This is a genomic window from Pseudomonas fluorescens (assembly GCF_003732425.1).
Lineage (GTDB): Bacteria > Pseudomonadota > Gammaproteobacteria > Pseudomonadales > Pseudomonadaceae > Aquipseudomonas > Aquipseudomonas fluorescens_BE.
The window spans coordinates 416159-531501 of the sequence record NZ_MOBX01000014.1; the positions used below are offsets into that span (position 1 = coordinate 416159).

The 115343-nt window shown below is 59.3% G+C and carries 104 protein-coding genes and 2 pseudogenes (2 of these 106 running past the window's edge); 74 read left to right on the plus strand and 32 right to left on the minus strand.

The window, feature by feature from the left end:
• Positions 1-67, plus strand: the 3' portion of a protein-coding gene (locus tag BK670_RS18945; protein ID WP_123451954.1) for an NADH:flavin oxidoreductase/NADH oxidase. 1040 nt of this gene lie to the left of the window's left edge; 67 of the gene's 1107 nt are visible here — the last part of the coding sequence; its start codon lies off the left edge, out of view; it ends in the stop codon at positions 65-67.
• Between the two features lie 208 nt (positions 68-275).
• Here BK670_RS18945 and BK670_RS18950 read toward each other — a convergent pair whose 3' ends face one another.
• Entirely contained in the window at positions 276-1904 is a 1629-nt protein-coding gene (locus tag BK670_RS18950; protein WP_123451956.1) for a glucan biosynthesis protein D, read from the minus strand.
• A 403-nt stretch (positions 1905-2307) separates the two neighbouring features.
• Between BK670_RS18950 and BK670_RS18955 the strand changes: the two genes are divergently transcribed.
• Positions 2308-2493: a hypothetical protein gene (locus BK670_RS18955; protein ID WP_007908956.1), complete on the plus strand. Its 186-nt coding sequence runs from the start codon at positions 2308-2310 to the stop codon at positions 2491-2493.
• Positions 2494-2855: 362 nt separating this feature from the next.
• Here the strand turns inward: BK670_RS18955 and BK670_RS18970 are convergent, their stop codons facing one another.
• On the minus strand, positions 2856-3362 hold the full coding sequence (locus BK670_RS18970) for a BRO-N domain-containing protein (RefSeq protein WP_123451960.1): 507 nt from the start codon (positions 3360-3362) through the stop codon (positions 2856-2858).
• 439 nt (positions 3363-3801) lie between these two features.
• Between BK670_RS18970 and BK670_RS18975 the strand changes: the two genes are divergently transcribed.
• Positions 3802-4359 carry a hypothetical protein gene (locus tag BK670_RS18975; protein WP_123451962.1) on the plus strand — a complete coding sequence of 186 codons (558 nt, stop codon included), beginning with the start codon at positions 3802-3804 and terminating at the stop codon, positions 4357-4359.
• Between the two features lie 155 nt (positions 4360-4514).
• On the opposite strand, the gene BK670_RS18980 is transcribed toward BK670_RS18975, so the two are convergent.
• The 7 genes from BK670_RS18980 to BK670_RS19010 form a co-directional block, all read right to left on the minus strand.
• Entirely contained in the window at positions 4515-5939 is a 1425-nt protein-coding gene (locus tag BK670_RS18980; protein WP_123451964.1) for a gamma-aminobutyraldehyde dehydrogenase, read from the minus strand.
• A gap of 159 nt (positions 5940-6098) precedes the next feature.
• The gene (locus BK670_RS18985; RefSeq protein WP_123451966.1) at positions 6099-6908 is read right to left on the minus strand and encodes an ABC transporter permease; all 810 of its coding nucleotides are present in this window, start codon (positions 6906-6908) and stop codon (positions 6099-6101) included.
• A complete protein-coding gene (locus BK670_RS18990) occupies positions 6898-7833 on the minus strand; it encodes an ABC transporter permease (RefSeq protein ID WP_123451968.1) in 936 nt (311 codons plus the stop codon). The genes BK670_RS18985 and BK670_RS18990 overlap by 11 nt, the downstream gene beginning before the upstream one ends.
• A gap of 1 nt (position 7834) precedes the next feature.
• Complete coding sequence (locus BK670_RS18995) at positions 7835-8872, minus strand: ABC transporter ATP-binding protein (RefSeq protein WP_123451970.1); 1038 nt, start codon at positions 8870-8872, stop codon at positions 7835-7837.
• A gap of 168 nt (positions 8873-9040) precedes the next feature.
• A complete protein-coding gene (gene ydcS, locus BK670_RS19000) occupies positions 9041-10192 on the minus strand; it encodes a putative ABC transporter substrate-binding protein YdcS (protein ID WP_123451972.1) in 1152 nt (383 codons plus the stop codon).
• A gap of 83 nt (positions 10193-10275) precedes the next feature.
• Positions 10276-11733, minus strand: a complete 1458-nt coding sequence (locus tag BK670_RS19005; protein ID WP_123451974.1) for a gamma-aminobutyraldehyde dehydrogenase — start codon at positions 11731-11733, stop codon at positions 10276-10278.
• Positions 11734-11863: 130 nt separating this feature from the next.
• A complete protein-coding gene (locus BK670_RS19010; RefSeq protein ID WP_007967749.1) occupies positions 11864-12778 on the minus strand; it encodes a LysR family transcriptional regulator in 915 nt (304 codons plus the stop codon).
• 313 nt (positions 12779-13091) lie between these two features.
• Here BK670_RS19010 and BK670_RS19015 point away from each other — a divergent pair, with 313 nt between their 5' ends.
• The 15 genes from BK670_RS19015 to BK670_RS19090 all read left to right on the plus strand — a co-directional run bounded on the left by BK670_RS19015 (position 13092) and on the right by BK670_RS19090 (position 29808).
• The gene (locus BK670_RS19015; RefSeq protein ID WP_123451977.1) at positions 13092-13814 is read left to right on the plus strand and encodes a tellurite resistance TerB family protein; all 723 of its coding nucleotides are present in this window, start codon (positions 13092-13094) and stop codon (positions 13812-13814) included.
• 367 nt (positions 13815-14181) lie between these two features.
• Complete coding sequence (locus BK670_RS19020) at positions 14182-15804, plus strand: methyl-accepting chemotaxis protein (RefSeq protein ID WP_123451979.1); 1623 nt, start codon at positions 14182-14184, stop codon at positions 15802-15804.
• A complete protein-coding gene (locus BK670_RS19025) occupies positions 15804-16340 on the plus strand; it encodes a chemotaxis protein CheW (protein WP_123451981.1) in 537 nt (178 codons plus the stop codon). Before BK670_RS19020 ends, BK670_RS19025 begins: the two co-directional genes overlap by 1 nt.
• Positions 16337-17608, plus strand: a complete 1272-nt coding sequence (locus BK670_RS19030) for a CheR family methyltransferase (RefSeq protein ID WP_123451983.1) — start codon at positions 16337-16339, stop codon at positions 17606-17608. Before BK670_RS19025 ends, BK670_RS19030 begins: the two co-directional genes overlap by 4 nt.
• Positions 17605-18288 carry a chemotaxis protein CheW gene (locus tag BK670_RS19035; RefSeq protein ID WP_123451985.1) on the plus strand — a complete coding sequence of 228 codons (684 nt, stop codon included), beginning with the start codon at positions 17605-17607 and terminating at the stop codon, positions 18286-18288. The genes BK670_RS19030 and BK670_RS19035 overlap by 4 nt, the downstream gene beginning before the upstream one ends.
• On the plus strand, positions 18285-20573 hold the full coding sequence (locus tag BK670_RS19040; protein WP_123451987.1) for a hybrid sensor histidine kinase/response regulator: 2289 nt from the start codon (positions 18285-18287) through the stop codon (positions 20571-20573). Before BK670_RS19035 ends, BK670_RS19040 begins: the two co-directional genes overlap by 4 nt.
• A complete protein-coding gene (cheB, locus tag BK670_RS19045) occupies positions 20570-21580 on the plus strand; it encodes a chemotaxis response regulator protein-glutamate methylesterase (RefSeq protein ID WP_123451989.1) in 1011 nt (336 codons plus the stop codon). The genes BK670_RS19040 and cheB overlap by 4 nt, the downstream gene beginning before the upstream one ends.
• A 48-nt stretch (positions 21581-21628) precedes the next feature.
• On the plus strand, positions 21629-22630 hold the full coding sequence (locus tag BK670_RS19050; protein ID WP_093436712.1) for a response regulator: 1002 nt from the start codon (positions 21629-21631) through the stop codon (positions 22628-22630).
• A gap of 234 nt (positions 22631-22864) precedes the next feature.
• Positions 22865-23960 (plus strand): peptide chain release factor 2 gene (gene prfB, locus BK670_RS19055; RefSeq protein ID WP_099758102.1). Its coding sequence is split into 2 segments (ribosomal slippage): positions 22865-22936 and positions 22938-23960, totalling 1095 coding nucleotides; the frame shifts between segments, so codons are not numbered across the junction.
• 111 nt (positions 23961-24071) lie between these two features.
• Positions 24072-25574, plus strand: a complete 1503-nt coding sequence (gene lysS / locus BK670_RS19060) for a lysine--tRNA ligase (RefSeq protein ID WP_123451991.1) — start codon at positions 24072-24074, stop codon at positions 25572-25574.
• A 105-nt stretch (positions 25575-25679) separates the two neighbouring features.
• A complete protein-coding gene (locus tag BK670_RS19065; RefSeq protein WP_123451993.1) occupies positions 25680-26393 on the plus strand; it encodes a TetR/AcrR family transcriptional regulator in 714 nt (237 codons plus the stop codon).
• Positions 26394-26541: 148 nt separating this feature from the next.
• A complete protein-coding gene (locus BK670_RS19075) occupies positions 26542-27096 on the plus strand; it encodes a hypothetical protein (protein WP_123451995.1) in 555 nt (184 codons plus the stop codon).
• A 51-nt stretch (positions 27097-27147) separates the two neighbouring features.
• A complete protein-coding gene (locus BK670_RS19080; protein ID WP_185036809.1) occupies positions 27148-28398 on the plus strand; it encodes a flavohemoglobin expression-modulating QEGLA motif protein in 1251 nt (416 codons plus the stop codon).
• A gap of 178 nt (positions 28399-28576) precedes the next feature.
• A complete protein-coding gene (locus tag BK670_RS19085; protein WP_123452000.1) occupies positions 28577-29482 on the plus strand; it encodes an alpha/beta hydrolase in 906 nt (301 codons plus the stop codon).
• Positions 29479-29808: a PA3694 family proteiin gene (locus tag BK670_RS19090; protein ID WP_123452002.1), complete on the plus strand. Its 330-nt coding sequence runs from the start codon at positions 29479-29481 to the stop codon at positions 29806-29808. Before BK670_RS19085 ends, BK670_RS19090 begins: the two co-directional genes overlap by 4 nt.
• 138 nt (positions 29809-29946) lie before the next feature.
• On the opposite strand, the gene lptF is transcribed toward BK670_RS19090, so the two are convergent.
• From lptF to BK670_RS19110, 3 genes are all read right to left on the minus strand, one after another.
• Positions 29947-30735: a lipotoxin F family OmpA-related lipoprotein LptF gene (gene lptF / locus BK670_RS19095; RefSeq protein ID WP_123452004.1), complete on the minus strand. Its 789-nt coding sequence runs from the start codon at positions 30733-30735 to the stop codon at positions 29947-29949.
• Positions 30736-30790: 55 nt separating this feature from the next.
• Positions 30791-31195 (minus strand): DUF4398 domain-containing protein, encoded by a 405-nt coding sequence (locus tag BK670_RS19100; RefSeq protein WP_093436697.1) that lies wholly within the window; start codon positions 31193-31195, stop codon positions 30791-30793.
• Between the two features lie 379 nt (positions 31196-31574).
• Entirely contained in the window at positions 31575-31919 is a 345-nt protein-coding gene (locus tag BK670_RS19110; protein WP_123452009.1) for a pilin assembly protein, read from the minus strand.
• Positions 31920-32132: 213 nt separating this feature from the next.
• Here BK670_RS19110 and ppc point away from each other — a divergent pair, with 213 nt between their 5' ends.
• The 7 genes from ppc to BK670_RS19145 all read left to right on the plus strand — a co-directional run bounded on the left by ppc (position 32133) and on the right by BK670_RS19145 (position 39422).
• Positions 32133-34763, plus strand: coding sequence for a phosphoenolpyruvate carboxylase (gene ppc, locus BK670_RS19115; RefSeq protein ID WP_123452011.1), 2631 nt, complete (start codon positions 32133-32135; stop codon positions 34761-34763).
• Positions 34764-35064: 301 nt separating this feature from the next.
• Positions 35065-35715 (plus strand): adenylate kinase, encoded by a 651-nt coding sequence (gene adk / locus BK670_RS19120; RefSeq protein WP_102900560.1) that lies wholly within the window; start codon positions 35065-35067, stop codon positions 35713-35715.
• Between the two features lie 92 nt (positions 35716-35807).
• Positions 35808-36482, plus strand: coding sequence for a tRNA (adenosine(37)-N6)-threonylcarbamoyltransferase complex dimerization subunit type 1 TsaB (tsaB, locus tag BK670_RS19125; RefSeq protein ID WP_123452013.1), 675 nt, complete (start codon positions 35808-35810; stop codon positions 36480-36482).
• Positions 36483-36704: 222 nt separating this feature from the next.
• On the plus strand, positions 36705-37013 hold the full coding sequence (locus BK670_RS19130; protein WP_123452015.1) for a hypothetical protein: 309 nt from the start codon (positions 36705-36707) through the stop codon (positions 37011-37013).
• Entirely contained in the window at positions 37013-37873 is an 861-nt protein-coding gene (locus BK670_RS19135) for a DUF72 domain-containing protein (protein WP_123452017.1), read from the plus strand. Before BK670_RS19130 ends, BK670_RS19135 begins: the two co-directional genes overlap by 1 nt.
• A 32-nt stretch (positions 37874-37905) precedes the next feature.
• Positions 37906-38727 carry an isocitrate lyase/PEP mutase family protein gene (locus tag BK670_RS19140; RefSeq protein ID WP_123452019.1) on the plus strand — a complete coding sequence of 274 codons (822 nt, stop codon included), beginning with the start codon at positions 37906-37908 and terminating at the stop codon, positions 38725-38727.
• A 2-nt stretch (positions 38728-38729) separates the two neighbouring features.
• Entirely contained in the window at positions 38730-39422 is a 693-nt protein-coding gene (locus BK670_RS19145) for an extensin-like domain-containing protein (RefSeq protein WP_123452021.1), read from the plus strand.
• A 3-nt stretch (positions 39423-39425) separates the two neighbouring features.
• Here BK670_RS19145 and BK670_RS19150 read toward each other — a convergent pair whose 3' ends face one another.
• On the minus strand, positions 39426-40046 hold the full coding sequence (locus tag BK670_RS19150) for an energy transducer TonB (protein WP_093436665.1): 621 nt from the start codon (positions 40044-40046) through the stop codon (positions 39426-39428).
• A 92-nt stretch (positions 40047-40138) separates the two neighbouring features.
• On the opposite strand from BK670_RS19150, the gene BK670_RS19155 reads away from it, so the two are divergent.
• Positions 40139-40921, plus strand: a complete 783-nt coding sequence (locus BK670_RS19155; RefSeq protein WP_123452835.1) for a class I SAM-dependent methyltransferase — start codon at positions 40139-40141, stop codon at positions 40919-40921.
• A 107-nt stretch (positions 40922-41028) separates the two neighbouring features.
• Here BK670_RS19155 and BK670_RS19160 read toward each other — a convergent pair whose 3' ends face one another.
• Positions 41029-41664: a TetR/AcrR family transcriptional regulator gene (locus BK670_RS19160; protein ID WP_123452023.1), complete on the minus strand. Its 636-nt coding sequence runs from the start codon at positions 41662-41664 to the stop codon at positions 41029-41031.
• 94 nt (positions 41665-41758) lie between these two features.
• On the opposite strand from BK670_RS19160, the gene BK670_RS19165 reads away from it, so the two are divergent.
• The 3 genes from BK670_RS19165 to BK670_RS19175 all read left to right on the plus strand — a co-directional run bounded on the left by BK670_RS19165 (position 41759) and on the right by BK670_RS19175 (position 48478).
• Positions 41759-42859, plus strand: coding sequence for an efflux RND transporter periplasmic adaptor subunit (locus tag BK670_RS19165; protein WP_123452025.1), 1101 nt, complete (start codon positions 41759-41761; stop codon positions 42857-42859).
• A 6-nt stretch (positions 42860-42865) separates the two neighbouring features.
• Positions 42866-45937, plus strand: a complete 3072-nt coding sequence (locus BK670_RS19170; RefSeq protein ID WP_123452027.1) for an efflux RND transporter permease subunit — start codon at positions 42866-42868, stop codon at positions 45935-45937.
• 1149 nt (positions 45938-47086) lie between these two features.
• Positions 47087-48478 carry a Fic family protein gene (locus BK670_RS19175; RefSeq protein WP_123452029.1) on the plus strand — a complete coding sequence of 464 codons (1392 nt, stop codon included), beginning with the start codon at positions 47087-47089 and terminating at the stop codon, positions 48476-48478.
• Here BK670_RS19175 and BK670_RS19180 read toward each other — a convergent pair.
• The 3 genes from BK670_RS19180 to plsB all read right to left on the minus strand — a co-directional run bounded on the left by BK670_RS19180 (position 48475) and on the right by plsB (position 52207).
• A complete protein-coding gene (locus BK670_RS19180) occupies positions 48475-49164 on the minus strand; it encodes a DUF4197 domain-containing protein (protein WP_016985113.1) in 690 nt (229 codons plus the stop codon). The genes BK670_RS19175 and BK670_RS19180 overlap by 4 nt on opposite strands.
• A 27-nt stretch (positions 49165-49191) precedes the next feature.
• On the minus strand, positions 49192-49590 hold the full coding sequence (locus tag BK670_RS19185) for a YbaY family lipoprotein (RefSeq protein WP_123452031.1): 399 nt from the start codon (positions 49588-49590) through the stop codon (positions 49192-49194).
• A gap of 115 nt (positions 49591-49705) precedes the next feature.
• On the minus strand, positions 49706-52207 hold the full coding sequence (gene plsB, locus BK670_RS19190; protein WP_123452033.1) for a glycerol-3-phosphate 1-O-acyltransferase PlsB: 2502 nt from the start codon (positions 52205-52207) through the stop codon (positions 49706-49708).
• A gap of 238 nt (positions 52208-52445) precedes the next feature.
• On the opposite strand from plsB, the gene BK670_RS19195 reads away from it, so the two are divergent.
• Positions 52446-52655 (plus strand): cold-shock protein, encoded by a 210-nt coding sequence (locus BK670_RS19195; protein ID WP_007908870.1) that lies wholly within the window; start codon positions 52446-52448, stop codon positions 52653-52655.
• A gap of 91 nt (positions 52656-52746) precedes the next feature.
• Here BK670_RS19195 and BK670_RS19200 read toward each other — a convergent pair whose 3' ends face one another.
• The 4 genes from BK670_RS19200 to BK670_RS19220 all read right to left on the minus strand — a co-directional run bounded on the left by BK670_RS19200 (position 52747) and on the right by BK670_RS19220 (position 57953).
• Entirely contained in the window at positions 52747-53124 is a 378-nt protein-coding gene (locus tag BK670_RS19200; RefSeq protein ID WP_064364265.1) for a hypothetical protein, read from the minus strand.
• A 75-nt stretch (positions 53125-53199) separates the two neighbouring features.
• On the minus strand, positions 53200-54009 hold the full coding sequence (locus BK670_RS19205; RefSeq protein WP_123452035.1) for a putative RNA methyltransferase: 810 nt from the start codon (positions 54007-54009) through the stop codon (positions 53200-53202).
• Entirely contained in the window at positions 54009-55160 is a 1152-nt protein-coding gene (dapE, locus tag BK670_RS19210) for a succinyl-diaminopimelate desuccinylase (protein WP_123452037.1), read from the minus strand. The genes BK670_RS19205 and dapE overlap by 1 nt, the downstream gene beginning before the upstream one ends.
• Before the next feature lie 204 nt (positions 55161-55364).
• A complete protein-coding gene (locus BK670_RS19220) occupies positions 55365-57953 on the minus strand; it encodes a glycosyltransferase (RefSeq protein WP_123452039.1) in 2589 nt (862 codons plus the stop codon).
• A gap of 214 nt (positions 57954-58167) precedes the next feature.
• Between BK670_RS19220 and tcdA the strand changes: the two genes are divergently transcribed.
• A complete protein-coding gene (gene tcdA, locus BK670_RS19225) occupies positions 58168-58986 on the plus strand; it encodes a tRNA cyclic N6-threonylcarbamoyladenosine(37) synthase TcdA (RefSeq protein WP_095050392.1) in 819 nt (272 codons plus the stop codon).
• A gap of 102 nt (positions 58987-59088) precedes the next feature.
• Here tcdA and BK670_RS19230 read toward each other — a convergent pair whose 3' ends face one another.
• The 4 genes from BK670_RS19230 to BK670_RS19245 all read right to left on the minus strand — a co-directional run bounded on the left by BK670_RS19230 (position 59089) and on the right by BK670_RS19245 (position 62256).
• Entirely contained in the window at positions 59089-59493 is a 405-nt protein-coding gene (locus tag BK670_RS19230) for a SufE family protein (protein WP_123452041.1), read from the minus strand.
• Positions 59490-60695 (minus strand): aminotransferase class V-fold PLP-dependent enzyme, encoded by a 1206-nt coding sequence (locus tag BK670_RS19235; RefSeq protein ID WP_123452043.1) that lies wholly within the window; start codon positions 60693-60695, stop codon positions 59490-59492. Before BK670_RS19235 ends, BK670_RS19230 begins: the two co-directional genes overlap by 4 nt.
• A gap of 131 nt (positions 60696-60826) precedes the next feature.
• Positions 60827-61861, minus strand: a complete 1035-nt coding sequence (gene dapD, locus BK670_RS19240) for a 2,3,4,5-tetrahydropyridine-2,6-dicarboxylate N-succinyltransferase (protein ID WP_123452045.1) — start codon at positions 61859-61861, stop codon at positions 60827-60829.
• A gap of 32 nt (positions 61862-61893) precedes the next feature.
• The gene (locus BK670_RS19245) at positions 61894-62256 is read right to left on the minus strand and encodes an ArsC family reductase (RefSeq protein WP_003222107.1); all 363 of its coding nucleotides are present in this window, start codon (positions 62254-62256) and stop codon (positions 61894-61896) included.
• A 286-nt stretch (positions 62257-62542) separates the two neighbouring features.
• On the opposite strand from BK670_RS19245, the gene BK670_RS19250 reads away from it, so the two are divergent.
• On the plus strand, positions 62543-64174 hold the full coding sequence (locus BK670_RS19250; RefSeq protein WP_123452047.1) for a Na+/H+ antiporter: 1632 nt from the start codon (positions 62543-62545) through the stop codon (positions 64172-64174).
• A 45-nt stretch (positions 64175-64219) separates the two neighbouring features.
• On the opposite strand, the gene dapC is transcribed toward BK670_RS19250, so the two are convergent.
• The 3 genes from dapC to map form a co-directional block, all read right to left on the minus strand.
• Positions 64220-65419: a succinyldiaminopimelate transaminase gene (gene dapC / locus BK670_RS19255; protein ID WP_123452049.1), complete on the minus strand. Its 1200-nt coding sequence runs from the start codon at positions 65417-65419 to the stop codon at positions 64220-64222.
• Between the two features lie 210 nt (positions 65420-65629).
• Positions 65630-68332 carry a [protein-PII] uridylyltransferase gene (locus BK670_RS19260; protein WP_123452051.1) on the minus strand — a complete coding sequence of 901 codons (2703 nt, stop codon included), beginning with the start codon at positions 68330-68332 and terminating at the stop codon, positions 65630-65632.
• A 42-nt stretch (positions 68333-68374) separates the two neighbouring features.
• Positions 68375-69157: a type I methionyl aminopeptidase gene (map, locus tag BK670_RS19265; protein WP_123452053.1), complete on the minus strand. Its 783-nt coding sequence runs from the start codon at positions 69155-69157 to the stop codon at positions 68375-68377.
• 373 nt (positions 69158-69530) lie between these two features.
• On the opposite strand from map, the gene rpsB reads away from it, so the two are divergent.
• The 23 genes from rpsB to ispD all read left to right on the plus strand — a co-directional run bounded on the left by rpsB (position 69531) and on the right by ispD (position 95654).
• Entirely contained in the window at positions 69531-70268 is a 738-nt protein-coding gene (gene rpsB, locus BK670_RS19270; protein WP_003222119.1) for a 30S ribosomal protein S2, read from the plus strand.
• Positions 70269-70471: 203 nt separating this feature from the next.
• The gene (gene tsf / locus BK670_RS19275; RefSeq protein ID WP_016771476.1) at positions 70472-71335 is read left to right on the plus strand and encodes a translation elongation factor Ts; all 864 of its coding nucleotides are present in this window, start codon (positions 70472-70474) and stop codon (positions 71333-71335) included.
• Positions 71336-71544: 209 nt separating this feature from the next.
• On the plus strand, positions 71545-72288 hold the full coding sequence (gene pyrH, locus BK670_RS19280; protein ID WP_003222124.1) for a UMP kinase: 744 nt from the start codon (positions 71545-71547) through the stop codon (positions 72286-72288).
• Complete coding sequence (frr, locus tag BK670_RS19285; RefSeq protein ID WP_123452055.1) at positions 72285-72842, plus strand: ribosome recycling factor; 558 nt, start codon at positions 72285-72287, stop codon at positions 72840-72842. The genes pyrH and frr overlap by 4 nt, the downstream gene beginning before the upstream one ends.
• Positions 72843-72856: 14 nt before the next feature.
• Positions 72857-73612: a polyprenyl diphosphate synthase gene (gene uppS, locus BK670_RS19290; protein WP_007908854.1), complete on the plus strand. Its 756-nt coding sequence runs from the start codon at positions 72857-72859 to the stop codon at positions 73610-73612.
• A complete protein-coding gene (locus tag BK670_RS19295) occupies positions 73612-74418 on the plus strand; it encodes a phosphatidate cytidylyltransferase (protein WP_123452057.1) in 807 nt (268 codons plus the stop codon). The genes uppS and BK670_RS19295 overlap by 1 nt, the downstream gene beginning before the upstream one ends.
• On the plus strand, positions 74415-75605 hold the full coding sequence (gene ispC / locus BK670_RS19300) for a 1-deoxy-D-xylulose-5-phosphate reductoisomerase (protein WP_123452059.1): 1191 nt from the start codon (positions 74415-74417) through the stop codon (positions 75603-75605). Before BK670_RS19295 ends, ispC begins: the two co-directional genes overlap by 4 nt.
• 53 nt (positions 75606-75658) lie before the next feature.
• Positions 75659-77011, plus strand: a complete 1353-nt coding sequence (gene rseP, locus BK670_RS19305) for a sigma E protease regulator RseP (RefSeq protein WP_123452061.1) — start codon at positions 75659-75661, stop codon at positions 77009-77011.
• Positions 77012-77085: 74 nt separating this feature from the next.
• Entirely contained in the window at positions 77086-79461 is a 2376-nt protein-coding gene (gene bamA / locus BK670_RS19310) for an outer membrane protein assembly factor BamA (RefSeq protein ID WP_123452064.1), read from the plus strand.
• 45 nt (positions 79462-79506) lie between these two features.
• Complete coding sequence (locus tag BK670_RS19315) at positions 79507-80010, plus strand: OmpH/Skp family outer membrane protein (protein WP_003222140.1); 504 nt, start codon at positions 79507-79509, stop codon at positions 80008-80010.
• Positions 80011-80013: 3 nt separating this feature from the next.
• Positions 80014-81069 carry a UDP-3-O-(3-hydroxymyristoyl)glucosamine N-acyltransferase gene (gene lpxD / locus BK670_RS19320; RefSeq protein ID WP_123452066.1) on the plus strand — a complete coding sequence of 352 codons (1056 nt, stop codon included), beginning with the start codon at positions 80014-80016 and terminating at the stop codon, positions 81067-81069.
• 106 nt (positions 81070-81175) lie between these two features.
• Positions 81176-81616 carry a 3-hydroxyacyl-ACP dehydratase FabZ gene (gene fabZ / locus BK670_RS19325; RefSeq protein ID WP_003222142.1) on the plus strand — a complete coding sequence of 147 codons (441 nt, stop codon included), beginning with the start codon at positions 81176-81178 and terminating at the stop codon, positions 81614-81616.
• Positions 81613-82389, plus strand: a complete 777-nt coding sequence (gene lpxA, locus BK670_RS19330) for an acyl-ACP--UDP-N-acetylglucosamine O-acyltransferase (RefSeq protein ID WP_123452068.1) — start codon at positions 81613-81615, stop codon at positions 82387-82389. The genes fabZ and lpxA overlap by 4 nt, the downstream gene beginning before the upstream one ends.
• Before the next feature lie 2 nt (positions 82390-82391).
• The gene (lpxB, locus tag BK670_RS19335; protein ID WP_123452070.1) at positions 82392-83522 is read left to right on the plus strand and encodes a lipid-A-disaccharide synthase; all 1131 of its coding nucleotides are present in this window, start codon (positions 82392-82394) and stop codon (positions 83520-83522) included.
• Between the two features lie 11 nt (positions 83523-83533).
• Positions 83534-84160 carry a ribonuclease HII gene (rnhB, locus tag BK670_RS19340; protein WP_123452837.1) on the plus strand — a complete coding sequence of 209 codons (627 nt, stop codon included), beginning with the start codon at positions 83534-83536 and terminating at the stop codon, positions 84158-84160.
• Positions 84161-84236: 76 nt separating this feature from the next.
• Positions 84237-87758 (plus strand): DNA polymerase III subunit alpha, encoded by a 3522-nt coding sequence (gene dnaE / locus BK670_RS19345; RefSeq protein ID WP_123452073.1) that lies wholly within the window; start codon positions 84237-84239, stop codon positions 87756-87758.
• Positions 87759-87897: 139 nt separating this feature from the next.
• Positions 87898-88845 carry an acetyl-CoA carboxylase carboxyltransferase subunit alpha gene (locus tag BK670_RS19350; RefSeq protein ID WP_123452075.1) on the plus strand — a complete coding sequence of 316 codons (948 nt, stop codon included), beginning with the start codon at positions 87898-87900 and terminating at the stop codon, positions 88843-88845.
• A 122-nt stretch (positions 88846-88967) separates the two neighbouring features.
• Complete coding sequence (tilS, locus tag BK670_RS19355) at positions 88968-90296, plus strand: tRNA lysidine(34) synthetase TilS (RefSeq protein ID WP_123452077.1); 1329 nt, start codon at positions 88968-88970, stop codon at positions 90294-90296.
• A 274-nt stretch (positions 90297-90570) separates the two neighbouring features.
• The gene (locus tag BK670_RS19360; RefSeq protein WP_093436570.1) at positions 90571-92202 is read left to right on the plus strand and encodes a CTP synthase; all 1632 of its coding nucleotides are present in this window, start codon (positions 90571-90573) and stop codon (positions 92200-92202) included.
• Positions 92203-92207: 5 nt separating this feature from the next.
• Positions 92208-93053 (plus strand): 3-deoxy-8-phosphooctulonate synthase, encoded by an 846-nt coding sequence (gene kdsA / locus BK670_RS19365; RefSeq protein WP_123452079.1) that lies wholly within the window; start codon positions 92208-92210, stop codon positions 93051-93053.
• Between the two features lie 157 nt (positions 93054-93210).
• Positions 93211-94500: a phosphopyruvate hydratase gene (gene eno / locus BK670_RS19370; RefSeq protein WP_093436567.1), complete on the plus strand. Its 1290-nt coding sequence runs from the start codon at positions 93211-93213 to the stop codon at positions 94498-94500.
• A 171-nt stretch (positions 94501-94671) separates the two neighbouring features.
• The gene (gene ftsB / locus BK670_RS19375; RefSeq protein WP_007908838.1) at positions 94672-94950 is read left to right on the plus strand and encodes a cell division protein FtsB; all 279 of its coding nucleotides are present in this window, start codon (positions 94672-94674) and stop codon (positions 94948-94950) included.
• Positions 94947-95654 carry a 2-C-methyl-D-erythritol 4-phosphate cytidylyltransferase gene (gene ispD / locus BK670_RS19380; RefSeq protein WP_123452081.1) on the plus strand — a complete coding sequence of 236 codons (708 nt, stop codon included), beginning with the start codon at positions 94947-94949 and terminating at the stop codon, positions 95652-95654. The genes ftsB and ispD overlap by 4 nt, the downstream gene beginning before the upstream one ends.
• Before the next feature lie 143 nt (positions 95655-95797).
• Here the strand turns inward: ispD and BK670_RS19385 are convergent, their stop codons facing one another.
• On the minus strand, positions 95798-96694 hold the full coding sequence (locus BK670_RS19385) for a LysR family transcriptional regulator (protein ID WP_123452083.1): 897 nt from the start codon (positions 96692-96694) through the stop codon (positions 95798-95800).
• Between the two features lie 116 nt (positions 96695-96810).
• On the opposite strand from BK670_RS19385, the gene BK670_RS19390 reads away from it, so the two are divergent.
• The 8 genes from BK670_RS19390 to rpoS all read left to right on the plus strand — a co-directional run bounded on the left by BK670_RS19390 (position 96811) and on the right by rpoS (position 104049).
• A complete protein-coding gene (locus BK670_RS19390) occupies positions 96811-97923 on the plus strand; it encodes an S-(hydroxymethyl)glutathione dehydrogenase/class III alcohol dehydrogenase (protein WP_007908835.1) in 1113 nt (370 codons plus the stop codon).
• Between the two features lie 94 nt (positions 97924-98017).
• Entirely contained in the window at positions 98018-98863 is an 846-nt protein-coding gene (fghA, locus tag BK670_RS19395) for an S-formylglutathione hydrolase (protein WP_123452085.1), read from the plus strand.
• Between the two features lie 44 nt (positions 98864-98907).
• The gene (gene ispF / locus BK670_RS19400; RefSeq protein WP_034149878.1) at positions 98908-99381 is read left to right on the plus strand and encodes a 2-C-methyl-D-erythritol 2,4-cyclodiphosphate synthase; all 474 of its coding nucleotides are present in this window, start codon (positions 98908-98910) and stop codon (positions 99379-99381) included.
• Positions 99378-100436: a tRNA pseudouridine(13) synthase TruD gene (truD, locus tag BK670_RS19405; protein WP_123452087.1), complete on the plus strand. Its 1059-nt coding sequence runs from the start codon at positions 99378-99380 to the stop codon at positions 100434-100436. Before ispF ends, truD begins: the two co-directional genes overlap by 4 nt.
• Positions 100424-101173, plus strand: a complete 750-nt coding sequence (gene surE / locus BK670_RS19410; RefSeq protein ID WP_123452089.1) for a 5'/3'-nucleotidase SurE — start codon at positions 100424-100426, stop codon at positions 101171-101173. The genes truD and surE overlap by 13 nt, the downstream gene beginning before the upstream one ends.
• A 41-nt stretch (positions 101174-101214) precedes the next feature.
• Positions 101215-101850 (plus strand): protein-L-isoaspartate(D-aspartate) O-methyltransferase, encoded by a 636-nt coding sequence (locus BK670_RS19415; RefSeq protein WP_172828219.1) that lies wholly within the window; start codon positions 101215-101217, stop codon positions 101848-101850.
• A gap of 212 nt (positions 101851-102062) precedes the next feature.
• Positions 102063-102932: a peptidoglycan DD-metalloendopeptidase family protein gene (locus BK670_RS19420; protein WP_123452091.1), complete on the plus strand. Its 870-nt coding sequence runs from the start codon at positions 102063-102065 to the stop codon at positions 102930-102932.
• 106 nt (positions 102933-103038) lie between these two features.
• Complete coding sequence (gene rpoS / locus BK670_RS19425) at positions 103039-104049, plus strand: RNA polymerase sigma factor RpoS (protein WP_016985073.1); 1011 nt, start codon at positions 103039-103041, stop codon at positions 104047-104049.
• Between the two features lie 490 nt (positions 104050-104539).
• Here rpoS and fdxA read toward each other — a convergent pair whose 3' ends face one another.
• The gene (gene fdxA, locus BK670_RS19435; protein ID WP_007908827.1) at positions 104540-104863 is read right to left on the minus strand and encodes a ferredoxin FdxA; all 324 of its coding nucleotides are present in this window, start codon (positions 104861-104863) and stop codon (positions 104540-104542) included.
• A 163-nt stretch (positions 104864-105026) separates the two neighbouring features.
• Entirely contained in the window at positions 105027-107597 is a 2571-nt protein-coding gene (mutS, locus tag BK670_RS19440) for a DNA mismatch repair protein MutS (RefSeq protein ID WP_185036811.1), read from the minus strand.
• 317 nt (positions 107598-107914) lie between these two features.
• Between mutS and BK670_RS30300 the strand changes: the two are divergent.
• The 4 genes and pseudogenes from BK670_RS30300 to BK670_RS19460 all read left to right on the plus strand — a co-directional run bounded on the left by BK670_RS30300 (position 107915) and on the right by BK670_RS19460 (position 109591).
• Positions 107915-108596: pseudogene (locus BK670_RS30300) on the plus strand (winged helix-turn-helix domain-containing protein).
• Positions 108563-108835 carry a hypothetical protein gene (locus tag BK670_RS29990; protein ID WP_259697577.1) on the plus strand — a complete coding sequence of 91 codons (273 nt, stop codon included), beginning with the start codon at positions 108563-108565 and terminating at the stop codon, positions 108833-108835. The pseudogene BK670_RS30300 and the gene BK670_RS29990 overlap by 34 nt, the downstream one beginning before the upstream one ends.
• 286 nt (positions 108836-109121) lie before the next feature.
• Positions 109122-109364, plus strand: a pseudogene (locus BK670_RS19455) (DUF1090 family protein); the annotation flags it as partial.
• Entirely contained in the window at positions 109364-109591 is a 228-nt protein-coding gene (locus BK670_RS19460) for a hypothetical protein (protein WP_259697578.1), read from the plus strand. The pseudogene BK670_RS19455 and the gene BK670_RS19460, both read left to right, overlap by 1 nt.
• Before the next feature lie 123 nt (positions 109592-109714).
• Here BK670_RS19460 and BK670_RS19465 read toward each other — a convergent pair whose 3' ends face one another.
• On the minus strand, positions 109715-110875 hold the full coding sequence (locus tag BK670_RS19465) for an acyltransferase family protein (RefSeq protein ID WP_123452097.1): 1161 nt from the start codon (positions 110873-110875) through the stop codon (positions 109715-109717).
• Positions 110876-111164: 289 nt separating this feature from the next.
• Here BK670_RS19465 and BK670_RS19470 point away from each other — a divergent pair, with 289 nt between their 5' ends.
• The 7 genes from BK670_RS19470 to BK670_RS19500 all read left to right on the plus strand — a co-directional run.
• A complete protein-coding gene (locus BK670_RS19470) occupies positions 111165-111899 on the plus strand; it encodes an XRE family transcriptional regulator (RefSeq protein WP_007908821.1) in 735 nt (244 codons plus the stop codon).
• 551 nt (positions 111900-112450) lie between these two features.
• The gene (locus BK670_RS19475) at positions 112451-112873 is read left to right on the plus strand and encodes a tail fiber assembly protein (RefSeq protein ID WP_123452099.1); all 423 of its coding nucleotides are present in this window, start codon (positions 112451-112453) and stop codon (positions 112871-112873) included.
• A gap of 233 nt (positions 112874-113106) precedes the next feature.
• Positions 113107-113445, plus strand: coding sequence for a phage holin family protein (locus BK670_RS19480; protein ID WP_011332709.1), 339 nt, complete (start codon positions 113107-113109; stop codon positions 113443-113445).
• A 71-nt stretch (positions 113446-113516) separates the two neighbouring features.
• Positions 113517-114038, plus strand: coding sequence for a hypothetical protein (locus BK670_RS19485; RefSeq protein WP_123452101.1), 522 nt, complete (start codon positions 113517-113519; stop codon positions 114036-114038).
• 1 nt (position 114039) lies between these two features.
• A complete protein-coding gene (locus BK670_RS19490) occupies positions 114040-114648 on the plus strand; it encodes a phage baseplate assembly protein V (RefSeq protein ID WP_123452103.1) in 609 nt (202 codons plus the stop codon).
• Positions 114649-114662: 14 nt separating this feature from the next.
• Entirely contained in the window at positions 114663-114995 is a 333-nt protein-coding gene (locus BK670_RS19495; RefSeq protein WP_038357957.1) for a phage baseplate protein, read from the plus strand.
• Positions 114992-115343 carry the beginning of a baseplate J/gp47 family protein gene (locus tag BK670_RS19500; protein ID WP_123452105.1) on the plus strand. 644 nt of this gene lie beyond the right edge of the window, so the window shows 352 of its 996 coding nt (coding positions 1-352); it begins with the start codon at positions 114992-114994; its stop codon lies off the right edge, out of view. Before BK670_RS19495 ends, BK670_RS19500 begins: the two co-directional genes overlap by 4 nt.

The following is a 115343-nucleotide window of genomic DNA, read 5'->3' on the forward strand; positions in this document are numbered from 1 at the left end:
GCCGGCGCAGTATCAGCGCGCGACTCACCGGGATCAGCCGATTCATGAGTCGGATTTGCGCGATTGAGTGAGTTGCGGTGAAGCAAAAAGCCCCGGTCAGTGATGGCCGGGGCTTTGTTTTGTCTGCTTGTCGTTGCGCTGCCTGGTCGGACGCTATCGCGAGCAGGCTCACTCCTACAAGGGGCATGTGTCGTTCACAAAATACGTGTTCGACACAGATCAACTGTAGGAGTGAGCCTGCTCGCGATGAGGCCCAATCAGGTGCTACATAACCCTCAAGGGTATTTACGCTTATCCGGCGCCGGCGGGAAGTACTGGTACAACCACGTCTCGCTCAGCGTGCGGTCATTGGTGCGGATAAACAGGCGCAGTTCCACCGGCTCCACGCTGTCATTGGTCGGGTACCAGTCGAACAGGATCCGGTAACCCTTGATGTCATCCAGCACCAGCACGCTGAAGTCCTGCACCTTGCCGTTCGAGCACGTCACTACCGGTTCAATCCCGGTGCCCTGCGGCAGTCGATCCAGACCGCCACCAGTGAAATCCACGGCAAAACGACGCGCCCAGACCGGCGGGTAATGCTCGCCCGGCGCCCAGCCTTCGGTGAAGCCGCCCATGCCGGAACGGGTCGCGTGTACGCGGGCCAACGGCGTGCCCACGGGTGGCAGCGCGCTCCAGTAAAGCTTGTAGCCATAGTTCAGCGAATCCCCGGCAGCCACCGGTTTTTTCGGTGTCCAGAACGCCACGATGTTATCGAGGGTCTCGCCGGTGGTCGGGATTTCCAGCAGATCGATCGAGCCTTCGCCCCACGCGGTGGTCGGTTCTACCCACAGGCTCGGGCGCTTGCTGTACCAGTCGACGGTGTCCTGATAGTTGGCGAATTCATGATCGGTCTGTACCAGACCGAAACCCTTCGGATCGGTGTCGGCAAACGCGTTGAACTGCAGGGTCGCCGGGTTGTTCAGCGGACGGCAGATCCACTCGCCATTGCCGCGCCACATCGCCAGGCGATCCGAGTCGTGGATTTGCGGGTGAATGGTGTCGCACATGCGGCGCTCGTGGGTGCCGCAGCTGAACATGCTGGTCATCGGCGAGATGCCCAGTTGTTCGATGGCGGTGCGCGCATTGATGTGTGCGTCGACTTCCATCACCACGCGCTCGGCCTGGCAATCGATGTCGAAGCGATAGGCGCCGGTCGCGCTCGGCGAGTCGAGCAGCGCGTAGACGACAAAACGCGTGGCGTTTTGGTCCGGGGTCTCGAACCAGAACTTGGTGAAGTCGGGGAATTCTTCGCGCTTCTTGGCGTAAGTGTCGATCGCCAGGCCGCGAGCGGAGAGGCCATATTGGCCAGTCGCATCCACCGCGCGGAAATAACTGGCGCCGAGGAACGACACCACGTCATGGCGATCCAGTTCCGGCGCCTTGAACAGTTTGAAGCCGGCGAAACCCAGATCGCCTTTCAACTGCTGCGTGTCGACCGAAGTGTTCTCATAGTTGAACAGCGCCGGGCGGAAATGCACCTCGCGGGCGGTGCGGGTCTTGGGATCGACGCTGTACATGCGCACCGGCTGACGGAACCCCATGCCGACATGGAAGAACTGCACGTCCAGTTGGCCCTTGTTCTCCTTCCACAGCGAATGCTCGCCGTCGTAGCGGATCGCGTTGAAGTTCTGCGGGGTCATGGTCGCCAGTGTCGGCGGCAGCACCTGTTTGGTGTCCTGATAAGCGTTGCCGGCCAGTTGCTTGGCCTGGCGCTTCAGCGCTTCGAAGTCGAACGCCTGCGCCTCACCATCGGCAGCGCCGCCATTGGCCGCCCAGGCACGGGTGGCCAGCAGGCCGGTGGCCGAAAGACCGGTGTAAGCCGCAATGGCCATGGACGCTTTGAGCAAATTCCTGCGGTGCATAAATACAACCTGTCGTGTGCAATCCCGCGCCGTTCCTGGCACGTGCTGGATCAGAAATAACGGTTCGGACAAGCCTTCGGCCAAACGCAACGGACTATTAACAGATGCCCGCTAGCTTAAACGGTTCGCTCGCAATGCAAAATTCGTTGATTCACCGCGTAAGTGTGTCAATGAAACAAGACATGTCGGTTAAAAATCTGACAGGGCGTTCTGATTTACACGGCATATCTGCTTTTTTCGACTAATTACTCTAAAAACCGCTTTTCAGCGCCGATTTAATTTCTATTCTATGGGCATGACCGGTGCAGCCAAAAGAGCCGGTAAGGCACACGACACTGCTGTAAGGGGCAGGGCGATGTGGTGGTTTAGCAGTTCTTTGACGTATTAGAGAAGGACATCGTCCATGGCAAAAATACAAGGTATCACCGACATGCTGGGCATCTTTCCCTGCCTCGGCAGCGGCCGCAAAAGACGTCGGCTCAGCTCTGACGAAGTGAAGCTGGTGGAGCGTTATCGGGAGCTTTCGGAGAATGACCGGATTGCGATGAGGTATCTGGTGGATGCGATGCGGAGTGTTTCGCGGTTTTAACGCTGGGGTGGGCACTGTGAAAGCCATTTGGCTTTTACGGTGGCCAGGTCAATCAAATTGCCTGCGTCGGCATCGGCGATGCCAACTTTTATTGCTTCCTGGCGCATGGCTACGCTGATTTGCTTTAGGTAACACTCTGCGAAGAACTCATCACTTGGGATGACTTCTAGAACGTGGGACATTTCAGTGATTGGCGATCTCATCTGCAAAACAACTCGTCTAGAGGTTTAAACGCTGGACCTGTGGCGAGGGAGCTTGCTCCCGCTGGACTGCGCAGCAGTCCCCTGCTTTTTGTAGAGGGGCCGCTGCGCGACCCAGCGGGAGTAAGCTCCCTCGCCACAGGTTTTTTTATTGAATGGACTTCAGCTACAGGCTCCTGAAACCGGATACGGCCGCTGGCCGTGCATCAACTCCGGCACATCCCGCCATTTGACCCACGCCTGCTGTTGCCAGTGCAGCAACGGCACGGTGACGCCCGCCCAACGCATCGAACTCAGGCTCGGGTGGTTTTCTGCAGGGTTTGATTGGCTTTCGCGCAGCATCGGGATGACTTCATGGCTCAGCCATTGGCGCAGGTAACGGTTTTCCGGGACGAAGTGATGAACGAGCAGGGCGAACAGGCCGGATTCGCTGACCATCGCGCAGTCGACGATTTCGCCGTCCTTGCGCAGGAGGACATTGCGACGCTGGTCGGGATCGAGTTTCAGAGTGAGGCGTTCGTTCAGCGGATAGCCCATCAGACGACCGAGATCCTGGACGCAGAACCAGGCTTCGTGATCTTGCATGAAGGCGTGGAGGAAGCGGTTATGGCGGGTGAAGATGGTGGGGGTGAAGTGCGAGTGTGTTTCAGCTGAATTTGACGTATGCATTTCTGACTCCATGTTGAAATGAGAGCCGCCACGAATCCTTCGAAAGATCTGGGTGGCGAACCGTGCGGCGTTCGAAGTCGGAACATTCTCGATCAACATGTAAGCCGAGAGGCCCGCGCCACACGGCCCGCCATAAAGCGAAACTGACAGACAGAAATGCCTGGGTTTCTATGGTGGGCGCAGAGCGTCATGTTGATGATGTTCCGGCTTCGACCCCGGGTCGCTGAATTAACAGCGACGGGATGAAGCCTATCGGTCAGGCGCTTGCGGCGACAAGTCTACTCTTTCGACGCACAGCGTAGGAAATGGGGCTTTTTCAAGAAGGCCGTATCTGTAGGAAATGCCTGATTTTGCACTGATGACGGTGAGCTCATCCTGACCGGCATTTTTTCCGTTATTCATATGAATCTCTAGAAGCGCTGCAGATGATTTGAACTCAATGACCACTGTATTTATTGCCGGCTCTATCAATATCAAGAACCTTGATCCGAAGGTTAAAGAGCGTATCAATAATATCGTTGCGTCTGATTTTGAGGTGGTGGTGGGTGATGCAGGGGGGGCCGATACCTCCATTCAGGAGTACCTGTTGAGCCTCGAACGATCCAGAACCACGGTGTTCTGCAGTGGTTCAACGCCGCGGAATAACCTTGGGCAGTGGCCCGCCAGAACAGTCGACTCCAAACATTCTAAAGGGTCGAGAGCTTTCTTCACCGAGAAAGACGTCGTCATGGCCGAAGCAGCCGACTACGGCTTGATGATCTGGGATGCAAAGAGCACCGGTACGCTCAGCAATGTCATTGAATTGTTGTCGAGAAAGAAGAAGTCGCTTGTTTTCGTCAACAAGGAAAAGGAATTCAAAGTCGTCGGAGACGTCAGTCAGCTAGAAGAGTTGATTGCATTCATGTCCGATCACGCCAAGCAAAAAGCCAACGAAAAAATCAAATTGTTCGATCGTATTTCCTTGCTGAAACACGATCAGGCAGAGCTTTCTTTTTGATGGTTTTTCTCGGCTTTCCTGAACCCCGGCACCTTGTCGGTGCCGAGGTCAAAAACTCTTAGCGACTCACCTTCCAGGCATCCCCAGCCGGCGCCTTCCCATGGTCATACGGCTTGCCAATCCACATATAAACCAGGCCTGCTCGCGATGCTTTTTTAATGCTTGAACATCACATGCCGAACCGTGGTGTAGTCCTCCAACCCATACATGGACATGTCCTTGCCGTAACCGGACAGTTTCTGACCGCCATGGGGCATTTCGCTGACCAGCATGAAGTGCGTGTTCACCCAGGTGCAGCCGTATTGCAAGCGTGCCGATAGGCGATGCGCACGTCCTACATCCGCGGTCCACACCGAGGAAGCGAGGCCGTAGTCCGATTCGTTGGCCCACTCCAGCGCCTGCGCTTCATCAGTGAATTTGGTCACCGAAACCACCGGCCCAAACACTTCGCGACGGACGATTTCGTCGTCCTGCTGCGCATCGGCCAGCACCGTCGGTTCGAAGAAGAAGCCGTTGCCTTCAACAGCCTTGCCACCAGTGATCAAGCGAATGTGCGGCTGTGCCACAGCACGCTCGACAAACCCGGCAACACGATCGCGATGTTGCGCAGTGATCAACGGCCCCAGTTCAGTCGACGGATCATCCTGCAAGCCATACTTGATGCTGCTGACCGCCGCGCCGAGCTTCTCGACAAACTTGTCGTAAATGCCCTGCTGCGCATAGATCCGGCACGCAGCGGTGCAATCCTGCCCAGCGTTGTAGAAACCAAAGGTGCGAATACCTTCCACTGCAGCATCGATATCGGCGTCATCGAAAATGATCACCGGCGCCTTGCCACCCAGCTCCATGTGCATGCGTTTGACGCTGTCGGCGGTGCTGGAAATGATGTTCGAACCGGTGGCGATCGAGCCAGTCAGCGAGACCATGCGCACTTTCGGGTGCGTAACCAATGGACTGCCCACGGTAGGACCGCGGCCAAACACCAGATTGAGGACACCGGCCGGGAAGATTTCCGACGCCAGTTCGGCCAGACGCAACGCGGTCAGCGGGGTTTGTTCCGACGGCTTGAGCACCACGGTATTACCGGCGGCCAATGCTGGAGCGATCTTCCAGGCAACCATCATCAGCGGATAGTTCCACGGCGCGATGGAGGCGATCACGCCGACCGGATCGCGGCGGATCATCGAGGTATGGCCGGGCAGGTATTCGCCCGCCGCCGAACCGCTCATGCAACGGCTGGCGCCGGCGAAGAAACGGAACACGTCGGCAATCGCCGGGATCTCGTCATTGAGCGCGGCGCTGTAGGGTTTGCCGCAGTTGTCGGATTCCAGTTTGGCCAGTTCTTCGCCGTGGGCTTCGATGGCGTCGGCGAGTTTGAGCAGCAGCAGCGAGCGGTCTTTCGGCGCGGTTTGCGACCAGTCGGCGAAGGCGTTGTCGGCAGCGCGCACGGCGGCATCGACCTGGGCTTCGCTGGCTTCGTTGATGTCTACCAGGACTTCGCCAAGCGAAGGGTTGAGCACCGGTTGCGCCGGGCCTTCGCCGTTGACCAGTTGGCCGTTGATCAAGAGTTTGGTTTGCATGGTTTTGTCCTCTTCGAATCTATTATTTTTCTGCCGAAACCGGACCCCGTAGGAGCTGCCGAAGGCTGCGATCTTTTGATGTTGCTTTGAAGGTCAAGATCAAAAGATCGCAGCCTTCGGCAGCTCCTACAGGGGAATCCGGTTTCTTCAGTTATTCGGTTATTTGCCGCCACTACCGGCGACGCTTTCGCCACCCCGCGTCAGGTAATACGCGCCGAGGATCGGCAACATGGTCACCATCATCACCAGCATGGCGACGACGTTGGTCACCGGCACATCCCGTGGCCGGCTCAGCTGATTGAGCAGCCACAACGGCAACGTGCGTTCATGCCCGGCGGTAAACGTGGTGACGATGATTTCGTCGAACGACAGCGCAAACGCCAGCATGCCGCCGGCCAGCAACGCCGAGCCGAGGTTCGGCAGGATGATGTAGCGAAAGGTCTGCCAGCCGTCGGCGCCGAGGTCCATCGAGGCTTCGATCAGGCTGTGCGAGGTACGGCGCAGGCGGGCGATGACGTTGTTGTAGACGATCACCACGCAGAAGGTCGCGTGGCCGACGATGATGGTGAACATCCCCGGCTCGATCCCCAGCGTCTTGAAGGTTGCCAGCAGCGCGATCCCGGTGATGATCCCCGGCAGCGCAATCGGCAAAATCAGCATCAGCGAAATGCCCTGCTTGCCGAAGAAGTCGCGGCGGTACAACGCCGCCGAAGCCAACGTGCCGAGCACCATCGCAATCAACGTTGCGATAGCAGCGATCTGCAGCGAGAGCTTGATCGCCTCCAAAACATCCGGCCGCGAAAACGCCACGCTGAACCAGTGCAGCGTGAAGCCTTTAGGCGGAAAGCTGAACGCCGCTTCCTCGGTGTTGAAGGCGTAAAGAAAGATGATGAGGATCGGGAAGTGCAGAAACACCAACCCGCCCCAGGCTGCGATTTTCAGGCCAATAGAGGCTTTCTCAGAGCGCATCGAAGGCCCCCAGACGTTTGACGATGGACAGGTAAACCGCGATCAACACAATCGGCACCAGCGTGAACGCCGCCGCCATCGGCATGTTGCCGATCGCCCCTTGCTGCGCGTACACCATGCTGCCGACGAAGTACCCCGGCGGCCCGACCAGTTGCGGCACGATGAAGTCGCCCAGCGTCAGCGAAAACGTGAAGATCGATCCCGCCGCTATGCCCGGAATCGACAGCGGCAAGATCACCTGCATAAAGGTCTGGCGCGGCTTGGCGCCAAGGTCGGCTGAAGCCTGCAACAGCGACGGCGGCAGACGCTCCAGCGATGCCTGAATCGGCAGGATCATGAACGGCAGCCAGATGTAAACGAACACCATGAACCGCCCCAGGTGCGAGGTCGATAAGGTGCTGCCGCCCACCCCGGGAATCCCCAGAATGAACTGCAGTACCGGCTCCAGTCCCAAGTGCTGCACGAACCATTGCGCCACACCGCCCTTGGCCAGCAGCAACGTCCACGCGTAAGCCTTGACGATGTAACTGGCCCACATCGGCATCATCACTGCGATGTAGAAAAACGCCTTGGTCTTTCCGGTGGTGTAGCGCGCCATGTAGTAGGCGATCGGGAAGGCGACGATGGCGCTGGCGATCGACACGACGATGGCCATGCTCAGCGTGCGCAGGATGATGTCGAAGTTCGACGGCTGAAACAGCGCGGCAAAGTTCGCCAGGGTCAGGTCCGGAGTGACCGCCATGGTGAAGTCGTCGAAGGTGTAGAAGCCTTGCCACAACAGCACCAGCAACGAGCCGAGATAGATCGCGCCAAACCACAGCAGTGGCGGCACCAGCAGCATCGACAAATACAGGTTCGGCTTGCGATAGAGCAGGTTGGAAAACCTACGCAACGGCGGTGATGGAGTCATCGCGAGCGTGCTCATGTCACACCCCGCCGGCAACGGTGTCGTGCAGCGGAACCATCGCTTCCCGTGCCCAGCGCGCACTCAGACGCTGGCCGGTCTGGTGCTGTGCGCTGCTGTCGATCCACTGATTATTGGCGTGGCTGATGCTCAGGGTCTGGCCGTTTTCCAGCGTCAGTTCATAGCGCGTTGCACTGCCTTGATATTGAATGTCGTGGAGCAATCCGCTGACTTCAATCTCGTGGCTGGCCAACGGGCCTTCGGCAAACCGCACGTGTTCCGGACGGATCGAAAACGGCTGCGGGTGACCGCTGAGCTGACGCGCCAGATCGCCACGAATCACGTTCGAGGTACCGACAAATTCGGCGACGAAAGTGGTGGTGGGTTTCATGTACAGATTGCGCGGCGTGTCGACCTGTTCGATACGGCCCTTGTTGAACACGGCGACGCGGTCGGACATCGACAGCGCTTCGGTTTGATCGTGGGTGACGAAGATGAACGTGATGCCGAGCTGGCGTTGCAGCTTCTTCAGTTCGCTTTGCATCTGTTCGCGCAGTTTCAAATCGAGCGCACCCAAAGGTTCATCGAGCAACAACACGCGCGGACGATTGACCAAGGCGCGGGCGAGGGCCACCCGCTGGCGCTGACCGCCGGACAACTGCACCGGTTTGCGTGCGCCGTAACCGCCGAGGGCGACCATGTCCAGAGCCTCTTCAGCGCGTTTGTGCCGTTCGGTTTTGCCGACACCTTTGACCTTCAAGCCGTAGGCGACGTTATCGAGGACGTTCATGTGCGGGAATAGCGCGTAATCCTGGAATACGGTGTTTACGTCACGTTGATACGGCGGCAGACCGGCCGCTTCGGCGCCGTGAATGCGAATTGAGCCGGCGCTCGGTTGTTCGAACCCGGCGATCAGGCGCAGGCAGGTGGTTTTGCCCGAGCCGGAAGGGCCGAGCATGGAAAAGAACTCGCCGTCCTGGATATCGATGGAAACCCGGTCAACGGCCTTCACTTCGCCGAACTGCCGGGAAACGTTGGTGAACTGGACTGCAAGCGTCATGGTGCGGTGCTCCGGTAAAGCAGGCTTTCAAAGAATGATCAGGTGTTGCGTCGAAAAGATCGCAGCCTTCGGCAGCTCCTACAGGATGTGTGCCGGACGCTGAATTTTCGGTGCTCGCGGTCGGTGTAGGAGCTGCTGAAGGCTGCGATCTTTTGATCTTGAAGGGGCTTACCTGCCGCCCATGATCGCGATGTAATCCTGGGTCCAGCGGCTGTACGGCACAAACTTGCCGCCCTCAGCCTGCGGGGTTTTCCAGAAGGCGATCTTGTCGAACTGGTCGAAACCGTTGGTCTTGCAACCTTCCGCGCCGAGCAATTCGCTCTCCTTGCACGCCGCCGGTACCGCCGGCAACGAACCGAACCACGCCGCCACATCACCCTGGACCTTCGGCTTCAGCGACCAGTCCATCCACTTGTACGCGCAGTTCGGGTGCTTGGCCTCGGCGTGGAGCATGGTGGTATCAGCCCAGCCAGTGGCGCCTTCTTTGGGAATGGTCGAAGCAATCGGCTGTTTCTCGTTCATCAAGCCGTTGACCTGATACGGCCAGGCGCTGGAGGCGACCACGCCTTCGTTTTTGAAGTCACTCATCTGCACCGTGGTGTCGTGCCAGTAGCGATGGATCAGCGGCTGCTGCGCGCGCAACAGATCGAGCACGGCTTTGTATTGATCTTCGGTCAGTTGATACGGATCCTTGATACCCAGTTCAGGCTTGGTCGATTTCAGATACAACGCCGCGTCGGCGATGTAGATCGGGCCGTCATAGGCCTGCACGCGGCCCTTGTTCGGCTTGCCATCGGGCAGATCCTGCGCGGCAAACACCACGTTCCAACTGGTCGGCGCGGTCTTGAACACGTTGGTGTTGTACATCAGCACGTTCGGACCCCACTGGTACGGAGTGCCGTAAGTCTGCTGGTTGACCACGTACCACGGTGCATCTTTCAAGCGTGGGTCGAGGGTGTTCCAGTTCGGGATCAACGCAGTGTTGATCGGTTGCACACGCTTGCCGACGATCAACCGCAACGACGCATCGCCCGACGCGGTGACCAGGTCGTAACCGCCCTTGGCCATCAGGCTGACCATTTCGTCCGAGGTCGCCGCCGTCTTCACATTGACCTTACAGCCGGTTTCTTTTTCGAAACCGGTCACCCAGTCGTAGGCCTTGTCGCTCTCGCCACGTTCGATGTAACCCGGCCACGCAACGATATCCAGCTGACCTTCGCCAGCGCCGACAGCCTTCAGTGGCTCGGCGGCTGAAAGGCTGGCGCTGGCCAGCAGGGCCGTGGTGATTGCACTGAACAGTGCGGTCTTGTGCACGAACATGGTTGAACCCTCTTCTTTAAATTATGGTCGGGGCAGTTGTGAACGCGGTGAAGCATGCCGTTGGCGGCTTGTTATTAGCGTAGTCAGAGATGCTGGCCGTGGCGGGCCATGATGTGCCGCACCACGCTGTAGTCCTGCAGCGAATCAGTGGATAAGTCTTTGCCGTAACCCGAACGTTTCAGCCCGCCGTGAGGCATTTCGCTGACCAGCATGAAATGGCTGTTGATCCACGTGCAGCCGTACTGCAAGCGCGCGGCAACCTGCATGGCCTTGTCCAGATTCTGTGTCCACACCGACGAGGCGAGGCCGTATTCGGAGTCGTTGGCCCAGTCGACCGCTTGTGCGAGTTCGTCGAAACGGGTCACGGTGACCACCGGACCGAACACTTCGCGCTGGACGATTTCGTCGCTCTGTTTGCAACCGGCGAGCAGCGTCGGTTGATAGTAGAAACCGGCGCCGGAATGCACCGCCGCACCGGTCACACGTTCGATGTGCGGCTGGCCGAGGGCGCGCTCGACAAAACTGGCGACGCGGTCGCGCTGACGGGTGCTGATCAGCGGGCCGATCTCGTTGTCGGCATCACGTTTGCCGGCGAAGCGCAGGCTGCTGACGGCCGCGCCGAGTTCGGCGACCAATTTGTCGTGAATCCCGGCCTGCGCGTAAATCCGGCAGGCAGCGGTGCAGTCCTGCCCGGCGTTGTAGTAACCGTAAGTGCGCACGCCTTCGACCACGGCTTGAATATCGGCGTCGTTGCAGACAATCACCGGGGCTTTGCCGCCGAGTTCGAGGTGCGTGCGTTTCAGGGTTTTCGCGGCGGCCTGGAGGATTTTCTGCCCGGTGACGATATCGCCGGTCAGCGACACCATGCGCACCTTGGCGTGGCCAACCAAATGGCTGCCGACGCCTTCGCCACCACCGCAGATGATGTTGATCACCCCGCGCGGGAGGATTTCGGCCAGTGCGGGTGCCAGGGCGAGGATCGACAGCGGCGTGTGTTCGGAGGGTTTGAACACCAGCGTGTTGCCGGCGGCGAGGGCCGGGGCGATTTTCCACGCGGCCATCATGATCGGGTAATTCCACGGCGCAATCGAGGCGACCACGCCAATCGGATCGCGACGCACCATGCTGGTATAGCCCGGCAGGTATTCGCCGCTGAGCTGACCGGTCTGGCAACGCACGGCGCCGGCGAAGAAACGGAACACATCGACGGTCGCCGTCAAATCGTCTTGACGCGCCAGGTGCAACGGCTTGCCGCAGTTCAGCGATTCGAGGCGGGCGAGGTGGTCGGCATGTTGTTCAACGGCGTTGGCGATATCCAGCAACAGGTTCGAACGTTGCTGCGGCGTGGTGCGCGACCATTCGGCAAAGGCGCGGTGGGCGGCGAGGATGGCGGCTTCGACTTGCTCGGTGCTGGCCTCGGCAATGTGGGTGAGGATTTCCCCGGTGGCCGGGTTGAGGATCGGTTCGACAAAACCCTGCCCGGCGACCAGTTCGCCATCGATCAACAACGCAGTACACATCGGGGTTTGCGCGCCAGCCATTTTCCGCGATCTCTTTTCTTGTGTGGCCATTGTTGCTCCCGTGCCCGGGAGCCGACCGTCTTATAGATGCAGCAAGACTAGTGCGCGGCTCCGAGGTCGACAAATTCTAAATACTGAAGGTGCCATTCGATTAAATAGATGGCTTGCGTCCGCCGTGGGGTTGTTCGCGGGCCACGGTCAGGAATGGGTCGACCAGCGCCGGGCGCGCGGTGCCACGGCGCCAGGCAAGGCCGACGTCGAGGGTCTGGTTAAGGTCGGCGATGGGTCGCGCTTCGATGATGTCGCCCTCCAGTGACCATGGGCGATAGGTCATGTCTGGCTGGATCGACACGCCGAGACCGGCGGCGACCAGACTTCGCACGGCTTCGGTGGAGGCGGTTCTGAGGGTGATCTTCGGTTGCAGCCCGGCGCCACGCCATAAACGTTGAGCATTGCGATCCATCTCATCGACGTTGAGCTGAATCAACGGCTCGCGGGCGACGTCGGCGAGGTTGATGCTGTCATGTTCCAGCAACGGGTGCTGGGCCGGCAGCCACAACCGGTGTGGCGAGTGGGTCAGCACTTCAGTCTGCAGGGCGTGGCGATCTTCGAGGTTGGACAGAATCAGCACGCCGACATCGATCTCGCCGCTGACCAGCAAATGCTCGATATAGGGCCGCTCGTCTTCCATCACGCGGATCTCGACATTGGGATAGGCGCGTTGGAATCGTGTGAGCAAATCCGCCAGATAATATCCGGCGACCAGGCTGGTCACGCCAACGATCAACTGCCCGGCAACCTGGTCGGTGCTCTGTTGCAGGCTGCGCTTGGCGTTATCCACGGTCGCCAGAATCAGGTGAGCCTGGCGCAGGAATTGATGACCTTGATGCGTAAGGGTCATGCCCTTGGCGTGACGGCTGAACAGGCTGACGCCGATTTCTTCTTCCAGTTGCTGGATGGCCAGGGTCAGGGTCGATTGGGATATGAATGCGGTTTGCGCGGCGGCGGAGATCGAGCCGGTTTCAGCCACGGCGATGAAGTGACGGATCTGACGCAGGGTCATCATGAGAGGGTTACCCAGTGGGCGGTTTTTATAGATTGGCCTGAGTGTATATCGTTTTTTTAGAGGGTATGACTTGCGGATTCCTTGTGGCGAGGGAGCTTGCTCCCGCTCGGCTGCGCAGCAGTCGCAAACCGGCGAACTGGGTCTGTCTGAAATAATGGATTGGGGGCCGCTTCGCAGCCCAGCGGGAGCAAGCTCCCTCGCCACAGGGGCATCGAGCAACATCTGGAAGCACACTCGCAAACAGGGCAAGGGCACTTTCGAACTAGGCTGAGGGCCTTATAGATCCGGATAACCCCTGTTTTGGAGGCGGAACATGAACACCCGTGGATTGCTCGATCAACTGCTCAAGTCTGGCCAGGATCTGTTGCAGAACAAGGCTGGCGGAACGCAGAACAAATCGGCCGGCGGTGGCCTGGGCGGTTTGCTCGGCGGCGCTTCTGGCTCCGGCGGCCTCGGTGGTCTGCTGTCCGGTGCCGGCGGCGGTGCACTGGCGGCTGGCGCGATGGGCCTGCTGCTTGGTAACAAGAAAGTGCGCAAGGTCGGCGGTAAAGTCGCGATTTATGGCGGCCTCGCGGCGCTGGGTGTGTTGGCCTACAAGGCTTACGGCAACTACAACGCCCAGAAGGGCACTGCTCCACAAAGCGAACCGCAGACCCTCGATCGCTTGCCGCCGGCGCAAGCCGAGCAACACAGTCAGGCCATCCTCAAGGCGCTGGTCGCCGCCGCCAAGGCCGACGGCCATATCGATGACCGTGAACGCCAACTGATCGAAGGCGAATTCACCAAACTCGACAACGATCAGGAACTGCAACACTGGCTACACGCCGAACTCAACAAACCCCTCGACCCGACCGACGTCGCCCGCGCCGCGAGCACGCCGGAAATGGCGGCGGAGATGTATATCGCCAGCGTGATGCTGGTGGATGAGGAGAACTTCATGGAGAAGAGCTATCTGGATGAACTGGCGCGACAGTTGAAGCTGGAGCCGGGGCTGAAGGTTGAGCTGGAAAAGCAGGTCAGGCTGGCCTCTGTATAGCGACGGCGTCCTTCAATCAGCGCAAATCCCCTGTGGCAGCGAGCCTGCTCGCGAAAACACCGGCCCAGACGATATCGACCTGACTGTTCCGGCCTCTTCGCGAGCAGGCTCGCTCCCACAGATTTTCGGTGGGCACGGAGCCTGCTCGCGATGATGTTTTCGGCCTCACGACACAAGTCATGACCGATCCATCGCCCCTTTTTGCCATTACCCCACTGGCACGCTCACCCGCAATTGTCGGACAGTCCCACCCCAGAGCCGTCCCGCTAACCACGCCGGACAGGCCCGAGGGTTACAAAGCGTCTTATAAATGAAACACCGCCCTCGGCTATACTCCCCGCATTTCGATCAGGCACGAGGAATCACTGTGAAGAACTGGACGTTGCGCCAACGTATTTTGGCGAGCTTTGCGGTGATTATCGCCATCATGTTGCTGATGGTCGTCGTTTCGTATTCACGCCTGTTGAAGATCGAGGCCAGTGAAAACAGCGTGCGTGATGACGCGATTCCCGGCGTCTATTACAGCTCGATGATCCGTGGCGCCTGGGTCGACAGTTATCTGCAGACGCAAGAACTGCTCGGACTCAAGGAAGGACAGGGGATTTCCAGCGAAGACGCGGCAGATTACAAGGCGTTTGAGGCGCGTCTGCAGGAGCAGATGGCCAACTATCGCAAGACCATGGCCACCGACGAGGACCGTACCGAGTTTGCCGCTTTCGAGAAGTACCACGACGCCTACATCCAGATTCAGGATGCCGTGCTTGATCTGCACAAACGCAACCTGGAAGCGGATGCGGTCAGGATGTTCCACGACAAGCTCACGCCAGCCTGGTATTCCGGGCGCATGAAGCTCAACGACATCATCGGCGAGAACAAGAGAGTCGCCGACCAGGCCATGAACAATATCGATGACGCTGTGGCCGCGGCCAAAGTCAGCATGCTCATTTCCCTGTTGGTCGCCGTCCTGGCCGCTGGTTTGTGCGGCCTGTTGTTGATGCGCGCAATCATGGCGCCGATGAACCGTATCGTGCAGATCCTTGAAACCATGCGCACCGGCGACCTCAGTTCGCGTTTGAACCTCGACCGCAAGGACGAATTTGGCGCAGTGGAAACCGGCTTCAACGACATGATGACCGAGCTGACCGCACTGGTGTCCCAGGCGCAGCGCTCGTCGGTGCAGGTGACCACCTCGGTGACCGAGATCGCTGCCACCTCCAAGCAACAACAAGCCACCGCCACCGAAACCGCCGCGACCACCACCGAAATCGGCGCGACGTCCCGCGAGATTGCGGCCACGTCGCGCGATCTGGTGCGCACCATGACTGAAGTGTCCACCGCCGCCGATCAGGCCTCGGTGCTGGCCGGCTCCGGTCAGCAAGGCCTGGCGCGCATGGAAGACACCATGCATTCGGTGATGGGCGCGGCGGATCTGGTCAACGCCAAACTGGCGATCCTCAATGAGAAGGCCGGCAACATCAATCAGGTGGTGGTGACCATCGTCAAAGTCGCCGACCAGACCAACCTGTTGTCGCTCAACGCAGCGATTGAAGCCGAGAAGGCCGGTGAATACGGGCGCGGTTTTGCCGTGGTCGCCACTGAAGTGCGGCGTCTGGCGGACCAGACTGCTGTCGCCACTTACGACATCGAGCAGATGGTGCGCGAGATCCAGTCAGCGGTGTCGGCGGGTGTCATGGGCATGGACAAATTCTCCGAAGAAGTGCGCCGTGGCATGTCCGAAGTGCAGCAGGTCGGCGAGCAGCTGTCGCAGATCATCCACCAAGTGCAGGCGCTGGCGCCGCGGGTGTTGATGGTCAATGAAGGCATGCAGGCTCAGGCCACCGGCGCCGAGCAGATCAACCACGCGTTGGTGCAGTTGGGCGACGCCAGCAGCCAGACGGTCGAATCGTTGCGTCAGGCCAGTTTCGCCATCGACGAACTGAGCCAGGTGGCCGTCGGGCTGCGCAGCGGCGTTTCGCGATTCAAAGTCTGATGAGCGAAATCCTCGCCAAACGCAGCGCCGCGCAGGTGGCGAAGCCGGCGTTGTTCCTGCAGTTTCGCATCGGCAGCGAGCGCTACGCCTTGCGCGCCACCGAAGTGGCGGAAGTGCTGCCGCGCCTGCCGTTGAAGCCCATCGCCCGGGCGCCGCAGTGGGTCGCCGGGGTGTTTGCCTATCGCGGTGCGGTGGTGCCGGTGATCGACCTCAGCGCATTGACCTTCGGCCATCCCGCCGAGGCGCGGACCAGCACCCGTCTGGTGTTGGTCAATTACCAGCCGGATGAATCGCAGCCAGTGCAATGGCTCGGGCTGATTCTCGAACAGGCCACCGACACCCTGCGTTGCCATCCGCAGGAGTTTCAGCCTTATGGCCTCGACAATCGCGAGGCGCCTTACCTCGGCCCGGTGCGCGAAGATGCCCAAGGATTGGTGCAGTGGGTGCGGGTCAATGACTTGCTCGATGACGCCGTGCGCCGCTTGCTGTTCCCCGATCCGCCGCTGAACCCGGCGCAGCTTGAGGCGCAGTCATGAGCAGCGAGCAGCGGTTTTTCGATTTTCTCAAAGAACGCATCGGCCTCGATGTGACCTCGGTGGGGCCGGCGATCATCGAGCGCGCCGTACGCCAGCGCACAACACTGTCGCAAGCGGCGCATGCCGATGAATATTGGCACCTGCTGCAAGGCTCGCGAGACGAACAACAGGCGCTGATCGAAGCGGTGATCGTCCCCGAGACGTGGTTTTTCCGTTATCCGGAATCCTTCGCCACGCTGGGCAAACTGGCGCGCAATCGTCTCGCCGAACTGAACAATATGCGCGCACTGCGCATTCTCAGCCTGCCGTGTTCCACCGGCGAAGAACCCTATTCGATTGCCATGGCTTTGCTCGATGCCGGGCTCAAGCCGCATCAGTTCAAGGTCGACGGCATGGACGTCAGCCCGCTGTCGGTGGAGAAGGCGCGACGTGCGCTGTATGGCAAAAATTCGTTTCGCGGCCAGGATCTGGACTTTCGCGACCGGCATTTCACGTCTGAGCAGGAGGGCCATCGGGTCAATGAGAACGTGCGTGAGCAGGTGCGTTTGCAGGTCGGCAATGTGCTCGATCCGACGCTTCTGACCAGTGAGCCGGCGTTCGATTTCGTGTTCTGCCGCAACCTGCTGATCTATTTCGATCAGCCGACGCAAAAACTGGTGTTTGAGGTGCTCAAGCGCCTGACTCATTTCGATGGCGTGCTGTTTATCGGCCCGGCCGAGGGCAGTCTGCTCGGGCGTTTGGGGATGCGTTCGATCGGTATTCCGCAGTCCTTCGCATTCAGCCGCCACAGCGAGCCGCACCCCGAACCGCTGCCGACAGCCAAACCCATCGCGGTGCCGGTCAGCCAACCGCCACGCAGTACGCCGCCAGCGCCTGTGCGCAATCGACCGTTTGCCGCCGTGACGCCGCTGCCGATCGCTAGCAAAAGCGCCAACCCGGACGCCGCGACCCTGCTGGCCAACATCGCCACACTGGCCAACGAAGGTAAAAGTGCCGAGGCCCGCGCCGCTTGCGACCAGTATTTGCGCAGCCATGAACCGGTGGCTCAGGTGTTTTACTGGCTCGGCCTGCTCAGCGACGTCGCCGGCCTGACCCTCGAAGCTCAGGGCTTTTACCGCAAAGCGTTGTACCTTGAACCGCAACACCCCGAAGCGTTGATGCACTTGGCCGCGCTGCTGCAGGCTCAGGGCGATACGGCGGGTGCCAGACGATTGCAGGAGCGCGCTGCCCGCAGCGGCCGCACCGCCGACAGTGAGCGTAAACGATGATCCCGTCCGACACTTTGAACGTCACCCACGAAGACGCCCGGGCCATCGACGATTGCTGGAACCGCATCGGCATTCATGGCGACAAGTCCTGTCCGCTGCTGGAAGAGCACATTCATTGCCGCAATTGCTCGGTGTATTCCGCCGCCGCCACGCGCCTGCTTGATCGTTATGCGTTGCAGCAGGACGAGCGCGACCCGGTAGCGATCGCTGTGGAAAGCGAGGTGAAAACCCGCTCGCTGCTGATGTTCCGTCTCGGCGAAGAATGGCTGGGGCTGGCGACGCGCAGTCTGGTCGAAGTCGCACCGCTACAGGCGATTCACTCGTTGCCGCACCAGCGCTCGCGAGCCTTGCTCGGCGTGGCCAATGTGCGCGGCGCGCTGGTGGCGTGTCTGTCGCTGGTCGAACTGCTTGATCTGGATGGCAATGCCGCGCCAGCCAGCGGCGCGCGCATCATGCCGCGCATGTTGATCATCGCTGCCCATGGCGGGCCGGTGGTGGTGCCGGTGGATGAGGTCGACGGCATTCACGCCATTGATGAGCGCATTCTTGATGCCGCCTCGCAATCCGGAGCGCAAGCCAGTGCCAAATACACCCGTGGTGTTCTGCAATATCGCGGTCGCAGCCTGCGTTGGCTGGATGAAGAACAGCTGCTGTCCGCCGTGACCCGGAGCCTCACATGACCCCCGAGCAAATGCGCGACGCCTCGCTGCTTGAGCTGTTCAGCCTCGAAGCTGAAGCCCAGACCCAGGTGCTCAGCGCCGGGCTGCTGGCCCTGGAGCGCAACCCGACCCAGGCCGATCAACTGGAATCGTGCATGCGCGCGGCGCATTCGCTCAAAGGCGCGGCGCGGATTGTCGGCATCGACAGCGGTGTCAGCGTCGCCCATGTCATGGAAGATTGTCTGGTCAGCGCGCAGGAAGGGCGGTTGTTACTGCGTCCCGAACATATCGATGCTTTGTTGCAGGGCACTGATTTGCTGATGCGCATCGCCACGCCGGCCAATGCGCCGCAAGCGAGCGATATTGAAGCTTATGTGGCGTTGATGGCGGGTTTGCTCGACCCGTCGACGCCGCCGGCAGCATTCGTTGCGCCGCCGATGGCCGAGTTGCAGCTTGAAGCACCGCCCGTGTTGGAACCCACGCCCGCGCCGATTTTCGAAGCCCCGGTCGGCTCCCCGGAACCTGCACCACGCAAAAGCAAACGCAGCACCGAAAGTGGCGAGCGGGTGCTGCGGGTTACCGCGGAACGCCTGAACAGTTTGCTCGATCTGTCGAGCAAGTCGCTGGTGGAAACCCAGCGCCTCAAGCCGCATCTGGCGACCATGCAGCGCCTCAAACGCATGCAGAACAACGGCCTGCGGGCGCTGGAAAACCTCAACGTCCACCTCAAGGAACATGCGCTGAGTCTGGAGGCGCTGGAGGCCTTGGAAGACGCGCGCCGTTTGCTCGCCGAATCCCAGCAACTGCTGAGTGAGAAAAACGCCGAACTCGACGAGTTTGCCTGGCAGGCCAGCCAGCGCGCGCAAGTGCTGTACGACACGGCGCTGGCCTGCCGCATGCGGCCCTTTGCCGATGTGCTTACCGGGCAGGTACGCATGGTCCGGGATCTGGGGCGCAGTCTCGGCAAGCAGGTACGGCTGGAGATCGAAGGCGAGAAAACCCAGGTCGATCGCGATGTGCTGGAAAAGCTCGAAGCACCGCTGACGCATTTGCTGCGCAACGCCGTCGATCACGGCATCGAAACCCCGCAGCAGCGCCTGCTCAAGGGCAAACCGGAAGAAGGCCTGATCCGCCTGCGCGCCTCGCATCAGGCCGGTCTGCTGGTGCTGGAATTAAGCGATGACGGCAATGGTGTCGACCTGGAGAAGGTCCGCCGCAGCATCGTCGAGCGTCAGTTATCCCCAGCCGAAACCGCTGCGCAGCTGAGTGAAGAAGAACTGCTGACCTTCCTGTTTCTGCCCGGTTTCAGCCTGCGCGACACCGTCACCGAAGTATCCGGGCGGGGCGTTGGCCTTGATGCCGTTCAACACATGGTTCGCCAGTTGCGCGGGGCCGTGGTGCTGGAGCAGACGGCGGGCGAGGGCAGTCGCTTTCATCTGGAAGTGCCGCTGACCTTATCGGTGGTGCGCAGTCTGGTGGTGGAAGTTGGCGAAGAGGCGTACGCCTTCCCGCTGGCGCACATCGAACGCATGTGTGATCTGGCGCCGGAAGACATTGTGCAGGTCGAGGGGCGTCAGCATTTCTGGCACGAAGGCCAGCACGTCGGGCTGGTTGCGGCCAGCCAGTTGCTCAACCGCCCGGCCAGCCAGAACAGTGGTGAAACCCTGAAAGTCGTGGTGATCCGCGAGCGTGATGCGGTTTATGGCGTTGCTGTGGAACGCTTCATTGGCGAGCGCACGCTGGTGGTCTTGCCACTCGATGAGCGTCTGGGCAAAGTGCAGGACATCTCCGCCGGCGCGTTGCTCGACGACGGTTCGGTGGTGCTGATCGTCGACGTCGAAGACATGCTGCGTTCGGTGGACAAACTGCTCAATACCGGGCGGCTTGAGCGCATCGCCCGTCATGGCAATCAGGCCGCCGAGGCGGCGCGCAAGCGGGTCCTGGTGGTCGACGATTCGCTGACCGTGCGCGAGCTGCAACGCAAGCTGCTGCTCAACCGCGGCTACGACGTCGCGGTGGCGGTGGACGGCATGGACGGCTGGAACGCGCTGCGTTCGGAGGACTTCGATTTGCTGATCACCGACATCGACATGCCGCGCATGGACGGCATCGAATTGGTCACCCTGCTGCGCCGCGACAACCGCCTGCAATCGCTGCCGGTGATGGTTGTGTCGTACAAGGACCGTGAAGAGGACCGCCGCCGTGGCCTCGATGCCGGCGCCGACTATTATTTGGCCAAAGCCAGTTTTCATGACGACGCCCTGCTCGACGCAGTGGTCGAGCTGATCGGAGGAGCGCGGGCATGAAGATCGCCATCGTCAACGACATGCCCATGGCGGTGGAGGCCCTGCGCCGGGCGCTGGCCTTCGAGCCGGCGCATCAGGTGGTCTGGGTCGCCCGCAACGGCGCCGAGGCGGTGCAACTGTGCGCCGAAAATACCCCCGACCTGATCCTGATGGACCTGATCATGCCGGTGATGGACGGCGTCGAAGCCACCCGCCGGATCATGGCCGAAACCCCGTGCGCGATCGTCATAGTGACCGTCGACCGGCAGCAGAACGTGCACCGGGTCTTCGAAGCCATGGGCCATGGCGCCCTGGACGTGGTCGATACCCCGGCTCTCGGCGCCGGCAACGCCCAGGAAGCGGCGGCGCCGTTGCTGCGCAAGATCCTCAATATCGGCTGGCTGATCGGCGAGAAACCCACGCGTTCCCGGCCGGCACCGCCGGCCCAACGCAGCTCTGCGTCGTGTCAGCGACTGGTGGCGATCGGCTCTTCCGCCGGCGGGCCAGCGGCGCTGGAAGTGCTGCTCAAAGGCTTGCCCAGGGATTTCTCGGCGGCGATCGTGCTGGTGCAGCATGTCGATCAGGTCTTTGCTGCCGGCATGGCCGAATGGCTGGCCAGCGCCAGCGGCCTCGATGTGCGTCTGGCCCGCGAAGGCGAACCGCCGCAGGCCGGCGCGGTGCTGCTGGCGGGCACCAACCACCATATTCGCCTGTTGAAAAACGGCACGCTGGCCTACACCGCCGAACCGGTCAACGAGATCTATCGCCCTTCGATCGACGTGTTTTTCGAGAGTGTCGCCAGTTATTGGAATGGTGACGCGATCGGGGTTTTATTGACCGGTATGGGGCGCGACGGCGCGCAAGGGCTTAAGCTCATGCGCCAACAGGGTTACCTGACCATCGCGCAGGATCAGCAAAGCAGTGCGGTGTACGGCATGCCCAAGGCCGCCGCGGCGATTGATGCCGCGGTTGAAATCCGTGCACTGGAAAAGATAGCGCCACGATTGCTGGAGATTTTTCCCAAATGAACAGGTTTATCCGCAATCCTGGCCCCCGCAGTACACAGGTGACCGCCCATGAATGACTTACAGATCGACGACATTAAAACCGACGAAAACGCCGCCATGGTGTTGTTGGTGGACGATCAGGCGATGATCGGCGAAGCGGTGCGCCGTGGGCTGTCGAATCAAGAAAACATCGACTTCCACTTCTGTTCCGACCCGCAGCAGGCCATTGCCCAAGCGGTGCGGATCAAGCCGACGGTGATTCTCCAGGACCTGGTGATGCCCGGCCTCGATGGCCTGAGCCTGGTGCGCGAATACCGTAATCATCCGGCGACCAAAGACATCCCGATCATCGTCCTGTCGACCAAGGAAGACCCGCTGATCAAGAGCGCGGCGTTCTCCGCCGGCGCCAACGATTATCTGGTGAAGCTGCCGGACACCATCGAACTGGTGGCGCGCATCCGCTATCACTCGCGCTCGTACATGACCTTGCTGCAGCGGGATGCCGCGTACCGCGCGCTGCGCGTCAGCCAGCAGCAATTGCTCGACACCAACCTGGTGCTGCAACGGCTGATGAACTCCGATGGCCTGACCGGGCTGTCCAACCGCCGCCACTTCGACGAGTATCTGGAACTGGAGTGGCGCCGCTCGCTGCGGGAACAGAGTCAATTGTCGCTGTTGATGATCGACGTCGATTACTTCAAGTCCTACAACGACAGCTTTGGCCACGTTGAAGGCGACGAAGCGCTGCGCAAGGTCGCCACGGCGATCCGTGAGGCCAGCGCACGGCCGTCGGATCTGCCGGCGCGTTATGGCGGTGAGGAGTTTGTGCTGGTGCTGCCGAACACCTCGCCGGGCGGCGCGCGGCTGGTCGCGGAGAAACTGCGCCAGACCGTGGCCTCGCTGAAGATTCCGCACAATACCCCGGCGGAAGGGGCGAGCTTGACCATCAGTATCGGTCTGGCGACCATGGTGCCGCAGGCGGGTAGCGATTGCCGGTTGCTGATTTCGGCGGCTGACCGTGGCCTGTACCTGGCCAAAAACAATGGCCGTAACCAGGTCGGCATCGAATAACCTGCGGTCACGGCAATTCCCTGTGGGAGCGAGCCTGCTCGCGAAAGCGGCAGCACAGTCGACATTGATGTTGCCTGATGCACTGTCTTCGCGAGCAGGCTCGCTCCCACATTTTAAATGTGTCGAGCCAATGTCAAGTGAATCACCCCGACACCCGCCAGACGGGCTGCCGTGACAGCCTGATTACGTTATACTCGCCGGCTTTCAAAAGTTCGCCAACGAGTGCTGCCCGTCATGGAAATCAACCCGATCCTGAACACCATCAAGGACCTGTCCGAGCGCTCCGAAACTATTCGGGGGTATCTTTGACTACGATCAAAAGCATGAGCGTCTGACCGAAGTCAATCGCGAGCTTGAAGATCCGAGCGTCTGGAACAAACCTGAATACGCCCAGGAACTGGGCCGCGAGCGCGCTGCGCTGGCGCAGATCGTCGACACCCTCGACGAACTGAACGGCGGTCTGGCCGATTGCCGTGACCTGCTGGACATGGCCGTCGAAGAAAACGACGAAGGCGCAGTGGGCGATGTCGTCGCCGAGCTGGCCCGTCTCGAGGAAAATCTGGCCAAGCTGGAATTCCGCCGCATGTTCAGCCATGAAATGGACCCGAACAACGCCTACCTGGACATCCAGGCCGGTTCCGGCGGCACCGAAGCCCAGGACTGGGCCAACATCCTCCTGCGCATGTACCTGCGCTGGGCGGATAAACGCGGTTTCGACGCGACCATCATGGAACTGTCGGCCGGTGAAGTCGCCGGTATCAAAGGTGCGACCGTGCACATCAAGGGCGAATACGCCTTTGGCTGGCTGCGCACCGAGATCGGCGTGCACCGTCTGGTGCGCAAGAGCCCGTTCGACTCCGGCAACCGTCGCCACACCTCGTTCTCCGCGGTTTTCGTCTCGCCAGAGATCGATGACAAGGTGGAAATCGAAATCAACCCGGCAGACCTGCGGATCGACACCTATCGTTCCTCCGGTGCCGGTGGTCAGCACGTAAACACCACCGACTCGGCCGTACGTATCACCCACGTACCGACCAACACCGTGGTCAGCTGCCAGAACGAACGTTCCCAGCACGCCAACAAAGACACCGCCATGAAAATGCTGCGGGCCAAGTTGTACGAGCAGGAAATGCAGAAACGCAACGCCGCGTCGCAAGCGCTGGAAGACACCAAGTCGGACATCGGCTGGGGTCACCAGATTCGCTCATACGTGCTCGATGCGTCGCGGATCAAGGATCTGCGTACCAACATCGAACGCAGCGACTGCGACAAGGTACTCGACGGCGATATCGACGAATACCTGGAAGCCAGCCTGAAATCGGGGCTGTAAAAGACGCACACAGGATCGCTGATGCAACGCGATCCCTGTAGGAGCCAGCCTGCTGGCGATCCCCGGGCCGCAAGGCCCGGGGGCAACGAACCTGATGGAATATCTAAAGACATGAGCGACCAACAACTCGACCCGCAAGCCCTGCAACAGGAAGAAAACTCCCTGATCGCGCTGCGCAAGGAAAAGCTGGCTGCCGAGCGCGCCAAGGGCAACGCCTTCCCGAACGACTTCCGCCGCGAAAACTACTGCGATGCTCTGCAGAAACAGTACGCGGACAAGACCAAGGAAGAGCTGGCAGAGGCTGCAATCCCGGTCAAGGTTGCCGGTCGCATCATGCTCAACCGTGGCTCGTTCATGGTGATTCAGGACATGACCGGTCGCATTCAGGTCTACGTCAACCGTAAAACCCTGTCCGAAGAAACCCTGGCTGCGGTGAAAACCTGGGACATGGGCGACATCATTGCCGCCGAAGGCACCCTGGCACGTTCCGGCAAGGGCGACCTGTACGTTGAAATGACCCACGTGCGTCTGCTGACCAAGTCGCTGCGTCCGCTGCCGGACAAGCACCACGGCCTGACCGACACCGAACAGCGCTATCGTCAGCGCTACGTTGACCTGATCGTCAACGAAGACGTGCGCCAGACCTTCCGCGTGCGTTCGCAAGTGATCGCGCACATCCGCAGCTTCCTGATGAAGCGCGACTTCCTCGAAGTCGAAACGCCGATGCTGCAGACCATTCCTGGCGGCGCCGCAGCCAAGCCATTCGAAACCCACCACAACGCGCTGGACATGGAAATGTTCCTGCGTATCGCGCCAGAGCTGTATCTGAAGCGCCTGGTGGTCGGTGGTTTCGAGAAGGTGTTCGAGATCAACCGCAACTTCCGTAACGAAGGCGTTTCGACTCGTCACAACCCAGAATTCACCATGTTGGAGTTCTACCAGGCGTACGCCGACTACGAAGACAACATGGACCTGACCGAAGAACTGTTCCGTGAACTGGCGCAACTGGTGCTGGGCAGCACCGACGTGCCGTACGGCGACAAGGTGTTCCACTTCGGCGAGCCGTTCGTGCGTCTGTCGGTGTTCGACTCGATCCTCAAGTACAACCCTGAGCTGACCGCCGATGACCTGAACGACATCGACAAGGCGCGCGCCATCGCCAAGAAGGCCGGTGCGAAGGTGCTGGGCTTCGAAGGTCTGGGCAAGCTGCAGGTGATGATTTTCGAAGAGCTGGTCGAGCACAAGCTGGAGCAGCCGCACTTCATCACTCAGTACCCGTTCGAAGTGTCGCCGCTGGCCCGTCGTAACGACGACAACCCGAACGTCACCGACCGCTTCGAGCTGTTCATCGGCGGCCGTGAAATCGCCAACGCCTACTCCGAGTTGAACGACGCGGAAGACCAGGCCGAGCGCTTCATGGCGCAGGTGGCCGACAAGGACGCCGGCGACGATGAAGCCATGCACTACGACGCCGACTTCGTGCGTGCGCTGGAGTACGGCATGCCGCCAACGGCCGGTGAAGGCATTGGCATCGACCGTCTGGTGATGTTGCTGACCAACTCGCCGTCGATCCGCGATGTGATCCTGTTCCCGCACATGCGACCGCAAGCGTAAACGTTTCAGTTAAAAAGCCGCCTAAAACAGGCGGCTTTTTATTGCCTGTCTGGTACAAATGTATCAATTGGTTAATTTTGCAATAGCAGAGGAAGTTCTGTCGTGATGGGTGCAATAGCTCAAGAAGGTGCAGCGGGTATCGCCACTGCGGTCGCTGAAAGCGTTCAGTACCAGGGTCGCAAGGCCAGCCGACAGGGCAGTGAGCAGCGTCGACAGGACATTCTCGACGCGGCGATGCGCATTGTCGTGCGTGACGGTGTACGTGCCGTGCGTCACCGCGCGGTGGCGGCCGAGGCCGGTGTGCCGCTGTCGGCCACCACCTATTACTTCAAGGACATCGATGACCTGCTCACCGATACCTTTGCCCAGTATGTGGAGCGCAGCGCGGCGTACATGGCCAAGTTGTGGATCAACAACGAAGGTTTGCTGCGCGAGATGGTGGTCAGCGGCGACGGCAGCCCCGAGTCGCGCTCGCAACTGGCCGATGACATCGCACGGTTGATGGCTGATTACGTGCATCGTCAATTGGTCAACCGTCGCGAGCATTTGATGGCCGAGCAGGCGTTCCGTCAGGAAGCGCTGCTCAACCCGCGTCTGGCGATTCTGGTGCGCTCGCATCAGCAAATTCTGTTGCAGGGCACTTGCCAGTTGTTTCAGGTACTGGGCTCGCGGGAACCGCAACAGGATGCCAAGGTGTTGACGGCGATTATCGGACGGATGGAATATCAGGGCCTGCTCAATGACGCCGAGCCTTTGGCCGAAGAGGACATGCTCGGCATTCTGACGCGCTACATGCACCTGGTGCTCGCGTCGGTGTAACGCAATGTTGTCCGTCTGACGGCGATCCCAAGGTAGGAGCTGCCGAAGGCTGCGATCTTTTGATCTTGCTTTTTGAGACCAGTATCAAAAGATCGCAGCCTTCGGCAGCTCCTACAGGAAGGTGTTTCAGATTCATAGGGAGTTTTGAATGAAAGCCTGGCGTGGCGCGTTGATCGCCTTGTCGTTCCTGCTGCTCAGCGGTTGTCTGGTGACTTTCAAGGAGCCAATGGCCGTCAGCGACCCCGCGCCCAAGGGCTTGCTCGGCAAATGGTCGAGCACCAACGCCTGGGGTGAAGCGATGAACCTTGAGCTGACGCGGTTGGGCAACGATCGCTATCAGGCCGTCACGTACTTCAAGGCCAAACCCCACGAACGCGAAGCCTATCCGTTCACCGTGTCGCGCCATGGCAGCCGCTGGTATCTGTCGGCGAAAGTGCCGGCGCGCTTCGGCGGCCACTTCACCATCGCCGGCTTCGAACTCACCGACAAACACGAACTGGTGGTCTACAACCTCGATCTCGAACAGATCAATCAAGCGATCAAGCAAAAAGCCCTCGACGGTCAGACCTTCCAGACCGACGATGGCGACGGCGTGCAGGTCGACAGCAACCTCGACCAGGTCTTTGCTTACCTCGACGATCCGGCCAATTCCGATGTCTTCGTTGAAGCCGTGCGCTATCAGCGCCAGACCCGCGCCAAATAATTCAGTTTTCTACAGGAGTTTCGGGTGGACGATTACCAGCAGACGATACGCATGTTGTCCGATCGCATTGTGCTGGCGCAGACGCCGATTCGCGTACTCGACGCGGTCAAGTGGGACGAGAACGTGCGCAAGGGCTTTCTCAAGGCCAAGGGCAAGGAAATGCCCGCCGTTGATCGCGACTACTACCTCAACCGGCCGCTGACCTTCGATTCGAGCAAGGTCAAACTGGAATTCCAGAACATCGAGCGCGACATCACCCGCCAGCTCGGCCAGTTCAACCCGGTCGGGCAGATCATGCGGCGCATGTGCAAGGAATACCGCATGGTGGTGCGCATGCTCGAAGCGCGTGGCACCGAGGATTTCGGGCTGATATCGCAGGAACTTTACGGCGCCGCCTCCGATGCTTTCCACGCCGGCGACCCGACCCTGGCCGACCTCGGCCTGATGATGTCCGACTATCTGAACAACATCGATGGCCGTGGCGATTTGAAGGACGAGCCGAAGATCCTCACCGCCAAAGACGCCGTACACCTGCTGCAAACCCGTTTGAACAAAGTGTTCGGCGAGGCCGAGGAAACCATTCGCGTGTTCGAATCCGACGGCATCGTCGCTGACGCGGCGGCCGGTGCCGACTACATCAAGATCCGCACCGACGCGATGTTCAACGATCGTGACGTGCGCGCGCTGGAAGTCCACGAAGGCCTGGTGCACGTCGGCACCACGCTCAACGGTCTGAACCAGCCGATCTGCACCTTCCTGTCCAAAGGCCCACCGTCGTCGACGGTGACCCAGGAAGGCCTGGCGATCCTGATGGAAATTATCACGTTCGCCTCCTACCCGAGCCGCCTGCGCAAACTGACCAACCGCACCCGCGCCATTCACATGGTCGAGGAGGGCGCAGACTTCCTGCAAATCTTCGAATTCTTCCGTGAGCAGGGTTTCGAAATGGCGGAAAGTTACGGCAACGCCAGTCGGGTTTTCCGTGGCTCGACACCGACCGGTCTGCCATTCACCAAAGACTTGTCGTACCTCAAGGGCTTTATCATGGTTTACAACTACATTCAGTTGGCCGTGCGTAAAGGCAAGCTTGAGCAGATTCCGCTGTTGTTCTGCGGCAAGACCACGCTGGAAGACATGCGTACCCTGCGTCAGTTGGTGGACGAAGGATTGGTGGTGCCGCCAAAGTATCTGCCGGATCAGTTCCGCGATTTGAATGCGTTGTCGGCGTGGATGTGTTTCTCCAACTTCCTCAATCACTTGAGCCTGGACCGGATCGAGGCGGATTACTCCAATATCCTTTGAGCAACTGATATTCCCTGTGGGAGCGAGCCTGCTCCGGGCGGCGTTCCGACGAATGCGATTTCACATTCAACATTAATGTTGGCTGACACACCGCTTTCGCGAGCAGGCTCGCTCCCACAGGGTTCTTTATTGCCACAATTATTGTGTGCCAACCCGAATCTTTGCGAGGTTTCACCGGATGAGAATCCTCGGCATCATTTGCCTGCTCCTGACCCTCGGCGGTTGCAGTTCGCTGTTGTTCTACCCCGAGCCGGGCCAGATTTTCACCCCGGAAAAAGCCAAACTCCAATACCGCACCGTCACGCTGGTGACGGCCGATGGCTTGAAGCTGAATGCCTGGTGGCTGCCTGCCAGACCCGGCGTCGAGGTTAAGGGCACGGTCCTGCATTTGCACGGCAACGGCGGCAATCTGCCGATGCACTTGGGCGGCAGTTGGTGGTTGCCGAAAAACGGCTATCAAGTGCTGCTGGTGGACTATCGCGGTTATGGCTTGTCCGAAGGCAAACCGAGCCTGCCGGCGATCTATCAGGACATCGACGCCGCGTTCGCCTGGCTGGACAAAGCGCCCGAGGTCAAAGGCAAGCCGCTGATTCTGCTCGGCCAGAGCCTTGGCGGTTCGATGGCGGTGCATTGGCTGGTGCAGCATCCCGAGCGGCAGAAACAGCTCAAGGCTTTTGTGCTCGACGGCGTGCCCGCCAGTTACCGCAGCGTCGGCCAGTATGCGCTGAGCACCTCGTGGCTGACCTGGCCGTTCCAGGTGCCGCTGTCGTGGCTGGTCCCGGACAGCGACAGCGCGATCAATTCGATGCCACAGCTAAACGGCGTGCCGAAGCTGATTTTCCACAGCATCGACGATCCACTGGTACCACTTTCCAATGGTATCCGTCTGTATCAAGCGGCGCCGCCTCCGCGGGTGCTGCAACTGACTCGCGGCGGCCATGTGCAAACGTTCGGCGACCCGGTGTGGCGTCAGGTCATGTTGCGCTACCTCGACGACCCCGAGCATTTCAACGGCCTGCGCCGCCTCGGCGAAATCCCCAATTATCCGACACCCCCGAATTCTGAAGACGAGAGTCCGCAATGACTGAAGAACGTAACGCCATCCCGCTGATCATCACCGGTATCTGCAGCATCCTCGGCACCGTCGGTGCACTGTGGTACTACGGTTACCTGCACTTCGCCAAACCCGAGGATGCGTTGCTGCTCAACGAATTCACCATGCTCAAGACCGTACCGGGGGAGGATTACAAAATCTCGCTGCAGCCTGCGCCGCAAGTGGCGCAGTGCATTGATGGCGTGCTGGTGCTGTTTGATACCGAACAGAAAGGGTTGACCGGCGTACTGATCAACGCCCAGAAAAAAGCCGTGCGCTGCATGGGCGAAGAGACCCCGCAGAAACTGCAACCTTAAAAGCCAAAGATCGCAGCCTTCGGCAGCTCCTACAGGAGAAAGCATTCCAATGTAGGAGCTGCCGAAGGCTGCGATCTTTTGATCTTAAAAAGCCCCGCCTGATCACTCAGGCGGGGCTTTTGCGTTACTGCGTGAGGCTTAGTTCGAGCTGACCGCCGAACGTGGCATCACTGGCTGGTTGTCGTTGGAAATGGTCACTTCCACACGACGGTTCATCGCACGGCCGGAAACGCTGCCGTTATCGGCAACCGGGTATTCCTTGCCATAGCCCTGAACCACGATGCGCGAAGGATCTACGCCCATCTTGATCAGCGCAACCTGCACCGAAGTAGCACGACGCTCAGACAGCGACTGGTTGTACGAGGCAGCACCGGTGCTGTCGGTATAACCCTCGACGATCACTTTGCGATCCGGGTTTTCCTGAAGGAATTGCGCCAGTTTGTTGATGTTCACCAGGCCGCTGGATTTCAGGTCAGCCTTGTTGGTGGCGAACAGCACGTCACCGAAGGTTACCAGCGTCCCGCGATCGGTCTGCTTGGCATTCAGGCTGTCCTGCAGCTGTTTGATCTGCTGATCACGCGCATCCAGACGCGCCTGGGCACGTTGAGCGGCGGCGTTCTTCAGGTTGTTTTCCGCGGTGCGCAGGGCGATGGTCTGCTTGGCCACTTCCACGCGCTGGTTGGTCAGGTAAGCCAGTTGGTCAACCTTGGCCGCGTCTTGTTTGTCCAGATAAGCCTTGTCGGCTTTGTCCAGGTAATCGCTGGCGTCTTTGGTTTCCAGCGCCGCGACTTTGCTCGCTTGCGGGTTGGCTTGCAGGCCGGCGTAGTTGGTGCGCGCCTGTTCCAGGTTCGGGTTAGGCGGGGTGGAGCAGGCAGCCAGTGCAACGCTTGCGGCGAGGAGAGCGGGGATCATCAGTTGCTTACGCATAATTTGTCGTCCTTTCTATCGGTAAGAGATTCAGCTTTGCGGTCCGGATGCGCGCTTACTGCACGGTGCGCTGACTTTCCTGACGCAGTTCCTGAACACCTTTCTGGGAATCCTTCACAGCCTGTTCGGCTTTCGCTGCCTGAGCCTTGCGTTCTGCTACGCGAGCGTCCCACTCGGCTTGCTCGGACAGGATGCGAGCTTCGTCATACTTCTTGTCGTGCATGGCGATTTCGGCTTGTTTCAGTTTGTCCTGCGCTTGTTTCATCTCAACGGCAGCAAACTCGGTACCGCCGGCGCTGACGGCGCTGTTCACGGCCGACTGGGTCACGGCGTACTGCTCGGTCGGCGGGTTACCGGCGCAACCGGCCAGCACGAAGCTGGTGCCGATCGCCAGAGCCGCCAGTTTCAGACCGCGCAGGTGGGTAAACGAGGTTTGGTTTTTCATGGTCTTCAACTCCATTAGGCATCTCCTGAAAATACAACTGAATCCATCCTGGCAGAGGAGCCAAAAGCATCGCTTGTTAACGCGAATTGAAACGCTCGTTCCAGGCGTGGTTACTGGTTCCGACCGGCGGGATTTTTCAAAAGTTCAGAAAAGATGGCCTATCGCCAAAAAAAACTTTGACCGAATGGACAAGGCTCTGGGACGGGAACTTTGGCGGGAGAGAGTGGTACGCGCGGGTGTTTCCAATACTGAAAACACGTCGATCTAGAGGCAGAAATGCAGTCAATGTGGGAGCGAGCCTGCTCGCGAAAGCGGTGTGCCAGTCACCATCAATGTCGACTGATATAACGCATTCGCGAGCAGGCTCGCTCCCACAGTTTTGATCTGTGGAGTGTCAGTGTTTTTGCTTGCCGGCAGTGGCCGAGAGGTCATGCAGATGCCGGCGCGAAAGGGCCAGGAAACGCGGTGTCGGGCCGACGTCTTCGTACAGCGGATCACCTTCCTCATCGGTCGCCACCACGGTCGAACCCTTCACATACGGCAGGCTCGCTTCAAACTCTTCAAGCGCCGCGCCGATCAGTTCGCCGAGCAGTTCTTCGACATGACGTTTGGGGTACATCTCGGTAATCGCCGCCAGACGCGCAGCGGCTTCAACGTCCAGATGAATCGCATAGCCAGTGTCGGTCAGGCGACCCTTGGCGTTTTCTTCCCAATGCTGGGCGAGTTCACGAATTTTCATGATGACCTCATTTCGCACCTGCTCATGGCAGGTCTGGGTGAGTGTCCGCCGGGGGCGGCGGCAAGCCGTTGTACGGCTTACTGTTGAGACTAGCTTTCACGCACAAGGTTTAACGTCCCTTCGTCGGCTGCTTGTAAGAAGCGTCACAGAGCGGCACTCTCTAGGTCATGCACTCGTTTCTAAGCCGTCCGGATTACTGCTGGGGAATTGCTGATGACCGATATTGATGCACGCTTGCGCGAAGACGTTCACCTGCTCGGAGAGCTGCTGGGCAACACCATTCGAGATCAATACGGCGAGGCCTTCCTCGACAAGATCGAGCAGATCCGCAAGGGCGCCAAGGCCGACCGGCGTGGCTCGATGGACGCCGAACTGAGCGCCAGCCTCAATCAATTGAGCGAAGACGAATTGCTCCCCGTGGCGCGAGCGTTCAACCAGTTTCTCAACCTGGCGAACATCGCCGAGCAGTATCAGTTGATTCATCGTCGCGAAGAATCGCAGCCGGCGCCATTCGAATCCCGGGTGCTGCCGGAATTGCTCGCGCGTTTGCGCAATGAAGGCCACAGCGCCGAGTCGCTGGCGCGGCAACTGGCGCGTCTGGAAATCGAACTGGTCTTGACCGCGCACCCGACCGAGGTGGCGCGGCGCACGCTGATCCAGAAGTACGACGCGATCGCCGGGCAACTCGCCGCGCAGGATCATCGCGACCTGACCACAGCCGAACGCGAACAGATTCAAAACACCCTGCAACGACTGATCGCCGAAGCCTGGCACACCGAAGAAATCCGCCGCACGCGCCCGACGCCAGTCGATGAAGCCAAATGGGGTTTCGCGGTCATCGAACACTCACTGTGGCAGGCGATTCCCAACCATATGCGCAAGGCCGACAAGGCGTTGTATGAAGCGACCGGCTTGCGTCTGCCATTGGAGGCCGCGCCGATTCGCTTTGCGTCGTGGATGGGCGGCGACCGTGACGGCAACCCCAACGTCACCGCAGCAGTAACCCGCGAAGTGTTGCTGCTGGCGCGCTGGATGGCCGCCGATCTGTATTTGCGCGATGTCGATCATTTGGCTGCCGAACTGTCGATGCAACAGGCCAGCGATGCCCTCAAAGCCCAGGCCGGCGATAGCGCCGAACCGTATCGCGCGGTGCTCAAGCAACTGCGCGAACGCCTGCGCGCCACGCGCAATTGGGCACACGCTGCGCTGACTGCACCGACGCCAGCGCCGGCAGACGTGCTGCACAACAACCGCGATCTGCTCGATCCGCTGGAGCTGTGCTTCAACTCGCTGCACGAGTGCGGCATGGGCGTGATCGCTGATGGTCCGTTGCTCGACTGCCTGCGTCGGGCGGTGACCTTCGGCCTGTTCCTCGTGCGCCTGGACGTGCGTCAGGACTCGTCGCGGCACAGTTCGGCGATGACGGAGATCACCGATTACCTCGGCCTCGGTCGCTATGAAGACTGGGATGAAGAGCAACGAATCAGCTTCCTGACCCGCGAACTGAGCAACCGTCGGCCCCTGCTGCCAGCGCATTTCAAACCGTCAGCCGACACCGCCGAAGTGCTCAACACCTGCAAGGAAATCGCTGCGGCGCCGGGTGCTTCGCTGGGTTCCTACGTCATCTCCATGGCCGGCGCGGCTTCCGATGTACTTGCCGTGCAACTGTTGCTCAAAGAGTCCGGCGTGCTGCGGCCGATGCGCGTGGTGCCGCTGTTCGAAACCCTCGCCGACCTCGACAACGCCGGGCCGGTGATGGAGCGTTTGTTGCTGCTGCCGGGTTACCGCGCACGGCTGCAAGGCCCGCAGGAAGTGATGATCGGCTACTCCGATTCCGCCAAGGACGCTGGCACCACGGCGGCGGCCTGGGCGCAATATCGGGCGCAGGAACGCTTGGTGGAAATCTGCCGCGAGCAACAAGTCGAACTGCTGCTGTTCCATGGTCGCGGCGGCACCGTAGGGCGTGGCGGCGGTCCGGCGCACGCGGCGATTCTGTCGCAACCGCCGGGATCGGTGGCCGGGCGGTTCCGCACCACCGAGCAGGGGGAAATGATTCGATTCAAATTCGGCCTGCCGGACATCGCCGAGCAAAATCTCAATCTGTATCTGGCGGCAGTGCTTGAAGCAACATTGCTGCCGCCTCCACCGCCAACGCCCGAATGGCGTCATCTGATGGATGAGTTGGCGGCTGATGGTGTCAGCGCTTATCGCCAGGTGGTGCGAGAAAATCCGCAATTCGTCGAGTACTTCCGTCAGTCCACACCTGAGCAGGAGTTGGGGCGTTTACCACTCGGCAGTCGTCCGGCCAAACGTCGCGCCGGCGGCATCGAAAGCCTGCGGGCGATTCCGTGGATTTTCGGCTGGACGCAAACGCGGCTGATGCTGCCGGCGTGGCTCGGCTGGGAATCGGCGTTGAGCAAGGCGCTGGAGCGCGGCGAAGGCGAATTGCTCGGGCAGATGCGCGAACAATGGCCGTTCTTCCGTACGCGTATCGACATGCTGGAAATGGTGCTGGCCAAGGCTGATGCGGATATTGCGCTGTCCTACGATCAGCGTCTGGTCGAGCCGGACTTGCTGCCGTTGGGCGCGCAGTTACGCGACCTATTGTCGCAGGCGTGCGCAGTGGTACTCGGCCTGACTGGCCAGTCGCAGCTGCTGGCACATAGCCCTGACACCCTTGAATTCATCCGACTGCGCAACACCTACCTCGACCCGCTGCATCTATTGCAGGCCGAGCTGCTGGCCCGTTCGCGGCAGCAGGATGTCGAGCAGGGCAGCCCGGTGGAACAGGCGTTGCTGGTGTCTGTGGCGGGGATTGCCGCCGGTTTGCGAAATACCGGCTAACGTTTTTGTCGTGGGGCGCGGCACCGGCAACCAGCGCCGGATGCCGCTTTGCCTGACGGCGGAAAGTGCCGCCAGGCGACAGTTAATGATGGGGTTGCGACTTGGGTTACCGCGTCGCAAGGTCGCGGGGGGCGTCGGTTTCTCCGACTTTTGGCGTCTTGTGTGGGCGCAGCCTGCTGTGTATCTTGATCAGCCTTTGGCCGTTTGTGCGGCCACGACCCGTATTTTTCAGGATTCGTCCCAAGCGGCGAATCCTTTGTTTTGTAAAAGCTTTTTATAAAAAAATTGAGGAGCACATCTAATGCGCGTCATTCTGCTGGGAGCTCCCGGGGCCGGTAAAGGTACTCAGGCTAAGTTCATCACCGAAAAATTCGGCATTCCGCAAATCTCCACCGGCGACATGCTGCGTGCAGCGGTCAAGGCTGGTACGCCACTGGGCGTTCAAGCCAAGAGCATCATGGATGCCGGCGGCCTGGTGTCGGATGACCTGATCATCGCACTGGTTCAGGATCGTATCGCTCAGCCAGACTGCGCCAACGGCTTCCTGTTCGACGGCTTCCCGCGCACCATTCCGCAGGCTGAAGCACTGGTCACTGCCGGCGTTGAGCTGGATGCCGTGGTGGAAATCGCGGTTGAAGACGAAGAAATCGTTCAACGCATCGCCGGTCGTCGTGTTCACGAAGCCAGCGGCCGCGTTTACCACATCGTCTACAACCCGCCGAAAATCGCGGGTAAAGACGACATCACTGGCGAAGAGCTGGTACAGCGCAAGGACGACACCGAAGAAACCGTACGTCATCGTCTGTCGGTCTACCATTCGCAGACCAAGCCGCTGGTGGAGTTCTATCAGAGCCTGTCCGCCAAAAACGCTGGCAAGCCGAAGTACAGCCACATTCCTGGCGTTGGCTCGGTAGAAGCCATCACTGCCAAGGTGCTTGAAGCGCTGAGCTGAAATAGCTGATTTGCTGCATCATCCACGGCCCGCTTGCGGGCCGTAGTTGTTTATACTGACGCCCTTTTCCCACACCTGTTTTGGAAACATCGATGAGCACCTTGCTGGCCCTGGACACCGCGACTGAAGCTTGCTCCGTTGCCTTGCTGCATGACGGCAAGGTCACGAGCCATTACGAGGTGATCCCGCGCCTGCACGCGCAGAAGCTGCTGCCGATGATTCAGCAACTGCTGGCCGATGCCGGCACTACGCTGCAGGCGGTCGATGCGATTGCTTTCGGTCGTGGGCCGGGTGCGTTTACCGGGGTGCGGATTGCCATTGGCGTGGTGCAGGGGCTGGCGTTTGCGCTGGATCGTCCGGTGTTGCCGGTGTCCAATCTCGCGGTGCTGGCGCAGCGTGCGTTGCGCGAGCACGGCGTGAGTCAGGTCGCGGCGGCGATCGATGCGCGGATGGATGAAGTGTATTGGGGCTGCTACCGCGAGACGGCGGGGGAGATGCGTCTTGTGGGGGGCGAAGCGGTATTGCCGCCGGAAGTCGCCGCGCTGCCGGCCGATGCCAGTGGCGACTGGTTCGGTGCCGGCACCGGTTGGGGATATGGCGAGCGCATCGCAGTCAGTCTGACTGGTTCGGATGCCGGCATGCTGCCCCACGCCGAAGACCTGCTGACCCTGGCGCGCTTTGCCTGGGAACGCGGCGAGTCGATCCCGGCGGATGACGCGCAACCGGTTTATCTGCGCGACAAAGTCGCCACCCCCAAGGCTCGTTGAGCCTTTAAAAAGATCGCAGCCTTCGGCAGCTCTTACAAGGATCGCATTCCAAATGTAGGAGCTGCCGCAGGCTGCGATCTTTTGATCTTCCAAAGCCAATCGTCAGTTTCTAACCCCTCGCTTTAAACCTTTTGCGCTTTATGTGTTCTAGTTATCACTCGGCAGTTTGCTAAGTCGGTCAAGTGCCGCTAAATTGCCATCATCGATACCGAGCATGAATTTATGCGTATAGACGGCCTTTCCTCTCAGTCCTACCCCATCAAGCGCAAGCCTCGCAAAGGCAATGCAGCGCTAGATGAATCCGTCGACGATATCGACGGCGAGCTGGAATTCCCGACTGAAGCGCAATTGGCCGCCCGCGCTGCCAAAGCCTCGGCACAACGCCTGAGCAATCTGCCTGCCCGTCAGCAAGACATGATCTACCACCGTGCGATGAAAAAGAGCGTAGCCATGGCCCTCGCCAGCTACCTGAGCACCGCCGGTTTTGTCGATTGGGATGCAGACGTGCTGGGCCTTGATCTGTACATCTGATGGATCTGCCTTACTACCTTGGGTGCCCGTCCTGGAGCGATAACGCCTGGCGCGAGTATCTGTACCCGGTAGACGCCAAAACCTCCGAATTCCTCGGTCTCTATTCGCAAGTGTTCAACGCCGTTGAAGGCAACACGACCTTCTACGCCAGCCCGTCGCCCGCCACGGTGCAGCGTTGGGCCGAGGTCATGCCCGAGCACTTTCGTTTCACCGCCAAATTCCCCGGCGACATCAGCCACAGCGGTGATCTGCGCGATCAACTGACCGCCGCCGAGACCTTCCTGCAATTACTCAAGCCCCTCGGTGAGCGGGTCTCGCCGCTGTGGCTGCAACTGTCGAAAAGCTTTACGCCGCAGCGGCTGCCGGAACTGGCGGCGTTCATTGATGCGCTGGATTGCCCGTTGGCAGTGGAAGTGCGGCATGAACAGTTCTTTGCCAAGGGCGAGAGCGAACGCTTGCTCAATCGCTTGCTGCTGGACCGGGGCGTCGAACGCATCTGCCTCGACCCGCGTGCGCTGTTCAGTTGCCTGTCGACCGAATCCTCGGTAATCCACGCACAATCGAAAAAACCGCGAGTGCCGACACGCCCGGCGGCGTTCACCCGGTTCCCGCAAGTGCGCTTCATTGGTCATCCTGAGCTTGAGGCCAACGACCCGTTCCTGCTGCCGTGGGTGGCGAAAATCGCCGAGTGGATCGAAGAGGGGCGCATGCCGTACATCTTCCTTCATACGGCCGACAACCTGTTGGCTGCAAAACTGGCGCAACGTTTTCACGCACAACTGATGCAACGTTTGCCTGGCCTGCCAGCGCTGCCTGAGCTATACAGAGAACCCGCCGCGGAGCAACTTGGCCTGCTCTGAGGCGGATTTTTTTCCTGCTCAGGAGCCTGCCGATGGATGCCCAAGCCCGTAAAGCCCACGCCTTCAAAGCCCTGCATGAACGTCCGGGGATTTTCGTGATTCCCAATCCGTGGGATGCCGGGTCGGCAAAAATGCTCGCCAGCCTCGGCTATCAGGCCCTCGCGACCACCAGCGCCGGTTATGCGTTTTCCCAAGGCAAGGCCGATGGCGCGCTGAGTCTTGATGAGACCTTGGCCAATGTCCGCGCGATTGTCGCCGCTACTGATTTGCCGGTAGCGGTGGATTTGGAAAACGGTTTCGCCGATGACCCGACCGAGGCCGCGAAAAGCTTGCTGCGTGCTGCCGAGGCGGGCGCCGTCGGTGGCTCGATCGAAGACGCCACGGGCCGCGCGGATGCGCCGATCTATTGCTTCGAACACGCCGTGGCGCGCATCGAAGCCGCCGTCGCCGCTGTGCGCACGTTGCCATTTCCCTTCATCCTCACCGCCCGTGCGGAAAACTATCTGCACGGCAATCCCGACATCAACGACACTATTCGCCGCTTGCAGGCCTTCGCCGAAGCGGGCGCCGACGTGTTGTACGCGCCGGGTTTGCGCAGCGCCGAAGAAGTGCTGGCGGTGGTGCGCGCGGTGGCGCCGAAACCGGTCAATGTGCTGATGTCCGGCGGTTTGAAACTGACCGTGCAGGAACTGCAAGAAATGGGCGTGCGGCGCATCAGCACCGGTTCGGCGCTGGCGTTGGCAGCGTTCGGCGAGTTCTTCCGCGCCGCTGAAGAGATCCAGCAGTCCGGCACGTTCGGCTTTACCTCGCAGTCGATGCCGTACGCCAAGGCCAATCAGTTCTTCAAGGGCTGAACATGGGGCGATGGATTGCGCTTACCGTGCTGCTGATCATTGGTGGTGCGTTGATCAGTGTCTGGCGCGGTTGGCTGGACGTACCACCAGAATGGAATCCATGGGCGCCGCTGGATGTGAAAGCCACGCCGAACTGGCTGACCGGCTACAAGCTGATGCGTTTGCGCAGTGATGCTGAACTCTGCGCCCGGGCGTTGGGCAGTTCCGATCTGCGCGTCACGCGGCAAGCCGACAGCCCTGACGCCAAGTGCCCGCTGATCGGCGCCTTGCGCGTACAGGGCGGCGAGGTGGCGCTGAGCAGCAGTTTCCTCGCCAGTTGTCCGTTGGCGGTGGCTTACGCGATGTTTGAACACCACACGCTGCAACCCGCCGCACAATCCGTTTACGGGCAAAAGGTCGCGCGGATTGATCACCTCGGCAGCTTCGCCTGTCGCAATGTCTACAATCGCGAAAGCGGGGCGCTAAGCCGCCATGCCAGTGCGGATGCGCTGGACATCGCCGGATTTCGCCTGGCGGATGGCCGCACGGTCAGTGTGCTCAAAGACTGGCCGAAGCAAAATCAGGACGCGCAGTTTCTGCGTCAACTGCGCGACGGCGCCTGCGAAGCGTTCAGTGTGGTGTTGAGCCCGGATTACAACGCCGCCCATCGCAATCACTTTCATGTCGATGTCGGGCGTTGGAGCGTGTGTCGCTGAGGGTTAGGCGGCGAGGCGCAGGTTCTGCAGAACGATCGGGCGCGCCCAACCGTTATCGAAGTCCAGCGCTTTCTGTTGCTCGACGATTTCTTCCGGCGGGAACGGCGGATAAGGCTTTTGCAGCAGATCCAGGTCGAATTCGGCAATCGGCAGGTACAGCGGCTTCTTCTGCGGGGCCGGGCCAGGCTCTGGAACGGGCTGACCATTGTTGATGACCACCGGGCGAACCCAACTGCTGTCAAAATCCTGCTGCGCCTGCTGAGCTTGCAGTTCTTCTGGCGGGAACGGTGGGAACGGCTTGTCCAGCAGTTCCATTTCGAATTCGGCGATCGGCAGGAACAATGGCTCCGGCGGACGCACTTCGGTTTCCACCACATCGCACTCGCGCTGGCTGACGATGTGTGCGTGCAGCTCGCTGCCGATGGTCGGTTCTTCCGGGCTGCTCAGATCTACCGGCGGAAACGTGCCGCAGGCGGGCACCACTTCACTCGTCTGTTCGGCCATCGCCTGGGCAAAGAAATCCTGCCACAGGTGACTGACGCCGCTCAGTGCTTGAGTGTTGTGACGGCTAAAGTCGCCATGGGGCGAGATGTAGCCAATCGATGTGGGAAGAATGCCTGACATTTTTTTCGGTTGACGCTCAGCTCTGGCAAAATGCGCGTTGAATGAATTATCGGCGGTTTTTGCCGATCCTTGAATTTTTGAGCGTGTTTTCCATGATCGAGCAACCTGCGGCCTGCCGCATCCATGTCCAGGCCCTTGGCGCAGCGTTTGAAGCGCAAGCCGGGCAGTGGGCCGAACGCCTGGGACTGCCGCGTGAAGTGGCGGACGGCGAGTTTGCCTTACAGGTTGGCGAGCAGGGTTTGCAACTGCAACAGCTCGGCCCGGACGCACCGGGGCCGGTGCGGGTCGACTTCGTTGAGGGCGGCGCGGCACATCGGCGTTTATACGGTGGCGGCAGCGGGCAGATGATCGCCAAGGCTGTCGGCATCGCCCAAGGTGTGCGTCCGCGAGTGCTGGATGCCACGGCGGGTTTGGGCAAGGATGCGTTCGTGCTGGCCAGCCTTGGTTGCGAGATGAGCCTGATCGAGCGCCAGCCGCTGATTGGCGCGTTGCTGGAGGACGGTCTGGCGCGGGCGGCGGAAGATTTCGACGTGGCGCCGATTGTGGCGCGGATGACGTTGCTCAAAGGCAATTCCATCGAGGTCATGCAGAACTGGGAAGGGGAGCCGCCGCAGGTGATCTATCTCGATCCGATGTTTCCCCATCGCGAGAAGACGGCGCTGGTGAAGAAGGAAATGCGCCTGTTCCGGCCTTTGGTGGGCGATGACCCGGATGCGCCGGCGCTGTTGCAGGCTGCTTTGGCATTGGCCACGCACCGGGTGGTGGTCAAGCGGCCGCGCAAGGCGCCGTGTATTGATGGGCCGAAACCGAGTCATGCGTTGGATGGCAAATCGAGCCGCTATGACATTTACCCGAAGAAAGCGCTCAAGCCCTGAGATCGAGTCGCCGCATTCGCGAGCAGGCTCGCTCCCACCTTGGAATGCATTTCAACTGTGGGAGCGAGCCTGCTCGCGAAAGCGCCCGCCCAGACACCGCAAGGCTGTCAGGGCCGATAGGCGCGCATAAACAACGCTACAACTTCCTGCACATGGCTTTCCGCTGCCTCTTCAGTCAACGGCTCACCACAGCCATACAGCAAACGAAAATTCCCCGCACCCTTGATCAGGCAAAAGAAGTGCTCAGCGGCATTGCGTGGCAGATCAATGCTCAGCGCGCCGGTCTCGTGGACGCGCGTCAACAGCCGTTCCATACCCTGCACCATGCGCTGCGGGCCGGCCTCGAAGAAGATCAGCGACAGCTTCGGGTCCTGACTGCCCAGGGCCATGATCAAACGGTGCAGATTCACCGATTCATCGCTGTTGATCAGGTGATGAAAGCCTCGCGCAATGTTCAGCAACACATTTTCCACGGCGATGCCGTCGGGCAATTCGAAGAACAGTGGCGGTAATTGCTCCTCGCATTTGGCCACCACGGCAGCGGAGAACAGCGTCTCCTTGTCGTTGAAATGGCTGTACACCGTCAACTTCGACACGCCAGCCTCGCTGGCGACCGCGTCCATGCTGGTGTTGGCGTAGCCATGACTCAGAAAAAGGATTTTCGCCGCGTCGAGGATCGCCTGGCGCTTGGCCAGATCCTTGGGGCGGCCCGGGCCGTTTGGAGCTGAAAGATTGTTCGACATTCTTCGCTTTTAATACTGGACTGGTGAGTTTGCTATTAATAACATACCCGCCAGTATAATTATTCCAAGCACCATTAGCGAAAGGTCCGTCACCATGTTCCGCCATGCGTTGTCCCTCGCGTTGCCAGTGAGTCTGGCGTTCCTTTTGTCAGCATGCGGTCAGGAAGAGGCGACGCCAGTCACCGTGCGACCGGCCATGGTGGTGCATCCAGAGCCTTCGGCGCAGGCGATGGAAAGTTATCCGGGCGAGGTGCGTGCCCGTTACGAACCCGATCTGGCGTTCCGCATTGGTGGCAAAGTCAGCCGACGACTGGTCGATGAAGGCCAGCGCGTGAAGGCTGATCAACCGCTCGCTGAACTCGATCCGCAGGACGTGCGCCTGCAACTGGAAGCGACCCGCGCCCAGGTCGCCGCCGCCGAAGCCAATCTCAATCTGGTCCGCGCCGAGCGCGATCGCTACAAGACCCTGATGGATCGGCAGATGGTCAGCCGCTCGGCCTACGACAACGCCGAAAACCTTTACCGCTCCGGTGAGGCCCGCCTCAAACAAATCAAAGCTGAATTCAACGTGTCGACCAATCAGGCCAGTTACGCGGTGTTGCGTGCGCCGCAGGATGGCGTGGTCGCCAAGCGTTCGGTCGAGGTGGGGCAAGTCGTCGCCGCCGGGCAAACCGTGTTCACCCTCGCCACCGACGGCGAGCGCGAAGTGCTGATCAGCCTGCCGGAGCAGAGCTTCGGCCGCTTCAAGGTCGGTCAGCCAGTGACGGTCGAGCTGTGGACGCAACAGAACCAGCGCTTCGCCGGGCAGATCCGCGAACTGTCACCTGCCGCCGATCCGCGCTCGCGCACCTTCGCCGCGCGCATCTCCTTTACCAGCGGCAAAGTCCCGGCCGAACTGGGCCAGAGCGCCCGGGTGTTTGTGCAGTCGGCCGATAGCGTTTCCCTGTCGGTGCCGCTCTCGGCACTCACCGCCGAAAACGGCGCGACCTACGTCTGGGTCGTCAGCGCCAACAACAGTTTGAAGAAAACCCCGGTGCGCGTCGGCCCGTTCGGCGAGAAAACCGTGCCGGTGCTCGAAGGCCTGAACGCCAGTGACTGGGTGGTGGCTGCCGGCGTGCATGTGTTGCTCGATGGTCAGCAGGTGCGTCCGGTGGATCGCTCCAATCGCGTGGTCAATCTGGCGAACAAGGAGTAAGCCCCGATGCGCTTCAACCTTTCCGAATGGGCGTTGCGTAATCGCCAGATCGTACTGTTCCTGATGCTTCTTCTGGCCATCGTCGGTGCGTTGTCCTACACCAAACTCGGCCAGAGTGAGGACCCACCGTTCACGTTCAAAGCCATGGTGATCCAGACTCGCTGGCCGGGGGCGACCGCGCAGGAAGTTTCGCGGCAGGTCACCGAACGTATTGAAAAGAAGCTGATGGAAACCGGCGAGTACGAACGCATCGTGTCGTTCTCGCGCCCCGGTGAATCCCAGGTCACGTTCATTGCCCGCGACTCGATGCATTCCAATCAAATCCCTGACCTCTGGTATCAAGTGCGCAAGAAGGTCAGTGATATTCGCCAGACCCTGCCGCCGGATATTCAGGGGCCGTTTTTCAACGATGAGTTTGGCACCACGTTCGGCAACATCTATGCGCTGACCGGCGACGGTTTCGATTACGCGGTGCTCAAGGATTACGCCGACCGCATCCAGATCCAGCTGCAACGGGTCAAGGATGTCGGCAAGGTCGACCTGCTCGGTTTGCAGGACGAGAAAATCTGGGTCGAACTGTCCAACGTCAAACTCGCGACCCTCGGCTTGCCGCTGGCGGCAGTGCAACAGGCGCTGCAAGAGCAGAACGCGGTCTCGACCGCCGGGTTCTTCGAGACCGGTAGCGAGCGATTGCAGCTACGGGTCTCGGGGAATTTTCAGACGGTCGAGGAGATAAAGAATTTCCCGATCCGCGTCGGCGATCGTACGTTCCGCATCTCCGATGTCGCCGATGTGCGTCGCGGCTTCAACGATCCACCGGCGCCGCGCATGCGCTTCATGGGCGAAGATGCGATTGGTCTTGCGGTGGCGATGAAGGATGGCGGCGACATTCTGGTGCTCGGTAAAGCGCTGGAAGGCCAGTTCTCGCGTATCCAGAAAAACCTCCCGGCCGGCATGCAATTGCGCAAGGTGTCCGACCAGCCTGCGGCGGTGAAAACCGGGGTCGGCGAGTTCGTTCAGGTGCTGGTCGAAGCGCTGGCGATTGTCTTGTTGGTGAGTTTTTTCTCCCTCGGTGTACGCACCGGCATGGTCGTCGCGCTGACCATTCCGCTGGTGCTGGCGATGACCTTCGCCTGCATGTATTACCTCGGCATCGGCCTGCACAAAATTTCCCTTGGCGCGTTGGTGTTGGCGTTGGGCTTGCTGGTGGACGACGCGATCATTGCCGTGGAAATGATGGCGATCAAAATGGAGCAAGGCTTCGATCGGATCAGGGCCGCGAGCTACGCCTGGACCAGTACCGCGTTCCCGATGCTCACCGGTACGTTGATCACTGCCGCCGGATTTCTGCCGATTGCCACGGCGCAATCCGGCACTGGCGAATACACCCGCTCGATCTTCCAGGTGGTGACCATCGCGTTGCTCGCGTCCTGGGTGGCGGCGGTGGTGTTCGTGCCGTACCTGGGGGAAAAACTCCTGCCGGACCTGGCGAAAATTCATGCAGCCAAACATGGCACGGGTGACGGTCAACCAGATCCGTATGGCACACCGTTCTATCAGCGTGTTCGACGTTTGGTGGAGTGGTGCGTGGCGCACCGCAAGACCGTGATCGTGCTGACGGTGGGGCTGTTTATTGCCTCGGTGATGTTGTTCCGTTTCGTCCCGCAGCAGTTTTTCCCGGCCTCCAATCGACTGGAGTTGATGGTCGATCTGAAACTCGCCGAAGGTGCGTCACTGGCCAATACCACTGGCGAGGTCAAACGTCTGGAAGCGATGCTCAAGGATCACGCTGGCATCGACAATTACGTGGCTTATGTTGGCACCGGATCGCCGCGTTTCTACCTGCCGCTGGATCAGCAATTGCCGGCGGCGAGTTTCGCGCAGTTTGTGGTATTGGCGAAAACCATTGAGGAGCGTGAAGCGCTGCGCAGTTGGTTGATCGAGACGCTTAACGAGCAATTCCCGGCGCTGCGTTCGCGGGTTACACGCCTGGAAAACGGTCCGCCGGTTGGCTATCCGGTGCAGTTTCGCGTGACCGGTGAGCACATTGAAGAAGTCCGCGCGTTGGCGCGCAAAGTGGCGGCCAAGGTTCGCGAGAATCCGCACGTGGTCAATGTGCATCTGGATTGGGAAGAACCGAGCAAAGTTGTTTATCTGAATATCGATCAGGATCGCGCGCGGGCATTGGGTGTAAGCACGGCCAATCTGGCGAAATTCCTGCAGAGTTCGCTGACCGGGTCGAGTGTCAGCCAGTATCGCGAAGACAACGAGTTGATCGAGATTCTGCTGCGCGGCACGGTGCATGAACGCACTGAATTGTCCTTGCTGCCGAGTCTGGCGGTGCCGACGGATAACGGCCGCAGCGTGGCGTTGTCGCAGATTGCCACGCTGGAATACGGCTTTGAGGAAGGGATTATCTGGCACCGCAATCGTCTGCCGAACGTGACCGTACGGGCGGATATTTATGGCAAGGAGCAGCCGGCGACATTGGTGAAGCAGATCATGCCGACGCTGGATTCGATTCGTGCTGAATTGCCCGATGGTTATCTGCTGGATGTCGGCGGTACGGTGGAGGATTCCGAGCGTGGGCAGAAGTCGGTGAATGCCGGGGTGCCGATGTTCATTGTCGTGGTGCTGACCCTGCTGATGGTGCAGTTGCGCAGTTTTTCGCGCACGGCGATGGTGTTTTTGACGGCGCCGCTGGGGTTGATCGGGGTGACGCTGTTTTTGATGGTGTTCCGTCAGCCGTTCGGTTTTGTGGCGATGTTGGGGACGATTGCCTTGTCCGGGATGATCATGCGTAACTCGGTGATTCTGGTGGATCAGATCGAGCAGGATATTGCCTCGGGGCTTAAGCCTTGGCAGGCGATTATCGAGGCTACGGTTCGACGCTTCAGGCCGATTGTGTTGACGGCGCTGGCGGCGGTGCTGGCGATGATTCCGTTGTCGCGCAGTGTGTTTTTCGGGCCGATGGCGGTGGCGATCATGGGGGGGTTGATTGTTGCGACTGCGTTGACGCTGTTGTTTTTGCCGGCGTTGTATGCGGCCTGGTTCAGGGTTCGCAAAGACGCCGTTTGATTTGTGGTTTGTGTGGCGGCCTTCGGGCCGACCATGCTCTTGGGGTTTTGGGTGAATATCCGTTTGTGCGGGTGATGCCGCTGGCGGTTTCGCTCTTACAGCGAGTCCCTTTGGCAAACGCCCCAAAGGAACCAAAGGTCTTTGCCCTGACGTTCGGCCCGCTCGCTAAGGCTCGGGGTTCCTTCGCTCCGGGATCGATCCGGGGGCATCGCCTACGGTTTGCTTCGCTGCACCTCCTCTCGATGTGTTTGGCTTCGCCAAACGGTCGCTACGCTCCCACCCCCGGATCAATCCCTCCACTCAGCCTGCCGACGGGCTCTAAGATCAAAAGCTGCAGCCGAGCTAACGCTCATCCTGTTGAGTGGTTAAGAGCAGAGGCGATCTGTTCTTGCTCTTCTGTGGGAGCGAGCCTGCTCGCGAAGGCGGCCTGACAGCCGACCTGTTTTTTGCAGATGTACGCAATCCAACTGTAGGAGTGAGCCTGCTCGCGATAGCGGCCTGACAGCCGACCTGTTTTTTGCAGATGTACGCTATCCAACTGTAGGAGCGAGCCTGCTCGCGAAGGCGGCCTGACAGCCGACCTGTTTTTTGCAGATGTACGCAATCCAACTGTAGGAGTGAGCCTGCTCGCGAAGGCGGCCTGATAGCCGACCTGTTTTTTGCAGGTGTACTCCATTCAACTGTGGGAGCGAGCCTGCTCGCGAAGGCGGCCTGACAGCCGACCTGTTTTTTGCAGATGTACTCCATTCAACTGTGGGAGCGAGCCTGCTCGCGAAGGCGGCCTGACAGCCGACCTGTTTTTTGCAGATGTACTCCATCCAACTGTGGGAGCGAGCCTGCTCGCGAAGGCGGCCTGACAGCCGATCTGTTTTTTGCAGATGTACGCTATCCAACTGTAGGAGCGAGCCTGCTCGCGATGGCGTTCTGAGATCCAACTATCCTCTGCCTGAATGCACCCAGTTCAAATTGTGGGAGCTGGCTTGCCAGCGATGACGGCCCGTCAGTCGCTACCTGTCTGTCTGAATATCCAATGCTCGCTCTGCTCCCGCGACTTCCTACAGCTTTTTCAGAAACCTCCGATATTGAGCCAGGGTGCCGCGAATGCTGTACTCAAGCCTCTGCTTTTCCAGAGTCCTTGAGTCCGCCTTGATGAAAAAGCCTCCACCCTTGAAGGGCCGATCCGACCCGGTGTTCGACTTGTTGGTGCGCCCGCCCCACAAGCAGCGTCTGGCGGATTATCTTGCGCTGCTCAAGCCGCTCGACGATCAAGGTCGTTATCTGCCGTTTGAAGCGTTGCGTTATCGCTGGGCGCCAGGGCTGGATGCCAAACTGTGTTGGGCGTTGGTCAAGAAGGCTCGGGCTGCTCAGCACGTCAATCTGCTGTCGCTGGGCGAGCCGGTGCAGTGGGGCAAGTATCTGTTGACGCCGTTGGCACAGAAAACCATCTCCATTGTCGATCGGCAGGCCACTACGGCCGCGCTGGAATTCATGACCAGCAAGATCGGCGAGCGAGCGCATTTCAGTTATCTGCTGAATGATTTGATCGAAGACGAGGCCATCGCCAGTAGCCAGCTGGAGGGTGCGGCGACCACCACGCGTGTGGCCAAGGACATGCTCAAGCAGCAGCGCCAGCCCCGTACTCCGGATGAACGCATGGTGATGGGGAATTACCGGATGATGAATTTTGCCTGGGAGAGACGTTACGAACCCATGAGCGTGGATTTGATCGCAGCGATTCATCGGGTGGGTGTCGAGGGTATCGATGACGAGCAGTATTCCCCCGGGGTGTTCAGGGTCAATGACGAAGTGGTCGTTCAGGACGGGGCGGGCAACACCGTGCACCGGCCACCACCTGCAGCAGGACTGGTGTCGCGGCTGGAGCGGCTGTCGCATTGGATCAACCTGCCCGATGGCTCACCGCAAGCGACGAGCTATCTGCATCCGCTGATCAAGGCGATCACGCTGCACTTTGCCTTGGGCTACGAACATCCCTTTCGCGACGGTAACGGGCGGGTCGCCAGGGCGTTGTTTTACTGGTTCATGTTCAAGAACGAGTTTGCGGCGTTTCGCTACATTGCGATCAGTTTATTACTGCGTAATGCGCCAGTGAAGTACGGACGCTCATACCTGCACACCGAGGCGGATGAGCTGGATCTGACTTATTTCATCGAGTTCCAGTGTTCGGTCATTCAGCGAGCCGTACTCGGGTTTACGGATGTTTACCGCGAGAGCGTGGCCTACACCGAAGCGTTCGAGCGTTGGCTAACGAATTCTGGCTACTTCGATCAGATGACGGAAAAACAGCACGCGGTGTATCAGGCGGCAAAACGCGGGGAGGCGAAGGAGTTCACCGCGAGTAATGTGATGGATAATTTTGGTTGCTCGTACAGCGAGGCGACTTCGGTTCTGGAGGGGCTGGACCAATTGCAGCTTTTTGAGAGAAGGAGGATGGGGCGGGAGTGGGTGTTTTTTTTACGTAGTCCTTTACGCGGAGGGAAGCACGGGAGCGAATTGATTCGCCCCCGTGTTCTCACTGCTTAGAGCGTGCCGAACACCTTCTTCGCCAGGCTGGTCGCCGCGGCGGCCGGGTTCTGGCGAATGGTTTCTTCCTGTTTGCCGATCATTTCGAACAAGCCATTGAGCGCCTGTTCGGTGACGTAGTTTTCAACGTTGGCGCTCTTCGCATCGACAACGCCAAACGCTGCAGCTTGGCCGGCGAACGAGTTGTACTTCTGCGCTACGCCAACCTTGTCGGTCGCCTGTTTGACGATCGGCAGGAACTTGGCGCGGATCTGTTCGCGGCTGGATTTGTCGAGGTATTGCGTGGCCGAGTCCTTGCCGCCGCTGAGGATGCCTTTGGCGTCTTCCACGCTCATTTTCTTCACGGCGTCGACGAGGATTGGCTGCGCTTGGGTCACTGCGCTTTCCGCCGCTTTGTTCATCGCGGTTTCCAGTTCTTCAACCTGGGCGCCCATGCCGAAGGCTTTCATCTTGCTCGCGGCTTTGCCGAGTTTGCCCGGCAGTTCGATCTTCACGTCCGGGTTGTTGCTGAAGCCGCCGGGTGTACCCAGTTGCTTGACGGCGATTTGCGCGCCTTGGGTCAGGGCATCCTTGAGGCCGCCGGTGGCGTCTTTTTGCGACAGGTCGCTGAGCGACAGGGCCAGCGCGCTGGCGGAGATCATCAGGCCGGCGCACAGGCCGGCGAAGCGAAGGGTAGGGCGGAGCATGGCGGCTTCCTTGTTGCAGAAAATGAATTAACGAACGGCGTCGACGCGGATTTTCAGCGGCTGCGGGTCGTTGCCGTCGAGTTGCACGGCGTGGTTTTCGGGGGGGATGAACATCAACTCACCGTTGACTTCAATGCGCGCGCTGACCGAATAACGATGGCCGGGTTTGACCTGCGCCGGATCGTAGCTCAAGTGGAAGGGCAGTGGCACCTGGCCTTTGACCGGGCCTTTTTGCTCGTCCAATACGACGGCTGGGGCATCGGCCAGTGAGACGTCTTGCAAGCTGACGCTGAGGGTCGCGCTCGGTGGCAGGGCGATGCGCTGCAGGTAGAACACTTCACCGTCGAGGCCGACCTTGCCGGCGGGGGTGGTCGATTGGCAGGCGCTGAGCAGTGTGGCAGCGGCAAGCAGAGTCAGTTTTTTCATGGTGTTCTCCATTCAATGTAGGAGTGAGACTGCTCGCGATAGCGGTTTAGCATTCAACATTTCAGTTGTTTGACACTCCGTCTTCGCGAGCACCGTCGCTCCCACAGGGTTTGCATCAGGTCTCGGCTTGAGTGATGACCTGATCGGCAGCATCTTCGCTGCGATGCAGTGCGACTTGGCGGATCGACAAGCGAATCTCCGCCGGCAACACGCGTTTTGCTGCACCTTCGGCAAGCTCGCCAAGCAGCTCGTGATAACTCAGTTTGCCGGCCTCGTCGCGGCGCAGTACGTCGAGGTCGAGCATCGTCTGGATGAAATGGCGGAACAGGCTCTTGTCGAAGAACTCCGGGGCATTTAAGCCATGGAGGATCGACAGGCGCTGGGCCATGACCGTGCAGAGGTCTTCCAGTTCTTCGGCGCTGATGCTGTTCTGGCCGCTGTTAAGCAGCAAGGATACGGTCATGTAGAAGCGCTGCAAGGTCTGGGCGATGCTCTTCGACAGCAGCGTCAGCAGGACGAAATGCCGCGAGCTTGGTGCCGGGCGCAGGTAAACGTCTTTCTCGAAGCGCAGCAGGCCTTGCTCGACGAACGCTTCCAGCCATTGATCGACCACGCCGTCCAATTCCTCCAGCGTCCAGCGAATGAACAGCTCCGATTGCAGGTACGGATACAGCGCACGGGTGTAGCGCAGGATCTGTTCGCGGCTCATGCGCGAGGTGCTCTGGAAGAAGCTCGCCAGCAGCGCCGGCAACGCGAAGATGTGCAGCACGTTGTTGCGGTAGTAAGTCATCAGGACGGCGTTCTGCTCGTCCAGATAGAGAATCTTGCCCAACGCGTCGTTCTGTTCGGCGAGCAGGTCCATGTCTTTCACGTGCTCGATCAGCGCACGGCCGTCGCCTTCCGGCAGCGTGGTGTGCGGCGAGTACGGGACTTTGCGCAGCAGCGCCAGATACAGATCCAGCACCCGCGCCATGGCGCGATCATCCAGCGCCAGACGCGTGGTCGACAGCAGCGCCAGCGCCACCAGGTTGACCGGGTTGATCGCCGCCGCTTCGTTCAAATGCTGCGCGACTTTTTCGCCGAGGCGATTGGTGGTTTCGTTAAGCCACGTCGGTTTGTACTGCGGGCCGAGTTCCTGCTGGCGCCAGTCCGGTTGTTCGGCGTCGAGGAATTCCGCCAGTTTGATCGGCTCGCCGAAGTTGACAGCGACCTGACCGAAGCGCTGCTTGAGCGCGCCGATGACTTTGAAAATGTCGAAGATCGATTCTTTCTTCTTGCTCGCGCCACGTAATTCGCCGAGGTAGGTGCGTCCTTCCAGCACACGCTCATAACCGATGTACACCGGCACAAACACGATCGGCATCCGCGATGAACGCAGGAAGCTGCGCATCGTGATCGCGAGCATGCCGGTTTTCGGTTGCAGCATGCGCCCGGTGCGCGAGCGGCCACCTTCGACGAAGTACTCGACCGGGAAGCCTTTGGTGAACAGCGTGTGCAGGTATTCGTTGAACACCGACGTGTACAGCGGATTGCCCTTGAACGTGCGGCGCATGAAGAACGCGCCGCCACGGCGCAGCAGGCTGCCGATCACCGGCATGTTCAGGTTGATCCCGGCGGCGATGTGCGGCGGGGTCAGGCCGTTGCGGAACAGCAGGTACGAGAGCAGCAGGTAGTCGATGTGGCTGCGGTGGCACGGCACGTAGATCACTTCGTGACCCTGGGCGACCTTCTGCACGCCTTCGATGTGATTGACCTTGATGCCGTCGTAGATCTTGTTCCAGAACCAGCTCAACACCACTTCAAGGAAGCGGATCGCGGTGTAGGTGTAGTCCGAGGCGATCTCGTTGCCGTAGCGCAGAGCCTGGGCCTTGGCTTTTTCCAGAGAGATGTTCTCGCGCTCGGCCTCTTCAGCGATCGCCTGCTTGACCAGTGGCTGGTTGAGCAGGCCTTTGACCAGGTTACGGCGGTGGGAAATGTCCGGGCCGATGACGGCGGCTTTCAGGTTGCGGAAGTGCACCCGCAGGATGCGCTGGGCCATGCGCACGGTGCGTTCGTGGCCCTTGTTGTGCTCGATCAGCTCGCGCAGGTGGATCGGCGCGGAGAATTGCACGCGGGTCTTGCGCCCGAGGACGATGATGCTCAGCAGCCGGCGCAAGCGCCCGGTGACTGCCCAGCTGTCTGCGAACAGCAGTTTCCACGGGCTGTTTTCGCTGTCCGGCGACTGGCCCCAGAACACGCTGACCGGAATGATCTGCGCGTCTTCGGCGGCGTTCTGCGTCAGGGCGCTGACAAGGCGGGTCAGGGTCGGCGGCGCACCGCGTTTGTCCTGGCGGCCGAGCCAGTCCGGATCCGGCGTCAGGTAGAAAAACGCCGCCGGTTCGATCAGCGAACCCACCGACACCGGCAGCACCGGACGCGGCAGACCGGCCTTGGTGCACTCGGTGTCGACCACGGCCAGATCGGTCAGCGAAGGGTTTTGCAGGACGTAGAACACCGGACGACTGCGGTCGAGGTTGAGGGTGAACGACGACTGGTTGATCGTCTCCGAGCGAACCCAGAGGTACAACAGTCGGCGCAAGGTGCCAAACACTAGACGGCGGAACGGGGAACGGGTCATACGGCTTCTGCGTGAGTGAGTAAAACCGAGCAGGTGCTCGGGTGGGCGATAGTGTGCCGTATTAGCTGAAAATCGGCAAAAAAGCAGCGAAGTAATCTCCTGTTGAGACTTTTCGCACCTGTCATATACTCGGCGGTCTGTCGCCGAGGCCCTTTTATGGACGTCGGACGCAGGCTGACGTTCCTCTAAGGCTTTCCTGCGAAAAGCCTGTTCAATAATAAAAAAGGAGTATGAACAGATGGCAACACGTGAAACCGGCAACGTGAAGTGGTTCAACGACGCCAAGGGCTACGGCTTTATCCAGCGCGAAGACGGGGTGGACGTGTTCGTGCACTACCGCGCGATTCGCGGCGAAGGGCATCGGTCGCTGACTGAAGGCCAGCAGGTAGAATACGCAGTGATTACTGGCGAGAAGGGTTTGCAGGCTGAGGATGTTGTAGGCCTGTAACCTTGAAGATCAAAAGATCGCAGCCTTCGGCAGCTCCTACGGGTGTACACATGACCCTGTAGGAGCTGCCGAAGGCTACGATCTTTTGCTTTTAGGCGGTTTTCCAGGTGATTTCTTCTTCACCGTCCGCGCTGATGCGAATCCAGCGATCCGCCGTTTCCTCACCTTCTTCCTCGACCCACGTCCCCGGTGCGCATCGCACTTCGACGTTCAGCGCAGCAAATGCGGCGCGGGCGCAGGCGATGTCGTCGTCCCATGGGGTCTGGTCGCTTTCCAGGTACAGGCTGTTCCATTTGCCCACGGCTTTCGGTAGCCAGGTCACCGGCACGTTGCCGGCCTTGCACTTGTAAGTCTGGCCTTTCTGTACCCAGTCACTGCACGGGCCCAGCGCGGCGCCCAGCCAGGCGGAAATGGCCTTGTGGTCGACGTCGGCGTCTTTCAGGTAAATCTCGATATCCGGTTGGCGCATGGATGTCCTCACTGCGGGTCTGAAAAATCCATTCGCGGATTTAGCCGGCCCCGGGCGTTTGCCCGAGACCAAAAGTTATTGAAGAACGAAATAATCGTAGCGCATCGACACGGTGGTCACGAACGGCTCGGCCTGTTCGATCACCGCTGCGCGCCGCTCGGCACTGGCGCGCCAGCCGTGGGGTGTCATCGCCAACAGGTTGGCGCGATCCTCGGGCTTGTTCAGCGTCAGCGTGAATTCCAGGGTTTCACTGTGCGCCAACGCCATGCCTTCCGGCACCAGGGCCAGATGCTTGTCGTCGGTGTACTCGCGCACTTCGTCGTACAGGCGTTCGCGCAGTTCCATCAGGTGGCCGCTGGTCGGGCCGACTTTCATCAGACCGCCGCCAACACTGAGCAGACGCTTGGCTTCCTCCCAGTCCAAAGGGCTGAAAACGCTGGCGAGAAACTGGCAACTGCCCGACGCCAACGGCACGCGGGCCATGCTGGCGATCAACCAGCTAATCGCCGGATTTCTTTTGCAGGCGCGTTTGACCGCTTCGCGGGAGATATCCAGTGCGTAGCCGTCAGCGTTCGGCAACGCCTCGGCGATCTGCGCGGTGTAATAACCTTCGCCACAGCCGATGTCGACCCAGCGATCTGGCGCATAACTCGCCGCCAGCTCGGCCAGACGCTTGGCCACCGGCGCGTAATGCCCGGCGTTCAAGAAGTCCCGGCGAGCCTCGACCATGGCCTGGTTGTCACCGGGATCGCGGCTGTTCTTGTGCTGCACCGGTAGCAGGTTCAGGTAACCCTGACGCGCACGGTCGAAGCGATGGCCTGCCGGGCAGACCACGCCATTGTCCACCGCATTCAGCGGTTCACTGCAGATGGGGCAAGCAAGCATCAGGCGAGCAACTTGATCAAGGTCTGGTAGTAGATCTCGGTCAGTACGTCGAGATCCGCCGCCAGTACGCGTTCGTTGACCTGGTGAATGGTCGCGTTGACCGGCCCCAGTTCAACCACTTGCGTGCCCATGGTCGCGATGAAACGGCCATCGGAGGTACCGCCGCTGGTGGAGGCCTTGGTCTCGCGACCGGTGATGTCCTTGATGCTCGCCGACACCGCGTCGAGCAGCGCGCCCGGTTCGGTGAGGAACGGCAGACCGGACAGCGCCCAGTCGATGTGCCAGTCCAGGTCGTGCTTGTCGAGAATATCGGCCACACGTTTCTGCAGGCCTTCGACGGTCGATTCGGTGGAGAACCGGAAGTTGAACACCGCCACCAGATCACCCGGAATTACGTTGGTCGCGCCGGTGCCGGAGTTGACGTTGGAGATTTGGAAGCTGGTCGGCGGGAAGAAGTCGTTGCCGTGATCCCAATGCTCGGCGGCCAATTCAGCCAGCGCCGGAGCGGCGAGGTGGATCGGATTCTTGGCCAGATGCGGGTAAGCGACGTGGCCCTGAATGCCTTTGACCGTGAGCTTGGCGCCCAGCGAGCCGCGACGGCCGTTCTTCACGACGTCGCCAACCAGAGTGGTGCTCGACGGTTCGCCAACGATGCACCAGTCCAGACGCTCGTTGCGTGCTGCCAGACGCTCGACCACAGCCTTGGTGCCGTGGTGCGCCGGGCCTTCTTCGTCGCTGGTGATCAGGAACGCGACTTTGCCTTTGTGGTTCGGGTAGTCGGCGACGAAACGCTCAGCGGCAACGGTCATCGACGCCAGGCTGCCTTTCATGTCCGCTGCGCCACGACCGCAGAGCATGCCGTGTTCATCGATCACGGCGTTGAACGGGTCGATCTGCCACGCCGTCACCGGGCCGGTCGGCACCACGTCGGTGTGGCCGGCGAAGCACAGCACCGGGCCGTCGTTGTTGCCGTGGGTCGCCCAGAAGTTATCCACATCTTCGATGCGCATCGGCTCGAGGTTGAAACCGGCATCGCCCAGGCGCTGCATCATCTGCTTCTGGCAATCGGCGTCGACCGGCGTCACGGACGGACGGCGGATCAGGTCGATGGCGAGTTGGAGGGTCGGCGAAAGGTCGGCGTGGGCCGTCATGTAAATAACTCCGGGTGCGCACGGTAAACCTGTAGGAGCTGCCGAAGGCTGCGATCTTTTGATTTTGTTTTTTAAAATCAACAGCAAGATCAAAAGATCGCAGCCTTCGGCAGCTCCTACCGAGTTTGTTGGCATTGAAAAAGGCGGTCATTCTAAAGCAAAACGGCGGCCCGAAGGCCGCCGTTTGACGTTATCCGTTACCGATTATGCGGCTGCCGGTTCCGCTGCAGCCGCCGGTTTCGGCAACGACGACAGGAACGCCATGATCAGCGCCGCCAGATACGGCAGTGACTGCACCAGCAACATCACCACCCAGAAACGCATGTCGTTGCTCGGCATGCCGTTGACCAGGAAGATCCCCAGCGCCGCGCCCCACAACAGCAGCATGATGAACAGCTCTTCCCGCGCCTCGGAAATCGCCACCCAGAAGCCATGGTTGTCGGCGTTTTTCGGCGTGCGGAAGAACGGAATGCTGCTGGTGAAGAAGCCGTACAGGACCGCTTTGGCGATGGTGTGCGACAACGCCAGCCCGGCCAGTGCCGCGCAGAAGGCATCTTTCAGGTTCACACCGACGGCGCGGCGGTAGAGGAAGATGATCTTGCCGACCTTGAACACGAACAGCGCCAGTGGCGGGATTGCGAAGATCAGCAGCGGCGGATCGACCCGTTGCGGCACGATGATCATCGCCGCCGACCACAACAGCGCGCCGACGGTGAAGAAGATGTTCATGCCGTCCGCGACCCACGGCAACCAGCCCGCGAGGAAGTGGTAACGCTGGCCACGAGTCAGTTCAGTGTCCTTGCCGCGCAGCAGGCTGCCGGTGTGACGCTTGATGATCTGGATCGCGCCGTAAGCCCAGCGGAAACGCTGCTTTTTGAAGTCGATGAACGTATCCGGCATCAGACCCTTGCCGTAGCTGTCGTGGTAATACGCCGCCGACAGGCCTTTTTCGAACACGCGCAGACCGAGTTCGGCGTCCTCGCAGATGCACCAGTCAGCCCAGCCCAACTCTTCCAGCACCGAACGCCGGGTCATGGTCATGGTGCCGTGCTGAATGATCGCGTCACGGTCGTTACGAGTAACCATGCCGATGTGGAAGAAGCCTTTGTATTCGGCGTAGCAAAGCTTCTTGAAGGTGCTTTCGTTCTGGTCGCGGTAATCCTGCGGCGACTGCACCACGGCGATTTTCGGATCGGCGAAGTGCGGCACCATGTGCTTGAGCCAGTTCGGGTGTACGCAATAATCGGAGTCGATCACCGCGATCACTTCGGCATCCTTGGCGGTGTGTGGAATCAGGTAGTTCAGCGCGCCGCCCTTGAAACCAGCCAGGGGCGAGACGTGGAAGAACTTGAAGCGCGGGCCGAGCGTGGCGCAGTAGTCGCGCACCGGTTCCCATACCGCCGGGTCCTTGGTGTTGTTGTCGATGATCAGGACTTCGTAGTCCGGATAATCGAGCGCCGCCAGTGCGTCGAGGGTCTGTTTGACCATCTCCGGCGGCTCGTTGTAGCAAGGCACGTGGATCGAGACTTTCGGGCGATAGCTGGAGTCGCCTTCGACCGGCAGGAACTCGCGCCGACGCTTGTGAATCCACACCGCTTCAGCCAGTTCATGGGCCTCCGTCAGCAAGACGATAAACACTCCGAGCGCACCGAGCGCCAAGAGGAAGCCGACCGTCAAACTGAACCACGTGCTGTACTGCAGGCTGTAGTCGTAACCGATCCATACCAGCACCGAACCACAGAGGAACGCGATAAAGGTCAGGAAGATCCGCCCACGCTGACGCAGCGCCGAGCCGTCGATCATCAGCAGGGTCAGCGACAGCAGCGCCAGCACCACTGAGCCGACCGCCAGTACGCGCCATTGCGGAATCGCTACCACCGGGCCTTCGAAATTGAATTTCTGCTGACGCGCGGCGTTGAACACGCCCCAATACGCGCCGACCGAGCCTTCGTCGCTGGCCTTCCACGGTTGGTCAAACGCTTCGATCACGAAGTAGTTGAAGCCTTGGCGGTTGAGTTTGTTGACCAACGTACGCAGATAGATCGCCTGATCCGCCGGTGACGCATCGGCGCCACCGCGCATGCGGCCGTTGCTCGGCCAGCCGACTTCGGAGAGCAGCAGCGGTTTTTTCGGGAACAGCTTTTTCAGGTCGCGAGCACGGTCGAAAACGAACTGGCCGGCCTTGTCCACCGGAATGAACTCCCAGTACGGCAGCACGTGGGCGGCGATCAGGTCAACGTGCTTGGCCAGCTCCGGATGTTCTTCCCAGACGTGCCATTGCTCGGAGGTGGTCACCGGCACTTTCACCGCCGCGCGCACGCGATCAAGCAATACGCTCAGCTCTTGGGCGGTGATTTCCTTACGAAAGATCGCTTCGTTACCGACCACCACGCGAACCACGCTGCGCGAGGTGTTGGCCAGTTCGATGGCGCGGGTGATTTCCCGTTCGTTGCGCTCCTGGTCGGGGCTGATCCAAATCCCAAGTGTCACGCGCAGGCCGAATTCTTCAGCCAGTTTCGGAATGTCTTGCAGGGAGCCGTCGACCGAGTAGATACGGATGTTATCCGTCAACTTGCTCATGATCTCGAGGTCGCGGCGCATCTCGTCGTCAGACGGATACTGGTCCTTCTGTGGGTACTGTCCCTGCTGGAACGGCGAATAAGAGAAACCGGAGATCTGTTCCGGCCAGTTGGGTGCGGAGACCGGGCGATTGATCAGCGCCCAGAAACCAGTGAACAGGGCGGCGATTGCCAGAACCACCACCAGGTTGAGACCAAATTTACGCGATGACATAGCTGTTTCGGGTTCCAAAGGCTGTGGAACGAAGGATCGGTAGGCTATACGCCAAAGGGGCGCGCATCCTACACCGACAGTTCGCCGGTCGTACATCAGACAGGGAAATGGCTCACATTGGGCAAGTCTCTTTGACTTAAGTTCTTACACTTGTCGCTTGAAGCTTAAAACTTGTGGTTGCGTGGCCCTATAATGCGCGCCGGTTTTTGGGGTAATGGTCATGAGTACAGAAGATCCGCGGTTTGCAGGCATCGCCCGTTTGTATGGCATCGAAGGCATGGAGCGTTTGCGCGCGGCCCATGTGGCGATCGTCGGCGTCGGTGGCGTCGGTTCCTGGGCGGCGGAAGCCATGGCCCGCTGTGGCGTCGGCGAGATTTCGCTGTTCGACCTCGATGACGTCTGTGTCAGCAACGCCAACCGCCAGTTGCACGCGCTGGACAGCACCGTCGGCAAGCCCAAGGTCGAAGTGATGGCCGAGCGCCTGCGCGGGATCAACCCGGATTGCACGGTGCACGCGGTGGCAGATTTCGTAACCCGCGAGACCATGGCCGAATACATCACGCCGAACATCGACTGCGTGATCGACTGCATCGACGCGGTCAACGCCAAGGCTGCGCTGATCGCTTGGTGCAAGCGCCGCAAGATCCAGATCATTACTACTGGCGGTGCGGGCGGGCAGATTGATCCGACGCTGATTCAAGTGTGCGATCTCAACCGCACCTTCAACGACCCGTTGGCCTCGAAAGTGCGCTCGACGTTGCGTCGCGACTATGGCTTCTCGCGTACCGTGACCCGCCATTACAGCGTGCCGTGCGTGTTTTCCACGGAACAGCTGCGCTACCCGAAACCCGATGGCAGCATTTGCTTGCAGAAGAGTTTTGTCGGCGATGGCGTGAAGCTCGACTGCGCCGGCGGGTTTGGCGCGGTGATGATGGTCACGGCGACGTTCGGCATGGTCGCGGCGACCAAGGCTGTGGATAAGATTGTGGCGGGAGTTCGCCGCCCGGCTGACCGAGTCAAACCTCAGGTTTGATGCTGGGGCTGATGGACCCATCGCGAGCAGGCTCACTCCTACAGGGGAACGCATTCCAATTGTAGGAGTGAGCCTGCTCGCGATGGCTGCGAAGCAGCCGCTTTAAAGCGCCAACTCATTCATCCGCTGGAGCACTGCATTGAGGCCATTACTGCGCGATGGCGATAGCTGGCGCGAAAGCCCTAGCTGATTAAACCAGTCCGGTAAATCAACCTGCTGCAGTTCAGTGGCCGACAAACCGTTAACCCGCAACAGCAACAACGCCACCAAACCACGAATCATCCGCGCATCGCTGCTGGCGCTGAATTGCCAGTGACCGTCGTGCAGTTCACCAACCAGCCAGACCTGACTCTCACAGCCATGCACCCGGTTTGCGTCGCACTTATCCGCGTCATCCAGCGCCGGCAAACGATCACCAAACTGCATCAACAACCGCGCCCGCTGTTCCCAGCCAGCGGCATTCTGGAAGGTGTGCAGCGCTTCGGCAGCGGCGAGCGGCAAACTCATCGCAACAACTCCAGCGCCTGATCCAGCGCTTCAAAGAAGCGCTCCAGATCTTCCGAATCGTTGTACAGCGCCAGCGACACCCGAATCGCTCCAGCCAGTTCTAAGCTTTTCAGTAACGGCATTGCGCAATGGTGCCCGGCACGCACCGCAATACCTTGTTCTGTCAGCAAGTGCGCCAAATCAGCGTTATGCACACCCTCGACGACAAAACTGGCCAGCGCTAGTTGCGGCTTGCCAAGCAAACGAATGCCGTTTCGCGCCGCGAGGCCGCGCAGCAAATAGTCATGCAGCGCTGCTTCGTGGACGGACACCGCGTCTTGATCCAGACCGGCCAGATAATCCAGCGTCGCGCCAAGGCCGATCACGCTGGCAATCGGCGGCGTACCCGCCTCGAAACCCAGCGGCGCCGGGCGGAAGCGCGAGTCGTGATAGTTGGCTTCCAGGACCATTTCGCCGCCGAACTGCCAAGGCTTCAATTGCTCAAGCGCAGCGTTGCGTCCGAACAGCACGCCGAGGCCATCGGGGCCATACAGCTTGTGGCTGGAAAATACATAAAAGTCGCAACCCAGCGCCTGCACGTCGTGACGACCGTGGACCACGCCTTGGGCGCCATCGACCACCGTCAGCGCGTTCTGCGCCTTGGCCATGCCCAGCAGCGCCGGCAATGGCTGCCACGAACCGAGCACGTTGGACAACTGACTGACCGCCAGCAACCGCGTGCGCGGGCCGATCAGATGCACAGCGGCAGCGAGGTCGATCAGGCCGTCGGCATCCAGCGGCAGGATCACCAGCTTCAGATTGCGCCGTTGTGCCAGTTGCTGCCACGGCAGCAAGTTGGCGTGATGCTCCAGGGCGCTGATGACAATTTCATCGCCCGGGTGGAAAAGAGGTTCCAGGCCATAAGCCAGGAGGTTCAGCGCACTGGTGGCGCCGTGGGTAAAGATGATTTGCCCGCTGTCACCGGCATTCAGCCACTGGGCCACCTTGAGCCGACTGTCCTCGAACGCCTGCGTCGCGTGAGCGCCAGGCAGGTGTTGCGCACGATGCACATTGGCCGCGCCGTTGGCGTAGTAATGCGTCAGTGCGTCGAGCAGGGCTTGGGGTTTTTGCGTGGTGGCGGCGTTGTCCAGATAAGTCTGGTCTTGCCGTTGCAGCGCGGCGATGGCCGGGAAATCGGCACGCCAGGGGGAGGGAATCATCATTTGTTCAGCCCTGTGAACTTGGGCGGGATGTACACAAGACACTGTGGGAGCGAGCCTGCTCGCGAAGGCGTTCTTGAATACGCCAAAAGCTTCGCGAGCAGGCTCGCTCCCGCAGGAGGTCGATGTGCTGCTTAGTTGTGAGCGTGCAGCGCTTCGTTCAGTTCGATCGCCGATTTGTGGGTTTTGCACTCCACAGCACCGGTTTCCGAATTGCGGCGGAACAGCAGGTCGGTCTGACCGGCCAGCTCGCGCGCTTTCACAACTTTAACCAGATTGTTGTGCTCGTCCAGCAGAGCAACCTTGGTGCCTGCGGTCACGTACAGGCCCGACTCAACGGTGTTGCGGTCGCCCAACGGGATGCCGATACCGGCGTTGGCGCCGATCAGGCAGCCTTCGCCAACCTTGATCACAATGTTGCCGCCGCCCGACAGGGTGCCCATGGTCGAGCAACCGCCGCCCAGGTCCGAACCCTTGCCGACGAACACGCCAGCGGAAACACGACCTTCGATCATGCCCGGGCCTTCGGTGCCGGCGTTGAAGTTGATGAAACCTTCGTGCATCACGGTGGTGCCTTCACCGACGTAAGCACCCAGGCGCAGACGTGCCGCGTCAGCAATACGCACGCCAGCCGGCACCACGTAGTCGGTCATTTTCGGGAACTTGTCCACCGAGAACACTTCCAGCAGCTCGCCACGCAGACGGGCTTCGAGTTGCAGTTCAGCCAGTTCACTCAGGTCGATGGCGCCCTGGCTGGTCCACGCTACGTTTGGCAGCAGCGGGAAGATGCCGGCCAGGCTCACGCCGTGCGGCTTGACCAGACGGTGCGACAGCAGGTGCAGCTTGAGGTAGGCCTCAGGTGTCGAGGTCAGTTGCGCGTCTTCGGCCAGCAGGGTGGCGACCAGCGGCTTGTGGCTTTCCGCCAGACGGGTCAGCAGCTTGCCTTGCACGGCGTCGATGCCTTTCACGGCTTCAGCCAGTTGCGCCGCTTGAGCAGTGGTGAAGGTGATGGCCTGGTTGCCTTCGGTGTAACCGAGGATCGGCGCAACGGCCGCGACCAGTTCCGCCGAAGGGTTGAGCAGTGGCTGTGCATAGAACACTTCCAGCCAGGCGCCTTCACGGTTCTGGGTGCCGACACCAAAGGCGATGCTGAACAGGGAGTTGGACATGTGAATACCTCTAGCAATAAGTGACGGGCTGCTTATTTGAGTGCGGCCGCGTAGATGTCTGGCTTGAAGCCAATCAGGGTTCGGTCACCGAGATCAAGCACCGGGCGCTTGATCATCGAGGGTTGAGCGAGCATCAGTTCGATAGCTTTCGACTGGTCGAGATCGGCTTTGCGTTCGTCGTCGAGTTTGCGAAAGGTCGTGCCTGCGCGGTTCAACACCGTTTGCCAGCCGTGTTCGTCACACCATTGCGTCAGGTGCTCACGGTCGATGCCGGCGGTTTTGTAATCGTGAAAGTCGTAGCTGACAGCGTGTTCATCGAGCCAGGTGCGCGCCTTCTTCATGGTGTCGCAGGCTTTGATGCCGAAAAGGTGCAACGTTTTACTTGAAACGGTCAAGGAATCGCCCCCTTTACAGGTGCTGGAGAAAAATGGTGTCGGATTATGCCATGACCAAACGGTTTCGGGCGCCCGGCTTCATTTCCTTGCATAAATCCCTGTAGGAGCTGTCGAGTGAAACGAGGCTGCGATCTTTTGATTTTGTTTCAAAGATCAAACGATCGCAGCGTGCCGCAGCTCCTACAGGTTTGGTTTTGGGGCGTGCGACATAGGTGCAACGGTCAGATCCATCCTAAGCGGCTAATATGGCAGTTCAACGCTGTCGATTGTCTGAGATTTCCGCTTTATGCAAACCGCTTACACCGTCCTCATCCTGCTGATGCTGGTCAGCGTCTCGCGGCTGGTCGGACGGGTCATCCCGTTGCCGCTGCCGTTGGTCCAGATTGCCGCCGGCGCCTTGCTCGCCTGGCCGACCCTCGGTCTGCACGTGGCCCTCGATCCCGAATTGTTCCTGTTTCTGTTCCTGCCGCCATTGTTGTTTTCCGATGGCTGGCGCATGCCCAAACGCGAGTTCTGGCAGCTGCGTGGGCCGATTTTGACGCTGGCCGTCGGGCTGGTGCTGTTCACCGTGGTCGGCGCCGGGTACTTCATTCATTGGTTATTGCCGTCAATTCCGTTGCCGGTGGCCTTCGCCCTGGCGGCGGTGCTGTCGCCAACGGACGCCGTTGCCGTTTCGGCCATTTCGCAAAACCGCTTGCCGACCCCGCTGATGCATATATTGCAGGGCGAGGCGCTGATGAACGATGCCTCGGGTCTGGTGACGTTCAAGTTCGCCCTGGTGGCGGCTGTTACCGGCGTGTTCTCGCTGACCAATGCCAGCCTGACTTTTGTCCTGGTGGCGCTCGGCGGGTTGGCGGTCGGTGTGGCCTTGAGCTGGCTGGTCGGGCGCTTGCGGGCGTGGATGGTTGCCCGTGGCTGGGATGATCCGGCGACTCACGTGGTGTTCATGTTACTGCTGCCGTTCGCTGCTTATGTGTTGGCCGAACGTCTCGGCGTTTCGGGCATTCTCTCGGCGGTGGCGGCGGGGATGATGCAGAGCTGGCTCGATCTGTTGCCTCGGCAGACCAGTACTCGCTTGCTCAATCGCAGCGTTTGGTCGCTGCTGGAGTTCGCTTTCAACGGGCTGATTTTCCTCCTGCTTGGCCTGCAATTGCCGGACATCATCAAAGCCGTGGTCAGCCATGAGCCGACGTTGTGGCCAACGCTGTTCTACCGCTGCCTGGATGTCGTGGCGATTTTCCTTGCGCTGGTATTGCTGCGGTTTATCTGGGTGCAGAGCATCTGGCGTTTGTCGGTGCTGTTGCGCCGTTTGCGTGGCAAGGGCGAGCTGACTCAGGTGCCGACTGCGCGCTCCTGCTGGTTGCTGACCGTCGGCGGTGTACGCGGGGCGGTGACGCTGGCCGGCGTGATGTCGGTGCCGATGTTGATGGGGGCGGACGCGTTTCCCGAGCGTGACCTGCTGATCTTCATCGCCGCCGGGGTGATTCTGCTATCGCTGATTTCGGCGTGTATCGCGCTGCCACTGTTGCTGCGGGGCATCGAAAAGAGTCCCGACGACAAGCGGCGTCAGGAAGTGCGCGACGCCTGGCGCAAAACCGCGGAAGCGGCGATTCATGCGCTTGAAACGGAGGAGATCCCCCCGCAGGACGCTGCTCAGGCTGCTTTGTCAGCCGAGCTTAAGGCGCGGATCATGTCCGAGTATCGCCATCAGCTGGATGTCTTCAACGACTCCGCCGAAGCGCAGGCCCTCGCGTTTCAGATGGATCTACTCGAGCGTCGCATGCGCCTCAAAGCGCTCAGGGCGCAGCGTCTGGAACTCTATAGCCTCAGTCGTCATCACCAGATAGGTGATGACGTGCTCAGAGAAGTGTTGGCCGATCTGGATTTGAGTGAGGCCAATCTGGGGAAGGTCAAATAACCCATCGCGATGCCCGCACAAGATTGCCTGATGCGGGCACGACGATTACTTCTGGCGAGTGATGAAGGCACGAATCCGTTCAGCGGCTTCGACACATTCGGCCAGCGGCGCAACCAGTGCCATGCGCACACGGCCGGCACCTGGATTGACGCCATCGACGTCGCGGGACAGATAAGAACCCGGTACCACGGTCACGTGCTCTTGCTCAAACAGATCGCGGCAGAACGCTGCGTCATCACCTTGCACGTTCGGCCACAGGTAGAAGCTGCCATCCGGACGCTGTACGTCCATCACCGGGCTGAGGATCTCGAGCACCGCATCGAATTTTTCGCGGTACAGCGCCCGGTTGGCGCGCACATGCACTTCGTCGTTCCACGCGGCAACGCTGGCCAGTTGGGTTTGTACCGGCATCGCGCAACCGTGGTAAGTGCGATACAGCAGGAAGCCCTTGAGGATGTCGGCGTCGCCCGCCACGAAACCGGAGCGCAGCCCCGGCAGGTTGGAACGCTTGGACAGGCTGTGGAACACCACGCAACGCTTGAAATCCTTGCGGCCCAGTTCGACGCAGGCAGTCAGCAGGCCCGGCGGCGGCGTTTGCTCATCGAAGTACAACTCGCTGTAGCACTCGTCGGCGGCGATCACGAAATCGTACTCGTCGGCCAGGGCGATCAGCTTCTTCAGGGTGTCGACCGGGATCAGCGCACCGGTCGGGTTGCCCGGCGAACAGAGGAACAGGATCTGGCAGCGCTTCCAGATGTCCGGCGAAACGGCATCGAAATCCGGGTTGAAGCCGTTCTCGTCCAGACATGGCAGGTAATGCGGCTTGGCCCCGGCGAGGAACGCCGCGCCTTCATAGATTTGGTAGAACGGGTTCGGGCTGACCACCAACGCATCGTCGCCACGGTTGACCACGGTCTGGGTGAACGCGAACAGCGCTTCACGGGTGCCATTGACCGGCAGCACGTTGCGCGCCGGATCGATCCAGCCGCTCGGCACGCCGAAACGTAGTTCGCACCAGCCGGCAATGGCCTCACGCAGCGCCGGGATACCCAGCGTCGTCGGGTACACGGCCATCTGATCCAGGCTGTTCGCCAGCGCTTCGGCGACAAAGCTTGGCGAACGGTGTTTCGGCTCGCCGATCGACAGGGCGATCGGGCGTTTGTCCGGGTTCGGCGTGACGGTGCCGAGCAGGGCGCGGAGCTTTTCGAACGGGTACGGCTGGAGCTGGTTCAGAGCGTTGTTCATGGATGCCTCGTTCAATGTGGAGAGGACTCCGTGGCGAGGGGATTCATCCCCGATCGGCTGCGCAGCAGTCGCAAAACCATGGCATGCGGTGTAGCGGGTACACCGTGATTGCAGATTTTTGGGGCCGCTTCGCGACCCATCGGGGATGAATCCCCTCACCACAAAAGCTCTGGGCAGATATATCTGCCTCCACAGGGATAGTTTGTTAATTCAGATACTGATGCGTGAAAGTTTGATATCGGGTTCCTGATTGACGCTCAGTTGTTCAACGATTGCATCCTGCAAGCGGCTGCATAGCAGCGGGTCGGAGAGCGGCTGGTTGTGGGCATCGGTGATGAAGAACACGTCTTCCACCCGTTCGCCCAAGGTCGCAATCTTGGCGTTCTGCAGCGACAGGTCGAACTCGAGGAAAATCCCGCCGATACGTGCCAGCAGGCCCGGGCGATCAGGTGCGGTCAATTCCAGCACGGTCACCGGGCGCTGAGCGTCGTTATGGATGGTCACCTGCGGCGCAAAGGCAAAATGCTTGAGCTGACGCGGAACCCGACGCTGGATGATCGTCGGGTAATCGTCCGGATTGCGCAGGGCTTCGGTCAGACCTTCGCGGATCTGTTTGACTCGCGTCGGGTTGTCACCAATCGAGTCGCCATCGGTGTCGAGCACGATGTAGGTGTCGAGCGTAAATTGGCTACTGGACGTGATAACCCGAGCGTCGTGAATGTTCAGGTTGAGCTGATCCATCGCAGCCACGGTCACGGCGAAGAAGTCGTGCTGGTCCGGCGCGTAAATGAAGATCTGCGTACCACCCTCGAACTCGCGTTGAGTGGTTTCCTTGATCAGCACCAGCGGGCCGCCATCGGCCGGCTGCTGGAGGATCGCGTCGCTGTGCCAGGCCACGTCGCCGGCGGTGTGCCGCAGGAAGTAGTCATCGCCCAACTGCGCCCAAAGCTGCTCGACGTCGTCCGGATCGGTGCCGCCGCGCACCAGAATGTCCAGTGCGGCGCTTTGCGTCTGCCGGATCTGCTCTTCGCGATCCACCGGGTTTTCCAGGCCACGGCGCAAGGCGCGCTTGGTTTCGGTGTAGAGCTGGCGCAACAGGCTGGCGCGCCACGAATTCCACAGCGTCGGGTTGGTCGCGTTGATGTCGGCCACCGTCAGCACGTACAGATAGTCGAGGCGGGTTTCATCGCCCACGGCCTGCGCGAAATCGTGAATCACCTGCGGGTCGGACAAGTCCTTGCGTTGCGCGGTGGTCGACATCACCAGATGGTTTTGCACCAGCCAGACAATCAGGCGGCTGTCCCATACCGGCAATTGATGACGCTGGCAGAACGCCTCGGCATCGACTGCGCCGATCTCCGAGTGATCGCCATGCCGGCCCTTGCCGATGTCGTGGTACAGGCCCGCCATATAGATGAGTTCGGGCTTGGGCAGTTTGGCCATGAGCTTGGCCGCCAGCGGGAATTTCTCCGAGACTTGGGTGTACTGCAATTTGCGCAGGTGTTTGATCAGGTTCAGCGTGTGCGCATCGACCGTATAGATGTGGAACAGGTCGTGCTGCATTTGCCCGACGATAAAGCCAAACTCCGGCAGATAGCGCCCGAGAATGCCGTAACGGTTCATCCGGCGCAGGTTGCGGTGGATGCCGATCTTGCACTTGAACAGCTCGATGAACAGGCTGGTATTGCGAATATCGTTGCGGAAGTTGTCATCAATCAGGTGGCGGTTCTCGCGCAGCAGGCGAATGGTGTCGGCGCGCACGCCTTTGATTTCCGGCTGCTGGGCCATCAGCACGAAGATCTCGAGCATGGCGAACGGCGTGCGGCGGAATACGTTGTCGTTCCGGGCCTCGATATAGCCGTCGTGCAACTGGAAGCGCGAGTTGATCGGCTGTGGCGGCGCCTCGTCTTCCGGGGCGAGGATGACTTCTTCGAAGTGCTGGATGATCAGGTCGCTGAGCTGGGCGATGCTCATCACCACACGGAAGTACTGTTGCATGAAGTTTTCGACGGCCTGCTTGGCGTCGTCACCTTCAAAGCCGAGCAGCCCGGCGATGTTGCGCTGATGATCGAACAGCAAGCGGTCTTCGGAGCGCCCGGCGAGCATGTGCAGCGCATAGCGCACTTTCCAGAGGAATTCCTGGGAGGAGGCGAGCAGGGCGTTTTCGCTTTCGACCAAAAAGCCTTCGCCGGCGAGGGCGCGCAAGTTCAGGGTGCCGTACTGACGCCGGGCCACCCATAGAATCGTCTGGATATCCCGCAAGCCGCCGGGCGAGCCTTTGACGTTGGGTTCCAGGTTGTATTCGGTGTCGTTGTACTTGTGGTGACGGGCCTTTTGCTCGGCGCGTTTGGCGAGGAAAAACTCCTTGGCCGGCCACATGTGTGCGGTGCTGGTGACGTCGAGCATGCGTTGGCGCAGACGCTCGGGGCCGCAGATGGTGCGGCTTTCCATCAGGTTGGTGACGACGGTGAGGTCGGCGCGCGCCTCTTCGGCGCATTCATCGACCGAGCGCACGCTCTGGCCGACTTCCAGGCCGATGTCCCACAACAGCGTCAGAAAACGCTCGATGGAATCGCGGAAAACTTCGTGATCAGCGCTGTCCAGCAGGATCAGCAGATCGATGTCGGAGTAAGGGTGCAACTCACCACGGCCGTAGCCGCCAACCGCGACCAGTGCGATGTCGGCGTCTTCGCTCCAGTTGAACTGCTCCCAGGCCTTTTGCAGGATATTGTCGACGAACCAGGCGCGGTCTTCGATGAGGCGACGGATGTCGCGGCCGCTGCGAAAGCGCGCGTCGAGTACCTCACGAGCCTGGCGGATCGCTTTCTTGAACGCGGCGATAGGACTCGCTTTCAGGGCCAGTTCAGCCTGGAACTGGCCGCGATCAAAGAGTTCGGGATCCACCTGCGGCATCGATTGGCTTTCCTTCTATAAAAGGCTGGGAGCGTTGTTGGATCAGGCCGAGATGCGCGGGATGGTGTCATCGGCGCGCAGGGTGAAGATCTCGTAGCCAGTCTCGGTGACCAGCAGGGTGTGTTCCCACTGGGCCGAGAGCTTGCGGTCCTTGGTGATCGCGGTCCAGCCGTCGCCGAGTACTTTGGTGTCGGCCTTGCCCTGGTTGATCATCGGCTCGATGGTGAAGGTCATGCCGGCCTTCAGTTCCATGCCGGTGCCCGCGCGACCGTAGTGCAGGATCTGTGGCTCTTCGTGGAAGACCTTGCCGATGCCGTGACCGCAGAATTCGCGAACCACCGAGAAACCGTTCTTCTCGGCGTGCTTCTGGATCACTTCGCCGATGTCGCCGAGGCGGCAGCCGGGTTTGACGATCTCGATCGCCTTGTACATGCATTCCTGGGTGATCTGCGACAGGCGCTCGGCCCAGACCGGCACTTCGCCGACGTGGAACATGCGGCTGGTGTCGCCGTGGTAGCCGTCCTTGATCACGGTGACGTCGATGTTCAGGGTGTCGCCGTTTTTCAGCGGCTTGTCGTTCGGGATGCCATGGCAGACCACGTGGTTGATCGAGGTGCAGATCGACTTCGGGTAGCCCTTGTAGTTGAGCGGGGCAGGGATGGCTTGCTGCACGTTGACGATGTAGTCGTGGCAGATCTGGTTCAGCTCATCGGTGGTGACGCCCGGTTTGACATGTTCGGCGATCATTTCCAGCACATCGGCGGCCAGTTTGCCGGCGACGCGCATGCCAGCGATGTCCTCGGGGGTTTTGAGGGTGACGGTCATACAGGCTCTCTCTGCGCTCGGCGGCGCTTGCTGATACGAATAGGGTGGCAGGTGTTCGATTTGCGACCCTGAAAAACGCGATTCTAACAGACGCACGGCGCAATTCAGCGCCTGCGTGCATCGCTTCTGTCTATACAATGGTGCGTTCGGGGCCGATTCCAAGGGGGCTGCGCCCATGTCCTTGGTGCGAATACAGATTCCGGGTTCCGTTTCTGCGCACCCTGTGGTATAAAATGCGCCGCTTTCCGGGGATACCCCGAAAAGCTTAAATCCACACACGTGTCGACACGATGACCTGGGTGCTTTTGGCTTTATGCCACTGGTTGGTCATTGGGATACGTGGAGGCCAAACCCGACTTATTAAGGAACTATCATGTCCCAAGTCAATATGCGCGATATGCTGAAGGCCGGTGTGCACTTCGGTCACCAAACCCGTTACTGGAATCCGAAAATGGGTAAGTACATTTTCGGCGCGCGTAACAAGATTCACATCATCAACCTTGAAAAAACCCTGCCAATGTTCAACGAAGCTCTGACTTTCGTAGAGCGTCTGGCCCAGGGCAAAAACAAGATTCTGTTCGTCGGCACCAAGCGTTCCGCTGGCAAGATCGTTGCTGAAGAAGCAGCACGTTGCGGTTCGCCGTACGTCGATCACCGCTGGTTGGGCGGCATGCTGACCAACTTCAAAACCATTCGTGCTTCCATCAAGCGTCTGCGTGACCTTGAAGTTCAAGCCGAAGACGGTACTTTCGCCAAGCTGACCAAGAAAGAAGCGCTGATGCGCTCCCGTGACCTGGAAAAGCTGGATCGTTCGCTGGGCGGCATCAAGGACATGGGCGGTCTGCCAGACGCACTGTTCGTGATCGACGTTGACCACGAGCGCATCGCGATCACCGAAGCCAACAAGCTGGGCATCCCGGTCATCGGCGTTGTCGACACCAACAGCAGCCCGGAAGGCGTTGACTACATCATCCCAGGCAACGATGACGCAATCCGCGCTATCCAGCTGTACATGGGTTCGATGGCTGACGCAGTGATCCGTGGTCGCAACAATGTTGCTGGCGGCACTGTAGAATTCGCAGCTGAAGAAACTCAGGCTGCAGCTGAGTAATAGACGCCCTGGCGTTGACTCAGTAAGCAAAAAGGGGGCTTGGCCCCCTTTTTGCCACCTCGAAAACCAATTGTCGGCGCCCACTTGTGGCAGCGCCCGCCCTGTATTTGTAACGTGCAGCGGCTACAAGCTGGTTCGGGAAGAATTGAACGCCCGTTCGATCGGGTGGAATGGTTGAAAACCTATCCAAGAGGAATTTGAAAATGGCAGCAATTACTGCAGCGTTGGTTAAAGAACTGCGCGAGCGTACCGGCGAAGGCATGATGGATTGCAAGAAAGCCCTGGAAAAGGCTGACGGCGACATCGAAAAAGCCATTGATGACATGCGTGCTTCGGGCGCGATCAAGGCTGCCAAGAAAGCGGGTAACGTTGCCGCTGAAGGCGCAATCGCCATCAAATCGAACGACAAGGCAGCCGTGCTGCTGGAAGTTAACTCGCAGACCGACTTCCTGGCCCTGCAAGATGACTTCAAAAACTTCGTTGCTGCCAGCGTAGAAAAAGCCTTCGACGAAAAACTGACCGACGCAGCTCCGCTGATCGCCGCTCAGGAATCGGCTCGTGAAGCTCTGGTTGCCAAAGTGGGCGAGAACGTCAACATCCGTCGTCTGGTACGCGTAGAGGGTGACGTTGTCGGCACTTACCTGCACGGTAACAAGATCGGTGTTGCTGTTGTCCTGAAAGGCGGTGACGTCGAGCTGGCCAAAGACATCGCGATGCACGTAGCTGCAAGCAATCCTGAGTTCCTGCTGCCTTCGCAAGTTTCCGATGAAGCGATCGAGCGTGAAAAAGCTGTATTCCTGCAGCTGAACGAAGAAAAAATCAAAGGCAAACCAGAAAACATTGTTGAGAACATGGTCAAAGGCCGTATCAGCAAGTTCCTGGCAGAAGCGAGCCTGGTTGAGCAGGCGTTCGTCAAGAACCCTGAGGTCAAGGTTGGCGAACTGGCCAAGAAAGCCGGCGCAGAAATCGTTTCCTTCACTTACTTCAAAGTAGGCGAAGGCATCGAGAAGCCGGTCGACAACTTCGCTGAAGAAGTTGCTGCCCAGCTGGCTGCCGCCAAGCAATAAGACGGTTTTCCAACTGTCGCCCGAAAGAGGCTGCCCGCTTACGCGCGCAGCCTCTTTTCAGATGGGGTTGCCAATTTTTAATTGGTTTCCACTTGGAACTGACTTACAAAGCCATGTTCCGATGGCGCTGAAGCAGCGCCAAGCTAGAGTGAACGCCAGCTGTAAACAGCTCGCAAAGAATTTTAAATACGCCGCAGGAGAGATTCGCAATGGCTCAGCAGGGCAGTGGTTATCAGGCTCGCTATAAACGCATTCTACTCAAGCTTAGCGGCGAGGCCCTGATGGGCTCGGAAGAGTTCGGGATCGATCCAAAAGTGCTGGATCGGATGGCGCTGGAAGTCGGCCAGCTGGTCGGCATCGGCGTGCAGGTCGGTCTGGTGATCGGCGGTGGCAACCTGTTCCGTGGCGAAGCCTTGAGCAAAGCCGGTATGGATCGGGTCACGGGCGACCACATGGGCATGCTGGCCACTGTGATGAACGCCTTGGCCATGCGTGACGCGCTGGAACGTGCCAATATCTCGGCCATCGTAATGTCGGCCATTTCCATGGTTGGCGTGACCGATCACTATGACCGCCGCAAGGCCATGCGCCACCTGAACTCCAAGGACGTGGTGATTTTTGCGGCCGGTACCGGCAATCCGTTCTTTACCACGGATTCGGCAGCCTGCCTGCGTGCAATCGAAATCGACGCCGACGTAGTGCTCAAGGCGACCAAGGTCGATGGCGTTTACACTGCAGACCCGTTCAAAGACCCGCATGCCGAGAAGTTCGATCATCTGACTTATGATGAAGTACTGGATCGCAAGCTGGGCGTGATGGATCTGACCGCCATTTGCCTGTGCCGCGACCATAAGATGCCGCTGCGCGTATTCAACATGAACAAGCCCGGTGCCCTGCTGAACATCGTACACGGCGGCGCTGAAGGCACCCTGATCGAGGAAGGTCAACAATGATCAACGAAATCAAGAAAGACGCTCAAGAGCGCATGCAGAAATCCCTCGAATCCCTGGCCCATGCGTTTGGCCAGATTCGTACCGGTAAAGCCCACCCAAGCATTCTGGGTAGCGTGATGGTGCCGTACTACGGCGCAGACACTTCCATCACCCAAGTGGCGAACATCACTGTAAAAGACTCGCGCACCCTGCAAGTCGTGGCCTTCGAGCGCAACATGCTCGCGGCTGTCGACAAGGCAATCCAGAGCGCCGGTCTCAACCTCAATCCGACCAACCTGGGCGAATTGTTGCTGATCTCCATGCCAGCCTTGACCGAGGAAACCCGTAAGGGCTTCACCAAGCAGGCGCGCAGTGCTGCTGAAGACGCGCGTGTTGCCGTGCGCAATATTCGTCGCGATGCCTTGGGCGAGCTGAAGAAGCTGGTCAAGGATAAGGAAATCAGCGAAGACGAAGAGCGCCGCGCTGCTGCCGATATTCAGAAAATCACCGACAAGGCTGAAGCTGATATCGACGCGGCTACCAAGCAAAAAGAAGCGGATCTGATGGCCGTATAAGGTTCGAGCTTTTAATGGACAAGACCAAGCAGACTGCGCCGTCCGCGGTGCCGCGCCATGTCGCGATCATCATGGATGGCAACAATCGCTGGGCGAAAAAACGCTTTATGCCGGGTGTCGCCGGGCATAAAGCGGGCGTGGATGCTGTGCGTGCCGTCATCGAGGTGTGTGCCGAGGCCAAGGTCGAGGTGCTCACCCTGTTCGCGTTTTCCAGTGAAAACTGGCAGCGTCCGGCCGATGAGGTCAGTGCCTTGATGGATCTGTTCTTCAAGGCGTTGCGTCGTGAGGCCAAGCGTCTCAACGACAACAACATCAGCCTGCGCATCATTGGCGATCGCTCGCGCTTTCATCCGGAGCTTCAAGCGGCCATGCGTGAAGCTGAGGCGATGACCGCCGGCGCCAATCGTTTCATTCTGCAGATCGCCGCCAATTACGGCGGTCAGTGGGATATCGCGCAAGCTGCACAGCGCCTGGCGCGTGAAGTCCAGGCCGGGCACCTGCGCCCGGAGGACATTACGCCGGATCTGCTGCAGACCTGTCTGGCCACCGGCGATCTGCCGTTGCCGGATCTGTGCATTCGCACGGGTGGTGAGCACCGCATCAGCAATTTCCTGCTGTGGCAGCTGGCCTACGCCGAGCTGTACTTCTCCGACCTGTTCTGGCCGGACTTCAAACACGATGCCATGCGCAATGCGCTGGCCGATTTCGCTTCGCGCCAGCGTCGCTTCGGTAAAACGAGCGAACAGGTCGAAGCTGGAGCCCGGGTTTAATGCTTAAACAACGAATCATCACTGCGCTGATCCTGCTGCCGATCGCCTTGTGCGGTTTTTTCTTGCTGGAAGGTTCGGGTTTTGCCCTGTTCATTGGCCTTGTCGTGAGTCTGGGCGCTTGGGAATGGGCACGGCTGGCAGGCTTTACCGCTCAATCGTTCCGCGTCGGCTATGCCGCGGTCGTCGCATTGATGTTGTTCGTCATGTATGTGCTGCCAGGCCTGGCGCCGTGGGTGCTGGGGGCTTCGGTACTCTGGTGGGCGGTAGCGACTTATCTGGTGCTGACGTATCCGCGCTCCAGCGAGCATTGGTCCACGGCCGCCACCAAGCTGGTCATTGGCCTGCTGATTCTGTTGCCGGCCTGGCAGGGCCTGGTGCAGATCAAGCAGTACCCGTTGGGTAACTGGCTGATCATGGCTGTGATGGTGCTGGTCTGGGGTGCCGATATCGGTGCTTACTTCTCTGGTCGCAAATTCGGCAAGCGCAAACTGGCTCCGCAAGTCAGTCCGGGCAAAAGCTGGGAAGGTGTCTACGGTGGTCTGGCGCTGAGCCTGCTGATCACTGCGATTGTTGGTCTGGTACGTGACTGGACGGTAGCCGAGCTGCTTAAAGGCCTGATTGGCGCTGCGCTGATCGTGTTCATTTCCGTAGTTGGCGACCTGACCGAAAGCATGTTCAAGCGTCAGTCCGGTATCAAGGACAGCAGTAATCTGCTGCCGGGGCATGGCGGTGTGCTTGATCGTATCGACAGTCTGACAGCTGCAATTCCGGTGTTTGCCGTGCTGCTTTGGATGGCTGCACCGTGAGTCGCCCTCAGCAGATTACCGTTCTGGGCGCGACGGGCTCGATCGGCCTGAGCACGCTGGATGTCATTGCTCGTCATCCTGAGCGTTACCAGGCTTTCGCGTTGACGGGTTTCACCCGTCTGAGTGAGCTTTTCGCCTTGTGCGTGCGCCATGTGCCGCAATTTGCCGTGGTGCCTGAAGTGACTGCCGCGCGCGGTCTGCAGGATGATTTACGTGCCGCCGGTCTGCCGACTCGCGTGCTGGTGGGGGAGGAGGGCCTGTGTCAGGTCGCTGCTGCTCCGGAAGTCGATGCGGTGATGGCTGCAATCGTCGGTGCGGCAGGTCTGCGTCCGACCTTGGCGGCCGTTGAGGCGGGCAAGAAAATTCTTCTGGCCAATAAAGAGGCGCTGGTGATGTCTGGCGCCTTGTTCATGCAGGCTGTGCGCAAGAGTGGTTCGGTGCTACTGCCGATCGACAGCGAGCACAACGCAATTTTCCAGTGCATGCCACAGGATTTTGCCCGTGGATTGAGCTCGGTCGGTGTCCGTCGGATTTTACTCACGGCCTCTGGCGGTCCGTTCCGACAGACACCGATGAGCGAACTGGCGCATGTTTCACCTGATCAGGCGTGTGCGCACCCGAACTGGTCCATGGGGCGCAAGATTTCGGTCGATTCGGCCAGCATGATGAATAAAGGGCTTGAGCTGATCGAGGCCTGTTGGTTATTTGATGCAAAGCCGTCGCAAGTCGAAGTAGTGATTCACCCGCAGAGCGTGATTCACTCGCTGGTCGATTATGTCGACGGTTCGGTACTTGCGCAGTTGGGCAATCCCGATATGCGTACGCCGATCGCCAATGCCCTGGCCTGGCCGGAACGCATTGATTCGGGTGTCGCACCGCTGGATCTGTTCGCCGTCGCGCGTCTGGACTTCGAGGCGCCGGACGAACAGCGCTTCCCTTGTCTGCGTCTGGCGCGGCAAGCTGCCGAGGCTGGCGACAGTGCTCCGGCGATGCTCAATGCGGCCAACGAAGTCGCGGTGGCAGCGTTTCTCGACGGACGGGTTCGTTACCTGGAAATCGCGAGTATCATCGAGGAAGTTCTGAATCTCGAACCGGTCGTCGCGCTGGGTGATCTCGAGGCGGTGTTCATCGCCGACGCCAAGGCGCGAGTTTTGGCCGAACAATGGTTGAGTCGTCACGGCCGATAGTTTTGCAAACCAATGGCTTCACGCGGCACTGAACAGGATTGCGGAGAAAGTAGATGAGCGCGCTCTATATGATTGCCGGCACCCTGATCGCCTTGGGTGTGCTGGTCACCTTTCACGAATTCGGCCACTTCTGGGTCGCGCGTCGCTGTGGCGTCAAGGTTCTGCGCTTTTCCGTGGGCTTTGGGATGCCGCTGTTGCGTTGGCACGACAAGCAGGGCACCGAGTTTGTGGTTGCCGCGATTCCGCTTGGCGGCTATGTCAAAATGCTCGACGAGCGTGAGGGCGAAGTCCCGGTCGATCAACTTGATCAATCTTTCAATCGTAAATCCGTGCGTCAGCGCATTGCCATTGTCGCGGCGGGCCCGATCGCCAACTTTCTCTTGGCGCTGGTGTTTTTCTGGGTTCTGGCCATGCTCGGCAGCGAGCAGGTGCGTCCGGTCATTGGTGCCGTAGAGTCCGGCAGTATTGCGGCCAAGGCCGGTTTGAATGCCGGTCAGGAAATTGTCGCCATTGATGGTGAACCAACCTCTGGGTGGGCAGCTGTCAATTTGCAGTTGGTGCGGCGACTGGGGGAAAGCGGTTCCTTGCAGTTAATTGTGCGTGAACAAGGTTCCACAGCTGAATCGCCGCGTGAACTGGCGCTGGATAACTGGTTGAAAGGCGCTGATGAGCCGGATCCGATTCGCTCTCTGGGTATCCGTCCATGGCGTCCGGCCTTGCCGCCGGTGCTTGCCGAACTTGATCCGAAAGGCCCGGCCCAGGCCGCCGGCCTCAAAACCGGTGATCGCCTGCTGGCCCTTGATGGGCAGGCGCTGAATGACTGGCAACAGGTCGTTGATACCGTTCGTACGCGTCCTGATACCAAAATCATGCTGCGCGTTGAGCGCGACGGTGCTCAAATCGACGTCCCTGTGACCCTGGCGGCGCGTGGTGAAAGCAAATCGCCAAGCGGATATCTGGGGGCGGGCGTAAAAGCTGTCGACTGGCCACCGGAGATGATCCGCGAGGTCAGTTACGGGCCGCTGGCCGCAATTGGCGAGGGTGCCCGTCGTACTTGGACGATGAGCATTCTGACGCTCGATTCACTAAAGAAAATGCTGTTCGGCGAGCTCTCGGTAAAAAACTTGAGTGGACCGATAACCATTGCTAAAGTGGCGGGCGCTTCTGCCCAGTCGGGCGTTGCTGATTTCCTGAATTTCCTTGCTTATCTGAGTATTAGCCTGGGGGTTCTGAATTTGCTGCCCATTCCTGTACTGGATGGGGGGCATTTGTTGTTTTATCTGATCGAGTGGGCGCGTGGTCGTCCCTTGTCGGATCGGGTGCAAGGTTGGGGGATACAGATCGGTATCAGTTTGGTGGTCGGGGTGATGTTGCTTGCTCTGGTCAACGATCTGGGTCGTCTGTAACGCTTCGCTGAATTGCGAATCTGCCGCATTTTGCGGCAGTTTGTTTATTGCCAGTTGGAATAAGAAAGGACTTCATGAAACGTCTGCTGCTAACTGCGGTTCTCACCGTATTGATGATCGCCGAAGTTCACGCCGAGTCCTTCACTATCTCTGATATTCGCGTCAATGGCCTCCAGCGGGTCTCCGCGGGTAGCGTCTTTGGTGCCTTGCCGTTGAACGTCGGTGAGCAGGCGGATGATCGTCGCCTGGTGGAATCCACTCGTGCGTTGTTCAAAACCGGTTTCTTTCAAGATATCCAGCTGGGCCGCGAAGGCAACGTTCTGGTCATCACGGTCGTCGAGCGTCCGTCGGTTGCCAGTATCGAGATCGAAGGTAACAAGGCGATCTCGACTGAAGACTTGATGAAAGGTCTCAAACAATCCGGTCTGGCCGAAGGCGAGATCTTCCAGCGCGCCACTCTCGAGGGTGTGCGTAACGAACTGCAACGTCAGTACGTCGCGCAAGGTCGTTACTCGGCCACCGTTGATACCGAAGTGGTCTCGCAACCGCGTAACCGCGTGGGTCTTAAAGTGAAGATCAACGAAGGTACCGTTGCGGCCATCCAGCACATCAACGTTGTGGGCAACACGGTTTTCCCTGAGGAAGACCTGACCGACCTGTTCGAGCTGAAAACCACCAACTGGCTGTCGTTCTTCAAGAACGATGACAAGTACGCCCGTGAAAAGCTTTCCGGTGACCTGGAGCGTCTGCGTTCCTACTACCTGGACCGTGGCTATATCAACATGGATATCGCTTCGACCCAGGTGTCTATCACCCCGGACAAGAAGCACGTCTACATCACTGTCAACGTCACTGAAGGCGAGAAGTACACCGTTCGTGACGTCAAGCTCAGCGGTGATCTGAAAGTCCCTGAAGATCAGGTCAAGTCCTTGCTGCTGGTGCAGAAAGGTCAGGTGTTCTCGCGCAAGCTGATGACCACCACGTCCGAGTTGATCACCCGTCGTCTGGGTAACGAGGGTTACACCTTCGCCAACGTCAACGGCGTGCCTCAGCCGCACGATGATGATCACACCGTCGACATCCTGTTCGCTGTTGATCCGGGCAAGCGTGCCTACGTCAACCGCATCAACTTCCGTGGCAACACCAAGTCCGAAGACGAAGTGCTGCGTCGTGAAATGCGTCAGATGGAAGGCGGCTGGGCTTCGACCTACCTGATCGACCAATCCAAGACCCGTCTTGAGCGTCTGGGCTTCTTCAAGGAAGTCAACGTTGAAACCCCGGCCGTTCCGGGTGTCGACGACCAGGTGGACGTGAACTACAGCGTTGAAGAACAGGCTTCCGGTTCGATTACCGCCAGCGTCGGTTTCGCCCAGAGCGCCGGTCTGATCCTCGGTGGTTCGATCACCCAGAACAACTTCCTCGGTACCGGTAACCGCGTCAGCGTCGGCCTGACCCGAAGCGAATACCAGAGCCGCTACAACTTCGGCTACGTTGACCCGTACTGGACCGCCGATGGCGTGAGCCTGGGTTACAACGCGTTCTATCGCACCACTGACTACGATGAACTCGATACTGATCTGTCGAGCTACGCAGTGGACAGCTTGGGTGCCGGCGTCAATGTGGGTTATCCGATTAGCGAGACTTCGCGTCTGACCTTCGGTGCCTCCGTTCAGCAGGACGAGATCAGCACCGGTAAATACACCGTTGACGAGATTTTCGACTTCGTTAACAAAGAAGGTGACAAGTACCTGAACTTCAAGGCGTCGGCCGGCTGGTCCGAGTCGACCCTGAACAAAGGCGTATTGCCAACCCGTGGTCGTTCCCAGAGCCTGACCCTGGAAACCACCATTCCAGGCAGCGACCTTTCGTTCTACAAACTTGATTACCGTGGTCAGCTGTTCCAGCCGATCAGCGAAAATTACACCCTGCGTCTGCACACCGAGCTGGGTTATGGCGACGGTTACGGTTCCACAGACGGCTTGCCGTTCTATGAAAACTACTATGCTGGTGGCTTCAACTCGGTACGTGGCTTCAAGGACAGTACGCTTGGCCCGCGCAGTACTCCGAGCCGTGGCACGAACCCGGGCACTCTGGCAGACCCGGACCAGGATCCACTGCCGTTTGGTGGCAACGTCCTGATCCAGGGTGGCGTCGAAGTTCTGTTTCCTCTGCCATTCGTGAAAGACCAGCGTTCCCTGCGTACTTCGGTATTCTGGGATGTGGGTAACGTATTTGACTCGCAGTGCAAGGACACTACCAATGCGAACGGCTCGACGTCGAACACCAAGTGTAACGACATCAGCCTGAGCAACATGGCCAGTTCCGTGGGTGTTGGCGTGACCTGGGTCACCGCACTGGGTCCTCTGAGCTTCGCGTTGGCAATGCCGATCAAGAAACCGGATGAAGCTGAAACTCAAGTGTTCCAATTCTCCCTCGGCCAGACGTTCTAAGCGTCTGACCCAAGATAACGACAATGGATTTTGTAGGGGTGCATCGTGCGTAAGTTGACTCAATTGGTTCTCCTGGCCTCCGTACTGGTGGCAGGTCCGGCGTTCGCCGACATGAAAATCGCTGTTCTGAACTATCAGATGGCACTGCTGGAATCCGATGCGGCCAAGAAGTACGCCGTGGATGCCGAGAAGAAGTTCGGTCCGCAACTGACCAAGCTGAAGACACTGGAAAGCAGCGCCAAGGGCATTCAGGATCGTCTGATGGCCGGTGGCGACAAAATGCAGCAAGGTGAGCGTGAGCGTCTGGAGCTGGAATTCAAGCAAAAGGCCCGTGACTTCCAGTTCCAGTCCAAGGAACTGAATGAAGCCAAAGCCGTTGCCGACCGCGAAATGCTCAAGCAACTGAAGCCAAAACTGGATAGCGCAGTGGAAGAAGTCATCAAGAAAGGTGGTTTTGACCTGGTGTTCGAGCGTGGCGCAGTGATCGATGTCAAGCCTCAGTACGACATCACACGCCAGGTTATCGAGCGCATGAATCAGCTGAAGTAACCCATGACCGTGACTATCAAGCTCGGCCAGTTGGCCGAGTTCCTCGGCGCCACCCTGCGTGGCGACCCTGAGAAGCAAATTACTGGGCTAGCCACTTTGCAAGAGGCTGGCCCAGCTCAGTTGAGCTTTCTGGCAAACCCTCAATATCGCAAGTACCTGGCGGGCTCGCAGGCAGCAGCACTGTTGCTCAAAGAAGCCGATGCCGAAGGTTTTGCCGGTAATGCGTTGGTGGTGCCTGATCCTTACCTGGCGTACGCGCGTATCTCCCACCTGTTCGATCCGAAGCCAAAAGCCATTGCCGGTATCCATCCGTCAGCGGTCATTGCGGCGGACGCGGTGGTTGATCCAACCGCCAGCATCGGCTCATTTGTGGTGATCGAGGCCGGTGCGCGAATTGGTGCGCAGGTGACACTGGGCGCGCATTGCGTTGTCGGTGCCCGTAGCGAAATCGGCGAAGGCGGCTGGCTCGCCCCGCGCGTAACCCTGTATCACGACGTGCGCATTGGCAAGCGAGTGGTGATCCAGTCCGGTGCCGTACTCGGTGGTGAAGGCTTCGGCTTTGCCAACGAAAAAGGCATCTGGCAGAAGATCGCCCAGATCGGTGGCGTGACCATCGGTGACGATGTCGAGATTGGCGTGAATACCGCCATCGACCGCGGCGCGCTGGCCGACACCGTGATTGGCAATGGCGTGAAGCTCGACAATCAGATCCAGATCGCCCACAACGTTCAGGTTGGTGATCACACCGCCATGGCGGCGTGCGTCGGGATCTCCGGCAGCACCAAAATCGGCAAGCATTGCATGCTCGCCGGCGGTGTTGGCCTGGTAGGCCACATTGATATTTGCGACAACGTTTTCCTGACCGGGATGACCATGGTGACCCACTCGATTACCGAGCCGGGTGCCTATTCTTCCGGCACAGCCATGCAACCGGCGGCCGAATGGCGCAAAAGCGCGGCCCGCATCCGTCAGCTCGATGACATCGCGCGACGGTTGAAACAGCTGGAAAAGCGCGTAGGGGAAGTGACCCCTGACGGCAATGCTTCATCAGATGGCTGATACCATTTCCATATCAAGTGTGCACAGCCTCTAGACTGCCTCCTTGATTTGCTAGAGGAGTGCGCGTCAGTCGCGCTCCCAATCTTTACATAGGCTTCCCCCCGAAATGATGGACATCAACGAGATTCGCGAATACCTGCCTCACCGTTACCCGTTCCTGCTGGTGGACCGGGTGGTGGAACTGGACACTGAAGGCAAGCGCATTCGCGCCTACAAGAATGTCAGCATCAACGAACCGTTCTTCAATGGTCACTTCCCTGCGCATCCAATCATGCCGGGCGTACTGATCATCGAAGCGATGGCTCAGGCTGCCGGGATCCTCGGTTTTAAAATGCTCGATGTGAAGCCTGCTGATGGCACGCTTTATTACTTCGTTGGCTCCGACAAGCTGCGCTTCCGCCAGCCTGTGTTGCCGGGCGATCAGTTGATCCTTGAAGCCAAGTTCATCAGCTGCAAGCGTCAGATCTGGAAATTCGAATGCCAGGCTTCGGTCGATGGCAAGCCGGTCTGCTCGGCTGAAATCATCTGTGCGGAACGCAAGCTATGAGTTTGATTGACCCTCGCGCAATCATCGATCCGTCGGCCGTTCTGGCTGATGGCGTCGAGGTCGGCCCGTGGTCGATCATCGGCGCAGGTGTGGAAATCGGCGAGGGTACCGTGATCGGGCCGCATGTAATCCTCAAAGGCCCGACGCGCATCGGCAAGCACAATCGCATCTACCAGTTTTCCTCGGTAGGCGAAGACACGCCCGATCTGAAATACAAGGGTGAAGAAACCCGTCTGGTGATCGGTGACCACAACGTCATCCGCGAAGGCGTGACGATTCACCGTGGCACTGTGCAGGACCGTTCGGAGACCACGCTGGGCGATCACAACCTGATCATGGCCTATGCCCACATCGGACATGACAGCGTTATCGGCAACCACTGCATTCTGGTCAACAACACCGCGTTGGCCGGGCATGTGCACGTGGATGACTGGGCGATCCTCTCCGGCTTCACTCTGGTTCACCAGTATTGCCACATTGGCGCCCACAGCTTTTCCGGCATGGGCACCGCCATCGGCAAGGACGTTCCAGCATTCGTCACCGTGTTTGGCAACCCGGCCGAAGCGCGCAGCATGAACTTCGAAGGCATGCGCCGTCGCGGTTTTAGTGAGGACGCGATCCACACCCTGCGCCGCGCTTACAAAACCGTCTATCGCCAAGGCCTCACGGTCGAGCAGGCGTTGGCCGAACTGGCTGAACCTGCTGCGCAGTTCCCGGAAGTCGCGGTGTTCCGTGATTCCATCCAGTCGTCGACTCGCGGCATCACTCGCTGATCATGGCCAATCTGCGTATTGCGCTGGTGGCGGGTGAAGCTTCCGGTGACATTCTCGGCGCTGGCCTCATGCGCGCCCTGAAGGCACAGCATCCGGCGGTCGAGTTCATCGGTGTCGGTGGCCCGTTGATGCAGGCCGAAGGACTGATTTCCTACTTTCCCATGGAGCGCTTGTCGGTCATGGGGTTGGTGGAAGTCCTTGGTCGGTTGCGCGAACTGCTCAAGCGCCGCAAGGATCTGATTGCCACGCTGATCGCCGAGAAACCGGACGTATTCATCGGCATCGATGCCCCGGACTTCAATCTCAACATCGAACTCAAGCTGCGTCAGGCCGGGATCAAAACCGTGCATTACGTCAGCCCGTCGGTGTGGGCGTGGCGCCAGAAGCGTGTGCTGAAGATCCGCGAAGGCTGCGATCTGATGCTGACATTGCTGCCGTTCGAAGCCAAATTCTACGAAGAGAAAGGCGTGCCAGTGCGGTTCGTCGGGCACACCCTGGCCGATACCATTCCGCTGGAAGCCGATCGCGCTGCGGCGCGTGCTGAACTCGGCTTGCCCGAAGGCCCGCTGGTGGCGTTGATGCCCGGCAGCCGTGGCGGCGAAGTCTCTCGTCTGGGCGCGCTGTTCCTGGATACCGCCGAACGTCTACGGGCGATGCGCCCAGGCTTGCGCTTTGTCATTCCTTGCGCCAACCCGGAACGTCGCGCGCAACTTGAGGAATTGCTTGCCGGCCGTGACCTGCCAGTGACGTTGCTCGACGGCAAATCCCATTTGGCTCTGGCAGCGTGCAACGCCGTGTTGATCGCCTCCGGCACCGCGACCCTCGAGGCGCTGTTGTACAAGCGGCCGATGGTGGTGGCGTACCGCTTGGCACCGCTGACGTTCTGGATCCTCAAGCGCATGGTCAAAAGCCCTTACGTGTCCTTGCCGAACCTGTTGGCCCAGCGTCTGCTGGTCCCGGAATTGTTGCAGGACGATGCGACGGTCGAGGCTCTGGCGCAGACGCTGTCGCCCTTGATCGAGGGCGGCGAAGAACAGACCCGCGGCTTCGACGAGATCCATCGCACACTGCGCCTGGATGCCTCCAATCAGGCGGCGGACGCCGTCCTCAACCTGATCGGTCAGACACGATGAGCAAGGCAAGCATGCAGATGGGCCTGGATTTCACTCTGGTCGCCGAAGTTGAAGAGCTGGTCGCCGGCGTCGATGAAGTCGGCCGTGGCCCGTTGTGCGGTGCAGTGGTGACGGCGGCAGTGATCCTTGATCCGAATCGGCCGATCCTCGGCCTCAATGATTCGAAGAAACTCACCGAAGCCAAGCGCGAAAAGCTCTATGACGAAATCATCGAGAAATCCCTGAGCTGGTGCATCGCACGCGCCGAAGTCGAAGAAATCGACGAGTTGAACATTCTGCACGCGACCATGCTCGCTATGCAGCGCGCCGTCGCCGGCCTGCACATTCAGCCGAAACTGGCGATGATCGACGGTAATCGCTGCCCACATCTGCCGATGCGCGCCGAAGCGGTGGTGCAGGGCGATGGCAAGGTGCCGGCCATTGCTGCCGCGTCGATTCTGGCCAAGGTTAGCCGCGACCGCGAAATGGCTGCCTTCGAATTGATCTACCCGGGCTACGGCATCGGTGGTCATAAGGGCTACCCGACGCCCGTTCATCTGGAAGCCTTGTCGCGCCTTGGGCCAACACCGATTCACCGGCGCTCGTTCGCCCCGGTGCGTCTGGCTTACGAAGCGTTGGAAGGTCTGACGCAGGTTTAGTCGCAAGGCTGATGTTTTGTTCGAGGCCCGGTACAATCCGGGCCTTGTTGTCTCTATGTAACTGGACAGGATCACTATGCCGGCTTCATTCGTTCATCTACGCCTGCACACTGAATACTCCCTGGTCGACGGGCTGGTGCGGATCAAGCCGCTGGTCAAGGCACTGACCGGCATGAACATGCCGGCGGTCGCGGTCACCGACCAGAACAACATGTGTTCGCTGGTCAAATTCTATAAAAACACCATGGGCGCGGGGATCAAGCCGATCTGCGGCGCCGACCTGTGGCTGTCGAACAAAGACCCGGACGCACCGCTGAGCCGGCTCAGCCTGTTGGTGATGAACGCCAAGGGTTATCGCAATCTCACCGAGTTGATCTCGCGCGGCTTCATCGAAGGCCAACGCAACGGCATGATCATTGTCGAGCGTGAGTGGGTCGCCGAAGCCAACGAAGGCCTGATCATGCTGTCCGCCGCCAAAGAAGGCGAGATCGGCATGGCCATGATCGGCGGCAACCCGGCCGAAGCCGAAGCCTTGGCGCGCGAATGGATGGCGGTATTCCCGGATCGTTTCTATCTGGAAATCCAGCGCACCAACCGCCCTAACGATGAAGAACAGCTGCATGGCGCCGTCGCGCTCGCCGACAAGCTCGGTGCGCCGCTGGTGGCGACCAACGATGTGCGCTTCATCAAGCAGGAAGACTTCGCCGCCCACGAAACCCGCGTATGCATCGGTGAGGGCCGCGCCCTCGACGATCCGCGGCGCTCGAAGAATTACAGCGATCAGCAATACCTGAAAAGCGCCGAGGAAATGATCGAGCTGTTCAGCGATATTCCTGACGCGATCGAAAACACCGTCGAGATCGCCAAGCGCTGCAACATCGAAGTGAAGCTGGGCACGCACTTTTTGCCCAACTTCCCGATCCCCGATGGCATGACCATCGACGAATATTTCCGCAAGGTCTCCTTCGACGGTCTCGAAGAACGACTGGCGGTGCTGCTGCCCAAAGACACCACCGAAGACTACGAAGCCAAGCGTCAGGTCTACGTCGATCGCTTGAATTTCGAGCTGGATATCATCATCCAGATGGGCTTCCCCGGTTACTTCCTGATCGTGATGGACTTTATCCAGTGGGCCAAGAACAACGGCGTACCGGTAGGTCCTGGCCGTGGATCGGGTGCCGGTTCGCTGGTGGCTTATGTACAGAAGATCACCGACCTCGACCCGCTGGAATACGACCTGCTGTTCGAACGTTTCCTTAACCCGGAACGGGTATCGATGCCCGACTTCGACGTCGACTTCTGCATGGACGGTCGTGACCGGGTGATCGACTACGTGGCCGAGAAGTATGGCCGCAACGCGGTAAGCCAGATCATCACCTTCGGTTCCATGGCTGCCAAAGCGGTGGTGCGTGACGTGGCGCGGGTGCAGGGCAAGTCCTACGGCCTGGCGGATCGTCTGTCGAAGATGATTCCGTTCGAAGTCGGCATGACCCTGGAAAAAGCCTACGAGCAGGAAGAAATTCTGCGTGACTTCATCAAGGTCGATGAAGAAGCGGCAGAGATCTGGGAGATGGCGCGCAAGCTCGAAGGCGTTGTGCGTAACGTCGGTAAACACGCCGGTGGTGTGGTTATCGCGCCGACCAAACTGACCGACTTCTCGCCGATCTATTGCGACGAGGCCGGTGACGGCCTGGTAACCCAGTTCGACAAGGACGACGTTGAAGCGGCCGGTCTGGTGAAGTTCGACTTCCTCGGTCTGCGCACCCTGACGATCATCGACTGGGCGCTGAAAACGATTAACCGCGACCGCGCCAAGGTCAACGAGCCGCCGCTGGATATCGCGTTTATCCCGCTGGACGACAAACCGACGTACTCGTTGTTGCAGAAAGCTGAAACCACAGCGGTGTTCCAGCTTGAATCCCGCGGCATGAAGGAGCTGATCAAAAAGCTCAAGCCCGACTGCCTGGAAGACTTGATCGCACTGGTGGCCCTGTTCCGTCCGGGCCCGCTGCAGTCCGGCATGGTGGACGACTTCATCAACCGTAAGCACGGTCGCGCCGAACTGGCTTATCCGCACTCGGATTACCAGTACGAAGGTTTGAAGCCTGTTCTGGCGCCGACTTACGGCATCATCCTGTATCAGGAACAGGTGATGCAGATTGCCCAGGTCATGGCCGGTTACACCCTCGGCGGTGCGGACATGCTCCGTCGTGCAATGGGTAAGAAAAAACCCGAAGAAATGGCCAAGCAGCGCGGCGGATTCATTGAAGGTTGCGCGACCAACAATATCGACGCCGACCTCGCCGGTAACATTTTCGACCTGGTGGAAAAATTCGCCGGTTACGGCTTCAACAAATCCCACTCCGCCGCCTACGGCCTGGTCTCGTACCAGACCGCTTGGCTGAAAGCTCACTACCCGGCGCCGTTCATGGCTGCGGTGCTGTCGGCGGATATGCACAACACCGACAAGGTCGTGACCTTGATCGAGGAAGTGCGCACGATGAAGCTGCGCCTCGACGCGCCGGACGTGAACACTTCGGAGTTCAAGTTCACGGTGAACGACGACGGCCGCATCGTCTACGGCCTCGGCGCGATCAAGGGCGTCGGTGAAGGCCCGGTTGAGGCGATTACCGAAGCGCGTCAGGAAGGTCCGTTCAAGGACCTGTTCGATTTCTGCGCGCGTGTCGACCTCAAGCGCATCAACAAACGTACCCTCGACGGCTTGATCCGCAGCGGTGCGCTTGATCGTCTTGGGCCGTACTTCCACGACGAACAAAAAGCCTATCAGGCCAACATCGACCGTAACCGCGCCGTGCTGCTGGCGGCGATGGAAGAGGCGATCAAGGCGGCCGAGCAGACCGCGCGCACCCACGACAGCGGCCACGCCGACCTGTTTGGCGGGCTGTTTGTCGAGGAAGACGCCGACGTTTATGCGTCACATCGCAAGGCCAAGGAGCTGACGCTCAAGGAACGCCTCAAAGGTGAGAAAGACACCTTGGGCCTGTACCTGACTGGTCACCCGATTGACGAATACGAAGGCGAAATTCGCCGTTTCGCTCGTCAACGCATTATCGACCTGAAGCCGGCGCGCGATACGCAAACCGTGGCCGGGATGATCATTGCCCTGCGCGTGATGAAGAACAAGAAGGGCGACAAGATGGGTTTCATCACCCTCGACGACCGCTCGGGGCGGATCGAGGCGTCGCTGTTTGCCGATGCGTTCCATTCTGCGCAGTCGTTGTTGCAGACTGACGCGATGGTGGTGGTCGAAGGCGAAGTCAGCAACGACGACTTCTCCGGCGGCCTGCGCCTGCGGGTCAAGCGCGTGATGAGCATGGAAGATGCGCGCACCAACCTCGCCGAGAGCCTGCGCCTGAAGCTGCAAACCCAGGACCTGAAAGGCGATCAGCTACGCTGGTTGGGTGAATTGCTCAAGCGTCATCGTGGCGCGTGCCCGATCACCATGGAGTACACCAGCCCGGATGCGAAGACCTTGCTGCAGTTCGGCGAGACGTGGCGAATTGATCCGGCGGATGCGTTGATTCAAGCCCTGCGTGACCAGTTCGGGCGAGACAACGTCTTCCTCCAATACCGTTGACCGGCAAGTGCCATTATTGCGCTTGCCCGCAACCTGAATTTTTAATCTCGACCTCAGCGCGCCTCTCCCTTAAGGTAGGGCGCGAATAGACAACCGGCCGGCCCAAGCTCATTTGGGACACGACCCAAGACGGACGCCTATGAACCCGAATTTTCTAGATTTCGAACAGCCGATCGCCGACCTGCAAGCCAAGATCGAAGAGTTGCGCTTGGTCGGTAATGACAATTCGCTGAATATCGGCGATGAGATCTCCCGCCTGCAGGACAAGAGCAAAACGCTGACCGAAGATATCTTCGGCAAGCTGACCAGCTGGCAGATCGCACGCCTGGCGCGTCACCCGAAACGCCCGTACACCCTCGACTACATCGAGCACATCTTCACCGAGTTCGACGAACTGCACGGCGACCGTCACTTCTCTGATGACGCGGCCATCGTTGGCGGTATCGCCCGTCTGGAAGATCAGCCGGTGATGATCATCGGTCACCAGAAGGGCCGTGAAGTGCGTGAGAAGGTGCGCCGCAACTTCGGCATGCCGCGTCCGGAAGGCTACCGCAAGGCTTGCCGTCTGATGGAAATGGCCGAGCGTTTCAAAATGCCGATCCTGACTTTCATCGATACCCCGGGCGCCTACCCGGGTATCGACGCTGAAGAGCGCAACCAGAGCGAAGCGATCGCCTGGAACCTGCGCGTGATGTCGCGCCTGAAGACTCCGATCATCGCCACCGTTATCGGTGAAGGTGGTTCCGGCGGTGCACTGGCCATCGGCGTCTGCGACCAGTTGAACATGCTGCAGTACTCGACCTACGCAGTGATTTCGCCGGAAGGTTGCGCTTCGATTCTGTGGAAAACCGCCGAAAAAGCGCCGGATGCTGCTGAAGCGATGGGCATCACTGCCGAGCGTCTGAAAGGCCTGGGTATCGTCGACAAGGTGATCGGCGAGCCTCTGGGCGGCGCCCACCGCGATCCGGCGGCTGCGGCTGCATCGATCCGTGCCGAGCTGAGCTCGCAACTGGCGATGCTGAAGAAGTTCGATAACGACGCGCTGTTGAAGCGCCGTTACGATCGACTGATGAGCTACGGTCTCTAAGTCGAGCGCAATACCCCTGTAGGAGCTGCCGAAGGCTGCGATCTTTTGACTTTGTTTTTCAAGATCAAAAGATCGCAGCCTTCGGCAGCTCCTACAGGGATCTTTGAGAAGCGGCCCTCTCCATGAATTCATCGAAGAGTGATTTGCCTTCACGGCTTCTGCCGCACCTTGAGCCTTGGCGCAACGCCGCTCATTGGCGCGTCGCGTTCTCCGGTGGTCTCGATTCCACCGTCCTGCTGCATCTGCTTGCCTCTCTGGCAAAAACCGAATCCCTTCCTGCGCTAAGCGCCATCCATATCCATCACGGCCTTCAGGCTGCGGCTGATGCGTGGCCACAACACTGCCAGTCTGTCTGCGATGCGCTGGGGGTGCCGTTGCTGATCGAGCGGGTGAAGGTGCAACCGGGTGCCAGTCTGGAACGGGCGGCGCGGGATGCGCGTTACGCGGTGTTCGATGCACAGACACTCGCCAATGACGTATTGCTCACTGGTCAGCACCGCGATGATCAGGCGGAAACGCTGCTGTTCCGGCTGCTGCGTGGAGCGGGAGTGCGCGGATTGTCGGGAATGCCACAGCAAAGGCCAGTGGGGCAGGGCATGTTGATTCGCCCGTTGCTGGATGTCTCTCGAGCCGAGCTGGAAGCCTATGCGCAGGCTCACCAATTGGTCTGGATCGAAGACCCGTCGAACCAGGATCGGCAATTCTCGCGCAACTACTTGCGCCATCAGGTCATTCCACGGCTGACCGAGCGCTGGCCGCAAGCACAGGCGAGCATGGCCCGCAGCGCCGCGCATCTGCGTGAAGCGCAGGGGCTGCTCGATGAGTTGGCGCAGATCGATCTGGTCCACGCCGCCACCGCGCATGATTTCGCATGGCTGGGGCTGCCATCGCTGGAACTGGCGCCGCTGGCTGCGCTGTCGGCGGCCCGGCAACGCAACGCCCTCAGTCACTGGCTGGAACCGCTGACCCGCTTGCCCGACACCGACCATTGGTCGGGTTGGGCAAATCTGTGTGATGCCGCTCTTGATGCGGCACCAATCTGGCGCCTGACCGATGGTGAACTGCACCGCAGCGCCGGTCGTCTGTGGTGGCTCTGCGGTGACTGGCTAAGCACGCCGATGATCGGCGCCGAGTGGCAGAGCCCGGCGTCAGCGCTACGCTTGGCGAATAATGGACGTGTCATGTTCAGCGGGCAGACTCCCGTCGGGCCTTTGCGCATAGCCTATCGTGAGGGCGGTGAAGTCATGCAGGTGGCGGATCGCGGTCACCGTGACCTCAAGCGCCTGCTCAATGAGCGCGCGGTACCGGGCTTCGTACGTGGCAGATTGCCGCTGCTGTTTCGCGGCGATGAATTGCTCGCGGTGGCGAACCTGCCGGGGCTTGATGGCAATGAGCTGGACGGCTGGAAATTGCATTGGCAGCCAACAGACGAAGATCAAGGTTTGAGCTGAAAGGAGCATTCCGGTAGACTACGCTCCCTTCTTGATACAACTTCTGTGGATTCGCCTGAATTGCAGGAGTTGCCGATTACCAAGCAGTCTTTGCTGGGCGATTCCAAAAAATGTGTAGCGAGCAACGTACCGGTGTTTCTTCTGCCGGTCTGTCCCAACGCGGCGGTTTTTTTGAAAGGTGCACTGTGATTAATGCAGGTGATCGGGGGCTTCGGCCTTCCTTCGCTTTCCCCGGCGGCTCGTACCGCTTTAACGCAGACTTCTAGGGTTTTTCATGACGCGCTACATATTCGTCACGGGCGGTGTTGTTTCTTCATTGGGGAAAGGCATTGCATCGGCTTCATTGGCAGCCATCCTGGAGGCGCGGGGACTTAAGGTCACCATGCTGAAGCTGGATCCGTACATCAACGTCGATCCGGGCACCATGAGCCCGTTCCAGCACGGTGAAGTGTTCGTCACCCACGACGGCGCCGAGACCGACCTGGACCTGGGTCACTACGAGCGGTTCATCCGCACGACCATGACCCAGAACAACAACTTCACCACCGGCCGTGTCTACGAGCACGTGCTGCGCAAAGAGCGCCGTGGTGACTACCTGGGTGCAACCATCCAGGTGATCCCGCACATCACCGACGAAATCAAGCGCCGCATCATCAAGGGTGCCGGTGACGCTGACGTGGCGATGGTTGAAATCGGTGGCACCGTCGGTGACATCGAGTCGCAACCGTTCCTCGAAGCCATCCGTCAGCTGCGTTTCGAAGTCGGCGCCAAGCGCGCGATGCTGATGCACCTGACACTGGTGCCGTACATCGCCACCGCTGGCGAGACCAAAACCAAGCCAACCCAGCACTCGGTAAAAGAGCTGCGTTCGATCGGCCTGCAGCCAGACGTGCTGGTGTGCCGTTCCGATCACCCGATCGACATCTCGTCGCGTCGCAAGATCGCTCAGTTCACCAACGTTGAAGAGCGTGCGGTAATCGCGCTGGAAGACGCCGACACCATCTACAAAATCCCGGGCATCCTGCATTCGCAGGGTCTGGACGATTTCGTTGTCGAGCGTTTCGGCCTGCAATGCGGCAGCGCTGATCTGTCCGAGTGGGACGCAGTGGTTGACGCCAAGCTGAACCCGGAACACGAAGTGACCATCGCCATGGTCGGCAAGTACATGGAGCTGCTGGACGCTTACAAGTCGCTGATCGAAGCGATGAGTCACGCTGGCATCAGCAACCGCACCAAGGTCAACCTGCGCTACATCGATTCCGAAGACATCGAAAACCAGGGCACTGCGCTGCTCGAAGGTGTCGACGCGATCCTCGTACCAGGCGGCTTCGGTCTGCGTGGTGTGGAAGGCAAGATCACTGCCGTTCAGTACGCTCGCGAAAACAAGGTTCCGTACCTGGGTATCTGCCTCGGTATGCAGGTGGCGGTCATCGAGTTCGCCCGTAACGTGATGGGCTGGAAAGACGCCAACTCCACCGAGTTCGATCGCGCCAGCGGCCATCCGGTGGTCGGTCTGATCACCGAGTGGGAAGACGCGACCGGTGCCGTTGAAGTGCGTACCGAATCGTCCGACCTGGGCGGCACCATGCGCCTTGGCGCTCAGGACTGCCTGCTCGAAGCCGGTTCCAAGGTCCACGACTGCTACGGCAAGGACGTGATCGTCGAGCGTCACCGTCACCGTTACGAAGTGAACAACAACCTGCTGCCACAGTTGATCGAAGCCGGCCTGAAAATCTCCGGTCGCTCCGCTGATGCTGCGCTGGTTGAAGTGGTTGAAGCGGCCGATCACCCATGGTTCGTTGCTTGCCAGTTCCACCCTGAGTTCACCTCGACACCACGTGATGGCCATCCGCTGTTCAGCGGTTTTGTCAAAGCAGCGTTGGCCCAACACCAGAAGAAGGCGTAACCCCGATGGCACAGAAGATCATCCGCGTCGGCGACATCGAGATTGCCAACGACAAACCCATGGTGCTGTTCGGCGGCATGAACGTGCTGGAAAGCCGTGACATGGCCATGCAGGTTTGCGAGGAGTACGTAAAGGTCACCGAAAAACTCGGTATCCCTTACGTGTTCAAAGCCAGTTTCGACAAGGCCAACCGTTCTTCTGTGACCTCCTATCGTGGTCCTGGCCTGGAAGAGGGCATGCGCATCTTCCAGGACATCAAACAAGCCTTCGGCGTACCGATCATCACCGACGTCCACGAGCCTGCGCAGGCCGCGGTCGTCGCTGAGGTCTGCGACATCATTCAACTGCCGGCCTTCCTGTCGCGCCAGACCGATCTGGTCGTCGCGATGGCCAAGACCAATGCCGTCATCAACATCAAGAAAGCCCAGTTCCTCGCGCCTCAGGAAATGAAACACATCCTGAACAAGTGCGTGGAAGCGGGTAACGATCAATTGATCCTCTGCGAGCGTGGTTCGAGCTTCGGCTACAACAACCTCGTGGTCGACATGCTCGGCTTCGGCATCATGAAGCAGTTCGAGTACCCGGTATTCTTCGACGTGACCCATGCGCTGCAAATGCCGGGCGGTCGTGCCGACTCCGCCGGCGGTCGCCGTGCCCAGGTTCTGGATCTGGCCAAGGCCGGCATGAGCCAGTCGCTGGCGGGTCTGTTCCTCGAAGCGCATCCGGATCCGGACAACGCCAAATGCGACGGCCCTTGTGCCTTGCGTCTGGACAAACTGGAGCCATTCCTGGCCCAGCTCAAAGCTTTGGACGAACTGGTGAAGAGTTTTCCGACGGTAGAAACCGCGTAAACCTCAATTCTCCGGTAAAGTACCGCACGATTTGTCGCTCATGCCCTCGGGCATGAGCGTTATCGTCTGCAAGCCTGCCCGCTGCACACCCCTTGCCGACGGTAAAAAGATTTCCTCTAGCTGCGTCGTTTTCGTCAACTTTGGAGTGTTTACAACAATGGCAAAAATCGTCGACATCAAAGGTCGTGAAGTTCTCGACTCCCGTGGCAATCCCACCGTGGAAGCGGACGTGCTTCTCGACAACGGCATCATCGGCAGCGCGTGCGCGCCGTCCGGTGCATCCACTGGCTCGCGTGAAGCGCTCGAGCTGCGTGATGGCGACAAGAGCCGTTACCTGGGCAAGGGCGTGCTCAAAGCGGTAGCCAACATCAACGGTCCGATCCGCGATCTGCTGCTGGGCACCGACCCAAGCGACCAGAAAGCTCTGGACCACGCGATGATCAAGCTCGACGGTACCGAAAACAAAGCGACCCTGGGCGCCAACGCCATCCTCGCCGTGTCCCTGGCTGCGGCCAAGGCGGCTGCTCAGGATCAGGACCTGCCGCTGTACGCACACATCGCCAACCTCAACGGCACCCCGGGTGTTTACTCGATGCCGGTGCCGATGATGAACATCATCAACGGTGGCGAGCACGCCGATAACAACGTCGATATCCAGGAATTCATGGTGCAGCCAGTTGGCGCCAAGTCTTTCTCGGAAGGTCTGCGCATGGGCACCGAGATTTTCCATCACCTCAAAGCCGTGCTGAAGGCCCGTGGCCTGAGCACTGCCGTTGGCGACGAAGGCGGTTTCGCACCGAACCTGGCGTCCAACGAAGACGCGCTGAAAGTGATCTCCGAAGCAGTGGCCAACGCTGGTTACAAGCTGGGCACCGACGTGACCCTGGCTCTGGACTGCGCGGCCAGCGAATTCTACGAAGACGGCAAATACAACCTGTCCGGCGAAGGTCAGGTGTTCACCGCTGAAGGTTTCGCCGACTACCTCAAAGGTCTGACCGAACGTTATCCGATCATCTCGATCGAAGACGGTCTGGACGAGTCCGACTGGGCTGGCTGGAAGATCCTCACCGACAAGATCGGCGAGAAGACCCAACTGGTTGGCGACGACCTGTTCGTGACCAACACCAAGATCCTGAAAGAAGGCATCGATAAAAAGATCGCCAACTCGATCCTGATCAAGTTCAACCAGATCGGCACCCTGACCGAAACCCTGGAAGCCATCCAGATGGCCAAGGCTGCCGGTTACACTGCCGTGATCTCGCACCGTTCGGGCGAAACCGAAGATTCGACCATTGCCGACCTGGCTGTGGGCACTTCGGCTGGCCAGATCAAGACCGGTTCGCTGTGCCGTTCCGACCGCGTTTCCAAGTACAACCAACTGCTGCGTATCGAAGAGCAGTTGAATGGCAAGGCCAAGTACAACGGTCGCAGCGAGTTCCGCGGCTAAGTACAAATCGATGGAAGGACACCGGATTGTGTCGAAAAAGTCGTGACAGCGATGGATTTGCCACTAATCTGATGCCTTAACAGCACAAGCCTGGGTCTTCCAGGCTTCGTGCTATCAGATGCTTCAAAGTTTTTGCGTGGCTGTCTTTTTTCACTGGATACCTGATATTCGATGCGCAGTCCTTACTGGTTGTTTCTCGTTTTGCTCTTGCTACTGGCCGGTCTGCAGTACCGCCTGTGGGTGGGCAATGGCAGTCTGGCGCAGGTTGCCGAGCTGAATCAGCAGATTGCTGATCAACACGCCGAGAACGAAGGTTTGCTGGAGCGCAACCGGGTGATGGACGCTGAAGTCAGTGAGTTGAAGAAGGGCATGGAGACCGTTGAAGAGCGAGCTCGTCACGAACTGGGCATGGTCAAGGACGGCGAAACCCTTTACCAGTTGGCCCAATGATCAACTCCCTGCCGGCCTTCTGGGCCGTGATTCCTGCCGCGGGCGTCGGTGCCCGAATGGCCGCGGACCGTCCCAAGCAATACCTGCAACTGGGCGGACGCACAATTCTCGAACACAGCCTCGGCTGTTTCCTTGATCACCCGAGCCTCAAGGGCCTGGTGGTCAGTCTTGCTGTTGATGATCCTTATTGGCCGAACCTGGCCTGCGTCAGCGATCCGCGAATTCAGCGAGTTGAAGGCGGGGCCGAGCGTTCCGGTTCGGTGCTCAATGCCTTGCTGCACCTGCATGCGCAGGGTGCCGATGATGAAGATTGGGTGCTGGTGCACGATGCGGCACGGCCTAATCTGAGCCGCGATGATCTCGACAAGTTACTGGATGAACTGGCGGATGATCCGGTCGGTGGCCTGCTCGCCGTCCCGGCGCGCGACACCTTGAAGCGGGTCGACAAGCACGGTCGTGTGCTGGAAACCGTCGATCGCAGCGTGATCTGGCAGGCTTACACGCCGCAGATGTTCCGCCTCGGTGCGTTGCATCGGGCGTTGGCGGACAGTCTGGTCGCTGATGCGCTGATTACCGATGAAGCTTCGGCGATGGAGTGGGCCGGGTTGGCGCCGCGACTGATTGAAGGGCGGGCGGATAACCTCAAGGTCACCCGGCCTGAAGATCTTGAATGGTTGCGCCAGCGTTGGGCGAATCGCCACTGAGTGCAGTGGCGCTTTTCAGATTGCCTTCGCGAGCAGGCTCGCTCCCACCTTTGATTTGTGCCAGCCACACGTTTCGCATCCACTGAAGATCCCCTGTGGGAGCGAGCCTGCTCGCGATAGCGCATTTACAGCCAACGCAACACTCATTCCTGATACTCCGGCCGCTCAGCCAACCCTTCCTTGAGAAAATCCACCAACTTGCGCACCTTCGGCGACAAGTGCCGCTGTTGCGGATACAGCGCCCACACCGCCGTATTTGGCGGCTGATGCGCCTCCAGCAGCGAAATCAACGCACCACTGTGCAAATGCTCCAGCACGTAGTAATCCGGCAACTGACACAACCCCACCCCCTGCAACGCCGCATCCAGCACTGCCTGCCCACTGTTGCAGCGCCAATTGCCCTGCACCCGTTGGGAAAACTCCCGCCCGTTTTGCTCAAGCTGCCAAATGTCTGAGCTGCCGATCAGGCAATTGTGCCGACTCAATTCCGACAAGCTATGTGGGCGACCGTACCGCTCAAGGTAGGACGGTGACGCGCACAGATACATTCGCCGTGGCGCCAGGCGCGTCGCGACCAATCGCGAATCCTGCAAGCGGCCCAGGCGAATCGCCAGATCAAGGCCTTCATGCACCAGATCGAGCTGGCGGTTGCTCAGTTCGATATCGATGCGCAGTTGTGGATAAAGCCCCATGAACCGCGTCACCAGCGGCACGATAAAACGCTCGCCGTAGGCCACCGCGCAGGTCATGCGCAGCATGCCTTTCGGTTCGCTGGTCAGGTCGCCGACCGCACGCAAGGCTTCTTCGCGACCGTCCTGCAAACGTTGGCAATGTTGCAGGAAGGTCTGCCCGGCTTCGGTCAGCGTCACTCGACGGGTACTGCGATAGAGCAGGCGCGTCTGAAGTCTTTCTTCCAGCCGTACGATTTGTCGACTGATGTGTGAGGACGAAACCCCAAGGCGTTCGGCTGCAGCGGTGAACTGGCTGCATTCGGCAACGGCAACAAACTCGTCAATGCCTTCCCAGCGATTCTCGGACATCGGGATTATCCCTGTATGGCAATAATGTTTTGCTTTTGTCCGGATTATTCATCAATACGTGCTGAACTACACTGGGTGTCTGTTTTTTTATTCAATGGATTCACTGGAGAGTCAGCATGATCAAGTCGCGCGCCGCCGTTGCCTTCGAGGCCAAGAAGCCGCTGGAAATCGTAGAAGTCGATGTCGCCATGCCCAAGGCCGGTGAAGTATTGCTGCGTGTCGTCGCTTCCGGGGTTTGCCACACCGACGCTTACACCCTGTCCGGCGCTGACCCGGAAGGTATTTTTCCGTCGATCCTCGGCCACGAAGGTGGCGCCATCGTTGAAGCCATCGGCGAGGGCGTGACTTCGGTTGCCGTGGGCGATCACGTGATTCCGCTGTACACCCCGGAATGCGGGCAATGCAAATTCTGTAAGTCGGGCAAGACCAACCTGTGTCAGGCGATTCGCGCGACCCAGGGCAAGGGTTTGATGCCGGACGGCACTTCGCGTTTTTCCTACAAGGGCGAAACCATTTTCCACTACATGGGCACTTCGACGTTCTCGGAATACACCGTGTTGCCGGAAATCTCCGTGGCCAAGATCTCCAAGGATGCGCCACTGGAAAAGGTCTGCCTGTTGGGCTGTGGCGTCACCACCGGTATCGGTGCAGTGCTCAACACCGCCAAGGTCAAACCGGGTGACACCGTGGCCATCTTCGGTCTGGGCGGCATCGGTCTGTCGGCGGTGATCGGTGCGGTGAAAGCCAAGGCTGCACGCATCATCGCCATCGACATCAACCCGGCCAAGTTCGAAATCGCCAAGCAACTTGGCGCCACCGACTGCGTAAACCCGAAAGACTTCGATCGTCCGATCCAGGAAGTGATCGTCGACATGACCGATGGCGGCGTCGACTTCTCCTTCGAGTGCATCGGCAATGTGCAACTGATGCGCGCCGCCCTTGAGTGCTGCCACAAAGGTTGGGGCGAGTCGGTGATCATCGGCGTGGCCGGTGCCGGCCAGGAAATCGCTACCCGTCCATTCCAGTTGGTGACCGGTCGCGTCTGGCGCGGTTCGGCATTCGGTGGCGTGCGCGGTCGTACCGAGTTGCCGAGCTATGTCGACATGGCCCAGAGCGGTGAGATCCCGCTGGATACTTTCATCACCCACACCATGGGTCTGGAAGATATCAACAAGGCGTTCGACCTGATGCACGAAGGCAAGAGCATCCGCACCGTCATTCATTTCTAAAAGCAGCGCCAAGTACAAGCTTCAAGCTGCGAGTAAGGGCGCTTCTGCCTTTTCTTGAAGCTCGAAGCTTGCCGCTTGTAGCTGGGAGAATCCCATGAGTCTGGAAAACATCTCCTGTCAGAAGAGTTTCGGCGGTTGGCACAAGCGCTATCGCCATCGCTCTGATGTGTTGGGTTGCGACATGGTGTTTGCCGTGTACCTGCCGCCGCAGGCGGAGCAGGGCGGCAAGTTGCCGGTGCTGTACTGGTTGTCCGGCCTGACCTGCACCGACGAGAACTTCATGCAAAAGGCCGGGGCGATGCGCATGGCTGCCGAACTGGGCCTGATCATCGTCGCACCGGACACCAGCCCTCGTGGGCCGGATGTACCGGGTGATCCGGATGGTGCATGGGATTTCGGTCTCGGTGCCGGGTTTTATCTGAACGCCACGCAGGAACCTTGGTCGCGCCACTATCGGATGCATGACTATGTCGTGCAGGAATTGCCTGCACTGGTTGAAGCGCATTTTCCCGCTTCGGACAAACGCAGCATCAGCGGCCACTCCATGGGCGGTCACGGTGCGTTGGTCTGTGCGTTGCGCAATCCCGGGCGTTACCAATCGGTGTCGGCCTTTTCGCCGATCAACAATCCGATCGATTGCCCGTGGGGCCAGAAGGCTTTCTCGCGTTATCTGGGCGAAGACCGTTCGAAGTGGAAAGAGTGGGATGCCTGCGCATTGATTGCCGAGGCGAACGAAAAACTGCCGCTGCTGGTCGATCAAGGGGATCGCGATGACTTTCTTGCCACCCAGCTCAAACCCGAAGCCCTGCAACAAGCCGCAAAACAAGCGGGCCATCCGCTGACCTTGCGCCTGCAACCGGGCTACGACCACAGCTATTTCTTCATCTCAAGCTTTATAGACGACCACTTGCAGCATCACGCACGCGCTCTGCGCGGTTAATGCAGGTAGAATCACGCCCTGACAAAAATCGGGGCGTTTTTTTTATGCGTATTGGCCACGGCTATGATGTGCACCGTTTCGCTGAAGGCGATTTCATTACTCTGGGCGGCGTGCGCATCGCACACAGCTTCGGGCTGCTCGCTCATTCCGACGGTGACGTCCTGCTGCACGCCTTGAGCGATGCCTTGCTCGGCGCCGCTGCGCTGGGTGATATCGGCAAACATTTCCCGGATACCGACCCGCAATTCAAAGGCGCCGACAGCCGTGCGCTGCTGCGTCATGTGGTCGCGCTGATCCATGCCAAAGGCTGGAAAGTCGGCAACGTCGACAACACCATCGTCGCTCAGGCGCCAAAAATGGCTCCGCATATCGAATCGATGCGCGCGCTGATCGCGGCGGATCTTCAAGTTGAGTTGGATCAAGTGAACGTGAAAGCTACCACCACCGAAAAGCTTGGCTTTGTCGGTCGCGAAGAAGGCATTGCCGTGCACTCCGTTGCCTTGTTGCTGCGCGCATGAATGAACTGCAATTGCTCGGCCCACGGGCCTATGGCGAACCCCTCGGCACCGCGGTACTGAAAGCCATCGCTGAAGACTTTCAGGTCGATGAAGTCCTCGATATCCCGTTCAGCGGCGACGGCGAACACCTGTGGATCTGGGTCGAAAAACGCGGCCTGAACACTGAAGAAGCCGCGCGGCGTATCGCCAAGGCTGCCGGCGTGCCATTGCGCACGGTCAGCTATGCAGGTCTCAAGGATCGTCAGGCGCTGACCCGTCAGTGGTTCAGCGTGCAATTGCCGGGCAAGGCTGATCCGGATCTGTCGGCGGCGGAAAACGACACGCTGAAGATCCTCAAGACCACACGCCACAAACGCAAACTGCAACGCGGTGCGCATTCGGCCAACGGTTTCACCCTGCGCCTGACCCAGTTCGCTGGCGACCAGGCGGCGATTGAGCAGCGCTTGCAGTTGATCGCCAAACAAGGCATTCCCAATTATTTCGGCGCCCAGCGATTCGGCCACGACGGCGGCAACGTTGTCGATGCCCGTTCGTGGGCGGCGCGCGAGGCTTTGCCGGAGCAGCGCAACGTGCGTTCGCGTTTGCTCTCGACCGCGCGCAGTTTTCTCTTCAACAAGGTGCTGGCGGCACGGGTTGCCGATGGCACTTGGCAGAAAGCCCAAGTCGGCGATCTGCTCGCGTTCACCGACAGCCGCAGTTTTTTCCCGGCAGGTGAAGCTGAGTGCAGCGACCCGCGTCTGGCGATTCTCGATCTGCATCCGACCGGACCGCAGTGGGGCGCAGGTGACTCGCCGACCGCAGGCGCTGTCCATGCTCTGGAGCAGGGGATTGCCGCCGGTGAAGCGCAGCTGCGCGATTGGTTGATCAACGCCGGTATGAGCCACGAACGTCGTATCCTGCGGCTGCCCATTGGCGGGTTGACGTGGCATTATCCTCAGCCTGACATTCTGCAACTGGAATTCGTCCTCCCGGCCGGATGCTTCGCCACCGTATTGGTGCGCGAACTCGTTGATCTGGTGCCGGTGGGGCAGACGGACAGCCCATGCGTATTCTGATTTCTAACGACGATGGGGTAACCGCACCCGGTCTCGCCGCGCTTTATGCTGCGCTGGCGGATTACACCGAGTGCGTGGTTATCGCCCCGGAGCAGGACAAAAGCGGCGCCAGCAGTTCGCTGACGCTCGACCGTCCGCTGCACCCGCAATACCTGGCCAACGGCTTTATCAGCCTCAACGGCACACCGACCGACTGCGTGCACCTGGGCCTCAACGGCCTGCTGGAGCGCGAGGCGGACATGGTGGTTTCCGGGATAAACCTCGGCGCCAACCTTGGCGATGACGTGCTGTATTCCGGAACCGTGGCAGCCGCCCTTGAAGGACGTTTTCTCGAACGTCCGTCGTTCGCATTTTCGCTGGTCTCGCGGCAAGTGGATAATCTGCCGACGGCGGCGTACTTTGCGCGCAAACTGGTTGAAGCCCATGCCGGGCTCGATCTGCCGCCGCGCACGGTGCTCAACGTGAACATTCCCAACCTGCCCATCGACCATATTCGCGGCATCCAGCTGACCCGTCTGGGGCATCGCGCCCGGACGGCGGCGCCGATGAAAGTGGTCGATCCACGGGGCAAGGCCGGTTACTGGATTGCCGCTGCCGGCGACGCCGAAGACGGCGGCCCTGGCACTGACTTTCATGCGGTGATGCAGGGCTATGTGTCCATCACGCCGTTGCAGCTCGATCGCACCTTCAACGATGCGTTCAGAAGCCTCGATGGCTGGCTGGAGGGATTGCGCTGATGGCCCGTGAACACGAAGACAGACTGCGCAGCGGGATCGGCATGACCTCTCAGCGTACCCGCGAGCGGCTGATTCAGCGCCTGTACGAAGAGGGCGTGTCCAACGCCAAGGTGCTGGAAGTGATCCGGCGCACGCCGCGTCACCTGTTCGTCGACGAAGCGCTGGCCCATCGCGCTTATGAAGACACGGCGCTGCCGATCGGTAATAACCAGACGATTTCCCAGCCTTATATGGTGGCGCGCATGAGCGAGCTGCTGCTGGAGGCTGGGCCGCTGGACAAGGTACTGGAGATCGGTACCGGTTCCGGTTACCAGACGGCGGTCTTGTCACAACTGGTCGAGCGGGTGTTCTCGGTCGAGCGCATCAAGGTGCTGCAGGATCGCGCCAAGGAACGTTTGGTTGAACTGAACCTGCGCAACGTGGTGTTCCGCTGGGGCGATGGCTGGGAAGGCTGGCCGGCGCTGGCACCTTATAACGGCATTATCGTCACCGCCGTGGCCACGGATGTACCGCAAGCCTTGCTCGATCAACTGGCTCCGGGCGGGCGCATGGTGATTCCGGTGGGCTCCGGAGAAGTGCAGCAATTAATGCTGATCGTGCGTGAGGAAAACGGCTTTTCCCGACACGTTCTGGGAGCTGTGCGTTTTGTGCCGTTGCTCAATGGGCCACTGGCCTGAGCATTTGTTTACGCGCGCTGAATTCCTTTCGTTCGCCTGTGTCTTACTCGGGCAGCGATGGTTTAAACGCAGCAGATTGTCAGCTTGCAAACGTGTGCGCGAAGCGATTTCGCTTCATTAAAGGTAAAGCCGATCCGGCCCGTTATACTGACGACACTTCATGCCGGAATTCGGTATTTCACATTTTTCAGCCACCACAAAGGGAGCGGCGGGTGAGTCTCACAGTCATTGCGCAGCGTATGGGTAACACGAGCTTTCAGCGCCTGGTGACTGGCCTTGTCTTGAGCACCTTGCTGGTCGGTTGCTCCAGCACCAAATCGAGCAATGTCCGGGTGGTCGATCGCAACAACGCGGTGGCCCAGCGTCCTACCGTGACGACCGGGCAGTATGTAGTCCGTCCGGGCGATACGATGTTCTCGATCGCGTTTCGCTACGGTTGGGACTACAAAGCTCTCGCTGCCCGGAACAATATTCCTACGCCGTACACGATCCATCCGGGTCAGACAATTCGCTTTGACGGCCGCACCGGTTCAACGCCGACGACGGTGGTGAGCAACAGCAGTTCTGCGCCTTCCTCGTCGAGCAAAACCACGGTAATCCGGCGCCAGGCAAATGGCACGACGACCACTACAACCACCGGTTCTACTGGGGCTGTACCGTCCGTCGCCAACAAGCAAGCACCCGCGCCGCTGCCTCCGGCAGGTCCGGCCCCGACCGGCTGGGGATGGCCATCTAATGGCATTCTGATTGGAAAATTCTCTTCAAACGGTAGTTTGAATAAAGGAATTGATATCGCCGGGGATTTGGGACAGCCTGTTTTAGCCGCGTCTGATGGGACGGTGGTATACGCCGGGAGTGGCTTAAGGGGCTACGGCGAATTAGTCATCATCAAACACAGCGAAACCTACGTCAGTGCCTACGGACATAACCGCAGGCTGTTGGTTCGGGAGGGACAGCAGGTCAAAGTCGGACAGACAATTGCCGAAATGGGGTCAACGGGTACAGACCGGGTGAAACTGCATTTTGAGATTCGCCGCCAAGGTAAACCTGTAGATCCGCTGCAGTTCCTGCCAAGACGTTGATTTGTAAGCCAGCCTGTTCCGTCGCGTAGAGGGGACAGGCTCCAGCGCTGCCAAGGATAAAGGCGTCGCTTGAGCTTGGGGTCGAACTCACCAAAGGACTATAACAATGGCTCTCAGTAAAGAAGTGCCGGAGTTTGACATCGACGATGAGGTTCTCCTTATGGAGGCCGGCATCGATTCGGAATCTTCGATGTCGAATGATGAAGGGGCTGCTCCACCTTCCGTTCGTTCCAAATCCAAACACTCCGCTTCACTCAAACAACATAAGTACATCGACTACACGCGTGCACTTGATGCCACGCAGTTGTATCTCAACGAAATCGGCTTTTCCCCACTGCTCTCCCCGGAGGAAGAAGTTCATTTTGCGCGTCTGTCGCAAAGTGGCGATCCGGCCGGGCGCAAGCGCATGATTGAAAGTAACCTGCGGCTGGTGGTCAAAATCGCCCGACGTTACGTCAATCGGGGGCTGTCGCTGCTGGATCTGATCGAAGAGGGCAACCTCGGGCTGATCCGGGCGGTGGAAAAGTTCGATCCCGAGCGCGGCTTCCGCTTCTCGACCTACGCTACGTGGTGGATTCGTCAGACCATCGAGCGCGCGATCATGAACCAGACCCGGACCATCCGGTTGCCGATTCATGTGGTCAAGGAGCTCAATGTGTACCTGCGGGCTGCACGGGAGCTAACGCAAAAGCTCGACCACGAACCTTCACCCGAAGAAATCGCCAACCTGCTGGAAAAACCGGTGGGCGAGGTCAAGCGCATGCTGGGCCTGAACGAGCGGGTTTCTTCGGTCGACGTCTCGCTGGGTCCGGATTCGGATAAAACCCTGCTGGACACCCTTACTGATGATCGTCCGACCGATCCTTGTGAATTGCTACAGGATGACGACCTGTCGCAGAGCATTGATCAATGGCTATCGGAGCTGACCGACAAGCAGCGCGAGGTGGTTGTACGTCGCTTCGGCCTGCGCGGTCATGAGAGCAGCACGCTGGAAGATGTAGGCCTGGAGATCGGCCTGACTCGGGAACGGGTGCGGCAGATCCAGGTGGAAGGCCTCAAGCGCCTTCGTGAGATCCTCGAGAAGAATGGCCTGTCGAGCGAGTCGCTGTTTCAGTAAGCGCCTCACACGACCGCCCGCAAAAAGCCCCGACTGGTTCGGGGCTTTTTGTTGGCCGGGATAAGCCATTGGTCTGATCGAGACTGATGTAGTCACTCGCTGTAAGCCATGGCTTACTGTTTCGTAAGTGTTCGTTATTTTTACACGGCGGTAGACGCTGATTGTGTTTGTTGTGTTTGTATAACTTATTGATAAATAAGTTTATTTTTTATTATTAAGTGCTTATGACAGTCAGTTTCTCCGTGGAGGAGCCATTGCTCTCGTCAGGGAACTCTCTAGTATCTGGGTTGTGTCGACGGACAGACACGCCCTTCAAGGATGAGGGGAATGGACATCGCAGGATGCGATTCATCAGGACGATGAAAAGGAACACAGGGAATAGGGAAAAAATGTGGGCGGGTCATACCGCCCCTTTTTTTTGTCCGCAAAAAAGCAAATCCGGAAAAGCAAAAAGGCCCGCAAGGGGCCTTTTATTCGAGCGCGGGGCAAATCAGCGTTCGAGGTCTTTGATCTTGCCTTTGACGCCATCCCACTCTTCGGCATCCGGCAGGGATTCTTTCTTCTCGGTGATGTTCGGCCAGATTTCAGCCAGCTCAACGTTGAGTTGAATGAATTCCTGCATCTCTTCCGGAACTTCGTCCTCGGAGAAAATGGCGACGGCCGGGCATTCCGGTTCGCACAGGGCGCAGTCGATGCACTCATCCGGGTGAATCACCAGGAAGTTCGGGCCTTCGTAAAAGCAGTCCACCGGACAGACTTCTACGCAGTCGGTGTACTTGCACTTGATGCAGTTGTCGGTGACGACGAAGGTCATTTCTAATTTTCTCCTCAGGCGGCGGCAGCGTTGCCCCTTCACGGTAGGGGTCGCCAGGTTCGGGAGCGATGCCTGCTGGCCAGGCTATTAGCCAGCAGCATCCCAAACCGCGCGAGATTCTAACAGCTTGAAGCCGTTTGCGTTATATCCGCTTCTTCAGTGCTTAGATCCGGTTCTTCAGTGCATATAACATTTCGAGCGCGCGGCGCGGTGTTACATCATCCAGATCCAGTTTGGCCAGCTCATCCAGCACTGGGTGGGGCAGGCTGGCGAACATGTCGCTTTGCTGCGGGGCGGCCGGTTTGCCTTTGACGGCAGGTTTCGGCGCTTCATGCGGCAATGCGGTGTCTTCCAGTCGACTCAGGTGTTCACGAGCACGCACGATCACTTCGCTCGGTACGCCGGCCAACTGCGCCACTGCCAAGCCATAACTCTGGCTGGCAGGCCCCGGCAGAACGTGGTGCAGGAACACGATGCGCTCGTTGTGCTCGGTCGCGTTGAGGTGAACGTTGGCCACCAATGGCTCGGCTTCCGGCAATACGGTCAGTTCGAAGTAGTGCGTCGCGAACAAAGTATAGGCGCGTAAATGAGCCAGGCGCTCGGCGGCTGCCCACGCCAGCGACAGACCATCGAAGGTGCTGGTGCCGCGGCCGACTTCGTCCATCAACACCAGGCTGCGCTCGGTAGCGTTATGGAGGATGTTGGCGGTTTCGCTCATCTCGACCATGAAGGTCGAACGGCCACCGGCCAAGTCATCGCTGGAGCCGATCCGCGTGAAGATGCGGTCGACCAGCGACAGTTTGCAACTGGCCGCCGGCACGAAGCTGCCGATGTGCGCCAGCAGCACGATCAATGCGGTTTGCCGCATGTAGGTGGATTTACCGCCCATGTTCGGGCCGGTGATCACCAGCATGCGCGTGTTGTCGTCCAGGCTCAGGTCGTTGGCCACGAACGGCGTGGTCAGAACCTGCTCAACCACCGGGTGACGACCCTGGGTGATGCGCATGCAGGGCTCGCTGACGAAACGCGGGCAGTTCAGGTCGAGGTTCAGCGCACGTTCGGCGAGGTTGCTCAGCACGTCGAGTTCGGCCAGCGCGCCGGCGGTGTCCTGCAGCGGTGGCAACTGGCTGATCAAATCTTCCAGCAGCGCTTCGTAGAGCATTTTCTCGCGGGCGAGGGCACGGCTCTTGGCGGACAGCGCCTTGTCTTCGAATTCTTTCAGTTCCGGCGTGATGAAACGCTCGGCACCTTTCAGCGTCTGGCGACGGATGTAATCCGCTGGCGCCGATTCAGCCTGCTTGCTCGGCAGCTCGATAAAGTAGCCGTGGATGCGGTTGTAACCGACTTTCAGGTTGGCCAGGCCAGTACGCGCCTTCTCGCGCGCTTCGAGATCGATCAGGAACTGACCGGCGTTTTCGCTCAGCGATTGCAGCTCGTCGAGTTCGCTGTCATAGCCGGTTTTCAACACGCCGCCGTCACGGATCACTGCAGGAGGGTTGTCGATGATGGCTTTTTCCAGCAGCGCCGCCAGTTCCGGATAGGTGCTGGTGGTCGTCGCCAGGTTCTGCAGGTGCGGCGCTTCGAGATTGGTCATCGCCACTTGCAATTGCGGCAGTGCGCCAAGGGCATCACGCAGACGAGCAAGGTCACGAGGACGCGCGTTGCGCAGGCCGATTCGCGCGAGGATCCGCTCGATGTCGCCGATTTCCTTGAGCTGCGGTTGCAGTTTTTCGAAACGGTAGCCGTCGAGCAGGCACGTGATCGAGGTCTGGCGTGCCAGCAGTACGGTCAGATCGCGCAGCGGGCGATTCAGCCAGCGGGTCAGCAGGCGACTGCCCATCGCGGTCTGGCAGCGATCGACGACGGATTGCAGGGTGTTGTCGCGGCCACCGGCCAGGTTGGTATCCAGCTCAAGGTTGCGACGGCTCGCACCGTCCAGCACCACTGTGTCGTCGAGGCGTTCATGGCGCAGGCTGCGCAGGTGGGGCAGGGCGGTACGCTGGGTTTCCTTGGCGTACGCCAACAGGCAACCGGCAGCGCCGATGGCCAGGGTCAGGTTCTCGCAGCCAAAGCCCTTCAGGTCTTGGGTGGAGAATTGCTGGCAAAGGCTTTTCAGCGCCGAATCACGCTCAAAATCCCACGGTGCACGGCGACTGACGCCACGGCGCTTTTCCGCCGGCAGGTCCCTTGGCCAGTCATCCGGGATCAGCAACTCAACCGGATTGATTCGCTCCAGTTCTGCGAGCAGGTTCTCCCAACCTTTGATTTCCGACACGCTGAAACTGCCGCTGGTGATGTCCAGCACGGCCAGACCGAACAGACGCTCATCACCCAGCAGCGCAGCGATCAAGTTGTCGCGGCGCTCGTCTAGCAGCGCCTCATCACTGACCGTACCCGGCGTGAGGATGCGCACGACCTGGCGTTCTACCGGGCCTTTGCTGGTCGCCGGGTCGCCGACTTGTTCGCAAATCACCACCGACTCGCCAAGCTTGACCAGTTTCGCCAGATAGCCTTCCGCCGCGTGATAAGGAATCCCGCACATCGGAATCGCCTGCCCCGCCGACTGCCCGCGCGCGGTCAGGGTGATGTCGAGCAACTTGGCAGCCTTCTTCGCATCTTCGTAGAAGATCTCGTAGAAGTCGCCCATGCGGTAGAACATCAGCTGATCTGGGTGCTGGTTCTTCAGACGCCAGTACTGCTGCATCATTGGGGTGTGGGAGGACAAGTCTGAAATAGCTTTATTCATCAGTGGTTTAGCTTTACCGAAAAAAGTGACGAGGCAAAAAACGGGTAAATCGCATCGAAAAAGTGGCGAGTGTGTTGCCGGTGATACGGCCCGTGGATTGATTCAGTGGCGCGAGTATGAAGTTTTTTTGAGGTTGATGCAGCAACACGCCGCCGCTCGGCCTGGGATTGTGTCCTACAGTGCCGAAAAGCTTTCGAATGATCAGATTTCGTAGGTTGAAGGCCAGACGAGGAAGCAGCCTGGAACAGTCAGAGGGCATCGGCTCAGGAGCGTCATCGAGCGATTGCTTTTAAGATGCGGGCAAAATGACTCTCTGTCGATCGGGGCAGTCGACCAATCTGGGCAGCAATGAAAGCGATCTGTTGCTAGCACTGATCGCTGGCGTGACCGAAAAGGAACAGCTCATCTCCCGGGTCTGGGGACAGCGGGGCTGGTCATGTCCGACAGCAGTTACTACAAAACCCTGCACGTGCTTCGCGCGCATTTTGCCTGACGTCGGTTTGCCACGAGACAGTCTCAAAACTTTACCTCGGCGTGGCGTGGTGTTGTTGTGTGAAATTCGATTAGTAAACGCTGAGTTGGCGGAGCCTGAATCCGTGATAGCGACGCCAGCGCCTGACGAGCCGGCGTTCATCACAGTGACGCAGCCGTCGCGCCGCTACTGACGCTTTCTGTTGCCAGCGCTCGTTGTACCAGCGCTCGCACTCCCGCTGTTTTACGCCTGGTAGAATTTTAAGAAACCCGCCGATCTGGAAGAGTGGGAACTTATCTGGCAAGAGGGCGAAGCGAAGTTATATGTGGAAGAAAGTGAAAAGATGTCCACGGACGAGATTGTGAAAGCGCTCCGCGAGTTCGAACCGCAAATTGTTGTCCGATACCAATTACTATTTGCGATAACTACTCTCCCAGTTGTTGATCAAGTGCGTCAAACCTGAAAGTAAAGGGGAGGCTATATGCGTGAATTACCCGTTCATTGGAAAAAAATAATCGCGCTTTCGACCTTCGCTTCAATATATTTTTTCGGTGTGTTGATGATCCATTATTTCTATCTGATTAGTCGCGATATTCCCCGTGCACCGTATTTTACTTCCATCGATTTTGTCCATACCAATGACCACAAAGTACGTTGGCATGGCGTCGGTGACATGACGATCGATCCGAAAGATGGCGCCCTTTATGTCTATTACGTGATTAAAATGCCGGAGGGGAAATTCATATGCCTATGACCGCAAATTCGACATTACTCTCACTCACTTCGACACTTCGAGGTTTCTATTCAAGACGCGATCCATTGTGGAGTTTGATGCCGATACTGCCGCAGATGAACTACCGTTTATGGAAAGAGGCTTTCAAGGCGGAATGGTCACCTTCAATTATTTCTCCGATGCCGAGTATTACTACAATCTCAATAACCTGATCAATGGCGTCTGCCACGTCCCGCGCTAGCGAAAATCAGGGGGTGTGCCCCCCCCCGGAATGGCTAAGTAAGACTGAGTAAGACGCGCTGAGGCAACGGATTACGTTTATCGCAAGGCGGGCCTGGAACAAGCGCTGGCCAATGTTGAGCGTTACTGTCGCGAGCCCTCTGCAGAGGATGAACACGAAAGGGCCATTCAAAAGGCAGAAACCGAAGTTAGGCGCAGACAAAACCATCTGAAAGCTGCGCGTCAGTACGGCGATGTGAAAGTCATCAAGAAGCATGAAGCCAGACTCGAACGGGCCGAAGCCAAGCTGCACTGGCTGGTGAATGAGTAATGGATCGGTCGGATTATTTTTTCGTTGAACGTTGGAAACTCAATATGAAAAGCGTACTTGTCTTTGCTTCAGTCTTTACAACTGCCGTGCTGCTTTCTGGCTGCACCGCCACTGATTGGGTGCACGCCGGAGGCGGCATCATGAGCGCCAAAGATGATTATCAGAAAAAAGCCAGGAACGATCGGCTCAAGCGCGCCAATGCGGCGGCACGTCGAGTCAGAGGCTGAGGTAGTTAAACGCGTAGAGGACAGTTGATCCGCACGAGGGCGGTTCAGGCACCGGCGAGGGCAAAAATGCGTCGTACCACAACGCTTTTTGCCCTTTCGCGACGTTGATCCCTGTTGTCTGTTTCAAGCCACGGCGAATCGGGATTTGAGGTTGCGCGACAATTTCTCGCCGTGCCTTCTCATCGGGTTTTCGATGTAGCGGTAGTTGAATTCGGAAAACAACAAAGTGATCGCGACAAAAGCACCGATATACAACGCAGTGTATCCACCGTCGAAAGGGGTTGGCTGCGTGTCGCCAGGTGCGGCAAAGAACCAATGCCTGACTAGCGACAGCGCAATGACGTGCGTCAGGTAGATGGCGTAGGAGCGCGAGCCGATGTAGTTGCACAAGGCTGCCACGGCGCGGTTGGCCGTCAGATAATCCTTGTTGTAGCTCGCGACCCAGACCAGTAAACCTGAGCCGACGGCGGTCAGTCCCATGGCGAAAGGCAGGGGCGGGTTAGGGGCGGTCAGCGCGGCGAGGAGCCAGATCATCGCCGTCAGTAACAGCACAGCCACTGCCTTGTTTTTCAGGAAGGTCGGTTCCAGGCGCTTGTAACTTTCGCTGCTGTGCCACAGGGCCAATAGCACGCCCAGGGAAATGGCGTCGGTACGGAACGCCCACAACTCTGGTGTGGGGCGAATCAGTTGCCGGGTGAGAAAGAACTGCGCCAGGAATACCGCAATGAATACCGCAGGCATCCAGCGCCGACCGGCCAGCACCGCAATGATCGGCAGCACCAGATAAAACTGGTTTTCCAGGGAAAGGCTCCAGTAAATCCCGGCATCGCCCAGCGTACCGGTGTCTCGGCTGACGGCGTACACCACATTCATGTACTGCAAGGCTGCGGCGAGAGCGGAGTGGACGAAAATCTCCAACTGCAAAAACACCCCTTTGCCGCCATAGAGATGAGACAGCAACAGCGATACCGCAATCCAGAACAGGGCCGATGGCATTAGTCGCCAGAACCGCCTGACCCAGAACGGCGCGCACAACTCCAGCAAGTCACGAAAGCTTCGGCTGGCCGGAATCTCACTGGCAATCGATTTGGTAATGATGAACCCGGAAACGCAGAAGAAAATATCGACGCCGTAGCCGAATCGATAGTCCGCCAGCACGTTCCAGTAGACCGATTGCGGGGACAGGATCAAGGCAATGTGGGCAAAGATGACAAGGATAATCGCCAGCGCACGCAACGCTTCAATGTCGCTGTTCTTGCGCTGTTTTAAATGGGGTGTGGTCATGGATGGCTCAGTGTTGATCAATCGCTCGACTGTCCAATCCTGCTGGCTGGGCCACAGGCGACAGTTGCTTGTTCAGGGCAGAAGTCATTTCAGCGTCGAATCTGAAGGAGGTTGGATTGAAATAAGATTGTTCTGATGGACTTGTAGGAAGTTTCCTAGTTGTCGCTAGGTTACCACGGCTGATTGGCACGTCGCAGCCGTGAAACGATTGGGTGCGGATGAGTATCTATGCGTCATTTATGCAAATCAGCATTTGTGTTCGCAAAAGAGTTCAAGCACTATGCGCGTTATGCAAAAACGCAACGTAGCCTCCGTCTTAAGAGCACTGCTCGACCAGCACGGGATCTCCCCCACGGAGCTCCACCGTCGCACCGGCGTGCCTCAATCCACTCTCTCGCGGATTCTCAGCGGGAAGATCGTCGATCCTTCGGATAAACACATCTCGAAGATCGCCGAGTACTTCGCTGTGAGCACCGATCAATTGCGCGGGCGCGCGGATGTCGCGCCTTCGGCCGGTGCCGCGCGTGATGACGTGCATGCGGAACTCAAGGACATAATGCTGTGGGACGACGACACACCTGTCGATGACGACGAAGTGTCGGTGCCGTTCCTTCGCGAGGTTGAATTGGCTGCTGGATCAGGAAGATTCGTCATCGAAGAGAGCGAGCGCTCTAGCCTGCGCTTCGGCAAGCGCAGCCTGCGCCATAACGGTGTGCAGTTCGACCAGGCCAAATGCGTGACAGTGCGCGGCAACAGCATGTTGCCGGTGTTGCGCGATGGCGCCACTGTCGGTGTCAATGCGGGCAAGTGCGGCATCGGCGACATCATTGATGGCGACCTTTACGCGATCAATCACAACGGCCAGTTACGCGTAAAGCAGCTTTACCGCTTGCCTACCGGCATTCGTCTGCGCAGCTTCAATCGCGATGAACATCCGGACGAGGACTACAGCTTCCAGGAAATCCAGGAAGAGCAGATCGTCATCCTCGGTCACGTCTTCTGGTGGGGCATGTACGCCCGCTAACCCGAACCTCTTCAGACAAACCCGCCCATTGGCGGGTTTTTTTTCGCCTTGAGAAAACCGCCAAGCCCTTGAGTTGCGGGGCTTTCATGCATTCGCGCATTTATCGTGCATAAATAAATGCATTTACGCATTGACTGTATATGCATACATGCATATTCTTGCCACCAAGCCGCTCGACAAAGCGGCTGGCAAGAAAGCTCTTTAGTTCCACAAGAACAGGCAGCGATGAACCGGCCTCAACGGTTCAGAGGGTTGGCAACTGACCCGGGTGTGCAGCGTAAAGCACCAGAAGCAGTTATCCGGCGGGCAGGGACCGCGGTCGGAAAAACAATTTGAATGGACTCGTACCGCGCCAGTAGCGCCGAACAGTCAGCTTCCTTCTTGAACACAGGAATTGAAGGAAGGCGAAGGAGCGCATTACTGAAAAGCCCGGTGCATCGCCGCCGGGCTTTTTGGAATGCCTGCCTAATGCTCAAGCATCTCCATAAATTGTCGTAGGCATTGCATGTTCGACAAATCGCTCAATAAGCCACTCTGAAAAGGAAAACACCATGCGCCGATATGGACGTGTTGATCAGGATCGAATCGTCGAGTTCTTCGAAACGGACGGTGACATCACGCAAATGTTTCACCCCAGCATTATCTGGGCAGAAGTGACCGACCATCCGGAAGTACAACTGGGTTGGGTCGCCACCAAAACTGACGGCGTCTGGGCATTCGCCGCCTACGTGCCGCCGCCACCGACCGAGCAAGAGCTGATTGATCAAGCGCAATTGCAGAAATGGCAATTGTTGAACGGAGCGGCTAACTGGCTGCTGCTTAACTCCTTGCAGTTCAAGGCTGACATTAATGTCGCCACGCCAGAGGAGCAGTCCCTGCTGCACGCTCACAAGCTCTATTCGATTGCTGTCAGCGACATCGACAAACAACCGGGTTACCCGGCAACCATTGTCTGGCCAGTCGCGCCTTATTGAATTGGGCAGCGCATCGCTTGATCCCTATGCGCATGACTGGTTGAGCGATGGCTGCTCCTTCTTTCAGCCAGCCTCCCATAGCGATGCCAACGCCGTGCGCCGTCAAAACCTCACTGTGAGAGCGCATTACTGAAAAGCCCGGCCCCCGCGCCGGGCTTTTTGGAATGCCTACCTCAAGAGAAACCGTTTGAACCCAACACTCATCATTCATCAATCACCTACGGAGGCGTGACATGACAAACGAGCAACAAGCGTTGGCGGACATGCCGATCTGGCTGGTCATCCTCCTTGCCGTCGTCGGCGGGGTGTCCGGCGAAATGTGGCGCGCTGACAAGGAGGGCGCCCGTGGCTGGTCATTGCTGCGGCGCCTGGCCCTGCGCTCCGGCGCCTGCATGATCTGCGGCGTATCGGCAATCATGTTGCTGTACGCCGCCGGATTGTCGATCTGGGCCGCCGGCGCCTTCGGTTGCTTGACAGCGATGGCTGGCGCCGACGTCGCCATCGGGTTGTACGAACGCTGGGCCGCCAAGCGCATTGGCGTCTGCGAAGTTCCGCCTCGCGACCAACCTTAACCAAAACCAATTCTCCGTGCCGCCATTTTGGCGGCAGGGCTGCGCGTGGACGATTGAAAAGGAGGTCATGTATGCCCACACCGATCCAGCAGCCGTCGCAACTGTTCACAGCCATCGCGACGACACTGCGTAACACCGCCGGGCTGAACCTCAACGTCGGTAATCACGAGGCTTTCAGTGCTCCCGGCGAACAGGCTTGGGTGCTGATCGACTTCGACCGAAATGCATCGGGAGTGCGCGCCGCTGATGGGCGAATTGCCCATGTCATGACGGTGTCCCTGCAAGTCATCCCGGCCCTTGCTGCCAGCGCATTTGCAGCGTGCGATCTGATCGCTGCGCTGAAAAACCTGATCACCGACAACCGCTGGAACCTGCCCGGCGATCAGTGCGACCTGCCAATGAACATTGATGGCTTGCCGTCATTGCTCGTCCGTGGCGAACAGCAATACAAAGCCTGGACCCTGACGTTCATCCAGACCCTCTACCTCGGTCCGACGCTGCTCGACGACCCGCTGGGCACGCCTAAATTTGCTCGCACCTGGGAAGTCAGCGATATCGACGACCCCGGCCAATACACTGCGCTGGAGGCCTGAGATGTTCGATGCACTATTGCGCATGCAACTCGGCCCGATCATCGAACGCCTGGCCGAGATGGAAGCGGAAATCGACGACCTGCACCGCCGCGCCGAAAGCTTCTGCCGCATAGGTATTTGCCAGACCGTCGATGTTGCGAGCAACACCTGCCAGGTCAGCCACGGTGGTTTGCTGACACCAACCATCAAGTTTTTCAACCCGAGTGCCGGGGCACAAAGCGAGTCGCGGATTCCGACGGTAGGCGAGCAGTGTCTGCTGTTCAATTACGGCAGCGGCGAAAGCGGCGCACAGAGTGTGGCGTTGTTTGGTTTGAACAGTGACCGTTTTCCACCAGCCTCTACGGTGCCGACGCTGACCCGTCGAGTGCATCAGGACGGCAGCGAAAGCGGCTACGACGATGCTTCGCACACCCTGCACTGGAAAAACGGCCCGGCAGCCTTCAGCGGTTCTCGCGAATCGCTGGAACTGAGCATCGGCCCGGCCCGGTTAGCGATGACACCACAAATCATCACCCTGCAACTCGGTGCCGTCGGCCTGACTATCGACACCTCGGGCGTGCACTTCAGTGGCCCATTGGTCGATCACCAGGGCCGCGTCATCAGCCCCTGATTCAAGAGCTTCCCATGATCGGAATCGATAGAGACAGCGGGGCCACGGTCGACGACTGGCTGCAGTTTGTGCAGCGCGCGACCCGGGCCCTGACCACGCCGCTGGGCACCCGGCAAAAACGGCCCTTGTACGGATCGTTGATCCCCACGCTGCTGGGGCAGAACCTCGGTGACGACGTTCTGCTTCTGGCCCAGAGCCACGCGGCGCAAGCGTTCTACAACGCGCAGAACGGGATCAGCGATTTTCAGCCGCAAGTGATCGTCGCCAGCCGTCAGGGCGCCGGCCTGTTGTTGCGGTTTGCCGGCACCTGGAAAAACCGTCAACAAACCTTCGAGGTCGTGACATGAGTATGTTGATCCCCGGCCAAAACCAATTGGCCGAACCCGCGCTGATCACCGTTGAAGCCTTCGAGGATCTGCTCGCCGAGTTCAAGACTTTCGTCATCGAATACGTCGGTGCGCGCTCGCCGGACAGTGCAGCAAAACTCAAGACCAGTCTGGATAACGAAAGCGAACTGCTGACCCTGGCACTTGAGGCTTTCTGTGTGCGGCTGCAAACCCATGAGCGCAAATACAACGCTCGCATCAAACAGATGCTGGCGTGGTGGGCGACGGGCAGCAATCTCGATGCACGCCTGGCGGACATGGGCCTGGAGCGGCAGTTGCTCGATCCGGGCGACCCGGCGGCATTCCCGC

Coding starts and splice junctions, on each gene's coding strand:
- BK670_RS18950 (WP_123451956.1), bottom strand. CDS start 1,904: ATGCACCGCAGGAATTTGCTCAAAGCGTCCATGGCCATTGCGGCTTAC.
- BK670_RS18955 (WP_007908956.1), top strand. CDS start 2,308: ATGGCAAAAATACAAGGTATCACCGACATGCTGGGCATCTTTCCCTGC.
- BK670_RS18970 (WP_123451960.1), bottom strand. CDS start 3,362: ATGCATACGTCAAATTCAGCTGAAACACACTCGCACTTCACCCCCACC.
- BK670_RS18975 (WP_123451962.1), top strand. CDS start 3,802: ATGACCACTGTATTTATTGCCGGCTCTATCAATATCAAGAACCTTGAT.
- BK670_RS18980 (WP_123451964.1), bottom strand. CDS start 5,939: ATGCAAACCAAACTCTTGATCAACGGCCAACTGGTCAACGGCGAAGGC.
- BK670_RS18985 (WP_123451966.1), bottom strand. CDS start 6,908: ATGCGCTCTGAGAAAGCCTCTATTGGCCTGAAAATCGCAGCCTGGGGC.
- BK670_RS18990 (WP_123451968.1), bottom strand. CDS start 7,833: ATGAGCACGCTCGCGATGACTCCATCACCGCCGTTGCGTAGGTTTTCC.
- BK670_RS18995 (WP_123451970.1), bottom strand. CDS start 8,872: ATGACGCTTGCAGTCCAGTTCACCAACGTTTCCCGGCAGTTCGGCGAA.
- ydcS (WP_123451972.1), bottom strand. CDS start 10,192: ATGTTCGTGCACAAGACCGCACTGTTCAGTGCAATCACCACGGCCCTG.
- BK670_RS19005 (WP_123451974.1), bottom strand. CDS start 11,733: ATGGCTGGCGCGCAAACCCCGATGTGTACTGCGTTGTTGATCGATGGC.
- BK670_RS19010 (WP_007967749.1), bottom strand. CDS start 12,778: ATGATGACCCTGCGTCAGATCCGTCACTTCATCGCCGTGGCTGAAACC.
- BK670_RS19015 (WP_123451977.1), top strand. CDS start 13,092: ATGAACACCCGTGGATTGCTCGATCAACTGCTCAAGTCTGGCCAGGAT.
- BK670_RS19025 (WP_123451981.1), top strand. CDS start 15,804: ATGAGCGAAATCCTCGCCAAACGCAGCGCCGCGCAGGTGGCGAAGCCG.
- BK670_RS19030 (WP_123451983.1), top strand. CDS start 16,337: ATGAGCAGCGAGCAGCGGTTTTTCGATTTTCTCAAAGAACGCATCGGC.
- BK670_RS19035 (WP_123451985.1), top strand. CDS start 17,605: ATGATCCCGTCCGACACTTTGAACGTCACCCACGAAGACGCCCGGGCC.
- BK670_RS19040 (WP_123451987.1), top strand. CDS start 18,285: ATGACCCCCGAGCAAATGCGCGACGCCTCGCTGCTTGAGCTGTTCAGC.
- cheB (WP_123451989.1), top strand. CDS start 20,570: ATGAAGATCGCCATCGTCAACGACATGCCCATGGCGGTGGAGGCCCTG.
- BK670_RS19050 (WP_093436712.1), top strand. CDS start 21,629: ATGAATGACTTACAGATCGACGACATTAAAACCGACGAAAACGCCGCC.
- lysS (WP_123451991.1), top strand. CDS start 24,072: ATGAGCGACCAACAACTCGACCCGCAAGCCCTGCAACAGGAAGAAAAC.
- BK670_RS19065 (WP_123451993.1), top strand. CDS start 25,680: ATGGGTGCAATAGCTCAAGAAGGTGCAGCGGGTATCGCCACTGCGGTC.
- BK670_RS19075 (WP_123451995.1), top strand. CDS start 26,542: ATGAAAGCCTGGCGTGGCGCGTTGATCGCCTTGTCGTTCCTGCTGCTC.
- BK670_RS19080 (WP_185036809.1), top strand. CDS start 27,148: ATGTTGTCCGATCGCATTGTGCTGGCGCAGACGCCGATTCGCGTACTC.
- BK670_RS19085 (WP_123452000.1), top strand. CDS start 28,577: ATGAGAATCCTCGGCATCATTTGCCTGCTCCTGACCCTCGGCGGTTGC.
- BK670_RS19090 (WP_123452002.1), top strand. CDS start 29,479: ATGACTGAAGAACGTAACGCCATCCCGCTGATCATCACCGGTATCTGC.
- lptF (WP_123452004.1), bottom strand. CDS start 30,735: ATGCGTAAGCAACTGATGATCCCCGCTCTCCTCGCCGCAAGCGTTGCA.
- BK670_RS19100 (WP_093436697.1), bottom strand. CDS start 31,195: ATGGAGTTGAAGACCATGAAAAACCAAACCTCGTTTACCCACCTGCGC.
- BK670_RS19110 (WP_123452009.1), bottom strand. CDS start 31,919: ATGAAAATTCGTGAACTCGCCCAGCATTGGGAAGAAAACGCCAAGGGT.
- ppc (WP_123452011.1), top strand. CDS start 32,133: ATGACCGATATTGATGCACGCTTGCGCGAAGACGTTCACCTGCTCGGA.
- adk (WP_102900560.1), top strand. CDS start 35,065: ATGCGCGTCATTCTGCTGGGAGCTCCCGGGGCCGGTAAAGGTACTCAG.
- tsaB (WP_123452013.1), top strand. CDS start 35,808: ATGAGCACCTTGCTGGCCCTGGACACCGCGACTGAAGCTTGCTCCGTT.
- BK670_RS19130 (WP_123452015.1), top strand. CDS start 36,705: ATGCGTATAGACGGCCTTTCCTCTCAGTCCTACCCCATCAAGCGCAAG.
- BK670_RS19135 (WP_123452017.1), top strand. CDS start 37,013: ATGGATCTGCCTTACTACCTTGGGTGCCCGTCCTGGAGCGATAACGCC.
- BK670_RS19140 (WP_123452019.1), top strand. CDS start 37,906: ATGGATGCCCAAGCCCGTAAAGCCCACGCCTTCAAAGCCCTGCATGAA.
- BK670_RS19145 (WP_123452021.1), top strand. CDS start 38,730: ATGGGGCGATGGATTGCGCTTACCGTGCTGCTGATCATTGGTGGTGCG.
- BK670_RS19150 (WP_093436665.1), bottom strand. CDS start 40,046: ATGTCAGGCATTCTTCCCACATCGATTGGCTACATCTCGCCCCATGGC.
- BK670_RS19155 (WP_123452835.1), top strand. CDS start 40,139: ATGATCGAGCAACCTGCGGCCTGCCGCATCCATGTCCAGGCCCTTGGC.
- BK670_RS19160 (WP_123452023.1), bottom strand. CDS start 41,664: ATGTCGAACAATCTTTCAGCTCCAAACGGCCCGGGCCGCCCCAAGGAT.
- BK670_RS19165 (WP_123452025.1), top strand. CDS start 41,759: ATGTTCCGCCATGCGTTGTCCCTCGCGTTGCCAGTGAGTCTGGCGTTC.
- BK670_RS19170 (WP_123452027.1), top strand. CDS start 42,866: ATGCGCTTCAACCTTTCCGAATGGGCGTTGCGTAATCGCCAGATCGTA.
- BK670_RS19175 (WP_123452029.1), top strand. CDS start 47,087: ATGAAAAAGCCTCCACCCTTGAAGGGCCGATCCGACCCGGTGTTCGAC.
- BK670_RS19180 (WP_016985113.1), bottom strand. CDS start 49,164: ATGCTCCGCCCTACCCTTCGCTTCGCCGGCCTGTGCGCCGGCCTGATG.
- BK670_RS19185 (WP_123452031.1), bottom strand. CDS start 49,590: ATGAAAAAACTGACTCTGCTTGCCGCTGCCACACTGCTCAGCGCCTGC.
- plsB (WP_123452033.1), bottom strand. CDS start 52,207: ATGACCCGTTCCCCGTTCCGCCGTCTAGTGTTTGGCACCTTGCGCCGA.
- BK670_RS19195 (WP_007908870.1), top strand. CDS start 52,446: ATGGCAACACGTGAAACCGGCAACGTGAAGTGGTTCAACGACGCCAAG.
- BK670_RS19200 (WP_064364265.1), bottom strand. CDS start 53,124: ATGCGCCAACCGGATATCGAGATTTACCTGAAAGACGCCGACGTCGAC.
- BK670_RS19205 (WP_123452035.1), bottom strand. CDS start 54,009: ATGCTTGCTTGCCCCATCTGCAGTGAACCGCTGAATGCGGTGGACAAT.
- dapE (WP_123452037.1), bottom strand. CDS start 55,160: ATGACGGCCCACGCCGACCTTTCGCCGACCCTCCAACTCGCCATCGAC.
- BK670_RS19220 (WP_123452039.1), bottom strand. CDS start 57,953: ATGTCATCGCGTAAATTTGGTCTCAACCTGGTGGTGGTTCTGGCAATC.
- tcdA (WP_095050392.1), top strand. CDS start 58,168: ATGGTCATGAGTACAGAAGATCCGCGGTTTGCAGGCATCGCCCGTTTG.
- BK670_RS19230 (WP_123452041.1), bottom strand. CDS start 59,493: ATGAGTTTGCCGCTCGCCGCTGCCGAAGCGCTGCACACCTTCCAGAAT.
- BK670_RS19235 (WP_123452043.1), bottom strand. CDS start 60,695: ATGATGATTCCCTCCCCCTGGCGTGCCGATTTCCCGGCCATCGCCGCG.
- dapD (WP_123452045.1), bottom strand. CDS start 61,861: ATGTCCAACTCCCTGTTCAGCATCGCCTTTGGTGTCGGCACCCAGAAC.
- BK670_RS19250 (WP_123452047.1), top strand. CDS start 62,543: ATGCAAACCGCTTACACCGTCCTCATCCTGCTGATGCTGGTCAGCGTC.
- dapC (WP_123452049.1), bottom strand. CDS start 65,419: ATGAACAACGCTCTGAACCAGCTCCAGCCGTACCCGTTCGAAAAGCTC.
- BK670_RS19260 (WP_123452051.1), bottom strand. CDS start 68,332: ATGCCGCAGGTGGATCCCGAACTCTTTGATCGCGGCCAGTTCCAGGCT.
- map (WP_123452053.1), bottom strand. CDS start 69,157: ATGACCGTCACCCTCAAAACCCCCGAGGACATCGCTGGCATGCGCGTC.
- rpsB (WP_003222119.1), top strand. CDS start 69,531: ATGTCCCAAGTCAATATGCGCGATATGCTGAAGGCCGGTGTGCACTTC.
- tsf (WP_016771476.1), top strand. CDS start 70,472: ATGGCAGCAATTACTGCAGCGTTGGTTAAAGAACTGCGCGAGCGTACC.
- pyrH (WP_003222124.1), top strand. CDS start 71,545: ATGGCTCAGCAGGGCAGTGGTTATCAGGCTCGCTATAAACGCATTCTA.
- frr (WP_123452055.1), top strand. CDS start 72,285: ATGATCAACGAAATCAAGAAAGACGCTCAAGAGCGCATGCAGAAATCC.
- uppS (WP_007908854.1), top strand. CDS start 72,857: ATGGACAAGACCAAGCAGACTGCGCCGTCCGCGGTGCCGCGCCATGTC.
- BK670_RS19295 (WP_123452057.1), top strand. CDS start 73,612: ATGCTTAAACAACGAATCATCACTGCGCTGATCCTGCTGCCGATCGCC.
- rseP (WP_123452061.1), top strand. CDS start 75,659: ATGAGCGCGCTCTATATGATTGCCGGCACCCTGATCGCCTTGGGTGTG.
- bamA (WP_123452064.1), top strand. CDS start 77,086: ATGAAACGTCTGCTGCTAACTGCGGTTCTCACCGTATTGATGATCGCC.
- lpxD (WP_123452066.1), top strand. CDS start 80,014: ATGACCGTGACTATCAAGCTCGGCCAGTTGGCCGAGTTCCTCGGCGCC.
- fabZ (WP_003222142.1), top strand. CDS start 81,176: ATGATGGACATCAACGAGATTCGCGAATACCTGCCTCACCGTTACCCG.
- lpxA (WP_123452068.1), top strand. CDS start 81,613: ATGAGTTTGATTGACCCTCGCGCAATCATCGATCCGTCGGCCGTTCTG.
- lpxB (WP_123452070.1), top strand. CDS start 82,392: ATGGCCAATCTGCGTATTGCGCTGGTGGCGGGTGAAGCTTCCGGTGAC.
- rnhB (WP_123452837.1), top strand. CDS start 83,534: ATGCAGATGGGCCTGGATTTCACTCTGGTCGCCGAAGTTGAAGAGCTG.
- dnaE (WP_123452073.1), top strand. CDS start 84,237: ATGCCGGCTTCATTCGTTCATCTACGCCTGCACACTGAATACTCCCTG.
- BK670_RS19350 (WP_123452075.1), top strand. CDS start 87,898: ATGAACCCGAATTTTCTAGATTTCGAACAGCCGATCGCCGACCTGCAA.
- tilS (WP_123452077.1), top strand. CDS start 88,968: ATGAATTCATCGAAGAGTGATTTGCCTTCACGGCTTCTGCCGCACCTT.
- BK670_RS19360 (WP_093436570.1), top strand. CDS start 90,571: ATGACGCGCTACATATTCGTCACGGGCGGTGTTGTTTCTTCATTGGGG.
- kdsA (WP_123452079.1), top strand. CDS start 92,208: ATGGCACAGAAGATCATCCGCGTCGGCGACATCGAGATTGCCAACGAC.
- eno (WP_093436567.1), top strand. CDS start 93,211: ATGGCAAAAATCGTCGACATCAAAGGTCGTGAAGTTCTCGACTCCCGT.
- ftsB (WP_007908838.1), top strand. CDS start 94,672: ATGCGCAGTCCTTACTGGTTGTTTCTCGTTTTGCTCTTGCTACTGGCC.
- ispD (WP_123452081.1), top strand. CDS start 94,947: ATGATCAACTCCCTGCCGGCCTTCTGGGCCGTGATTCCTGCCGCGGGC.
- BK670_RS19385 (WP_123452083.1), bottom strand. CDS start 96,694: ATGTCCGAGAATCGCTGGGAAGGCATTGACGAGTTTGTTGCCGTTGCC.
- BK670_RS19390 (WP_007908835.1), top strand. CDS start 96,811: ATGATCAAGTCGCGCGCCGCCGTTGCCTTCGAGGCCAAGAAGCCGCTG.
- fghA (WP_123452085.1), top strand. CDS start 98,018: ATGAGTCTGGAAAACATCTCCTGTCAGAAGAGTTTCGGCGGTTGGCAC.
- ispF (WP_034149878.1), top strand. CDS start 98,908: ATGCGTATTGGCCACGGCTATGATGTGCACCGTTTCGCTGAAGGCGAT.
- truD (WP_123452087.1), top strand. CDS start 99,378: ATGAATGAACTGCAATTGCTCGGCCCACGGGCCTATGGCGAACCCCTC.
- surE (WP_123452089.1), top strand. CDS start 100,424: ATGCGTATTCTGATTTCTAACGACGATGGGGTAACCGCACCCGGTCTC.
- BK670_RS19415 (WP_172828219.1), top strand. CDS start 101,215: ATGACCTCTCAGCGTACCCGCGAGCGGCTGATTCAGCGCCTGTACGAA.
- rpoS (WP_016985073.1), top strand. CDS start 103,039: ATGGCTCTCAGTAAAGAAGTGCCGGAGTTTGACATCGACGATGAGGTT.
- fdxA (WP_007908827.1), bottom strand. CDS start 104,863: ATGACCTTCGTCGTCACCGACAACTGCATCAAGTGCAAGTACACCGAC.
- BK670_RS29990 (WP_259697577.1), top strand. CDS start 108,563: ATGCGTGAATTACCCGTTCATTGGAAAAAAATAATCGCGCTTTCGACC.
- BK670_RS19460 (WP_259697578.1), top strand. CDS start 109,364: ATGGATCGGTCGGATTATTTTTTCGTTGAACGTTGGAAACTCAATATG.
- BK670_RS19465 (WP_123452097.1), bottom strand. CDS start 110,875: ATGACCACACCCCATTTAAAACAGCGCAAGAACAGCGACATTGAAGCG.
- BK670_RS19470 (WP_007908821.1), top strand. CDS start 111,165: ATGCAAAAACGCAACGTAGCCTCCGTCTTAAGAGCACTGCTCGACCAG.
- BK670_RS19475 (WP_123452099.1), top strand. CDS start 112,451: ATGCGCCGATATGGACGTGTTGATCAGGATCGAATCGTCGAGTTCTTC.
- BK670_RS19480 (WP_011332709.1), top strand. CDS start 113,107: ATGACAAACGAGCAACAAGCGTTGGCGGACATGCCGATCTGGCTGGTC.
- BK670_RS19485 (WP_123452101.1), top strand. CDS start 113,517: ATGCCCACACCGATCCAGCAGCCGTCGCAACTGTTCACAGCCATCGCG.
- BK670_RS19490 (WP_123452103.1), top strand. CDS start 114,040: ATGTTCGATGCACTATTGCGCATGCAACTCGGCCCGATCATCGAACGC.
- BK670_RS19495 (WP_038357957.1), top strand. CDS start 114,663: ATGATCGGAATCGATAGAGACAGCGGGGCCACGGTCGACGACTGGCTG.